Annotated in this window: 102 protein-coding genes (2 of these 102 only partly in view); 47 read left to right on the top strand and 55 right to left on the bottom strand. The window is 63.9% G+C overall.

Annotated elements, in window-relative coordinates:
* On the top strand, positions 1–378 hold the end of the coding sequence (locus F8G81_RS01025) for a SulP family inorganic anion transporter (RefSeq protein WP_267277192.1). It extends 1,116 nt beyond the left edge of the window; the window shows 378 of its 1,494 coding nt (coding positions 1,117–1,494); the start codon falls outside the window, past its left edge; it ends in the stop codon at positions 376–378.
* Positions 379–512: 134 nt separating this feature from the next.
* Here the strand turns inward: F8G81_RS01025 and F8G81_RS01020 are convergent, their stop codons facing one another.
* A complete protein-coding gene (locus F8G81_RS01020; protein ID WP_267277191.1) occupies positions 513–1,544 on the bottom strand; it encodes a LacI family DNA-binding transcriptional regulator in 1,032 nt (343 codons plus the stop codon).
* Positions 1,545–1,693: 149 nt separating this feature from the next.
* Here F8G81_RS01020 and F8G81_RS01015 point away from each other — a divergent pair, with 149 nt between their 5' ends.
* Genes F8G81_RS01015 through F8G81_RS01005 form a run of 3 tightly spaced genes read left to right on the top strand, consistent with a single transcriptional unit; the run spans position 1,694 to position 4,777 of the window.
* On the top strand, positions 1,694–2,929 hold the full coding sequence (locus F8G81_RS01015) for a Gfo/Idh/MocA family protein (protein ID WP_267277190.1): 1,236 nt from the start codon (positions 1,694–1,696) through the stop codon (positions 2,927–2,929).
* A 25-nt stretch (positions 2,930–2,954) separates the two neighbouring features.
* On the top strand, positions 2,955–3,653 hold the full coding sequence (locus F8G81_RS01010; RefSeq protein WP_267277189.1) for a ThuA domain-containing protein: 699 nt from the start codon (positions 2,955–2,957) through the stop codon (positions 3,651–3,653).
* Entirely contained in the window at positions 3,638–4,777 is a 1,140-nt protein-coding gene (locus tag F8G81_RS01005; RefSeq protein WP_267277188.1) for a Gfo/Idh/MocA family protein, read from the top strand. Before F8G81_RS01010 ends, F8G81_RS01005 begins: the two co-directional genes overlap by 16 nt.
* Positions 4,778–4,814: 37 nt before the next feature.
* On the opposite strand, the gene F8G81_RS01000 is transcribed toward F8G81_RS01005, so the two are convergent.
* On the bottom strand, positions 4,815–5,357 hold the full coding sequence (locus F8G81_RS01000; RefSeq protein WP_267277187.1) for a dihydrofolate reductase family protein: 543 nt from the start codon (positions 5,355–5,357) through the stop codon (positions 4,815–4,817).
* A 397-nt stretch (positions 5,358–5,754) separates the two neighbouring features.
* Here F8G81_RS01000 and F8G81_RS00995 point away from each other — a divergent pair, with 397 nt between their 5' ends.
* Complete coding sequence (locus tag F8G81_RS00995) at positions 5,755–6,057, top strand: hypothetical protein (RefSeq protein WP_267277186.1); 303 nt, start codon at positions 5,755–5,757, stop codon at positions 6,055–6,057.
* Positions 6,058–6,165: 108 nt separating this feature from the next.
* Complete coding sequence (locus F8G81_RS00990) at positions 6,166–6,666, top strand: hypothetical protein (protein WP_267277185.1); 501 nt, start codon at positions 6,166–6,168, stop codon at positions 6,664–6,666.
* A gap of 90 nt (positions 6,667–6,756) precedes the next feature.
* Here F8G81_RS00990 and F8G81_RS00985 read toward each other — a convergent pair whose 3' ends face one another.
* The gene (locus F8G81_RS00985) at positions 6,757–7,815 is read right to left on the bottom strand and encodes a CU044_5270 family protein (protein WP_267277184.1); all 1,059 of its coding nucleotides are present in this window, start codon (positions 7,813–7,815) and stop codon (positions 6,757–6,759) included.
* The gene (locus tag F8G81_RS00980) at positions 7,781–8,377 is read right to left on the bottom strand and encodes an RNA polymerase sigma factor (RefSeq protein ID WP_267277183.1); all 597 of its coding nucleotides are present in this window, start codon (positions 8,375–8,377) and stop codon (positions 7,781–7,783) included. Before F8G81_RS00980 ends, F8G81_RS00985 begins: the two co-directional genes overlap by 35 nt.
* A gap of 245 nt (positions 8,378–8,622) precedes the next feature.
* Between F8G81_RS00980 and F8G81_RS00975 the strand changes: the two genes are divergently transcribed.
* Positions 8,623–10,014 (top strand): sensor histidine kinase, encoded by a 1,392-nt coding sequence (locus tag F8G81_RS00975; RefSeq protein WP_267277182.1) that lies wholly within the window; start codon positions 8,623–8,625, stop codon positions 10,012–10,014.
* On the top strand, positions 10,007–10,690 hold the full coding sequence (locus F8G81_RS00970) for a response regulator (protein ID WP_267277181.1): 684 nt from the start codon (positions 10,007–10,009) through the stop codon (positions 10,688–10,690). Before F8G81_RS00975 ends, F8G81_RS00970 begins: the two co-directional genes overlap by 8 nt.
* Positions 10,691–10,733: 43 nt before the next feature.
* On the opposite strand, the gene F8G81_RS00965 is transcribed toward F8G81_RS00970, so the two are convergent.
* Both F8G81_RS00965 and F8G81_RS00960 read right to left on the bottom strand, forming a co-directional pair.
* Positions 10,734–11,699, bottom strand: a complete 966-nt coding sequence (locus tag F8G81_RS00965) for a polysaccharide deacetylase family protein (protein WP_267277180.1) — start codon at positions 11,697–11,699, stop codon at positions 10,734–10,736.
* A 135-nt stretch (positions 11,700–11,834) separates the two neighbouring features.
* Entirely contained in the window at positions 11,835–13,361 is a 1,527-nt protein-coding gene (locus F8G81_RS00960) for a purine-cytosine permease family protein (protein WP_267277179.1), read from the bottom strand.
* A 111-nt stretch (positions 13,362–13,472) separates the two neighbouring features.
* Between F8G81_RS00960 and F8G81_RS00955 the strand changes: the two genes are divergently transcribed.
* Positions 13,473–15,017: a PucR family transcriptional regulator gene (locus tag F8G81_RS00955; protein ID WP_267277178.1), complete on the top strand. Its 1,545-nt coding sequence runs from the start codon at positions 13,473–13,475 to the stop codon at positions 15,015–15,017.
* Between the two features lie 10 nt (positions 15,018–15,027).
* Here the strand turns inward: F8G81_RS00955 and F8G81_RS00950 are convergent, their stop codons facing one another.
* Together F8G81_RS00950 and F8G81_RS00945 are read right to left on the bottom strand one after the other, a co-directional pair.
* Positions 15,028–15,519 (bottom strand): PaaI family thioesterase, encoded by a 492-nt coding sequence (locus tag F8G81_RS00950; RefSeq protein ID WP_323809228.1) that lies wholly within the window; start codon positions 15,517–15,519, stop codon positions 15,028–15,030.
* Positions 15,520–15,637: 118 nt separating this feature from the next.
* Positions 15,638–16,495, bottom strand: a complete 858-nt coding sequence (locus tag F8G81_RS00945) for an SDR family oxidoreductase (protein ID WP_267277177.1) — start codon at positions 16,493–16,495, stop codon at positions 15,638–15,640.
* Positions 16,496–16,614: 119 nt separating this feature from the next.
* Between F8G81_RS00945 and F8G81_RS00940 the strand changes: the two genes are divergently transcribed.
* Entirely contained in the window at positions 16,615–17,010 is a 396-nt protein-coding gene (locus F8G81_RS00940; protein WP_267277176.1) for a winged helix-turn-helix transcriptional regulator, read from the top strand.
* Positions 17,011–17,102: 92 nt separating this feature from the next.
* Positions 17,103–17,936: an IclR family transcriptional regulator gene (locus F8G81_RS00935; protein WP_267277175.1), complete on the top strand. Its 834-nt coding sequence runs from the start codon at positions 17,103–17,105 to the stop codon at positions 17,934–17,936.
* A 39-nt stretch (positions 17,937–17,975) separates the two neighbouring features.
* On the opposite strand, the gene F8G81_RS00930 is transcribed toward F8G81_RS00935, so the two are convergent.
* The 4 genes from F8G81_RS00930 to F8G81_RS00915 form a co-directional block, all read right to left on the bottom strand.
* Complete coding sequence (locus F8G81_RS00930) at positions 17,976–18,590, bottom strand: hypothetical protein (protein ID WP_267277174.1); 615 nt, start codon at positions 18,588–18,590, stop codon at positions 17,976–17,978.
* A gap of 183 nt (positions 18,591–18,773) precedes the next feature.
* Entirely contained in the window at positions 18,774–19,151 is a 378-nt protein-coding gene (locus F8G81_RS00925; RefSeq protein WP_267277173.1) for an STAS/SEC14 domain-containing protein, read from the bottom strand.
* A gap of 59 nt (positions 19,152–19,210) precedes the next feature.
* On the bottom strand, positions 19,211–19,789 hold the full coding sequence (locus F8G81_RS00920; RefSeq protein WP_267277172.1) for a pyridoxamine 5'-phosphate oxidase family protein: 579 nt from the start codon (positions 19,787–19,789) through the stop codon (positions 19,211–19,213).
* A 138-nt stretch (positions 19,790–19,927) separates the two neighbouring features.
* Complete coding sequence (locus F8G81_RS00915; RefSeq protein WP_267277171.1) at positions 19,928–20,566, bottom strand: isochorismatase family protein; 639 nt, start codon at positions 20,564–20,566, stop codon at positions 19,928–19,930.
* Positions 20,567–20,701: 135 nt separating this feature from the next.
* On the opposite strand from F8G81_RS00915, the gene F8G81_RS00910 reads away from it, so the two are divergent.
* Positions 20,702–21,667: a GlxA family transcriptional regulator gene (locus F8G81_RS00910; RefSeq protein WP_267277170.1), complete on the top strand. Its 966-nt coding sequence runs from the start codon at positions 20,702–20,704 to the stop codon at positions 21,665–21,667.
* Between the two features lie 50 nt (positions 21,668–21,717).
* Here the strand turns inward: F8G81_RS00910 and F8G81_RS00905 are convergent, their stop codons facing one another.
* A complete protein-coding gene (locus tag F8G81_RS00905) occupies positions 21,718–22,101 on the bottom strand; it encodes a winged helix-turn-helix transcriptional regulator (RefSeq protein WP_267277169.1) in 384 nt (127 codons plus the stop codon).
* 83 nt (positions 22,102–22,184) lie between these two features.
* Between F8G81_RS00905 and F8G81_RS00900 the strand changes: the two genes are divergently transcribed.
* The gene (locus F8G81_RS00900; protein WP_267277168.1) at positions 22,185–22,586 is read left to right on the top strand and encodes a nuclear transport factor 2 family protein; all 402 of its coding nucleotides are present in this window, start codon (positions 22,185–22,187) and stop codon (positions 22,584–22,586) included.
* 70 nt (positions 22,587–22,656) lie between these two features.
* On the opposite strand, the gene F8G81_RS00895 is transcribed toward F8G81_RS00900, so the two are convergent.
* Together F8G81_RS00895 and F8G81_RS00890 are read right to left on the bottom strand one after the other, a co-directional pair.
* Positions 22,657–23,694, bottom strand: coding sequence for a phenylacetaldoxime dehydratase family protein (locus tag F8G81_RS00895; protein WP_267277167.1), 1,038 nt, complete (start codon positions 23,692–23,694; stop codon positions 22,657–22,659).
* Between the two features lie 33 nt (positions 23,695–23,727).
* Complete coding sequence (locus F8G81_RS00890) at positions 23,728–24,762, bottom strand: carbon-nitrogen hydrolase family protein (RefSeq protein ID WP_267277166.1); 1,035 nt, start codon at positions 24,760–24,762, stop codon at positions 23,728–23,730.
* Positions 24,763–24,946: 184 nt separating this feature from the next.
* Between F8G81_RS00890 and F8G81_RS00885 the strand changes: the two genes are divergently transcribed.
* Positions 24,947–25,882 (top strand): helix-turn-helix domain-containing protein, encoded by a 936-nt coding sequence (locus F8G81_RS00885; protein WP_267277165.1) that lies wholly within the window; start codon positions 24,947–24,949, stop codon positions 25,880–25,882.
* Between the two features lie 133 nt (positions 25,883–26,015).
* Positions 26,016–26,498: a hypothetical protein gene (locus F8G81_RS00880; protein ID WP_267277164.1), complete on the top strand. Its 483-nt coding sequence runs from the start codon at positions 26,016–26,018 to the stop codon at positions 26,496–26,498.
* A gap of 52 nt (positions 26,499–26,550) precedes the next feature.
* Here F8G81_RS00880 and F8G81_RS00875 read toward each other — a convergent pair whose 3' ends face one another.
* The 6 genes from F8G81_RS00875 to F8G81_RS00850 form a co-directional block, all read right to left on the bottom strand.
* The gene (locus F8G81_RS00875) at positions 26,551–27,222 is read right to left on the bottom strand and encodes a response regulator (protein ID WP_267277163.1); all 672 of its coding nucleotides are present in this window, start codon (positions 27,220–27,222) and stop codon (positions 26,551–26,553) included.
* Positions 27,219–29,123, bottom strand: coding sequence for a DUF4118 domain-containing protein (locus tag F8G81_RS00870; protein WP_267277162.1), 1,905 nt, complete (start codon positions 29,121–29,123; stop codon positions 27,219–27,221). Before F8G81_RS00870 ends, F8G81_RS00875 begins: the two co-directional genes overlap by 4 nt.
* 63 nt (positions 29,124–29,186) lie before the next feature.
* Positions 29,187–31,163, bottom strand: coding sequence for an amino acid transporter (locus tag F8G81_RS00865; protein ID WP_267277161.1), 1,977 nt, complete (start codon positions 31,161–31,163; stop codon positions 29,187–29,189).
* A gap of 163 nt (positions 31,164–31,326) precedes the next feature.
* Positions 31,327–33,627 (bottom strand): FdhF/YdeP family oxidoreductase, encoded by a 2,301-nt coding sequence (locus F8G81_RS00860; protein WP_267277160.1) that lies wholly within the window; start codon positions 33,625–33,627, stop codon positions 31,327–31,329.
* A gap of 118 nt (positions 33,628–33,745) precedes the next feature.
* A complete protein-coding gene (locus tag F8G81_RS00855) occupies positions 33,746–34,366 on the bottom strand; it encodes an MBL fold metallo-hydrolase (RefSeq protein WP_267277159.1) in 621 nt (206 codons plus the stop codon).
* Positions 34,366–35,469 (bottom strand): S-(hydroxymethyl)mycothiol dehydrogenase, encoded by a 1,104-nt coding sequence (locus tag F8G81_RS00850; RefSeq protein ID WP_267277158.1) that lies wholly within the window; start codon positions 35,467–35,469, stop codon positions 34,366–34,368. The genes F8G81_RS00855 and F8G81_RS00850 overlap by 1 nt, the downstream gene beginning before the upstream one ends.
* Positions 35,470–35,971: 502 nt before the next feature.
* Here F8G81_RS00850 and F8G81_RS00845 point away from each other — a divergent pair.
* The 11 genes from F8G81_RS00845 to F8G81_RS00795 all read left to right on the top strand — a co-directional run bounded on the left by F8G81_RS00845 (position 35,972) and on the right by F8G81_RS00795 (position 47,724).
* The gene (locus tag F8G81_RS00845) at positions 35,972–37,378 is read left to right on the top strand and encodes an MFS transporter (protein ID WP_267277157.1); all 1,407 of its coding nucleotides are present in this window, start codon (positions 35,972–35,974) and stop codon (positions 37,376–37,378) included.
* Between the two features lie 58 nt (positions 37,379–37,436).
* Positions 37,437–38,693, top strand: coding sequence for an aminopeptidase P family protein (locus tag F8G81_RS00840; protein WP_267277156.1), 1,257 nt, complete (start codon positions 37,437–37,439; stop codon positions 38,691–38,693).
* Positions 38,694–38,781: 88 nt separating this feature from the next.
* On the top strand, positions 38,782–39,591 hold the full coding sequence (locus tag F8G81_RS00835) for an IclR family transcriptional regulator (protein WP_267277155.1): 810 nt from the start codon (positions 38,782–38,784) through the stop codon (positions 39,589–39,591).
* Positions 39,592–39,741: 150 nt separating this feature from the next.
* Positions 39,742–40,761, top strand: a complete 1,020-nt coding sequence (locus F8G81_RS00830; protein ID WP_267277154.1) for a VOC family protein — start codon at positions 39,742–39,744, stop codon at positions 40,759–40,761.
* A 6-nt stretch (positions 40,762–40,767) separates the two neighbouring features.
* Positions 40,768–41,712 carry a fumarylacetoacetate hydrolase family protein gene (locus F8G81_RS00825; protein WP_267277153.1) on the top strand — a complete coding sequence of 315 codons (945 nt, stop codon included), beginning with the start codon at positions 40,768–40,770 and terminating at the stop codon, positions 41,710–41,712.
* A 98-nt stretch (positions 41,713–41,810) separates the two neighbouring features.
* Positions 41,811–42,752, top strand: coding sequence for a cyclase family protein (locus F8G81_RS00820; protein WP_267279359.1), 942 nt, complete (start codon positions 41,811–41,813; stop codon positions 42,750–42,752).
* 59 nt (positions 42,753–42,811) lie between these two features.
* Positions 42,812–43,936 carry an FAD-dependent monooxygenase gene (locus F8G81_RS00815; RefSeq protein WP_267277152.1) on the top strand — a complete coding sequence of 375 codons (1,125 nt, stop codon included), beginning with the start codon at positions 42,812–42,814 and terminating at the stop codon, positions 43,934–43,936.
* Positions 43,933–45,018: an amidohydrolase family protein gene (locus F8G81_RS00810; RefSeq protein WP_267277151.1), complete on the top strand. Its 1,086-nt coding sequence runs from the start codon at positions 43,933–43,935 to the stop codon at positions 45,016–45,018. Before F8G81_RS00815 ends, F8G81_RS00810 begins: the two co-directional genes overlap by 4 nt.
* Before the next feature lie 12 nt (positions 45,019–45,030).
* Positions 45,031–46,029, top strand: coding sequence for a fumarylacetoacetate hydrolase family protein (locus F8G81_RS00805; protein WP_267277150.1), 999 nt, complete (start codon positions 45,031–45,033; stop codon positions 46,027–46,029).
* Complete coding sequence (locus F8G81_RS00800) at positions 46,029–46,859, top strand: SDR family NAD(P)-dependent oxidoreductase (RefSeq protein ID WP_267277149.1); 831 nt, start codon at positions 46,029–46,031, stop codon at positions 46,857–46,859. The genes F8G81_RS00805 and F8G81_RS00800 overlap by 1 nt, the downstream gene beginning before the upstream one ends.
* Before the next feature lie 49 nt (positions 46,860–46,908).
* The gene (locus F8G81_RS00795; RefSeq protein ID WP_267277148.1) at positions 46,909–47,724 is read left to right on the top strand and encodes a universal stress protein; all 816 of its coding nucleotides are present in this window, start codon (positions 46,909–46,911) and stop codon (positions 47,722–47,724) included.
* Here F8G81_RS00795 and F8G81_RS00790 read toward each other — a convergent pair.
* The 5 genes from F8G81_RS00790 to F8G81_RS00770 form a co-directional block, all read right to left on the bottom strand.
* Positions 47,708–48,634 carry a hypothetical protein gene (locus tag F8G81_RS00790; protein ID WP_267277147.1) on the bottom strand — a complete coding sequence of 309 codons (927 nt, stop codon included), beginning with the start codon at positions 48,632–48,634 and terminating at the stop codon, positions 47,708–47,710. The genes F8G81_RS00795 and F8G81_RS00790 overlap by 17 nt on opposite strands.
* A 261-nt stretch (positions 48,635–48,895) precedes the next feature.
* Positions 48,896–50,587, bottom strand: a complete 1,692-nt coding sequence (locus tag F8G81_RS00785; protein ID WP_267277146.1) for an APC family permease — start codon at positions 50,585–50,587, stop codon at positions 48,896–48,898.
* Positions 50,588–50,707: 120 nt separating this feature from the next.
* The gene (locus F8G81_RS00780; protein WP_267277145.1) at positions 50,708–52,261 is read right to left on the bottom strand and encodes an aldehyde dehydrogenase family protein; all 1,554 of its coding nucleotides are present in this window, start codon (positions 52,259–52,261) and stop codon (positions 50,708–50,710) included.
* 31 nt (positions 52,262–52,292) lie between these two features.
* Entirely contained in the window at positions 52,293–54,026 is a 1,734-nt protein-coding gene (betA, locus tag F8G81_RS00775) for a choline dehydrogenase (RefSeq protein WP_267277144.1), read from the bottom strand.
* Between the two features lie 453 nt (positions 54,027–54,479).
* On the bottom strand, positions 54,480–55,064 hold the full coding sequence (locus F8G81_RS00770) for a TetR/AcrR family transcriptional regulator (protein ID WP_267277143.1): 585 nt from the start codon (positions 55,062–55,064) through the stop codon (positions 54,480–54,482).
* A 278-nt stretch (positions 55,065–55,342) separates the two neighbouring features.
* Between F8G81_RS00770 and F8G81_RS00765 the strand changes: the two genes are divergently transcribed.
* The 5 genes from F8G81_RS00765 to F8G81_RS00745 are packed head-to-tail and all read left to right on the top strand — an operon-like array spanning position 55,343 to position 61,089.
* Positions 55,343–56,779: a GH32 C-terminal domain-containing protein gene (locus tag F8G81_RS00765; RefSeq protein WP_267277142.1), complete on the top strand. Its 1,437-nt coding sequence runs from the start codon at positions 55,343–55,345 to the stop codon at positions 56,777–56,779.
* A gap of 42 nt (positions 56,780–56,821) precedes the next feature.
* The gene (locus F8G81_RS00760) at positions 56,822–58,156 is read left to right on the top strand and encodes an ABC transporter substrate-binding protein (protein WP_267277141.1); all 1,335 of its coding nucleotides are present in this window, start codon (positions 56,822–56,824) and stop codon (positions 58,154–58,156) included.
* 43 nt (positions 58,157–58,199) lie between these two features.
* Complete coding sequence (locus F8G81_RS00755) at positions 58,200–59,081, top strand: carbohydrate ABC transporter permease (RefSeq protein ID WP_267277140.1); 882 nt, start codon at positions 58,200–58,202, stop codon at positions 59,079–59,081.
* Positions 59,078–59,983, top strand: coding sequence for a carbohydrate ABC transporter permease (locus F8G81_RS00750; RefSeq protein ID WP_267277139.1), 906 nt, complete (start codon positions 59,078–59,080; stop codon positions 59,981–59,983). The genes F8G81_RS00755 and F8G81_RS00750 overlap by 4 nt, the downstream gene beginning before the upstream one ends.
* A gap of 29 nt (positions 59,984–60,012) precedes the next feature.
* Positions 60,013–61,089, top strand: coding sequence for a LacI family DNA-binding transcriptional regulator (locus F8G81_RS00745; RefSeq protein ID WP_267277138.1), 1,077 nt, complete (start codon positions 60,013–60,015; stop codon positions 61,087–61,089).
* Between the two features lie 617 nt (positions 61,090–61,706).
* Here the strand turns inward: F8G81_RS00745 and F8G81_RS00740 are convergent.
* Positions 61,707–62,765 carry a LacI family DNA-binding transcriptional regulator gene (locus F8G81_RS00740; RefSeq protein WP_267277137.1) on the bottom strand — a complete coding sequence of 353 codons (1,059 nt, stop codon included), beginning with the start codon at positions 62,763–62,765 and terminating at the stop codon, positions 61,707–61,709.
* A 107-nt stretch (positions 62,766–62,872) separates the two neighbouring features.
* Here F8G81_RS00740 and F8G81_RS00735 point away from each other — a divergent pair, with 107 nt between their 5' ends.
* The 4 genes from F8G81_RS00735 to F8G81_RS00720 all read left to right on the top strand — a co-directional run bounded on the left by F8G81_RS00735 (position 62,873) and on the right by F8G81_RS00720 (position 69,547).
* Positions 62,873–63,799: a carbohydrate ABC transporter permease gene (locus F8G81_RS00735; RefSeq protein ID WP_267277136.1), complete on the top strand. Its 927-nt coding sequence runs from the start codon at positions 62,873–62,875 to the stop codon at positions 63,797–63,799.
* Positions 63,800–63,802: 3 nt separating this feature from the next.
* Positions 63,803–64,753, top strand: coding sequence for a carbohydrate ABC transporter permease (locus tag F8G81_RS00730; protein WP_416377088.1), 951 nt, complete (start codon positions 63,803–63,805; stop codon positions 64,751–64,753).
* Positions 64,754–64,799: 46 nt separating this feature from the next.
* Positions 64,800–66,146 (top strand): ABC transporter substrate-binding protein, encoded by a 1,347-nt coding sequence (locus F8G81_RS00725; protein WP_267277135.1) that lies wholly within the window; start codon positions 64,800–64,802, stop codon positions 66,144–66,146.
* A 200-nt stretch (positions 66,147–66,346) separates the two neighbouring features.
* Positions 66,347–69,547: an RICIN domain-containing protein gene (locus F8G81_RS00720; RefSeq protein ID WP_267277134.1), complete on the top strand. Its 3,201-nt coding sequence runs from the start codon at positions 66,347–66,349 to the stop codon at positions 69,545–69,547.
* A gap of 128 nt (positions 69,548–69,675) precedes the next feature.
* Here the strand turns inward: F8G81_RS00720 and F8G81_RS00715 are convergent, their stop codons facing one another.
* The 5 genes from F8G81_RS00715 to F8G81_RS00695 form a co-directional block, all read right to left on the bottom strand.
* Positions 69,676–70,632, bottom strand: coding sequence for a LysR family transcriptional regulator (locus tag F8G81_RS00715; protein WP_267277133.1), 957 nt, complete (start codon positions 70,630–70,632; stop codon positions 69,676–69,678).
* 36 nt (positions 70,633–70,668) lie between these two features.
* On the bottom strand, positions 70,669–71,964 hold the full coding sequence (locus tag F8G81_RS00710; RefSeq protein ID WP_267277132.1) for an MFS transporter: 1,296 nt from the start codon (positions 71,962–71,964) through the stop codon (positions 70,669–70,671).
* 169 nt (positions 71,965–72,133) lie between these two features.
* A complete protein-coding gene (locus F8G81_RS00705) occupies positions 72,134–73,285 on the bottom strand; it encodes a GGDEF domain-containing protein (RefSeq protein ID WP_267277131.1) in 1,152 nt (383 codons plus the stop codon).
* Between the two features lie 104 nt (positions 73,286–73,389).
* Entirely contained in the window at positions 73,390–74,004 is a 615-nt protein-coding gene (locus tag F8G81_RS00700) for a DM13 domain-containing protein (protein WP_267277130.1), read from the bottom strand.
* A 33-nt stretch (positions 74,005–74,037) separates the two neighbouring features.
* On the bottom strand, positions 74,038–74,838 hold the full coding sequence (locus F8G81_RS00695) for a TetR/AcrR family transcriptional regulator (protein WP_267277129.1): 801 nt from the start codon (positions 74,836–74,838) through the stop codon (positions 74,038–74,040).
* A 107-nt stretch (positions 74,839–74,945) separates the two neighbouring features.
* Between F8G81_RS00695 and F8G81_RS00690 the strand changes: the two genes are divergently transcribed.
* Together F8G81_RS00690 and F8G81_RS00685 are read left to right on the top strand one after the other, a co-directional pair.
* On the top strand, positions 74,946–75,596 hold the full coding sequence (locus F8G81_RS00690) for a DUF2306 domain-containing protein (protein WP_267277128.1): 651 nt from the start codon (positions 74,946–74,948) through the stop codon (positions 75,594–75,596).
* Entirely contained in the window at positions 75,539–76,621 is a 1,083-nt protein-coding gene (locus F8G81_RS00685; protein WP_267277127.1) for an NAD(P)-dependent alcohol dehydrogenase, read from the top strand. The genes F8G81_RS00690 and F8G81_RS00685 overlap by 58 nt, the downstream gene beginning before the upstream one ends.
* On the opposite strand, the gene F8G81_RS00680 is transcribed toward F8G81_RS00685, so the two are convergent.
* The 4 genes from F8G81_RS00680 to F8G81_RS00665 form a co-directional block, all read right to left on the bottom strand.
* Positions 76,592–76,978, bottom strand: coding sequence for a VOC family protein (locus F8G81_RS00680; RefSeq protein ID WP_267279357.1), 387 nt, complete (start codon positions 76,976–76,978; stop codon positions 76,592–76,594). The two genes, F8G81_RS00685 and F8G81_RS00680, sit on opposite strands and share 30 nt — an antisense overlap.
* Positions 76,979–77,061: 83 nt before the next feature.
* Positions 77,062–77,628 carry a hypothetical protein gene (locus F8G81_RS00675; RefSeq protein WP_267277126.1) on the bottom strand — a complete coding sequence of 189 codons (567 nt, stop codon included), beginning with the start codon at positions 77,626–77,628 and terminating at the stop codon, positions 77,062–77,064.
* 184 nt (positions 77,629–77,812) lie between these two features.
* Positions 77,813–78,193 (bottom strand): hypothetical protein, encoded by a 381-nt coding sequence (locus F8G81_RS00670; RefSeq protein ID WP_267277125.1) that lies wholly within the window; start codon positions 78,191–78,193, stop codon positions 77,813–77,815.
* 19 nt (positions 78,194–78,212) lie between these two features.
* Positions 78,213–78,437 (bottom strand): hypothetical protein, encoded by a 225-nt coding sequence (locus F8G81_RS00665; RefSeq protein WP_267277124.1) that lies wholly within the window; start codon positions 78,435–78,437, stop codon positions 78,213–78,215.
* 435 nt (positions 78,438–78,872) lie between these two features.
* On the opposite strand from F8G81_RS00665, the gene rsgA reads away from it, so the two are divergent.
* On the top strand, positions 78,873–80,057 hold the full coding sequence (gene rsgA, locus F8G81_RS00660) for a ribosome small subunit-dependent GTPase A (RefSeq protein WP_416377087.1): 1,185 nt from the start codon (positions 78,873–78,875) through the stop codon (positions 80,055–80,057).
* 129 nt (positions 80,058–80,186) lie between these two features.
* Positions 80,187–81,194: a LacI family DNA-binding transcriptional regulator gene (locus F8G81_RS00655; RefSeq protein WP_267277123.1), complete on the top strand. Its 1,008-nt coding sequence runs from the start codon at positions 80,187–80,189 to the stop codon at positions 81,192–81,194.
* Between the two features lie 79 nt (positions 81,195–81,273).
* Here the strand turns inward: F8G81_RS00655 and F8G81_RS00650 are convergent, their stop codons facing one another.
* From F8G81_RS00650 to F8G81_RS00625, 6 genes are all read right to left on the bottom strand, one after another.
* Entirely contained in the window at positions 81,274–82,269 is a 996-nt protein-coding gene (locus F8G81_RS00650; protein WP_267277122.1) for an arabinan endo-1,5-alpha-L-arabinosidase, read from the bottom strand.
* A 79-nt stretch (positions 82,270–82,348) separates the two neighbouring features.
* Positions 82,349–83,899, bottom strand: coding sequence for an alpha-N-arabinofuranosidase (locus F8G81_RS00645; RefSeq protein ID WP_416377086.1), 1,551 nt, complete (start codon positions 83,897–83,899; stop codon positions 82,349–82,351).
* A 135-nt stretch (positions 83,900–84,034) separates the two neighbouring features.
* Positions 84,035–84,715 carry a DUF624 domain-containing protein gene (locus tag F8G81_RS00640; protein ID WP_267277121.1) on the bottom strand — a complete coding sequence of 227 codons (681 nt, stop codon included), beginning with the start codon at positions 84,713–84,715 and terminating at the stop codon, positions 84,035–84,037.
* Between the two features lie 2 nt (positions 84,716–84,717).
* A complete protein-coding gene (locus tag F8G81_RS00635) occupies positions 84,718–85,671 on the bottom strand; it encodes a carbohydrate ABC transporter permease (protein WP_267277120.1) in 954 nt (317 codons plus the stop codon).
* An 11-nt stretch (positions 85,672–85,682) separates the two neighbouring features.
* Positions 85,683–86,585 carry a carbohydrate ABC transporter permease gene (locus F8G81_RS00630; protein ID WP_267277119.1) on the bottom strand — a complete coding sequence of 301 codons (903 nt, stop codon included), beginning with the start codon at positions 86,583–86,585 and terminating at the stop codon, positions 85,683–85,685.
* A 133-nt stretch (positions 86,586–86,718) separates the two neighbouring features.
* Positions 86,719–88,050, bottom strand: a complete 1,332-nt coding sequence (locus F8G81_RS00625; protein WP_267277118.1) for an ABC transporter substrate-binding protein — start codon at positions 88,048–88,050, stop codon at positions 86,719–86,721.
* Positions 88,051–88,360: 310 nt separating this feature from the next.
* Between F8G81_RS00625 and F8G81_RS00620 the strand changes: the two genes are divergently transcribed.
* The 3 genes from F8G81_RS00620 (at position 88,361) to F8G81_RS00610 (ending at position 92,593) form a co-directional block, all read left to right on the top strand.
* Complete coding sequence (locus tag F8G81_RS00620) at positions 88,361–89,869, top strand: glycoside hydrolase family 43 protein (RefSeq protein ID WP_267277117.1); 1,509 nt, start codon at positions 88,361–88,363, stop codon at positions 89,867–89,869.
* Between the two features lie 85 nt (positions 89,870–89,954).
* Positions 89,955–90,659 (top strand): alpha/beta fold hydrolase, encoded by a 705-nt coding sequence (locus F8G81_RS00615; RefSeq protein WP_267277116.1) that lies wholly within the window; start codon positions 89,955–89,957, stop codon positions 90,657–90,659.
* Between the two features lie 14 nt (positions 90,660–90,673).
* On the top strand, positions 90,674–92,593 hold the full coding sequence (locus tag F8G81_RS00610; RefSeq protein WP_267277115.1) for an alpha-amylase family protein: 1,920 nt from the start codon (positions 90,674–90,676) through the stop codon (positions 92,591–92,593).
* Positions 92,594–92,651: 58 nt separating this feature from the next.
* Here F8G81_RS00610 and F8G81_RS00605 read toward each other — a convergent pair whose 3' ends face one another.
* From F8G81_RS00605 to F8G81_RS00595, 3 genes are all read right to left on the bottom strand, one after another.
* Entirely contained in the window at positions 92,652–93,038 is a 387-nt protein-coding gene (locus tag F8G81_RS00605; RefSeq protein WP_323809227.1) for a hypothetical protein, read from the bottom strand.
* 86 nt (positions 93,039–93,124) lie between these two features.
* The gene (locus F8G81_RS00600) at positions 93,125–95,656 is read right to left on the bottom strand and encodes an MMPL family transporter (protein WP_267277114.1); all 2,532 of its coding nucleotides are present in this window, start codon (positions 95,654–95,656) and stop codon (positions 93,125–93,127) included.
* 1 nt (position 95,657) lies between these two features.
* The gene (locus tag F8G81_RS00595) at positions 95,658–96,380 is read right to left on the bottom strand and encodes a TetR/AcrR family transcriptional regulator (RefSeq protein ID WP_416377085.1); all 723 of its coding nucleotides are present in this window, start codon (positions 96,378–96,380) and stop codon (positions 95,658–95,660) included.
* A 275-nt stretch (positions 96,381–96,655) separates the two neighbouring features.
* Here F8G81_RS00595 and F8G81_RS00590 point away from each other — a divergent pair, with 275 nt between their 5' ends.
* Positions 96,656–97,519 (top strand): pentapeptide repeat-containing protein, encoded by an 864-nt coding sequence (locus F8G81_RS00590; RefSeq protein WP_416377157.1) that lies wholly within the window; start codon positions 96,656–96,658, stop codon positions 97,517–97,519.
* A gap of 75 nt (positions 97,520–97,594) precedes the next feature.
* Here F8G81_RS00590 and F8G81_RS00585 read toward each other — a convergent pair whose 3' ends face one another.
* Entirely contained in the window at positions 97,595–98,875 is a 1,281-nt protein-coding gene (locus F8G81_RS00585; protein ID WP_267277112.1) for a glycoside hydrolase family 27 protein, read from the bottom strand.
* 153 nt (positions 98,876–99,028) lie between these two features.
* On the opposite strand from F8G81_RS00585, the gene F8G81_RS00580 reads away from it, so the two are divergent.
* Positions 99,029–100,285: a D-arabinono-1,4-lactone oxidase gene (locus F8G81_RS00580; protein ID WP_267277111.1), complete on the top strand. Its 1,257-nt coding sequence runs from the start codon at positions 99,029–99,031 to the stop codon at positions 100,283–100,285.
* A 36-nt stretch (positions 100,286–100,321) separates the two neighbouring features.
* Here F8G81_RS00580 and F8G81_RS00575 read toward each other — a convergent pair whose 3' ends face one another.
* The gene (locus tag F8G81_RS00575; protein ID WP_267277110.1) at positions 100,322–100,588 is read right to left on the bottom strand and encodes a hypothetical protein; all 267 of its coding nucleotides are present in this window, start codon (positions 100,586–100,588) and stop codon (positions 100,322–100,324) included.
* Between the two features lie 159 nt (positions 100,589–100,747).
* On the opposite strand from F8G81_RS00575, the gene F8G81_RS00570 reads away from it, so the two are divergent.
* On the top strand, positions 100,748–101,083 hold the full coding sequence (locus F8G81_RS00570; protein WP_267277109.1) for a hypothetical protein: 336 nt from the start codon (positions 100,748–100,750) through the stop codon (positions 101,081–101,083).
* Positions 101,084–101,132: 49 nt separating this feature from the next.
* Here the strand turns inward: F8G81_RS00570 and F8G81_RS00565 are convergent, their stop codons facing one another.
* The 4 genes from F8G81_RS00565 to F8G81_RS00550 form a co-directional block, all read right to left on the bottom strand.
* Entirely contained in the window at positions 101,133–101,657 is a 525-nt protein-coding gene (locus F8G81_RS00565) for a MarR family winged helix-turn-helix transcriptional regulator (RefSeq protein WP_267277108.1), read from the bottom strand.
* A 253-nt stretch (positions 101,658–101,910) separates the two neighbouring features.
* Positions 101,911–103,014 (bottom strand): threonine aldolase family protein, encoded by a 1,104-nt coding sequence (locus F8G81_RS00560; RefSeq protein ID WP_267277107.1) that lies wholly within the window; start codon positions 103,012–103,014, stop codon positions 101,911–101,913.
* On the bottom strand, positions 103,011–103,769 hold the full coding sequence (locus F8G81_RS00555) for an SDR family NAD(P)-dependent oxidoreductase (RefSeq protein WP_267277106.1): 759 nt from the start codon (positions 103,767–103,769) through the stop codon (positions 103,011–103,013). The genes F8G81_RS00560 and F8G81_RS00555 overlap by 4 nt, the downstream gene beginning before the upstream one ends.
* Positions 103,766–105,169, bottom strand: a complete 1,404-nt coding sequence (locus F8G81_RS00550) for a DUF6421 family protein (protein WP_416377084.1) — start codon at positions 105,167–105,169, stop codon at positions 103,766–103,768. Before F8G81_RS00550 ends, F8G81_RS00555 begins: the two co-directional genes overlap by 4 nt.
* Before the next feature lie 602 nt (positions 105,170–105,771).
* Between F8G81_RS00550 and F8G81_RS00545 the strand changes: the two genes are divergently transcribed.
* Entirely contained in the window at positions 105,772–107,334 is a 1,563-nt protein-coding gene (locus tag F8G81_RS00545; protein ID WP_267277105.1) for an amino acid permease, read from the top strand.
* 1,039 nt (positions 107,335–108,373) lie between these two features.
* Positions 108,374–109,000 carry a hypothetical protein gene (locus F8G81_RS00540; RefSeq protein ID WP_267277104.1) on the top strand — a complete coding sequence of 209 codons (627 nt, stop codon included), beginning with the start codon at positions 108,374–108,376 and terminating at the stop codon, positions 108,998–109,000.
* Between the two features lie 1,067 nt (positions 109,001–110,067).
* Here F8G81_RS00540 and F8G81_RS00535 read toward each other — a convergent pair.
* The 4 genes from F8G81_RS00535 to F8G81_RS00520 all read right to left on the bottom strand — a co-directional run.
* Positions 110,068–111,177 (bottom strand): Gfo/Idh/MocA family protein, encoded by a 1,110-nt coding sequence (locus F8G81_RS00535; RefSeq protein ID WP_267277103.1) that lies wholly within the window; start codon positions 111,175–111,177, stop codon positions 110,068–110,070.
* 748 nt (positions 111,178–111,925) lie between these two features.
* The gene (locus tag F8G81_RS00530) at positions 111,926–112,657 is read right to left on the bottom strand and encodes a helix-turn-helix domain-containing protein (protein WP_267277102.1); all 732 of its coding nucleotides are present in this window, start codon (positions 112,655–112,657) and stop codon (positions 111,926–111,928) included.
* Between the two features lie 98 nt (positions 112,658–112,755).
* Complete coding sequence (locus F8G81_RS00525) at positions 112,756–113,679, bottom strand: sugar phosphate isomerase/epimerase family protein (protein WP_267277101.1); 924 nt, start codon at positions 113,677–113,679, stop codon at positions 112,756–112,758.
* A gap of 12 nt (positions 113,680–113,691) precedes the next feature.
* Positions 113,692–113,967 carry the 3' end of a zinc-dependent alcohol dehydrogenase gene (locus tag F8G81_RS00520; protein ID WP_267277100.1) on the bottom strand. 828 nt of this gene lie beyond the right edge of the window, so 276 of the gene's 1,104 nt are visible here — the last part of the coding sequence; the start codon falls outside the window, past its right edge; it ends in the stop codon at positions 113,692–113,694.

The raw sequence follows: 113,967 nt of genomic DNA, 5'->3' as shown, positions 1-113,967 counted from the left end.
CTGGCCATCGGGGTTGGGGCGGGAGTGCTGGCGGCGATGGCCATGTTCGCACGCCGGGTGGCCCACTTTGTGACAGTGGAGCGCACCGTGGTGGAACTGAACGGCGAGAACGTGGCCATTTACACCGTGGACGGCGAGCTGTTTTTTGCTTCCTCCAACGACCTCTATACCCAGTTCGAATATGCCCTGGACGCCGAACCTGGCATTGACCGTGTCATCGTGGACCTGCACGCCTCGCACCTGTGGGATGCCTCCACCATTGCCGTGCTGGACGCCGTCACGGAGAAGTACCGCCGGCACGGACGCGAGGTGGAGCTGATCGGGCTCAACTCGGCCAGCATCCAGATGCGCGAGCGACTGGCAGGCAAGCTGAACTGACCCTCCCGTGAGGAATTTTTGTCCATTTGTGGCGACTTTGCCTGCCTCAACGTCGCCGTATCTGGACAAAAATTCGCGAGTTTGAGGGGCGGGCCGCCGGTTCCGGGGCGGTCGGGGGTTAGGGCGGCCGGGGGTTATGGCGGCGGGGCGGTGGATTCCCTGACCACCAGATGGGTGGCCAGTTCCACCCGGCGCGAGTCGGGCACTTCGCCGCGCACCTGCCGCAGCACAATCCGCAGGGCGGTGCGGCCTATCTCGCGGAGCGGCTGCGCCACAGACGTCAGCGCGGGCACGGAATCCTGGGCCGGGCGCGTACCGTCAAAGCCCACCACGCTGATGTCAGCCGGAACCCGGATGTTCAGCCTGCGGGCCTCCGCCAGCACGCCCAGCGCGATGGCGTCGTTGCCGGCAAAGATGGCAGTGGGCCGTGGCTCCAGCTGCAGGAGGGTGTTCAGCCCCCGGGCTCCGTGATCCGATGAGAAGGGGCCGGAAAGGATGTAGCCGTCCTCCACGGTGACTCCTTCTGAGCGGAGGGCGGCAAGGTAGCCGTGCAGCCTGGCCTGGTTGCATTCGACGGTGTCCGGGCCGCCCAAATAGGCAATTCTTCGGTGGCCCAGCGCCAGGAGGTGTGCCGTGGCGTCCTTGCCGCCGGCCCAGTCTGTAGCGCCAATACTCACCACTTCTTCCGACGGCGGATTGAGGGGATCGATGACAACCACCGGAATGCCGCGGCGGTGGAAGGCGTCAAGGGGCGCGTCACCGAATGCCGACGTCACCACGATCATCCCGCAACGGCCCTCGTCCATGATCCGTTGGGCACGCCGTTCCGGATTCAGTGGTGCGGCGCCTTCGATGCCGCTGACCGTGAGCAGGACTTCCACGTCCGAGAGTTCCGCGCACTCCAGGATGCCGTTGAGCACCTCAACGCTGTAGGCGGAGTTCAGTGAATCCAGGACTACGTCCACCGCAGGCTTTTCCGCCAGGGTTCGCCGCTGCTGTAACGGTGATTTGTAGCCGGTCCGGGCCAACACAGCCAACACCCTGGCCCGGGTTTCGGCGGAGACATCGTGGCGGCCGTTGATGACTTTCGAGACCGTCGGCGCGGAGACCCCAGCCTCCCTGGCGACCGCCGCCAGGGTCAGGCGTGCCTGCTGCTCAACCGGCATTCGGAGCTCCTGATTCTTCGAAATATTTCGTTCCGATTCTATACGATAAAACCTTGACCATGCCCTTTGGCAGCACTAGATTTTATCCCACTGACGAAAAAGTCTTCCGAAATATTTCGAAAGCAAACTGCCCTCAAGAGGACCTCCATATGAGCACCCCGCCACCCCTCCGAATCGGCATGATCGGCTACGCCTTTATGGGAGCCGCACATTCCCATGCCTGGCGAACCGCCCCGCGTTTCTTCGACCTGCCGCTGGAACCACAACTGACCGCAGTGGCCGGCCGCAGCGCCACGGGCGTCCGGGAAGCCGCCGCCAAACTGGGATGGGCCTCCACGGAGACAGATTGGCGGCGGCTGATTGAACGGGATGACATTGACCTGATCGACATCTGCACCCCCGGTGATACCCACGCCGAGATCGCGATCGCCGCCCTTAATGCCGGAAAGCACGTTCTCTGCGAAAAGCCGCTGGCCAACTCCGTGTCCGAGGCAGAGCGGATGGTGGAGGCGGCCACTGCGGCTGCGGCCAAGGGGGTGTTCTCCATGTGCGGCTTCACCTACCGCCGCACCCCGGCACTCGCCCTGGCGAAGCGGCTGATTGAGCAGGGCCGGCTGGGCAGCATCCGGCACGTCCGCGCCCAGTACCTGCAGGACTGGCTCAGCGACGAAACGGCCCCTATGACCTGGCGGCTGGACAAATCCAAGTCCGGCTCCGGATCGCTCGGCGACATTGGCGCGCACAGCATCGACGCTGCCCAGTGGGTCACCGGCCAGAAGATCAACGGCGTCTCGGCCCTGCTGGAAACCTTTGTCCCCGAACGCCCCCTTGCCGGCGACCTGGTTGGACTGGGCGGCCACGGGGATGTGGATGCGAACGCCCCGCGCGGCCAAGTGACGGTGGACGACGCTGCCATCTTCAGCGCAAGGTTCGACGGCGGCGCTGCGTCCGCCGGTGCTTCAAACGGCAGTGCTTCCAACGGCGGTCAGCCTGCCGGCGCCATAGGAGTGTTCGAAGCTACCCGCTATGCTCTGGGCCGCAAGAACGCCATGCGGCTGGAGGTGAACGGCACCAAGGGCTCGCTGGCCTTCGACTTTGAAGACATGAACGTGCTCTCCTTTTACGATGCCGCCGAAGGTCCCGATTCAGGCTTCCGCAGGATCATGGTGACCGAGCCGGAGCACCCCTACGTGGGGAATTGGTGGCCCACCGGCCACGGCCTTGGCTACGAACACGGATTCACGCACCAGGCAGTGGACCTGGTGCATGCCATCGCTGAACAGCGCCAGCCGGAGCCCTCCTTCGCCGCCGCCCTCCAGGTCCAGCGGGTGCTGGCTGCTGTTGAGGCGAGCGCGGCCGCCGCCAGCCGCTGGCAAACCGTCTGAACTCATACCCAAGCAGAGGAATCTTATGACCGGCAAGAAGTCCGCCCTGGTGGTCCGTGGCGGGTGGGACGGACACCAGCCAGTAGAGGCGACAGACCGTTTCATCCCCTTCCTTGAGGGGAACGGATATAACGTGCGGGTGGAGGACTCCCCCAAGATCTACGGGGACACTGATTACATGGCCGGCGTGGACCTGATCATGCAGTGCATGACCATGTCCACCATCGAGCGGGACGAATTCAACGGGCTGCGCACCGCCGTCGAAAACGGCACCGGACTCGCCGGCTGGCATGGCGGGATCGCCGACTCCTACCGGAACACCTCGGACTACCTGCACCTCATCGGCGGCCAGTTCGCCTGCCACCCGGGCAAGCACCCGGACGAGCGCACCGGCGCCCAGGCGGACAACTACGTGCCGTACACGGTGAACATGCTTCCCGCTGCGGCGGACCATCCGATCACCCGCGGCCTCAGCGACTTTGACCTGGTCACCGAGCAGTACTGGGTGCTGGCGGATGACTACATCGACGTGCTGGCCACCACCACCCAAAAAGTGCGCCCGTGGGATCCCTGGAACCGCGAAGTCACGTCCCCGGCCGTCTGGACCCGGCAATGGGGCCAGGGGCGTATCTTTGTCTGCACCCCCGGCCACAACCTGAAAGTCCTGGAGGACGCCAACGTGAACACCCTGATCGAAAGGGGCCTGCTGTGGGCAAGCCGCTGAACGTCGGAATAGTGGGCTGCGGCGCCATCAGCGCCCAGTACCTGGCCAGTTTCAGGAGGCTCGGTTCCGTCCGGCTGGTGGCCGTGGCGGATCTGGACCAGTCCCGCGCGCAGGCAGTCGCCAAAACGTACGACGACGTTCGGGCGCTCAGCGTCGACGCTCTCCTTGCTGACCCCGATGTTGAGCTGGTCCTGAACCTGACGGTTCCGGCAGTCCACGCGGAAGTGGCGCTGAAAGCGATTGCTGCCGGAAAGAGTGTCTACGGCGAAAAGCCCCTCGCTGCCACTACCGAAGAGGCACGCACGGTGCTGGATGCCGCGAAGGCCGCGGGCGCCGTCGTCGGCTGTGCGCCGGATACTGTGCTGGGCACCGGGGTGCAGACCGCCCGCAAGGCGATTGACGACGGCATGATCGGGACCTCCGTGTCGGCCACCGCCACCATGGCCACGCCCGGTCATGAGCTGTGGCACCCCAACCCTGATTTCTACTACCAGCCGGGCGGCGGCCCGCTCCTGGACATGGGCCCCTACTACGTCAGCACCCTGGTGACACTGCTGGGGCCGGTGGTGTCGGTGACCGGCGCGGCCAGCCACACACGGTCCCAGCGCACCATCGGCTCGGGTCCCCGCGCAGGCCAGGTCATTCCCGTAGAGGTGGACTCCCACGTGACGGGGATCCTGACCCACCAGGACGGCGCCATCTCCACACTGGTGATGAGCTTCGACGCGGTGCGCACCAAGGCCCCGAACATTGAGGTGCACGGGGAATTTGGTTCCCTGGTGGTCCCGGACCCCAACCGTTTCGACGGCGATGTTGAGCTTTTCGCCCTCGGCTCCCGCGAGTGGGAAACCCTTCCGGTCTCGGCCGGCTACGTCGACGCCGGCCGGGGCTTCGGCATCGCCGACCTCGCCGCGACCCCTGCCGGAGCGGAACCCCGCGCTGGCGGACAGCTGGCCTTCCATGTGCTGGATGTTATGGAATCGGTGCTGGAATCCGCCCGGACCGGGTCCTCGGTAACCGTCCGCAGCACCGTGCCCCGGCCGGAGCCTGTGCCCCTGACGGCAGTCAAGATTAGGCCCGGCCACGGAAGCGCTCAGGCCGGCATGGCGGACGTTAGAGCCTGAGCTGCGTGCCGCTTACCAGGCAGTCCCGACGGACTGGTCAGCCTGCCGGCGTATACGTCAGCCTGTAGTTGAGCAGCACAATCCCCGACGGGAAGGAGCGGCACTCCAGGAGCTCAAGCTTCGTCGATTGGCTGGTCCTGCCGAGGAAAGGCACGCCGCCGCCGAGGACAACCGGAATGATGGAAACACCCAGTTCATCGAGCAACTCCAACTCGATGAACTGGGTGAGCAGCTGGGCGCCGCCAAAGACGCAAATGTCCTTGTTGTCGGGGATGGAGGACTTGATGTCCCCCACCAGTTCCCTCAGGTCACCGGAGAACAAGGTGGTATTCCCGCGTACGGCGAGGCTCCTGTCGTGGGTCACCACGTAGCTCGGCACCGCCGAACCCATGCCGCCCATTCCAGCAACTTCGCGGTAGGTGTTGGCGCCCATGACGTAGGCGCCGGTCCTTCGGGTGGTCTCCTCAAAGCCGTAGTCCTCATCCTTGGCCATCGCGTTGTTCAGCCAGGACAAGTCCCCTGTTTCTGAACGGATATAACCATCGAGACTGGCAGCCATCCCGCCGAATACGGTGCCCATGGAGCTGACGCTATCCACGCCTGGCAGCACGGTCAAGATTGCGCGTTGGCTCGTAAATACCTCCGCGAAGGGCGCTGCGTTGCCTCATTTATAATCCTCCGGCTGGGTCGTCGGGTTGCCGGGGTGAGCGGTTGGGACTACCCCGGGTGGATGGGATTGCCGATGGCTGACCGCAAGGCCGTGACGAAGCAGCTGGCGAAGTCCTATCAGGCTGGTGACAGGGTCCGGAAGGAATGATCCTGGACGAGGTGGTTGAGCTGACCGGCTGGCACCGGGATCATGCCCGGGCGGTGCTGCGGCATGCCCTTGAGCCCCCCAGGCCCAGGCGGGTGAACCCATTGGCCTGATTGATTGGGACTCCGCCAAACCTGGTCTCCGCCTAGACGATCTGGCATACATGGCATGGACATGGTGTATCTACGCCGACAGCCGAATCCCCGTGGAGGATCAAGCCCGGAGGCTGAACAATCTGCGCGTGGGCTATGGTTTCGAGTCCGGGCAGCAGTTGCTGGAGGCGATTCTGCGCCGCCAGTCTGAAATGATCTCTGTGTCGAGGCAAATGAATAGCAGCGAGGGCAAGCCTGAGGCGTTCTACCATCACCAGCGCGACGCCATGCAATGGGCTACTGATTGCCAGCAGGTCATTCTGGAAAACATCGATACTTTCAAGGGTGCGCTGTCATTAACTTCTGTTTCGTAGGAACACTGGTAGGACGGCATATATGCTCCGATCACAGTCCACCTATGAGGGAGCACAATGAAACGCATTCGGTTGTGGCAACGCATAGCTCCCTACCTACTTCTCACCATGCTGCTGACATCATGCGGTGACAAGATGACGGGCGGACCGGGAACTGAAGAACCCACACCGAACCCCACCAACTCGCCAACGCCCACGAGCTCACTCCTTGGTTCTACCAGCGGCCTCGATCCCAGCGCCGGTCCCTTCGCGTGCGTTGACTGGGTCTGGTTCGGTACTCCTCAAGACCTATACGACAACGCCGGCCCGGTGCTCATCGGTAAGTCTGTAAGCCGAGCCGGTGAGACCACCATTTACGGCCACAAGGCCATGACTCACCTGGTTGAAGTCGAGCACGTGCTTAAAGGAGAACCCCGAGAGGGGAACCTTCGCATCTCCTCGATGCCCCCTACCTGCAGTGGAGGAGAGTCCTACCCGGACGGCGATCCGCTGGATCCCAATCAGCGAGTCATCATTTTTGCGCAAAAGCAGGGCAGCGAGTGGTTCACCATGACCCCCGCACAAGGAGTCTTGCCTTTCCAACAGGGCACCGAGCTTCCCTTTCAGTAGTGCGTCCGCATCCCAAGAAGTCCACCTGTTGGCCGGCCACCACCCAAAGCGTGGTCGGGCGCCTCCGCCGTGTAGCGGTTGACCTGATAGCTATGGGGCTGAATTCACCACTGAGGTCTGGACTGACGTCCAGCCGGTCGCTGTTCCGGCTGGGAACGTTTCGCCGGCTGTCATCCTGACCTCACGTTGTCCGATCAGCAGCCCAGTGGCGGGATCAATAATGATGTCCTTCCGCGTTCCCCTGTCCGGATCCTCGATCCCGATCGCGGTGCCTGCCTTGCCTTCAAGGTTCGCTTCCCGGTCCACGAGGGTCACACCGGGAATGAGCGCGGCCGCCTTGTACAGTGCAGCGCGAAGGTCGGCCGGGATGACTCCGGTCTGAAGAGCGGCCGCGATGCTTTCCAGCGTTTCGGCCTCCGACCTATCTGGGTTGTCTAGTTGTCGAATTGTGTCCAGGAGGGCCTGGGGGTCTCGGGGCAGAGTCTTCACCCCCTCGGCCAGCGGCATGCTGGCGAACAGCATCCTCTGTTCTCCGTAGAAGTTCCCGCCCGGTGCGCGCAGCAGTTCTCCCATCCGAATGGGGTCGCCAGCCTGGGACTGTTGGTATTTGGTCGCCTCTGCTTTCGCATCCTCGCTGAAGAACGTCGTGGGGATGCGGGCTTCACGGTTCCAGATCCATTCGGCTGTCTGGTCAGCGGGGATGTAGAGATGCTCGGAGTACTTGTCCAACCACTCCACCGTACGGCGATCTGCTTTAGGGTCGTCCCCCAAAAGGACGCCCGTGGCATAGACGGACGTGGTATCGATCTTCAGGTACTGGCCGGGTCCTACCACCGGGTCGGAGGTCTGGATGGTTGCTGCTGCGGCGTTGTTCAGGATGTCGGCTGCTTCGGCGGTTGCTCCCGGACTGGGCCTGACGACGTCTGCCACAACGATTCCCCCCACAAGCAGGGCCGCAGCTGCCGATGCCATCAGGACACGGCGCCGGAAGATCGGGCGCACGGCGGCTGGGGCGTGGGTGGTCGTTGCCTCAGGGTGGGAGTCTGAAGTGATCTTGGACATGAGTTTGTTGCGGCCGCGCGCCAACGTGGCCGGCGGGGCGGAGCCGACGTCGCTACGCATTTCGCGGAGCAGCTGCAAGTCGTTCATGGTCGTTCTCCGTTTCATCAAGTATTTCGAGGTTTAGCTGGGTTCGCAGTGTTCGGCGGGCACGGTTCAGGCGGGAGCGCACGGTTCCCAGGGGAACGTCCATGGCCAGGGCGATGCCCTCGTAGGTCAGGTCCGCCCAGGCATAGAGCAGCAGCGTTTCCCGGTCTATGGCCGCCATAGTTTTCAGGCTGCGGGCGATCCGCCCGGAAGCCACGACGGCGTCCACACGGGCGGCAATCCGGTCCGAATCGTCAGCAACGGCTTCCCGTGAAGCCGCTTTCGCTGCAGTTTTCAGAATCTTGGCTTCGGCGCGGTGGTGCCGCCGGAGCAAGTTTGTGGCAATTCCGAAAAGCCAGGGCCGGGCGTCCTCCCGGTCCAGGTCGTACGTTTCCAGCTGTTCCCAGGCAACCAGAAAGGTTTCGGAGGTGACGTCGTCAGCGGCGAAATCGCCGGCCCTTCTGGCGGCGTATCTATAGATGACTGACGCGTGTCTGTCGTACAACTCCCCGAAAACTGCGGGGCTGTCCCGGGACCGCCTGATGATGTCGTTGTCTGTGCTCACACTATGTATTGCCCGCTGGCCGCAAAAGGGTTCACGGAGCTTCCCCTTCTTGGCGTCCAGCGGATCTCAAATCGAAGCGTACCGGTGACCGATACGGGTTCAGTGTTCGTGGTGACACCCATTCAAGAGACGCGTCCTGTAACCACCAACCAAAAGTGTCTCCAAGGATGAATCATTCTGGCTTTTAGGTTGAGATTGCACCGATCCGGAGAAACCCGGCCAAAGCCGTGGATATGGTGACAGGCATGGAATCAGTTCTGAAAATTGCGCGGCCTTGGGGTGCCCCTGCGGCAGCCGTCATCTTTTTCCTCCTGTGGTGCGTCGGCGAGGCAAACCGGATGGGAGGGTCATGGGTGACATGGTCAGGAAACTGGCCGCTGGCCTTGATGACATTGGCTGTTGCCACGGCCTCCTGGAAACCGCTGGTGTCCCTCGGATTCACAGCAGCCCTCCTTGCCGCACAGTTGACCCACGGCCTGCCGCCCATGGAACCAAACCACTGGGCCATTTACCTGGGCTCCTTCATTGCCCTTGGCTTTATCCTGTGGACCGCACCCCGGCGGATGCGGTTCCTCGCGTCCGGCGCCAATCTGGTGTTCGCAGCCCTGATGACCGTCCTCATGCTCTCCTGGAGATACGGCGCCGGAGTCGGCTGGTTCCAGCCCCTGCACAACGGTGACAAGGCGATGTTTACGTCCTTTGGCCTGCAGCTGTTTGCGCTCCTCCTGCTGATCGCCGGAGCCTGCGCCGCCGTCGGGCTCCTGCTGGCCCTGTCCCAGGAACGCGGCACCCTCTTCCGTTCCCGGGAGCTGGCCCAGAACACCCTGAAGGAAACCGAGATCGACCTCATCGTGGAGCAGGAACGGACACGCATCGCCCGCGACCTCCACGACGTCCTGGCCCATTCCCTTGCCGTCATCGCTGCCCAGGCCGACGGCACCCGCTACCTGAGCCAGGACCAGCCCCCTGCCGTGCTCAACGCGCTGGACACCATCGCCCGGTCAGCGCGAAGCGCACTCGTGGACGCCCAACGGGTGATCGAGCGTGTCCGCGACGATGGAATGGCAACGCCACAGCCTCGGCTGAGCGACATCAAGGCGCTGATCGAGGCCATGCAGCGGGGCAGTTTGAAGATCCAGTCCAGCGAGTCCGGCTCACGCGTTGAGCTCTCTACTGGTCAGCAGGTAGCCGTGTTCCGGATCGTTCAGGAATGCCTGACCAACGCGCTCAAACACGGCGGCCGCGGCACGGAAGTTCGGCTCCACCTTGACTGGAGCGGCCCGGGCCTAACCCTGCACGTTGCCTCAGCGGTGGCCTCCGGCCAGGACCAGGACGACGACGCGTCCCCGCACCGGATCGGCCGCGGCCTCCCCGGAATGCGTGAACGCGCCCATCTGGCGGGCGGCTGGCTGACAGCCGGACCGGATGGGGATCACTTCCGGGTTACGGTCTTCATCCCTTACGGGTCGCTCGACGCCGGTCCAGACTGTTCTGTCGGTCGAAACAATTCTGCCGCCGGGGCTGAAGACGGCCATGCTCCCACCGGAATTTCGGCTGCTGAGGCCCATCCCATACTGGAAGCCATAGGCTCGCCGCAGCCCCCGGCGGCCGCATCGGAAGCGGCCGGCCGTGCCTGATGCCGGTGCACTCATCTCCGTTGCCCTGGTAGATGACCAGCCCCTGTTCCGGGCAGGCATCCGGATGCTCATTGAAAGCCAGGCGGACTTGGAGTTCTTTGGCGAGGCCGGCGACGGGGAGCAGGGTGTGGTCCTCGCCAGCGAACTCCGCCCGGACGTCATCCTGATGGACCTGCGCATGCCCGTCATGGATGGAGTCGAAGCCACCCGACGGATCGTGGAGCAGGCCGCTGCCGCAGGCACCGACACGCCCAAAATCATCGCTCTGACCACTTTCAACAGGGACCAGGCCGTCGTCCAGGCCGTGCAGGCTGGAGCCAGCGGCTATTTACTCAAGAGCGCAGAGCCTGAATTCCTCCTGGCTGCCATCCGGACCGTTCACTCCGGCTACTCCGTGATCGCACCAGGATCGATCCGCTCCCTCTTCGAGCACGCCGCCCGCAACACTCCCCCTGCGGACCCGGACTTGTCGGTCCTGGAGGTCCTCTCCGTGCGGGAACGGGACGTCTTTCTTCTCGCCGCCAAAGGCCTCAGCAATGGCGAAATCGCGGAAGGCCTGTTCGTCTCCGAGGCAACCGTCAAAACACACCTGCGGAGCGTGCTGGACAAGCTGGAACTCCGCACACGGCTGCAACTTGTCGCCTTCGCCTACGAACGCCATCTGCTGGGAAACTGAACGCGGCAGGCGCGGATCGGCGTAGCGGTCACCGCTGCTTTCCTTAGTTCTGGCGCGCCGCCGCGATCTGCCCAGCCTCACGCACGCCGGCCGGGGTAAAGCGGGCCCCGGTATCCGGGAAGGAAGGCACCTCAATCCGGGCGTGGCTGTGGATTTCGGTGACCGTTCTGCGGGTGTGCTCGGCTATTTCCTCCATGGTTGCCACCCACATCCCGTCCATCGCCTTGACCCGCCCGATCAGCCGTTCCAGCGCAACAGCCTTGGACGGCCGCCCGGAGATGAACGGATGGTTGGTCAGCACAAAGCAACTCCCTTGGGAATGGTGCGCCTCCGCTTCGAGGGTCCACATTTCCAGGACCTTGGCCGGGCTCTCGATGACGCCGCTGCCGGTGACTCCGGGGTAGAAGGCGTACTGTTCCCAGTCGTCCAGGGCCCAGTCCACAGGGATTTCGACAATATCCCGGGTGTCACCCGGGGCCACGCTGAAGCGGTAGGGAGCATCGCCGTCGAGCAGGCTCGAATCATAAAGGAAGCCACGGTCCGCGAGGAGGGCTGCTGAGTGCCAGTTCAGCTCCCACCAGGGGGCCCGGTACCCAACAGGCTCAACCCCGGCTGCCTTCGCCAGCGCCTCCAGGCCGCGGTCAATATAGCGGCCCTCGGTTTCGGCGTCGATGCCCTGCATGGGTTCGTGCAGGTATCCATGGTGGGCCACCTCGTGCCCGGCATCCACGATCCGCCGGACCGTGTCCGGGTAGCATTCGGCCGTAAACCCAGGAACGAAGAACGTTGCCCGGATGTCCTGCCGGCCAAGGATCTGCAGCAGCCGCGGAACGGCCACCTTCGGCCCGTAGGACTGATGGGTCATCAGCGACATTCTGCGTGTGCTTTTGGGGTCGTGGGCGATGGTGCAGGACTCGGCGTCGACGTCGAACGTGAAGGAGGCTGCGGCCCGCTTCCCCTCGGGCCAGGTGATCGGATGGGCTAAGTCGGGGAATGCTTCAAGCGTCATCTCAGGGTTCCTCTTAGTTAGTGTCAGGCGGTTCGGGGTTCAGTGGTTCGCGATGCTGCCCGGCGATGGGGCGGTGTGGCGACCCGCCGTTCGGGGCACGGCCGCTCCCAATCCGGCCGTGCCCTGACGGGCTGTTCACAGTCCGGCCGGGGCACCCGGCTGCGTGGAGACGGCCAGGCCTGCTGAAGGCTGCTGCTCGGCCGGGGCCGTAAGCGCGTCGTCGAGATATTTGCGGTGGACCTTCGGGCCAAGGACGGCGTAGGTACCCGCGCTGGCAAGGCCGCCGGCGAGCCATGACAGGTCCCATCCGCCCAGGGCCACGGCGATGGGGCCCTGCATCACGGGGACGAGCCCGTACATAAACAGCCAGGTGGCGAAGATGCCCACCAGCAGGGACGTGACGCCCGCCCAGTTGACGCCGGGGAGCCGCTTGGTGCCGACGGCGTCGAAGAGCCTTTCCGGGTTGCCTGGCCAGCGCTTTTCGATCCAGAAGTAGTGGACCAGCATGACGCCGCCCCAGGCCGCCACCCAGGCGACCAGCCCGATCAGCCAGGCATCAAGCACTGCGGCGAAATCTTCCTGGAAGATGAAGAAGACGACGGCGGCGAGAGAGAAGACGCCGACGAAAAGGTTCAGTTTGCGGCGGCTGATGGTGATGTCCAGTGACTGCGTGGCCACCGAAAAGGTGTAGATGTTCAGGATGTTGGTGGCGATGGGTCCGTGCAGCACCATCAAAAGTACGGGCAATGCCAGGACACCGAAGTTCTGGACGATGAGCTTCCCGGGATCGATTTCGCCGCTGTTGGTGGCGAGGCTTGCGCCGAGGATTCCGAGCCATACGACGGGGATGAACTGGCCCAGGACGGAGGCCAGGTAGACCTTCTTCTTGGGTACTTCGGTGCTGACAAACCTGGAGTAGTCAGCCGCGTAGGTGAACCAGGTGATGCCCCAGCCGATGCCGATGGCTGTCATCACAGCGCTCATGGCCGCGATCCGCTCTGACCCTTCCAGGATGTTGCCTGCCGGGCCGGCGTAGGACCAGTTGATCTTCATGCCGAACCAGGCCACTGCGGACATAACGGCCAGGATGATGATGGTGGGCGGCACGGTCCACTTTTCAAAGGCGGCGATCGCTTTGTAGCCGAACCAGGCAATGGCTACCTGTGTGGCCATGATGGCCGTGGCAACACCGATCTTCCACCCGTAGTTTGTGGCCGTCGGATCAACCCAGCCGAGCGTGCCGAACAGTGCCATGACCAGGTCAAGGATGATCCACGTGTTGACTGCGCACCAGCCGATCACCAGGAGCGCCTGGATGGAGGCCGGAAGGTAGTTGCCGCGGCGCCCGAATGCCGCCCGGGCCAGGACCATCCCGGTGGCTCCGGTCTTTTGTCCGAGGAGGACAAAGCAGCCGAACAGCAACATCCCGATCAGGTTGCCCAGCACCAGGACCGTCACAGTGTCCGCAAACCCGAGGCCGAGATGAATTCCGAGGGCACCAAGCACCCAGTTGATGGGCGCAAGGTTGGCACCGGCCCAGATCCAGAACTGGCCTGAGACTTTGTGCGTGCGCTGGGATTCAGGGATTGGCTGGAGCCAGGCTTCGACGTCTTCGAGATGAGCGGATTGCTCAGCTCCTGTGGCAGTGGATGGTTGTTGCATCAAGGGCCTCTTCGTTGAGGGGGATGGGGATTCTTCAAGATTATGTGGCGGGCACCACATACACCATCTACAATGTGTCTGGAAGTTCTGCGATTTACACGACGGAGTGTCATGCCGGTTCGGTTACAAGATGTTTTGCAGCATGCCACCCTGCTGGCTGCCGACCCCGTGGTCCGTGCAGCGGCCGCAGTTGTCCCGGATACGCAGCTCCGCTGGATCCACTCGAGCGAGGTGTTGGACATCGCACCCCTACTGGGCGGCGGGGAGCTGTTGCTGACCGGCGGCCAGGCCCTGGCCCTGGCAACGGATGAACGCCGCACGGGCTATATCAGGGAGCTGGCCGAGCGCGGGGTGGCCGCATTGGCCATCGAGACAGGCAGGGAACTCCCCTCGATCCCTTCCTCGATGGTCTCCGCAGCTGAAAATGCCGGCCTTCCCTTGATTGAGCTTCGCAAGGTGGTGCCCTTTGTCGGCGTGATGGAAGCCATCAACTCCATGCTTGTCAGCGAATCCGCCGCTCAACTGCAGCAGGCCGACCAGGCCAGCCACGCCATGGCGGTGGAGCTGGCCCACGGCGGCAGCCTCGACCGGATCCTTGCTGTCCTCGCTGCTGCCACCGGTTCGGAGGTGGTCCTTACCTCAACGGCGGGAACCACCCTGGCCAGCGCCTTGCCGGCCGAGCGGGGTGAGTATCCTGAGGCTGCCCCATCGGACGTGCCAGGCGGAGACCACGCCAACATCATCCACATTGACGTGCCGGTACGTGGCATACCGTCCGCCCGCCTCACCCTGGACGTTCCCGCCGACGCTGATGTTAACCTGGCGCGGATTGCCGGGAACCGGTCAGTGGACATCCTTGCCCTCGCCCTGTTGCAGCGAATGCCGCCCGGCTTAAAGGAAATGGCCGGCGGGGCGTTGATCCGCGCCATCGATTCCGGCACTCAAAACTGGAGGCTTCAACAGCTCGCTCCGGCTGCCGGCATCCCGGTGTCGGCGCAGCTGGTTGCAGTGGTGGTCCGCTCCCCCGGCTCAAAGCAGCTTCGGACAGCCGTGGAGCACCTGCTGGACAGGGTGGGCCGTCAGAGCGCGAGTTATGCGGACAATGCAGAGCTTCTGGCACTGGCCGTCCTTCGCTCCGACAATCCACAGGACGACAGGCAAAAAATCGTGGCCGGACTGCAGTCGCTGGCGGTACCAGAAGGGACCGTCAGCGCCGTGGGCCCCATTGCTTCCGGCATATCGTTGGCCCCGTGGTCCCTGACTGAAGCCCGGCTTACGCTTGAACTCGCGGAGGGTACGGACTCTTCCCGACCGGGGCGGGGCGCCGCTGTCCTGGATTCCCAGGCGTTCGCCGTCGAGCGGCTTGCCGTCCACTCCCTCGATGAGGCGCTGCGACGGGACTTTGTGCACCAGCAGCTGGCGGCGGTCCTTGACCACGATGCCCAACGCCACTCCCAGCTGGTTGAAACCCTGAGGGTCTGGCTGGATTCCGGCTGCAACACGGCACAGGCCGCCCGTGAACTGCACGTGGAGCGGCAGTCGTTGCATCAGCGCCTGCAACGGATCTTTTCGCTGTGCGGCGGAGACCCCCGCGGCACCGGCCGGCTGGCCGCCTTGCACCTTGCCACGCGTCTGGCCCAGCTGCAGCCCACCTAACCAACGCTTGTCAGCCGAGGGGGAAAACGAGCAGGGATCCGCTGGCGGTAGCCACCAGTTTGCCGCTGCCATCGGTCACTGTTCCCTCGGCGAAGGCCACCCGGCTGCCGGCCTTGGACACCACTCCCACGCAGGTTAACAGGCCGCTTCCGGCCCGTATTGGGCGGAGGTAGTTCACTTTGATTTCTATGGAGGTGTAGCCCTGCCCCTGGGGAAGGGTGGTCTGCACGGCGCAGCCCAGGGCCGAGTCCAGGAGGGTGCACACCAGGCCGCCATGAACGGCACCGATGGGGTTGTAATGCGACTCGTCCGGGAGGCACGTGAAGGTGGCAGTTCCCGGCTCCGCTTCAACCAACGTCATGTTCACCAACTGGCCCATCGGCGGTGGCGGCAGCTTTTTGCCCATCATCGAATGCAGGTAGTCCAGGCCACTCATGGTGGGCATGGCTCCTGCGCCAATGGCAGGGTCCTCCCAGGTGACAAGCCGTTCACGTTCTGCCACAGCTGCTCCTCATCGTCCGGCAAATTTCATGGTAGCGCCCGCTGCTATGCCGCGGCCCACACTGAGGGAAGGCCGGGGCACCAAAGGTGCCCCGGTCTTCCGGACTCAAGCAGTCAGCTCAGGACAGCTGCGCCAGGGTCTCGCCCAGGGAAGCGGTGGGACGTCCGGTCAGGCGGGAGAGGTCGCCTGTGGTGGGCGCCAGTTCGCCGTCGCGGATGTTCCCGTCAAGGGCAACCAGGAAACCTGCAGTCTGATCGTCGAAGCCGGCTGCCTTGAGGAGCTCAAAATGCTCGGCGGGCTCCACTGCTTCGAACACCACAGGGCGGTCCAGGGCCGTGCTGAGCGAAGCTGCAAACTCCTCGAAGTCCCAGGCAACATCGCCGGACAGCTCATAGACCGCATTGTGGTGCCCATCAGTGGAGAGCACGGCAGCCGCTGCGGCGGCGTAGTCTGCGCGGGATGCACTGGCCACCCGGCCGTTGCCGACGCTGGCCACCACCTTGCCTGTCTGCCGGGCCTGCTCCAGGGCCGGGACGTAGTTCTCGGTGTACCAGCCGTTGCGCAGCAGCGTGTACGGGAGGCCGGATGCGACCAGCGCTTCCTCGGTGGCCTTGTGTTCCGGGGCCAGCACCAGGGTGCTGGTGTCTGCCCTGACAACGCTGGTGTAAGCCAACTGCGCAACACCGGCCGTCCGCGCGGCGTCAATGACGTTGCGGTGCTGCGCCACCCGCTGGCCCACTTCGCTGCCGGAGATCAGCAGGACCTTGTCGCCGCTGTGGAAGGCGGCTTCCAGCGACTCAGGGTCGCTGTAGTCCACCCGGACAGTGCGGATGCCCTGGGGACCGTAATGGGCGGACAGCTTCTCCTGGTCCCGGCCGGCGGCAACAATGTGGCTCGCTTCAACTCCCCGTTCGAGCAGGCTGTCGATGACGAGCTTGCCGAGCTGGCCGGTGGCTCCGGTGATGACAATTGACATTGAGGTTTCCTTCTCCTTGGCAGATCATTCGAGCGAACCGCTCGATCACCCCTTCCAACCCACAGGATCACTGGTACATTCCAAACCGGCGGTACGCACTTTTTGGTAAGCTCCTTTGCATGGCACAAACACAACTCCCTGATCTGGGACTGCCCCTGGGCGATGACAACGTCTTTGCAGAGAACTGTCCGTCCAGGGTCCTGCTCAGCCACGTCACCAACAAGTGGGGAACCCTGGTGCTGATAGCCCTGTCGGCGGGCACCCTGCGGTGGAGCGAACTCTGCCGCACCATCGGCGGTATCAGCGAAAAGATGCTGGCGCAGACCCTTCGCACCCTGGAAGCTGACGGACTGGTGCACCGGGATGCCAGGCCCGTGGTGCCGCCCTACGTGGAGTACAGCCTCACGGACAGCGGGCAGGAACTGAGCAGCCACCTCATCCCGTTGGTCCAGTGGGTGGCCATCCATGCCCTGAAGAGCCCAGATGTAGAAACCCCGTCACACTTCCCGGTCTAGGATCAGCATTGCGGAACCAACCGAAATCACGCTGCAGGCGGCCTGTTGACGGGTAAACAGGCCGCAGAAACTACCACTTGGGAGTATGGATCATGGCTTCGAAGACTGACCCTGAATCTGAGAATGACGCTGAAGGCGGGCAGCACGGCGGCGTTCAGTCCGTGGACAGGGCCCTTGCGGTGCTGGAAATCCTGGCCCGCGACGGCCATGCCGGCGTCAGCGAAATCGCCGAGGAAATGGGCATCCACAAGTCCACCGCCTCGCGGCTCCTCGGCGCGCTGGTCACCAGGGAGATGGTCCACCAGAACAGCGAACGCGGAAAGTACCAGCTGGGCTTTGGCGTCCTGAGGCTGGCGAGCTCCATTCCCGGCCGGCTCAGCCTGGTGCGGGAAGCCCGCCCAGTGCTTGAAAGCCTGGCCGAGCAATTCAAGGAAACCGTAAACCTGGCCGTCCTGAGGTCCAACTTCGCCGTCAACGTGGACCAGGCCATGGGCCCTTCATCGCTTGCTACCTACGACTGGGTGGGCAGCCTCACGCCCCTGCACGCGACCTCAAGCGGAAAAGTCCTGTTGGCCGCACTGTCCGTCGAGGAACGCGACCGCATCCTGAAGGAAACCGGACTGCAGGCCAGGACTCCCCGGACCATCACCAACCGAAACAAGCTCGAAGCCCAGCTGCTGGAAGTCGCCCGTCAAGGCTATGGATTGGCCTTGGAGGAATTCGAGATCGGGCTCAACTCCGTATCCGTGCCCGTCCACAACCACATGGCAACCGTGATAGGCGCCGTCAGCATCTCCGGACCTGCCTTCCGCTTTGATCCGGAAAAGGAGCCCGGGCTGCTTGAGGCGGCGAAGCAGGCCGGAGTCCAGATCAGCGCCAAGATGGGCTACACCCGGACACGCCCCTCCGACCACCCGCACGGCTGAGTCTCGTTCCGGCCCTGCCCTGTCGGGGCCGGCACACCGTCAAGGCGCCCCTGTTCGCAGGACCCGGCCGCGCGCCGCAGACGTGCTGCCGAACAAACGCCACGCCCAGATGGACGCGGTCACAGCGCCCACCAGCAAGCCTGTCAACACCCCGACCACCGTGTGTTCAATCCTCCAGTCCGCGCCGGCCGTCAATTGAAGGCCTAACAGGAGCGCCACGGCCCAGGCAACTGCCGAGCCGCCAACCCAAAGAAGCCCATCGCGCAGCGGCAGGCGGAGTGCCCACCATTGACCGCCGGCCAGCAGGAGGCCGCCAAACACGGCCATGAGCAGAACGGAAAAGCTGTCCGGGAAGACATCGCCGATGATGTGGATGAGCAACAGAGCCGCCGCGGTTCCCACGGCCCAGCGCCAGCTGGAACGGTCGGTCAGGCGCAGCAGCAGCATCTGCCCTACCCCGACCACGATTCCGGTGGCGAGCCCGTTGACAAGGGCACCGTTGATACCGGCGGGATTGAACGCTTCCCCGTTGTTGGGAGGGAATGAACCAGGAAAATGAAAGATGACGCCGGATACGGTGAAACCTGCGGCTGTCACGGCGAACCAGAGAACCGTGAAAAGCAAGGGTTTTGTCGGTTTTGCATTCCGGTTCATTGCACGCCTCCTGGCAGGTGGGCGGCCCCCCAGTGCCTGGTGTCCATGCTATTCCTCCCTCAGATAACCCGGAATACGTGGAATGGCCGAGCGTCCCGACAACCCGCGCTGCCGAAACGGGACCAGGTTCAATCCGTGCGTTCTGCAAGCACCTGTATCAGGAGGAAAAATCGCAAGCCCGACTCAGTCGGTGGGATCCTGCAGGAGCCAGCTCATCGCTTCGGCCCGGTCCGTAAAGAAGCGCGTGGGGCAGGGATAGGAGCCGGCGGGGCGGAAGTTGGCAAGGATCCGGTCAACGGGAGTCGAGCCGAGCAGCGCAATCCGGGAAGCCGCAGATGGGGCTGAGAATGCTTCACGTGCGTCGTGGCTGACATCCATGGTGCCGCCCATGTCAACCAGCAACGGGTGGGGTACTCCCTGGCAAACACCATCCAGGCTCGCCATTGCAGCGGTGACGTCTGCTACGTCAAGGCTGAGATGGCGCTGCCACGTCAGGTTTACAACGCCGTTTTCAAGAAGCTCCAGCGTGGCCTTTCCGCTGTCGATGGGGGTGTGCTTCACGGTGGACTCCTTGCCGGGCTCTGTTTAGACGATCTTAGATGACCGCCACTGTGGCCTCGTCACAGACCCTGCAGGCTCTCCCTTGCGGGGTCGAAGTCGTAGGCGGCAAGGCCGTCGATGCTTGTGCGGTTCTTGGCGATCCGGTACCCGGCGCTGCCGTCCGTCCCTTTGCGTTCAAAGTACGGTCCAAGCAGGTCGCGATGACCTTGGAAGCTCATCAGGGGCACGCCCCACCCGCATGAATCCGAAACACGGACAACGTCAACCACGATGACGGCCCTGGCACCTGGCTTGTCGTCGAAGTGTTGGGCGAGCGACTGGAACTCGTCGTCGTACCGGCTGACTACCCGCCCCGTGCCGTGCAGGCGGACGACGTTCGGCGGACCGTCGAAGGCGCAGAACATAATCGTGATGCGGCCGTTCTCCCTGAGGTGGGCGACGGTTTCGCTTCCGCTGCCGGTAACGTCAAGCCAGGCAAAAGTGCGCTGGTCCAGGACAGCAAAAGTGCCCGGCAGCCCTCGGGGCGAGACATTGACATGACCGTCCCCCGAGAGTGGCGCAGTGGCCACAAAAAAGAGAACTTGCCGTTCGATGAATTTTCTCAGCCGCTCGTCGATTGCACCGTATACCTTGCCCATGGGAACACGGTCCCATGGGAAGGAGTGGCCTTCAAACACCGTCTCAGAAAGCGGCATCGGTGTAAGACCGCGGTAACGGGAAGTTGGGACATCCGGAAGGTTCCTCGGCTCTTCCGGGCGAGGAGCCGAGGGAGCCGGTTAGGCGGTGGCCAAGCGCGCGGCACCCGCCGTTGCGGAGTTGCCGAGATCACTTCTTGTCAGCGCCTCCCCGGCTTCCAGGGCACCTGCCCACTGATCAGTGGTGCTCACGGCTGCCCAGTTTGAATTCAACAGGGTAAGGAGAGTGGAATGGACTGTTCTTGCGTCCGCGAAACCTGCATCGTTGGCGAGGTTGATGGCCCCGGTGGCATCCGACAGAACCTCGGTGGTGAAGCCCAGCGACTCAGCTTCAACGGCCGAAGCGAGGACGCAGTTGTTGGTCATGTAACCAACCAGGGTGACGGTGTCGACGTCCTGCTCGCGCAGCCACCCAGTGAGGTCGGTGTCCGCATAAACGGAGCCATACTGCTTGACGACTCCCTTCCATGCCTCGGTTCTGCGGCCTTCGATCTCGGGGTGGAGTTCGAATTCGGGAGTGCCTGGCGCGAAGACCGGAGCGCCCTCACCTGCCCTGTGTTGTACGGCCACGATGGGGATGCCCGCGGCGGTGGCTGCGTCGACAGCCCGCGCGATCATCGGTAGGGACTCCTGGTGCGGCGGGTACTGGATCTCGAAGGGTCCGTTGAAGTACTGCTGCTGCACATCGATGAGGATAAGGGCGCGGCGAGGGGTGTTCATGGTCAAGTTCTCCCGAATAGTGGTTCGCTTGCCGCCTGGGGGCAACCATTCCATCCTTCCCGCCACGGGCGACCACTACCAGTGGCACGAATGCCGATATACGATGGATTCAGGCCAAAGCGTGAAAGGAACCGGATGCGCATCGCGATCTACGCCTTCCACGGAGTAACCATGTTCCATCTCGCTGTGCCACAGATGGTTTTCGACGAGGTCACGCGTCAGGAACTTGCGGAATGGAAGACCGTACTCTTCTCAGACCAGGCCGGCCACGTTCGAACAGCAGAGGGCTATCAGCTCGGAGAGGTCCAGGGCCCTGCTGCGGCGGAAGAGGCGGACGTTGTGGTGGTGCCCTCCTGGTTCGACGACGGCCGCGCTTCGAGCGAACCGCTGCGGCGCGTGCTTCAGGAAGCACACCAGCGCGGTGTGACAATCCTGGGGCTATGTCTTGGCGCCATCCCGGTTGCCGATGCCGGTCTGCTTTCCGGGCGCCGGGCAGTCACGCACTGGCAAGCCTTCGGATCCCTTGCTGTCCGCCACCCTGATGTTTTCCTTGATCAAACAGTGCTGTATATCGATCATGGTGACGTCTTGACGTCCGCCGGCACGGCATCCGGACTGGATGCCTGTTTGCATCTGGTCCGGGCACGTCTCGGGGCGGATGCGGCGAACCAGGTAGCCCGCAGCCTCGTCATCGCCCCGCATCGGGAGGGCGGACAGGCGCAGTACATTGAACACCCCGTTCCGCCGCGCTCCTCAGATGACCCGATGGCCCGCCTGCTTGAATGGGCCCTGGGCCACCTGGGCGAGCCCCTCAGCATCGATCGCCTCGCCGCCCAAGCGCACATGAGCCGGCGGACCTTCGTCCGCGCCTTCCGGGCAACAACAGGGACAACACCCTCTGCATGGATACGCATCCGGCGGCTGGACGCTGCCCGGCGGATGCTTGAAACGACGGACTTGTCCGTTGATCAGGTTGCGGCTGACTGCGGCTTCGGCAGCGCCGTTACCCTGCGACAAAACTTCGCAACGGCCTTTTCCACCACCCCAACGGAGTACAGGCGCCACTTCGACGCCCGGCTCACGCGTCCGACGTCGTACTGAGAACGCCAGCCCGTTCCAATGCCTCACGGGCCGCGGAAGGCAGCCGCCCTCTAAGTGAACGCAGCCGGGGTGACGCGCCTGTCGTAGGACTCGCGCGCTGACATGACGTCTTCGATGTACTCCTCCGCCCAGAGGCCCAGCGCCGTCAGTGGCTCGCGCAGGGTTTGGCCGAGAGCGGTCAACTCATACTCGACGCGCGGCGGCATCTCGTCATAGGCGGTACGGCCCACAATCCCGTCCCGCTCCAGGTCCCGCAGGGTATCGGCCAGGACCTTCCCGCTGATGCCGTCCACCGCCTCCCGCAGTTCACCGAACCTCAAGGGGCCCCCGCTCAAGGCGATGACGATCATTGCGGTCCATTTGTTGGCGATCTTCGCCAAGGAAGTCCGCGAGGGGCAGGTCGCCACCATGACATTCCAGGCAGGCACACTCACGGCATCAGGCTCCTTAGTTACGTTGATGTAACAGGTTACCGACTGTAACCATAGGCGGGTAAGCCCAAGCGAAGGAGAACCAGATGACTGACCAGACTCCGGCGGCCGTGACCGCCTCATACTTTGACGCCCTCGGACGCGGTGACGTCCCAGCGGCAATGGCACTGCTAAGCCCGGACGTGGTGTGGCACCAGCCGGGTGCGAATCAATTCTCCGGGGATCATTCGGGTATCGATGGCGTGGGCTCGTTGCTCGGCGGGATGATGGAGGCAAGCCAGGGCACCTTCCAGCTCGCCGTCACCGGACCGGCCATGGTCAATGGCGAGTTCGTGGCAGTTCCGGTCCGGTTCTCCGGCAAGCGCGGCGACGTCTCCATGGACATGTCCGGCGTAGACCTCCTCACGGTTCGCAACGGAAAAATCTCCGAAGTGCGTCTGTTCTCGGAGGACGGCCAGGCAGAAGACGCCTTCTGGGGACGCCCCTAACTCACCTGCCCGGGCGCCGCGGCCGGCAGCACCGGGACCTGTGCTGCCGGCTGCCAGGCCCTGCTGGCGGCTAAGGCCTGCTGGCGCCGAGCATGCCCGTTGTGGCGTGGCAATTGTTGTACTCGTAGTACTGCTGCCCGCGTGAGACCACTGCCACTTCATGGCTGAGGCGTAACCTGGCGCCCGCGTTGGCCTGGAGGAATTTCATGGCAGCCATAAAGATGGCGACATGGGTGGGATGGGATTCCGCCCATCTCTCCATATCCTCCAGACTGTGCCAAAAGCTCAGGCCGAAGCTCTGTTCAAGGACAGTACCGTCGCCGTCGCTGCTGGTCATGTACCTGTTCGCGTAACACCCGATAGATGCGCCGTCTGTCGTCAGGAAGTCCATCCCTGCTTTCAGTTGGGGCTCCACGTCGCCGAAATAGGACGCACGCTCTGCGTCTTCACAAAGGCTCCAGTCCTGGCCGGAGCGGATGATTGCCAGGTTGTGGTGGGGTTCCACCCGGACGATGCCGGAGTTCCCGGCGGCGTATGGGTGGCCGACAGGCTCCAGGGCCTCTGTTTGTGCAATCGGAAGGCGGTCACGCATGCTTCCCCAGTACCCGTGTTCCTGGATTTCCCCGCTGTATCCTCCTATGGCCACCCGGGCGGCCCCTTCCGGGAAGGTGTTGGCCGAGTACAGCGTCTCGAAGCCACGTGCTTCCGGGCTGAAGGCTTCGATCCAGCGCCCGTGATCTGGAGGTGTCAGTCCAACGCCAATCAGTGCCCCGCGGTGCTTCTCGAACCAGCGCCCATAGGCATCAGCATCGTCCCAGTAGGCGATGATGATCTGGTTGTCGAAGCCTTGCTCGTCCGTATGGACGGCGTACTCACGGGATATTGGTCCATCATCCTGTGCGCACAGTTCCCACATTGCAGCGGAAGCTGACCTCGCCCCGCTGGACAGCGGCCGCCTGCTTTGGACGCCGAAAAAGGCGCAGACAAGCTGGCTGACGCCTTCCGCGAAGCGCACTGAGTACGAGGGGTAAGGCGGGGTGTAGGTGTCGCCCACGCGCTTGGGCCGCGTCCGTTCCACCCGAAGGTGCGCCGGGATGGAAGATTCCATGGTCGGTTCCTGCCCGTCGCTGCCCCGATCCATCTAGAGTGCGGCCAGCGCTGGAAGGGCCGGCTCGTCCACGTCGCGGGGCATTTCAATGGCGGGTGGGGCATCTGATGGCGGCACGGTATCGACGACGGCCCGCCGAGGAGCCTTGTTGAGGATCAGCTGCGTGACGTCGGGCCGGGAGTAGTGGCCCGCGGGGTCCCCCACAGCCTTCGACACTGAAATCAGGCCCAGGTCGATCTCAGCGTAGATCAGGCCTTCCTCGCCTGCCGGAAGGGACTCGTGGAGCTGCTGGCCGTCGGGTCCGAAGATGCGGGCATGTCCGCCGCCTGTCTTGAGGAGCGCCTTCTGCATGTCTGTGGTGCACATTTCGTCCACCATGTCCTGCGAAACGGTGGCACACGGAGCCAGGACGAAACACTGGCCTTCAACGGCATAGATCCGCGAGGCCGAGGTGTTGACCTCGGGGCCTAGCGCATAGGCGCCACCTTCATAGAGTGAAAAGCTTGGCCAGGCGGCAACATGGACCTGCTCGTTCTGGGCGTACATGGCGTATTTGGACAACGGCTGCAGGTGCTCCCAGCAGCAGAGCCCGCCGATGCGGCCCAGCCTGGTGTCCCAGACGGCGAGATCGCTTCCGTCGCCTTCGCCGAAAATCGTGCGCTCCACGTGGGTGGGCTTCAGCTTGCGGCGCTGGGAGATGGTCTGCCCGTCGCTGTCGATGAACCATTGAGCGATATACAGGCTGCCCCCGCTTCGTTCGCTGAGGCCCATGCTGACGACGATGTTGTTGTCCTTGGCGGCCTTCGAGATCCGCTCAGCCGGGGGCGTGCCGTACTCCAGCGAATTATCGAAGTAGCGCTGCGTGTACTGCGGCAGCCACATCGCCGGGGCGTCCAGCCAGGCGTACCACGGGTACCCCGGGAGCCAGGTTTCAGGGAAGGCGATCAGCTCCGCACCGTTCCGGGCGGCGTCCTCGATCAGGGCCACCGACTTGTCGATGGTCTTGTCCAGGTCGAGGAATACAGGTGCTGCCTGGACGGCTGCTGCTTTGAACTGGGGGTGATTCATTGCTGTTTCCTATCGCGTGATGGGGGTCACAAAAGTGGATATGAGCTCCACACTAGGGCGCGGCTTCCCGGGTTTCTTGATCAGAAATCGCAGGGTGATTGACTGTGAGTGTCACGTTTCCAGGGCCGGCTTTTTGACAGGAGCGACGCCGGTCCGGCGGGCAACGGTGCAAGTATGATGAGTCATGGCCAAGGTGGTAAGCACAGCGGCGGTGTCTGCCCGGAACAGCGTCTCGTTTTGGACTGAAACCGTTTCTGATACTTTCGTTGACCTCGAGTGCAGATCCGGCGGCGGCCGTGAATCAATTGAGGGCGAACTGGCGGTCCAGACTCTGGCGTCGCTGGATTTGGCACGCGTGCGTGCCTCCGCTCAATCCGTCCACCGCACACCGGCTGGCATCGCGGCATCCTCCGACAACTATTACCTGGTGGGTGTGCAAACCAAGGGCTCATGTCTGGTGACGCAGGACGGGCGCTCGGCCGCAATCGGGAACGGCGCCTTTGCCCTCTACGACACCACGAGGCCGTATTCGCTCCTCCTGACCGATAACTTTGAACAGCTGGTGATCCGCCTTCCGAGGACCGTCCTGGAGCGGCATCTGCCAGAGGCTGCCAGACTCACCGCCCTTGGCGTCAGCCCCGATCCGGGCGCTGCCAGCCTGCTGGTCAATACGGTGAAGTTTTTGGCAAGCGAAATTGACGTGCTGGCCCCTGATGTCGCATTGTCCGTGTCCCAGGGCGTGGAGCATCTGATCGTCGCTGGTTTGGGCGGCCTTGCCGGAGGGATCCCCGATGCGGACCGTTTCTCCCGCCGCAAGCTGGTGCAGAACCACATCCTGGAAAACCTGCGGTACGAGTCGTTGAGCATCAGGTCCATGGCAGATCAGCTTCACCTGTCTCCCAGCAGCATCCACCGAGCCTTTGCAGCGGACGGCGAGACCGTTATGGGCTGGGTGTGGCAGCAGCGTCTGGACAGGATACGGGAGGAGTTGCTGAGCGGAAAACATCAAGGCACGCTGACGGAGCTGTCCGTTGCGTGGGGATTCTCGGACTCGGCGCACTTCAGCCGGGCCTTCCGCCAACGGTTCGGCCATGCGCCGTCGGAGTTGCTGCGCCGGTAGCCTCCCCGTACTGGTTACGAACCTAACGCCGCAGCGAAACGCCTCGTGTGATTGGCCCCGAAAGGGGTAAGTAACCAACGAAGGACGCACTTTCCCTGAATGCGTCAGGGGACAACGGCTGGGAGGTGGCCGGGTGACGGCAAGGAACTTGCCTCGACGGCGAATCTACGCCGCCTGGGCGTCCGGTCCGCTGGCCGTGGCACTCGGCGCCGCAGCGCATCTTCTGAGCGGCGCAGCGGTCCCGGGCCCCTGGGTTCTCCTGGCAATTGCCGCCTTGCTCAGCATGGCAGCGTCCATGCTCGCCGGCCTGAACCTCCGGTTCTGGGCCGTGCTCCTGGCCTCGGGCCTGGTTCAGCAAGGGCTGCATTTGGTGTTTGCCGGTTTCGCCGGCGGCACCGGAAGCACTTTGCCCGGCCATACCCACGGAGCGCTGATCTGGGAGCCGCCCTCGCCGGTTCAAACGTCAGGCGGCCACCACGCGATGGAGCTCATGTTGGACACGCACGTTGCGGCGGCACTGCTGACCGTCCTGGTTCTCACCCAGTCAGGGACCCTGATCTCGCAAGTGTCGCGGCTGCGGCGCGCACGGACCAGCCGCGTGGCAACAGATAGTTAGTCATGATTCCAACCACCAAGACCCTTCTCTGGCCGCCGATCCGGCAGTCGGGTTATTCCTGGAAGCGGTAACCCAACCCGGTTTCAGTGAGGAGATGTTTGGGGTTGGCAGGGTCCGCTTCAAGCTTTCTCCGCAGCTGGGCAAGATAGACCCGTAGGTAGGCTGTCTCGCCGATGTAGGCCGGTCCCCATACGTGCGTGAGGAGCTTCTCATGGGTGACGAGGGCGCCAGTGTTCCTGATCAGAAGTTCCAGGATGTTCCATTCGGTGGGAGTCAGCCGGACCGGCATGCCTCTCCGGGTCACCCGTTGCGCGGGCAGGTCCACTGTAAAGCTGTCGGTTTCCACAACGGGGGCCTCCCCCGTTGTCCCGCGGCGCAGTGCAGCCCGAAGCCTTGCCAGGAGCTCGTCCATGCCAAAAGGCTTGGTCACGTAGTCATCAGCCCCGGCGTCCAGGGCCTGTATTTTGTCATCGGATCCGTGCCTGGCTGAGAGGACCACGATGGGCACGCTGTTCCAGCGCCTGAGCCGGTGGATTACCTCCACCCCGTCAAGGTCAGGCAGTCCCAGGTCCAGGATGATGACGTCCACGGGGTGTTCGGCTGCCTGGTCCAGTGCGGCCTGCCCGGTGAGCGCCGTGGCGGTTGAGTACCCTCTTGCGTTCAGGTTGATCTGCAGGGCTCGCAGTATCTGGACTTCGTCATCGACGATCAGCACCGTGGTCATGGCTTCCCCGTTCCGGCCTCTGGGAGTGCCCCGGTGGAGAGCGGCAGGCGCACCACCATGGTCAGGCCTCCGCCAGGGGTCGGCTCTGCGAGCAGGACTCCGCCCATAGCTTCGGTAAAACCCTTTGCCACGGCCAGACCAAGCCCGATCCCTGTCCCTGCCGTCGTGTCATCTGCCCGTTGGAAGGGCCTGAACATGGATAGCACCTCCTCTGCCGGGATACCCAGACCATGATCGACGACGGTAAGCTCACTGGCCGGGACGTCGCCAATTCTTGCGCTCCCGGCCCCGCCCACGGTGCCGGCGATAGTGACGTCTGAATCAGGAGCATACTTCAGGGCGTTTTCGACAAGATTGGCAATGACCCGCTCCAGCATCCCGGGATCGGCATCCACGGGAGGCATGTTGCCGGGCAAGAGCACGCGGACCCGGTCTGAAGCTATGCCGCGCAGGGCCACGCCCACCACTTGGCCCCAGTAGACCGGACGGATCAATGGGGAAACAGCATCCGCGGTGATCCTGGACATGTCCAGCAGGTTACTGACCAGCCCGTCGAGCCGGTCAGCCCCGGACTCTACCGTGGCCAGTAGCTCATCCTGCTCCTCCCCGCCCAGGGTTATGGTCCTGTCACGCAGGGTGGCGGAGGCCAGCTTGATTCCGGCCAAGGGGGTGCGGAGGTCATGGGAAACGGCCCGCAGGATGGAGGTCCGCATTTTGTTTCCCTCTGCCAAGCGGAGGTTTTCACGCTGGCTCACAGACAGTTCTTCACGTTGCAGTATCGCCAGCAGGTGTGCTCCAAAAGCGGCCAACAGCCGCCGTTCATCCCGGTTGAGCTCCTTACCGGTCAGGGTCAGGATCCTGTCGGCGTCCATCTGCTCCACAGAATCTGCCTCGGAGACGGCGCCCGGCCGGGACGAACCCGAGAATTCCCTCAGGACCCAACCGCCATCCCGGCCCGGACCTGGCTCCTCCCGGGCCCACAGGGCGGCCCCGCTTACTTGGAAATGCTCCCGGACCTGATCCAGGAAGGCCGGAATGCTGTTCCCCTCAGCCACCGCCCGGCGGCTCAATTCACCCAGGATGGACGCCTCAGTGCGGGCAATGCGTGCCTCCTTGCTGAGCTTCGCGGACCTGTCTACCACCATTGATACAGCCACCGCCACCAGGACGAAGACCAGCAGGGCCAGAACATTCTCCGGGTCAATCACGGACAGCGAACCCACTGGCCTGACGCTGAAGTAGTTCACGATCAGGCCCGCCAGAACCGCTGCCAGAACGGCAGGCCACACGCCGCCGAGCAGCCCCACGCCAACCACCCCGGTCAAATGAACCAGCATGTCAGTGGACAGCTGGTCGTGCGGGAGGAACTCCAGGACGAACTGCAGCAGCGGCGGCAGACCCACAGCCATGGCAAATGCGGCCGCCTCCCGGCGCCGTCCAAGCCGCGGCCTTTTCGGGCGGGCAGCACCGGCTGGACCGGGCTCTTTGCCTATAAGGTGCACGTCTATGGTTCCGGCATTTGCCACCACGGAAGCTACCGTTCCAGGCCTGGCCTGGAACATCGACCTGCGCCGGGGCTTTCCCAGGATGATCTGGCCGGCGTCCACGCTACTGGCGAACTCAAGGAGCGTCGCGGCCACTTCCTCACCGCCGACAGCGTGGAAGACCCCTCCGAATTCCTTAGCCAGATTGCGCGACAGTTCCAGGTCTTTGCCTGAGGGCCCCGTCCCGGCTGTGCTTGTGCGGACATGCACCACGTGGAGCTCCCCGCCTTGGGCAGCAGCCAGCATCTTCACCGCCCTGCGGACGAGTGCCTCGTCCCCGGCCTGCCCGTTTACTCCGACGACGATCTTCTCCCGGTATCCGGCCGCCCCGGACGCAGCTCCCGGGAAAGATTCCATTTTGCCTCCTGCCATGGCTCCATTGTTCACTCAGGGGACCGGCAAGCCTTCATTGTCAGCGCTTCAGCCCACGTGGACCCACGGGCGCTTAGTGACGTCCGGCTCTGCTTCGCGCAGCACTTCGCGAGTGACAGGTGCGATCTCACCCTCGCCCAGGAACAGGAAGCGGAGGAGGTTCGTGAACGGGTTTCCCTCTGTCCAGCGGAAATAGATGTGCGGCATCAATCCGGTGACGTCCCGGATGTGACAGAGCACAGACGCAATGGTGTTCGGCACCACCGGGCCATGGACCTCCAGGATGCGGTATCCGTGCCGCGTCACGCCACGAACCTCCAGTGTGGTTTCGAAGTCCGAGGAATCATCGACGATAACTTCCAGGAACAATGCCTCCTGGTCCAGGGGCAGATGGCTGACCTCAATGGCGGAAGCGAGTTTATCCCGGTAAGCCTCGGCAGTAATCCGAAGCGGTTCGTGCGCGATGATCGAGATCGGCCCTTCAAGGTTGGGTGCCAGGAACTCCAATGCCTGCCGGTCCAGGTGCACGTGGGTCGCGTGCAGTTCGAAGGAACGCCGGACGCGGGAGAGCAGGGAGATCACGATGATGCCCAGGATGAAGAGCCCGGCGATCCTGATGCCATCGGGACGTTCGACGACGTTTGCCACCGTGGTGTACGAAAAAACCAAAGCGATGGCACCGAAAGCGATGGTGCGTTTGCCCTGCTTCCTGCGGCGGGCCGAGAGCGTCACAGCGACAGCCGCCGACGTCATCAGGACCAGCACGCCGGTGGCATAAGCTCCGCCCTGGGCATCGACGTCGGCCTTGAAGAGCCAGGTGATCAGGAACCCGACAAGGGTGAACACCAGCACGAGGGGCCGGACGGCCTTGGCCCATTCAGGGGCCATGCCGTAACGGGGAAGGTATCTCGGGACCAGGTTCAGCAGTCCTGCCATGGCGGAGGCGCCGGCGAACCAAAGGATCGCGATGGTGCTGACGTCGTAGAGCGTGCCGAAGCCGACGCCCAGGTATTCATGGGCGAGGTAAGCCAGGGCACGGCCGTTGGCCTGGCCGCCGTCCTGGAATTCGTGCGCCGGGATCAGCACTACGGTGATGAAGCTGGTGGTGATCAGGAACGAGCTCATGATGACTGCGGCTGTGGTCAGCATGCGGCGGGTCCCCCGGATGCTCCCCGCAGGATTGTCATCCGTATCCCCCGCGTCTCCCCGAACCTGGGGCATGACGGCCACGCCGGTTTCGAAGCCGGACAGTCCCAGTGCCAGCTTCGGGAAGACGATCAGCGCGACAGCCACCGCCATCAGCGGATTCCCGTGGGACGTCCACAAGGTTGTCCACCAGTCGCCAACAGCGACCGGGTGGTTGATAACGGCGACTATGGTCACGGCCACCACAACAGCATTAAGGCCAAGGTAGACGATGACCAAAACCACGGCCACGCCGATGGCTTCCCTGAATCCGCGCAGGAACACGGCGGCCAGCAGTGCCAGCAGCACGAGGGTGACCAGGACGTTCTGCCCATGCAGCCAACCCGGGACAAGTGGGTTCTCAATCAGGTGTTCACTGGCGTCCGCCGCCGAGAGTGTCATGGTGATCATGAAGTCCGTCGCCGCGAACCCCAGCAGGATCAGCACGAAGAGCTTGCCGCCCCAGCGCGGCAGCAGCCGCTCAAGCATCGCGATGGAGCCTTCCCCCCGCGGGCTCTCCCCCGCCACCCTGCGGTATACAGGCAGGGCGCCCAAGAGCGTGACAGCAACCAGCACCAGCGTCGCCAGCGGGGAAATGACACCGGCAGCCAAAGCCGCGATGGCCGGCTGATAGCCAAGGGTGGAAAAGTAGTCCACACCCGTCAGGCACATCACTTGCCACCACGGATGCTTCTTTTCCTGCGCCGGGCCCACGCCGCCGGGGCCCTGATGCGAACCTTTACTGTCCTGGAGGCCGGACAGCAGCCATGTCCTTAGCCCTGCCGCTGCCGTTGGCCGCGGGGCCGAAGGGTCGGCCGGAGGCCTGGTCAAGGTTGTCATCAATTCCTTTCTCCACGGCACAAAAGGAGCCGTAACAGGAATCGAAGCTAGCACCGGCACGGAAAGCACAGACCGGAACGGGAGTTTTCTTAACGCATCCTTTACGCCGCCCCGTCTATGCGAAGAGAAACGCCGGTCCCCTCCGGTGCCGCACGCCTGATCCTCAGGCGTGCGGCACGAAGCGGACGAACATGGCTTTGAAGCCTGGGGTGTTGGATTCCCGGGCGACGTTTTCCTTGTGGACCAGGGCGTTGGCTTCGGGGAAGTACGCGGCTGCGCAGCCCTTGGCCGTGGGGTAGGCCACCAGCCGGAAACTGTCGGCCTTCCGGTCCTGGCCACGGAACGTGCTGACCACGTCCACCAGGTCGCGGTCCTGGAAGCCGAGCTCAGCAAGGTCTTCCGGGTGGACCAGGATCACCCGGCGGCCGTTGGAGATGCCGCGGTACCTGTCATCCAGCCCGTAGAACGTGGTGTTGTACTGGTCGTGGCTGCGCATGGTCTGCAGGACCAGGTGGCCCTCGGGCGGGCTCAGGTACTCAAGGGGGCTGACCGTGAAGCGCCCACGGCCGATGTCCGTGGCGAAGGAGCGGGTGTCCCGCGGCGGGTTGGGCAGCACAAAACCGTTCTTCGTCCGGACCCTGGCGTTGAAGTCCTCGAACCCTGGCAGGACGCGGGCAATGTGCTCCCGGATCACGTCGTAGTCCTCGGCCATGGCCTTCCAGTCCACGGAGTGGCCCGGGCCGAAGGTGGCCTCTGCCATCCTGGCCACGATGACCGGCTCGGCGAGCAGGTGCTCGGACACCGGCTGAAGCCTGCCCTGGGTGGAGTGGACCACTGACATGGAGTCCTCCACGGACAGGAACTGGGCGCCCTTGGGGTGCTTGTCGTCCTTGTCCGTCCTTCCCAGCGTGGGCAGGATCAGCGACGTGCGGCCGTGCACAATGTGGGACCGGTTCGGTTTGGTGGAAATGTGGACGGTCAGGCCGATCCGCTGCATCCCCGCTTCCAGGGTTTCGGTGTCCGAGCACGCCAGGGAGAAGTTTCCGCCCATGGACACAAAAACGTCCACCTCGTCGCGTTCGAAGGCTTCCATGGCCTCCACGGCGTCATAGCCGTGGTGCCGCGGAGACTGGATCCCGAATTCGCCGTCCAGCGCATCCAGGAGCCACTCCTTCGGCTTCTCCCAGATCCCCATGGTCCGGTCGCCCTGGACGTTGGAGTGTCCACGGACCGGGCAGGCACCCGCGCCCGGCTTGCCGAAATTGCCCTGGAGCAGCAGGACGTTGACCATTTCCTTGATGGTGTCCACCGAGTGCGGCTGCTGCGTCACGCCCAGTGCCCAGCAGAAGATGGTGGCCTTGGACCGGACCAGCATCCCGGCCACAGTTTCGATCTGCTCCCGGGCCAGGCCGGTGGCCTTCTCCGTCTCGGCCCAGTCCAGTTCCTTGCGGGCCTCACGGTACGCGTCAAAACCGTCCGTCTGCGCGTCAATGAAGGAACGGTCGACGACGGAACCCGGGTTCCGTTCCTCCTCCAGGAACAGCAGGTGGCCCAGAGCCTGGAACAGCGCCAGGTCCCCGCCCACCTTGATCTGCAGGTACTCATCGGCCAGCGGCGTGCCGCCGCCCACCACACCGGAAACGGTCTGCGGATCCTTGAAGTTGAACAGGCCGGCCTCAGGCAACGGATTCACCGCCACCACCTTGCCGCCCTTGTCCTTGCATTCCTTCAGCGCCGAGAGCATCCGGGGGTGGTTGGTGCCGGGATTCTGCCCCACCACAAAAATCAGCTCGGAATCATGGATGTCATCCAGCGACACCGTGCCCTTGCCGATCCCGATGGTCGGGTTCAGGGCCGAGCCGGAGGACTCGTGGCACATGTTGGAGCAGTCCGGCAGGTTGTTGGTTCCCAGTGCCCGGGCATACAGCTGGTACATAAATGCTGTTTCGTTGGCTGTCCGGCCCGAAGTGTAGAACACGCAGCGCTCCGGCGTGCTGGCCCGGACATGTTCGCCGATCAGTTCAAACGCGTCAGCCCAGGAAATCGGCGAATAGTGGGTTTCCCCCTCGCGGATCACCACCGGTTCACTCAGCCGGCCCTGGTTGCCCAGCCAGTACTCCGTCTTCCCGGCCAGATCGGCAATGGAATGCCGGGCCCAGAATTCAGCCCCCACGGTCCGCAGGGTGGCTTCCTCGGCCACAGCCTTCGCACCGTTCTCGCAGAACTCAGCGGCCTTGCGCTTCTTGTCCGACTCCGGCCAGGCGCAGCCCGGGCAGTCGAACCCGCCGCGCTGGTTGAGCCGCAACAGCGACTGTGCCGTCCGGGGCACCCCGGCCTGGGCAACGGCACGCTCCAGGGCCACAAACACGGCTTTAACGCCGGCGGCCTCGGTCTTGGGCTTGTGGACGGAGAGCTCGTCCTCGTTGATGTCCGCGACGGGGGCGGGCTGTTTCCCGAACTTCATTGTTCCAACTTCCTTACCGGCCAAATTCTTGTATGTACTGTTGCTTGTTTCGTCGCCACCAAGGCGCGCCGGGCATTTCCCGACGCACCTCGCTGGCAGGCTCTGGCGATTTCGCTGGCTACTGCGAAACCTTCGCCAGCGTCTCCCGCTCCGCTCCGATGGTGGTGCTGTCGCCGTGGCCGGTACGCACCACCGTTTCGGACGGGAGGGTCAGCAGGCGGTTCCGGATGGATGCCAGGATGGTGGGGTAATCACTGTAGGACCTGCCGGTGGCGCCGGGGCCGCCGTTGAACAGGGTGTCTCCGGTGAAGACAGTCCCTTCGCTTTCCAGGTAGAAACAGGTGGAGCCGGGCGAGTGGCCGGGGGTGTGGATGGCGAGCAGCGTGGCACCTGCTACCCGGAACACATCGCCGTCGGCGAGCTCCCGGTCCGGTCCCGCATCCGGGTAAACCTGCTCCCAAAGGACCAGGTCCTCCGGGTTCAGGTAGATCGGAGCATCCACTGCCTCGGCAACTTCGCGGGCGGCCCCGATGTGGTCGTTGTGCGCGTGGGTGAGCAGGATGGCCAGCACCTTCCGGCCGCGGACCTGGCTGATGATCGCCGCCGCGTCGTGCGGCGAGTCGATAATGACGCATTCCTCGTCATTGCCCACGATCCAGACGTTGTTGTCCACGTCCCAGGTGCCGCCGTCGAGCGAAAACGTGCCCGAGGTGACCAGGTTCTCGATGGTGGCGGCCATTAGAGCCTCACCGCTGCAGGAAGTTCAACCACGGACCGGAGGACCTTGCCCTCGTGCATTTTGGCGAACGCCTCCTCCACCTGGTCGATGGTGATCCGCTCGGTCACAAAGGCGTCCAGGTCCAGGTTGCCCTGCTTGTAATGCTGGACCAGCATCGGGAAGTCGCGGGAGGGCAGGCAGTCCCCGTACCACGAGGACTTCAGCGAGCCGCCCCGGCCAAAAACATCCAGCAGCGGCAGCTCAAGCAACATGCCCGGCGTCGGGACGCCCACCAGCACCACGCGGCCGGCAAGGTCGCGGGCGTAAAACGCCTGCTTGTACGTTTCAGGACGGCCGACGGCGTCAATCACCAGATCGGCGCCGTTGCCTCCGGTCAGGGCCCGGATGGCCTCGACGGGGTCAGTCGTGGAGGAATCAATCCCGTGGGTGGCGCCCAGAGACTTGGCCAACTCCACTTTGTTGGCGTCGATATCCACGGCAATGATGGTGGTGGCACCCGCCAGTTTGGCCCCGGCGATCGCGGCGATGCCCACACCGCCACAGCCGATCACGGCAACGGATTCGCCGCGCTTGACCTCACCGGTGTTGATCGCGGCGCCAATGCCGGCCATCACGCCGCAGCCGAGCAGCCCGACGGCGGCGGGATCGACGTCGTCGTCCACTTTGGTGCACTGTCCGGCGGCCACCAGAGTTTTCTCGGCGAAGGCACCGATGCCGAGGGCCGGTGAAAGTTCCGTGCCGTCCTCAAGAGTCATCTTCTGTGTGGCGTTGTGGGTGTTGAAGCAGTACTGCGGCTGTCCTTTGGAACACGCCCGGCAGTGGCCGCACACGGCACGCCAGTTCAAAATCACCCGGTCCCCTGGCGCCACTTCGGTGACGCCGGCGCCTACTGCGCTGACCAGGCCGGTGGCTTCATGGCCCAGCAGGATGGGGAAATCGTCAGTGATTCCGCCCTGCTTGTAGTGCAGGTCGGTGTGGCAGACGCCGCAGGTGAGGATGTCCACCAAGGCCTCGCCGGGACCCGGGTCCGGCACCAGAATGGTCTCCACCGAAACCGGAGCGTTCTTTTCCTTGGCGATGACTGCCTTGACTTTGTGAACCATATTTCCTGTGTTCCTTTCGTTGGCCGGAGGAAGAGCGCCGACCCGACTAACAAATACTAGAAGCTTGAGCGTCTGCCTGCGGCTACCCAAAGGGATGGCCAAGGTACCCAAACGGGTGGTTACAGAGGTTGCTCAGCGTCCTCATCACGGGGAAACACTACGTTCACACACTCCCACGAATTGCGTATTACACAACTAGATGCGCATAGCGCGTTATCACGAATATGACAGCCGACTCCCCCGGTGTCAATAGCAGGCCGGGCTACCGCGCTTCCGGGGCTGCACTGAAACGCGAGCCGCGATCAACACCTGCAACAGTATCCCGTTCCATGCAACAGTCGGACTTCACCGCATGCCCTCCCGCCTGGCGGCATTCCAGCTCAGCCTTGGGACGCTGCTGTCCTTGAATGCCAATTCAACCATTGACTTGTGGTGCGAGTCACGCTTAGTCTGGTGCAACAGCGTTGCGTTCACTGCAACCCCAATACACTTTGGTGGACTTATGAGTAACGAAACCTCCTCCCCGTCTCCTCTTGCGGGACGCGTAGGCCAAGAGTCGAATAGCGGGTATGACGGCTCTCTGTCCGGAAGCAGCACGTTGAGCGGCCGGAGACTTGACCAGACCAGCAACGGCGTCAGCAAAGACACCCGCCGCAGGGTGGTGGCGGCCAGCTTCATCGGCAACTTTGTTGAATGGTTCGATTACGCCGTTTACGGCTATCTGGCCGTCACCATCGCCACAGTCTTTTTCCCGGACTCAGACCCTCAAACCGGCCTGCTGCTGACGTTCGCCCTATTTGCCATTTCATTCCTGGTTCGCCCGCTTGGCGGCTTCGTCTGGGGGCATATCGGTGACAAGGTAGGCCGGCGGACGGCCCTCTCCCTTTCCATCCTGATCATGTCGGGGGCAACTTTCTGTATTGCCCTGATCCCCGGCTACGCCACGATCGGCATCTGGGCCCCCATCCTGCTCCTGCTGATCAGGGTGGTGCAGGGCTTCTCCGCCTCCGGTGAGTATGCCGGGGCGTCAGCCTTCCTGGTGGAGTACGCTCCCGCCAACAGGCGCGGCCTGTACGCAGCCGTGGTTCCGGCCAGCACCGCCGCCGGCCTGCTCCTCGGATCCCTGATGGCGGGCCTGCTGACAGTCCTGCTGAGCTCCGACGCCATGCAAAGCTGGGGATGGCGCCTGCCGTTCCTGCTGGCAGCACCCATGGGCCTGATCGGCAGGTACATCCGGACCAAGCTCGAAGACACCCCGGTGTTCCGCGAACTGGCGGCCGAAGGGGAGGCCGTGAAGGCACCGGTGTCCAGCCTGTTCCGGAACCACTGGCGGCAACTGCTGCAGGCCGTCGGAGCCGTGCTGCTCAACGCCGTCGGGTTCTACGTGATCCTCAGCTACATGCCCACCTATCTGTCCTCGGAACTGGGCCTCGGCGCCACGGAATCGTTCCTCGCCACAACCATCGCGCTGGTTACCTACATCGGCTTTATCTTCCTGACCGGCATGCTCTCGGACCGTTACGGCCGCAAAAAGGTGCTGATCAGCGCCTCCGTGACCTTCATCCTGCTGACCGTGCCCGCCTTCGCCCTGCTGGGAACCGGAAACTTCCTGGTCATCGTCCTGGTGCAGATCCTGCTGGGTGCCATGCTCACGCTCAACGACGGGACCCTTCCCAGCTTCCTGGCCGAGATGTTCCCCACCCGGGTCCGCTACAGCGGCTTCGCGGTCAGCTTCAACCTCTCCAACGCGCTCTTCGGCGGCACCGCTCCGTTTATGGCCACGCTGCTGATAGCGGCCACCGCCAGCGACCTGGCTCCGGCGTGGTACCTCGTGGCCGCGGCCGCGATCTCCCTGATCGCCGTCGCCCTCTCCCGCGAAACCTGCAAAGAACCGCTGCGCCACGAATAAGCCCCGGCCGGCACCAAGATTTCCCCTTCACAGAACAGCACCACAGAAAGGCACCACCATGACCACCACAGCATCAGATAACGCCACGTCCGTCGCCGAACTGGAGCGCACAAAAGTCCTCAATAACGGCGAGAAGGTCCGGCTGACCTTCTCGGATACGGAGTTTGAACGCCGGCTGGCCGGTCTCCGCCAGATCATGGCGGAGAAGGAACTGGACGCCGTCGTCCTCACCAGCTACCACTCCATCAAGTACTACTCAGACTTCCTGTTCACGTACTTCGGCCGCTCCTACGCCATGGTTGTCACCAAGGACGACACCGTCACGGTCACGGCCAACATCGACGCCGGGATGCCCTGGCGCCGCAGCTACGGCGACAACCTCGTGTACACCGACTGGCGCCGGGACAACTACATCTTCGCCATCCAGGAGGTCCTGCGGACCCGCGGCATCAACCCGCGCCGCCTCGGCGTCGAGGACGATTCCCTGCCACTGGACAACCGGAACAAGATCCAGGCGGCCTTTGCGTCGGCAACCCTGGTGGACGTGGCCCAGGCGGCCATGCGCCAGCGCATGTTCAAGTCAGCCGAGGAAATCGAGGTCATCAAGCACGGTGCACGGATCGGCGACCTGGGCGGCGAGGCCATCCGCAATGCCATCCGGGCGGGAATCACGGAGTACGAGGTAGCGCTGATCGGCACCGAAGCCATGGTCCACGAGATCGCGCGGACGTTCCCGGATTCGGAAATCCGCGATACTTGGGTCTGGTTCCAGTCCGGCATCAACACCGACGGCGCCCACAACTGGGCCACCACCCGGAAGATCCAGGAACACGACATCCTGTCCCTGAACTGCTTCCCCATGACCTCCGGGTACTACACCGCACTGGAGCGCACGCTGTTCTTCGGCGAACCCGACGCCCGCTCGCTGGAGCTGTGGAACATCAACGTGGAGGTCCACAAGCGCGGCCTTGAGCTGATCAAGCCCGGTGCTGTCTGCAAGGACGTTGCCGCGGAACTGAACGAGATCTACGTGGGCCATGGCCTGCTGGCCAACCGCACGTTCGGTTACGGCCACTCCTTCGGCGTCCTGAGCCACTACTACGGCCGCGAGGCCGGGCTGGAACTGCGCGAGGACATCGACACGGTGCTGGAACCGGGAATGGTGGTGTCCATGGAGCCCATGATCACCGTCCTTGACGGCCAGCCCGGCGCCGGCGGCTACCGCGAGCACGACATTCTGGTGGTGGGCGAGGACGGCGCGGAGAACATCACGAAGTTCCCGTTCGGACCCGAACACAACATCGTGGGCGCTTAGGCCTTCGATATACCCAACCCGCAGAGCGGCGCCGCATTTTCCTGCGGCGCCGCTTTCCGGCGTTCATGTAGGGAATGATGGGAACACCATGACTGCAGCAGAATCCAGTGAGACCCCAGGCAACGGCGATACCAAAGGCGCCTCCGTCATCGTGAACGCCATCGCCGTTCTCCGCACGTTCACAGCTGACGAGCCCCTGCTCGGCGTCACCGAGATTGCGAACCGCGTCGGGCTGCACAAAAGCACGGTGTCGCGGATCCTCGCCACGTTCGAACAGGAACATTTGGTGGAACGGGACGCGGAGACGCGCCGGTTCCGGCTGGGGCTTGGACTGATCGCGGTGGCCGGCCCGCTCCTGGCTGAGCTCGAAGAGCGGCGGGTGGCCTATCCGGTCCTGCGCGAGCTCACGGAGCAGACCGGCGAAACCAGCGCGCTGATGGTGTGGAACGGTTTGGAGTCCATGTGCGTGGAACAGATTGCCAGCCACCAGCAGATCAAACACACCACCCCGCTGGGAGCCAGGTACCGGGACGCCATGAGCTCTTCGGTGCAGGTTTTCCTGGCCGCGGAACCAGCTGAGCGCGTCCGGTCGCTGCTGCGCGGCGGAGCCATCACGTATCCCGGCCTGGACGACAGCAGCCTGGAGGCCTACCTCATCCGGCTCAAGGAAGACCTGATCCGGGGCTGGGCCATCAACTACGGGGAATCCTCCATCGACGAAGTGGGCGTCGCGGCCCCCGTCTATGACCACCGCGGCGACGTGGTGGCCGCCGTCCTGATCCCGGCGCCCAAGTTCCGCGTCTCCCCGGACAGGCTGCAGAGCCTGGGGGAAGCCTGCGCCGCTGCCGCGCAAAAAGTCACCGCCCGTCTGGGTGGGCGGGCTGCAACGCCCAACTAATACATCCCCATCAGCAGTCCGGCGATAGTATTTGCCCGGCAGATACTTGTTATCAATAAGTTCCCCTTCCTCGAATACATGCGGTGCGTCACAGTAGTTGCAAGACCTGCAGCAACCCGAACCGCAGCCAGTATCCAGAAGGAATTCAGCGTGGAAACTCCCCTCTCCCATCTTGCCCACCTTGAGATCACCACCCCCGACGTCGAAGCCTCCGCCAGGTTCTATGAGGAAAAGTTCGGCATGCGCATCATCGACCGGGTGGGCGGCAACGTCTACCTGCGCTGCTGGGGCGACTACTACCGCTACAGCCTGGTTATCACCGAAGGACCTGAAGCGTCGCTGGGCCGGATGGCGTGGCGCACAAACTCGCAGGCCGCCCTCGAGGCCGCGGCCGAGCGCATCGAGGCAACCGGCGTCCAGGGCAGCTGGACCGCCGGCGGCCACGGCTACGGCAAGGCCTACGAATTCACCGGCCCCTACGGCCACCGCATGCGCCTGTTCTTCGACGTCGAGAAGTTCGTCGCGGAACCCGGTTTCGAATCCACTTACCCGGACCGGCCGGAGCGCCGCAGCAGCCACGCCGCTGCACCCCGCTTCCTGGACCACGTCACAGTGGCGTCCTCCGATGTCCGCGGCTTCGCCAAGTGGTACAACGAGGCCCTGGGCTTCCGCGTCATGGCATTCGTTGACCTGGACGAGGCACCCATCACCGTGTTCTCCGTGCTGACCACCAACGAGAAGTCCCACGACCTTGGCGTCGTGCTGGACACCTCCAGCCGCGCCGGCCGCGTCAACCACATCGCGTTCTGGGTGGACGCCACCGAGGACCTGCTCCGAACCGCGGACGTCATGATGGAAAACGGCACCCCAATGGAATACGGCCCCTCCATCCACGGCGTGGGCGAGCAGAACTTCCTCTACTTCCGCGACCCCTCCGGCCTGCGCGTGGAGCTCAACTCCGGCGGCTACCGCAACTACGTCCCGGACTGGGAAGCCAGCACCTGGAAGCCGTCCCTGGGCTCCAACAACTTCTACAAGAACGGCGCCATGCCGCACTCCATGACCGAATCCTTCCCGCCGGCCGAAGGCTTCACTGCCACCGAGGAAGGCGCCTCCCCCGAGATGAAGGAAGCCCTCCTGAACCCCTACGCCAAGCAGGGACGGGGCTAGAAAGATATGCCTGAAGCGACATATACCCTCATCCGTTTCCAGGAGGCCGGCGACAGCAAAGCCCGCACGGGCCTGCTGGTGGCTGACCGGGTCCTGCCGCTGGACGGGGACATCAACTCCCTGATCGAGCACTGGGTAACCACCGAAGCCCAGCTGGGCGCCCTGGCCGTCTCTGCAGGCGGGGACACCGGCCTGGCGCTGGCCGACGTCGAGGTCCTCGCCCCGGTGGAACCGGCCCAGGTCCTGCAGACCGGCGCGAACTACCGCAAGCACGTGATCGACCTCGCCGCAGCACACCGCGATCCGGGCGAAGACGAGGAAGAAGTACGCGCCAAGACCGCCGCGATGATGGACAAGCGGGCAGGCCAGGGCACGCCGTACTTCTTTATCGGGCTCCCGACGGCGATCGCCTCAGCCACGGACGACCTCACCCTCCCGTCCTACTCCAAGTCGCACGACTGGGAGCTGGAGCTGGCAGCAGTCATCGGCAAAACGGCGTTCCGGGTCACCCCCGAGGAAGCCTTGGACTACGTCTTCGGCTACACCATGGTCAACGACATCACCACCCGGGAATACGTCTTCCGCAAGGACATGCCCGCGATCGGCTCGGACTGGTACCGCGCCAAGAACGCGCCCGGCTTCCTGCCCACCGGCCCCCTGCTGGTGCCCGCCAAGTTCTTCGGCGACCCGCAGGACGTCCAGGTGACGCTGAAGCTCAACGGCAAGGCCATGCAGGACGAGTCCACGCAGGACATGATCTTCGGGGTGGCCAAGCTGGTCAGCGAAGCCTCCCAGATCATGCCGCTGCGGCCCGGCGACCTGGTGCTCACCGGAAGCCCGGCCGGCAACGGCCAGCACTGGGGCCGGCTGCTCCAGGACGGCGATGTGATGGAAGGCACCATCACGGGGCTCGGCACCCAGCTGATCCACTGCAAGGACGAAGTCCAGTGACCACGCAGAAGGTTGCTCAGGCGAGCAACGTCGCCACCGGGGAATCAACCAATATCCCGGTGATCCGGCGTGAGGACCCGCTGGGCAGCATCCGCGCCATGGCCAAGGCCCACAACAACTGGGGCCGCTGGGGCGAGGACGACGTCCTGGGAACCATGAACTTCATCGACGCGGCCAAGCGCATCGAAGCCGCAGCATTGGTGAAGACCGGTGAAGCGTTCTCGCTGTCCCAGCCGTTTGACACCAACGGGCCGCAGAAGGGCTGGCGCCGCCGCACCAACCCCGTCCACACCATGACGGACACGGGAGTGGACGCAGAACGCGGCAACCAGGGCTTCCCGCACGGCTTTGGCGGTGCGGACGACGTGATCGCCATGCCGCTGCAGTGCTCCACGCAATGGGACGGCCTGGGCCACATCTTTGACCAGGGCAAGGCCTGGAACGGCAGGGCAGCCGGCGACGTGGTCACCTCCGAAGGCGACCTGGTGACCGGCATCGAAACCGCCGCGGCCAAGATCGTCACCCGCGGCGTCCTGCTGGACGTCGGCCGTGCGTTGGGGCCGGAACTTGGACGGAACGACGGCGAGCTTCCGGATGGTTTCGCCATCATGCCGGAGCACCTGGAGCGCACCATCGAACTGCAGGGACCCAGTTCGGCAGTAGGCCGGGGCGACATCGTAGTGATCCGCACCGGACAGCACACCAGGGTCCGCCGCGACGGCTGGGGTGACTACGCCGGCGGCGCGGCGCCTGGGCTGTCCTTCACCACGGCGCCCTGGCTGCACGAAAGCGAAATCGCCGGGATCGCCACCGATACGTGGGGCTTCGAAGTCCGCCCGAACGAGTTCGACGGCGCCTTCCAGCCCCTGCACCAGATCGCCATCCCCAACCTCGGGCTGTTCCTGGGCGAGATGTGGGACCCGGACGGCCTGGCGGAAGCATGCACAGCGGACGGCAGATACGACTTCCTGCTCACCGCAGCGCCCCTTCCCATCACCGGTGCCGTGGGCTCGCCCGTGAACCCCATCGCCCTCAGGTAGCGTCCAGCAGCCAACAGCGTCATCATCAGCAGTAAGCCGTCATTACAAAGGAGTCAGCGATGGCAGCAGTACAGAATGTCGGAATCGTCGGAGCGGGAGCCGCGGGACTGACCGCTGCCATCCTCCTGGCAGATGCGGGGGTCCGCGTCGAAATCCTGGAAAAGGCGAGCGAGCCGCAGCGGGTTGGTTCAGGAATCACCCTGCAGGGGAACGCCCTGCGCGTCTTCAAGCAGCTCGGCGTATGGGAGCAGGTCGAGGCGAAGGGCTACGCGTTCAGCACCTTGGGCCTGCGCGCCCCGGATCCGGCCGGGACCGTCATCGCGGTCCTCGAGGACATCCGGACCGGCGGCGACGACCTGCCCGCCACCCTGGGCATGTACCGCCCTGACCTCACCGCCATCCTCCGCGAGCGCGCGCTGCAGGCCGGCGCCGTGATCAGCTACGGAAAGACGGTCACCGGGATAACGGACGACGGCGGCAGCGTCACCGTCAGCACCGCCGACGGCGAATCTGCCACCTATGACGTCCTCATCGGCGCCGACGGCCTGCACTCCGCAGTCCGCAAGGCCATCGGCATCGACGTGGAACCCGTCGGCACCGGCATGGGGATCTGGCGCGCGTTCGTGGAACGGCCGGAGGAGGTAGTCCGCACCGACCTCACCTACGGCGGGCCCTGCTTTATTGCCGGCTACACCCCCACCGGCCCGGACACCATCTACGCCTTCCTCGTGGAAAAGGCCCAGGAGCGCCGGCACGAGGACGGCCCCCGCATCATGGCTGACCTCGCCGCAGCCTACGGCGGCCCCTGGAACGAAATCCGCGAAAACCTGGACCACACGGCAAACATCAACTACACGAGGTTCACGAGCCACATCGTGGATGGACCGTGGAACAGGGGACGGACGGTCATCATCGGGGACGCCGCGCACAGCTGCCCGCCCACGGTGGCGCAGGGTGCTGCCATGGCTGTGGAGGACGCCGCCGTCCTGGCCGAGCTGCTGATCGGCGCCGACCACATCACCGAGACGCTCTGGAAGGAGTTCTCTGACCGGCGCCTGGACCGGGCACGCACCGTGGTGCAGGCTTCCGTCCAGCTGGGCCAGTGGATGCTCGACGGCGTCCGGGACGCCGATGTGCCGGGCCTGATGCACTCCCTCTCCACGATGCTGAAGCAGCCCGCATGAGCACCCGTCCTCTGGAAGAACCTCTGGAAGAAGCAACCACGGTGGACGTCCACGCCCACATCCTGCTTCCGGCCCTGCAGCAGCTGGTGGCTGAGGCCGATCCCGAAGGCTTCGGCGCGCAGCAGGCCTTGGAGGTACGGCGCAACGGACCGGAATCCATGGCCGCGTCGGGCCGGATGATCCAAGAGCGCTGGCCGCAGCTGACGGACCTCGACCGCCGGCTTGCTGACATGGATGTCCAGGGCGTGGACGTGCAGCTGGTCTCGCCGTCGCCGTCGCACTTCTACTACTTCGCCGGCGAAGAACTGGCCCTGCAGGTGGCGAAGGCCGCCAACCAGGCTGTCCGCGAGTTCGTTGGCCGGGCGCCGGAGCGGCTCAACGGGCTGGGCCTGGTTCCGCTCCAGCACCCGGCGCTGATGGTGGAAGCCCTCGAACACGCCGTGCTGGAATGCGGGCTGCTCGGGGTGGAAATCGGCTCCTTTGCGGCGACCCCTGACAACCCGGAACGCACCACCGTAGAGCTTTCCGACGAGCGGCTGGAACCGTTCTGGAGCCGCGCGGAGGAACTGGGCGCACTGGTGTTCCTGCACCCGTTCGGCTGCTCGCTGGATGAGCGGCTGGACCGTTTTTACCTCGCCAACACGGTTTCCCAGCCTGCGGAAAACGCGGTGGCACTGTCCCACCTGGTCTTCTGCGGGGTCCTGGACCGGCACCCGGAACTGAAAGTCCTGGCCGCGCACGGCGGCGGCTACCTTCCCACCAGCCTGGGCCGCTCGGACCACGCGTGGAGGGTCCGGCCGGAGGCACACGGCTGCGCCCAGCCGCCGTCGTCATACCTCAAGAAGCTGTACTTCGACTCGCTGGTCCACAGTGCCGCCGAGCTGCGCGCGCTGGTGGCCGCCGCGGGCGGGGAACGGGTACTGCTCGGCTCGGACTACCCCTTCGACATGGGCTCCGACCAGCCGGTACAGGAAGTGCGTGACGCCGGTTTGCCAGCGGTGGACGAAGCCCAGGTCCTGGCCGGAAACGCCGCGGCGCTGGGCATCACGGCCGCCTCCATCCCTGCCCGCCGCACAGCCTAAGGAACCTTCGCCATGGTCAAGATCGCACGCTGGAAGAACGACGGCGGGACGCAGTCCGGCTTCGTGGACGGCGGCAGCTGCTACGCCCTGCCCGCGGGCCAGGGTATCCAGACCCTGTTGGAGGCAGGACTCGCGGAAACCCTGGACATTGCCAGGCAAACCCTTGGTTCCGCCCCGGCCGTTCCGCTGGCAGATGTGCAGCTGCTCGCCCCGCTGGTACCGGCCACCATCCGGGACTTCGTGGCCTTCGAGGAGCATGTTGAAGGGGTGCGGAAGAGCATCGACGGCGTGGCCGGCGTGGTCCCGGAGTGGTACGAGGCACCCACCTTTTACTTCACGAATCCGCACACGGTGACCGGCACCGGCGAAGTGATCGGTATTCCGGCTGGATGCGAGGACCTCGACTTTGAGACCGAAGTGGCCGCCGTCGTCGGACGCGTTCCCGGGAGTGACGGCCGCAACCTGACCGCCGCGGAGGCGCATCGCCATATCTTCGGCTACACCGTGCTTAACGACTGGTCCGCGCGGGACCTCCAGCGCCGCGAGATGAAAGTCAGTCTGGGACCCTGCAAGGGCAAGGATTTCGCCAACACGCTGGGCCCCTGGATCGTCACGGCGGACGAGTTCGAGGACCGGCACGACGCCGAAGGTTTCCTGCCCATCTCCATGGCCGTCGAGGTCAACGGCCAAGCCATCGGGCAGGACCTGCTGTCCAACATGGGCTGGCCGTTCGCGGAACTGGTGGCGTACGCGTCGCAGGACTCGGTGGTGCGGCCCGGTGACGTCCTGGGCTCCGGCACCTGCGGCAGCGGCTGCCTTGCAGAGCTCTGGGGCCGGAACGGCTCGAAGACTCCCCCGCCGCTGAAAACCGGCGACGTGGTGCGCATGACGGTAGAAGGTATTGGGACCATCGAGAACACCGTGGGTGCCCGGCGGGAGGCGGTGACTCGGGTTCCTGCCTGGCAGCGGCCGCGCAACCGGATTGCATCTGCGGCTCCTTCCGGGGCCTGATGGTCTCCGTCCAGCTTCAGGGGCGGACCGTGGTGGTTACGGGTGCCGGCCAGGGCCAGGGCGCGGCCGAAGCCCGGCTCCTGGTGGAGGCCGGAGCCCGCGTCGTTGCTGCCGACCTTGGCGGGGCAATGCCCGGGGAACTGGCAGCCGCCATCGCTGCCGCGTCGGCGCCAGGTGAATCGGCGCCAGGTGAGCTGGTGTACAGGCAGCTGGATGTGACGGATGAGGCGGGCTGGGAACGTCTGGCTGAGTGGATCCGGTCGCAGGGCTGGACTGTGGACGGGCTGGTCAACAACGCCGGGATCACGCAGCGGAGCCGGCTCCTGGATGTTTCCATCGCTGATCTTCAGAAGGTGTATGACGTCAACGTCGCCGGAGCCCTGCTCGGAATCCAGGTCCTGAGTCCGCTCATGGGCAGCGGCGCCTCGATTGTGAACGTTGGCTCCGTGGCGGGCCTGACTGCGCACTATCCCGTGGCGTACACGGCCAGCAAGTGGGCGCTGCGCGGCCTCTCGCAGGTGGCGGCGATGGAACTTGGCCCGCGCGGGATCCGCGTCAACACTGTCCACCCGGGCTTTATTGGGACTCCCATGACGGCCGGAGCCACGCCGCAATTCCGGGAAGCCACACTTGCCGAGACCCCGCTGGGCCGGACGGGCTCAACGGAGGAGGTGGCCGGCGTCGTGCTCTTCCTGCTCAGCCCGCTGTCCTCCTACGTGACAGGAGCCGAGATCCCGGTGGACGGCGGACAGTCAGGCCACGGCGGAGCAAAGTCCGTCTCCGACGCCCTGCGCGACGCACCTTTTCGGGAAGTTTCAGCGGTGCCGTGATGTTTTAGTAAATGGGTACCGGATAGCTTCAGGGAAGGAGTTTCGGACCATGCGAACCACGGTGGCGGTCGGGTATGACGGCTCGGATGCGTCCAAGCTGGCCCTTCACTGGGCTGCGGAATACGCCGCGGCGTCCCAGGCGGTGCTGCGTATCATCCATGCCTGGATCTGGCCCATGTTCACCCACCACGTGGGTCCTGTGAAGGGCGTGGCGGACAGCGGCCTTCGACGCGCGGCAGAGGATCTTCTGGCCGAGGGCGTGGAGCTTGCGCGCGGGATCTCACCCAAATTGGAGCTCGAACCGCGCATGGTGGCCGGCCTGCCCGCCGACGTCCTGCGCCAGGAATCCCTTGATGCGGACCTGCTGGTGGTTGGCAGCCGCGGCCTGGGCAGCTTCCTCGGCAAACTGGTGGGCTCAGTCTCCGTTGACCTGGCCGGGACGTGCCCCTGCCCTGTGCTGGTGGTCCGGGCCGCGCCTGAGGAAGGAAAACCGGTGGTCGCCTGCCTGGACGGCCGGGTGAGGAGCAGCAAAGTTGTGGACCAGGCCGTTACGGTGGCGCAGATCCTGCAAACGAAGCTGCGGATTGTCCACGTTGAGCCGCAGTTGCCGAAGGGGCGGCATGCTCCCTCGCAGTTCCATGGCCGCGACGTCCTGCACAACGCCGTGCACCGTGCGCAGGAACTCAGCCCTGACCTGGCGGTATCGGAGGAGCTTCTCTCCGGCCAGCACGTTGCCGCCATGCTTGCCCACGCCGGAGCGGACGCGGCGCTTCTATTTCTGGGTGCCCACGGGCGCGAAGGACATCGTGGAACGCTGACCTACGTGCTGACCCACGCGCGGTGCAACGTCATGATCGCGAGGTAGCGCAGGCTGCAGTGACGAATTCATAAATGCGGTGCCTGAGCACGTCACCGGTGTCTATCTTGAGGACGCCGTTCCGTCCGCCTGCCGTGACGCGGAACGGCAGCAGGGTTCCTATCTTGTCCTCTGCCACGGCGTGCGGATCACAGCGTGCCGGGCGGATGGCCAGACGCAGCTCCACCGGAGGGCCGCCGGCGGATACCTGAACGCTGCGCGGCCAGGGCTGGGCCGCGTCTTCCGCAATCAGCGTTGTGCCGTCGATCCGGTCAATGGTCAGCATCTGCTGCCCTCCAACAGCTGGTCCGGGGACGATAAGGACATGCACGACGGCGGTTGCCCCGTCGCCTGAGACCGTCAGCTCCGGAGACGGTTGGATGGCGGCAATCTCCCGAACAGCCTTGTCGAGGCACATCTCGCTGTTGTTCCGGGCCAGGACTCCAAACGGGTCTTCAGCCGTGAGCGGCCCGGAGCCGTGGCTGTCCGGGCGGGTGCTGACCCGTACGGTGGGGCGGACATCAGCACTGCTGCTGCCTTTCCCGGTGCCCCCGATTGTTTCCGTGCACTTGGGCTCCGGCAGCTGGGCGGGCAGGCTCTTTGGCTGCTTGGGGGGCAGCACGGTACCGTCGGCGGGAGTGTGCCAGCTGATGCCAGAGCTGAACAGTGCGCTGTCCAGCTCTGCGTCCATCACTGTCACAGGATCCGCGGTGTTGTTGGTGAGCTGGATTTCGATGATCCGCTTGCTGTAGTTGTCCCTGAACTGGTTGATGGAGGCCGAAAGTGCAGGAGTGGCGCTCGCTTCGGGCCCTGGCTGCGCGCCATCGTTGCTGCAGCCTTGAAGTGAAGCCAGCAGCAAAAGCAGGACGGCCGAAGCGGCGACGTGCTGTTTCCACGGAGCCAGCGGTGGGTGACTCATCCTTGTAGTTTAGGCCGCCGATTTTCCCTATTCATCGGTCTGGCGAACCGTCGTGGGGCACTTTGGGGGTGCCAACGTCGTAAATTGTGACGGCGGCCGGCGTGTCCGTGTCGAAGTGCCCCGTTTCGGAGCGGGGACTTTGCCCGGACGCCGAAGTCCCGGCTGGCGATCCAGCCGGGACTTCGGTTCACGCGTGCGCCCAATGCTCGTACGTGGCCGGCGCAGCCCCGCCGTCGTGCTCAATCCTGAAACGGGACCCGGCTACGACACCGGATTTTTCCCTGACGTTGCACCCTCGGCTGCCAGTGAGTCAGGAACCTGCCCGTCCGTGTCCGGAAAGGACTGTGCCGCCATGGCATGGACAGGGGCCAGGGCCAGTTCGGGGGCAAGGGACCCTGTGGGGGCGGAGCCCTGTGCGGGGTTTGCCGGGGCGTGCGCCGCGTGGGCGGCCAGCACACCCGTCTGGTGCCTGATCTTCAACCGGTAGAGGAGCGCGCCGCCGCCGGTGACGGCGCCAACGAACAGGACGCCGCCCCACTGCAGGTACCACTCAAACGGGGGCACCGAGTTGTAGATTTCCGGGCGGGGCCAGATCAGGTTCAGGGTCATGGCGCCGCCCCACAGCACCGCCACAATGTTCACGGGCAGCCCCCATTTACCCAGGCTGAAACCCGGTTCGGTATCGTCGTCGGCCAGAGGCCACTTCTTCTGGAACCGCTTGCGGAGCAGCGGAACGGTGACCAGCAGGTAGGACAGGTAGATCAGAACGATGCTGATGCTCGAAAGGATAGTGAAGATCGCGGGCTGGGAGACGTTGACGATCAGTGGAATGATGGCGATGACTCCGATGACGATGGCCGCCACCGTGGGCGTCTTCCGTTCCGGATGCACCTTGCTGAGCTGGCGGCTAAAGGGCAGGTTGTTGTCCCGGGCCATAGCGAACATCATGCGGATGGCGGCGGCGTGAACGGCCAGGGTACAGACGGTCACGGCCACGACGATGCACACCAGGAACGCCTTGCCGAAGGGGCCTCCCAATACGGAGAGCACGATGTATTGCAAGCCGCCGTCGGCAGCGCCCAGCTTGGGGTCGTTGAGGTCGGGTGCGGCCAGGAGCCCGCCAAGGAGAATCAGGCCGCCCAGGATGAAGGACGCCGTGACTGCACGGAGGATGGCCTTGGGGGCTGTCTTTTTCGGGTCCTTCGTCTCCTCGCCGAGGGAACTGGCGGTGTCAAAGCCATACATGACGTAACCGGAGGCCATGGCGCCGATGAGGAACACCCCGAAGAAGCCAAGGTCGTGGTCCATGCCGTAACCTGCGGTGCTGAAAAGGACTTCCGGCCCCCGCACCACATGCCAGGCAAGGGCCAGGATGAGGAGCACGGCGGCAGCGAGTTCCACGAAGACGCCGATGCTGTTGATTTTGGTCATCAGCTTCACGCCGAAGGCGTTGATCATGGTGGAGATGGAGATCATGATGCTGGCGAGCAGCACGCCGTTGAGGGCGAAATCATAGGTCCCCGTGCCGTCGCCGATGATCTGGAAACCGGACCAGATCTGGGGCAGGGTGAGCTGAAGTGCAAGGGCCACGGCTCCGAGCGCCACAATCGAGGAGATGAGCAGCAGCCAGCCGGCCAGCCAGGCGAACGTCCCGGACGAGAGCCGCTTGGCCCAGTTGTACACCGAGCCGGCCACCGGGTAGCGGCCGGCCAGCTCAGCAAAGCAGAGCGCCACCATCAGCTGGCCGGCGAAAACGAGGGGCCAGGACCACGCGTAGGCGGGGCCGGCCATGGAAAAGCCAAAGTAGAAGAGCTGGAAAACGCCGGTGAGGATGGAGATGTAACTGACTCCTGCCGCGAAGCTGGCGAACTTGCCAATACTGCGGTCCAGGGTCTGGGCGTAGCCGAATTCGTCCATGCCACTTGCGTCTGCACGCTTTGTGGGTTCTAACATCTGAGCTCCTAAGTGAGAAAAGCACGATGGTGATGACCCGCGGCCGCCATTGGACGCGGGGTTATATCAGGGCCGGGCACCGCACTGGGCAGCGCCCGGCCGTTCCCCCATTGCCATTGCCTATTCGGCCGGACCCGCCCCCGTTCCGTCCGAAGATGCGCCGAACCAGCCGCTGGGTGCGGGCTGGATGTTCTGCCAGATATGTTTTGCCTCGCGGTATTCGTTCAGGCCCGCGCTGCCAAGTTCACGGCCAATGCCGGACTTGCCGAAACCGCCCCACTCCGCCTGCGGGACGTACGGGTGGTAGTCATTGATCCATACTGTTCCGTGCCGGAGGGCGCCCGCAACACGCTGCGCTTTCGACGCATCCGACGTCCAGACCGCCCCCGCCAGGCCGTACTCCGTGTCGTTGGCTATGGCAACGGCCTCCGCTTCGGTCCGGAACGTCTCCACGGTCAGCACCGGGCCGAAGGACTCCTCCCGCAGCACGCTCATACCCGAGCGGCAGTTGCCCAGCACGGTAGGCGGGTAGAAAAAGCCGTCGGCAAGCGCCCCGTCGTCGGGGATGTAGCCGCCGCACAAAAGCTCGGCGCCCTCCGCGATGCCGGCCTGGACGTAGGCGTGAACCTGCTCGCGGTGCTTGGCCGAAATCAGCGGGCCCGTTTCTGCGTCGGGATCAAAGGGTCCACCCATCCGGATCTTTTTCGCCCGTTCCACCACCTCGGCCACGAAGCGCTCCGCAATGGTCTCCTCGACGACGAGCCGGGCCCCGGCCGAGCAGACCTGGCCGGAGTGCAGGAACACAGCTGTCAGGGCATTGTCGACGGCGGCGTCCCAGTCCGCGTCCGCGAAAACCACGTTGGGGTTCTTTCCGCCGAGCTCGAAGGCGACGCGCTTCACGGTCTCCGAGGCGGCCGCCATGATGGTCTGGCCCGTTGCCAGGCTTCCGGTCAGGGAGACGAGATCCACCCGCGGGTCCGAACTCAGCGAAGGACCTACCCTCGATCCGCGTCCCGTGACCAGGTTTGCGACGCCGGCGGGAACCCCGGCTTCTGCCAGCGTTTCCATCAGCAGGATGGAGGTGGACGGCGTGAGCTCGCTGGGCTTGAGCACAAACGAGTTTCCCGCGACGAGTGCCGGTGCCACTTTCCAAGCCGCCTGGAGGAGCGGGTAGTTCCATGGCGCGATGAGGGAGCAGACGCCGAGCGGTTCGTAGACCACGCGGCTGATGGCATTCGGCCGGCCCGTGTCGATGACCCTGCCGGCATCGAGGCCCGCTATCTTGCCGTAGTAGCGGAAGCATGCGGCAATGTCGTCAATGTCGTATTCGGCCTCGACGAGGCGCTTGCCTGTGTCCAGCGCCTCGGCCCGGGCGTAAGCCGCCTTGTCCCGCTCAAGCAGGCCTGCGATGCGCAGCAGGACTTCGCCGCGTTCGATGTCCGTCAGTCGGCGCCACGCACCGCCGTCGAACGCTGCTCGGGCACTGGCGATCGCCCGCTCAGCGTCCTCGACGGTGGATGAGGCGACAACCGCCACCTCGCGCCCGTCCGCCGGGCAGCGCACAACTGTTGTCCCGCCGTCGGATGCCTGGTGCCAGGCGCCTTCAATGTACAGGCCCTTGATGGCGTCCTGCGCTTTCCCGGCGTTGTGGATTTGTTCAACGGTGGCGGTCATTGTTTCTCCTTCTCCAGTCGATCGCTCATGCCTAGGCCCTTGCCTTGGGCGCAGGTGCAGTTGCAGTACCGGCGCCGTGACGCTCTGTGCCGTCCTTTTCAAGTGGAGAGATCCCGTGGCGGTAGAACTCCGCGTGCTGCGGGGCCAGCGGCGCCTTGCCGAGGATGAGGTCAGAGGCCCGTTCGGCCAGCATCATCACCGGGGCGTAGATGTTGCCGTTGGTCACGTACGGCATGGCCGAGGCATCAACAACGCGCAGGCCCTTGGTGCCGTGGACGGACATGTCCAGCGGGTTGACCACGGCCATCGGATCGGACTCCGGGCCCATCTTGGCGGTGCAGGAGGGGTGCAGGGCCGTCTCGGCGTCCCGGGCCACCCAGTCCAGGATTTCGGCGTCGGTCCGGACGCTTTGCCCGGGTGAGAGCTCCCCGCCGCTGAAGGGCATCATGGCGGACTGGCCCAGGATGTCGCGGGCCACGTGGATGGCCTCCACCCATTCGCGCCGGTCCTGCTCGGTGGAGAGGTAGTTGAAGAGCATGGACGGGTGGACGGTGGGGTCGGTGGACTTGATCTTCAGGGTGCCCCGGGCATCGGAGTACATGGGGCCGATGTGCACCTGGTAGCCGTGCTTGGCATCCGCCTTCTGGCCGTCGTAACGCACGGCCACGGGCAGGAAGTGGAACATCAGGTTGGGGTAGGCCACGTCGTCGTTGGAGCGGACGAACCCGCCGCCCTCGAAGTGGTTCGTGGCCGCCGGGCCCTTGCGTCCCAGCAGCCACTGCAGGCCGATGAGGGGGTAGCGCCAGAGGTCCAGGTTTGGTTGCATGGACACCGGCTGGGTGCACGCGTGCTGGATGTAGACCTCCAGGTGGTCCTGCAGGTTCTCGCCGACGCCGGGAAGGTTGACCACGGGCTTGATGCCCAGGGAGCCCAGGTGTCCGGCTTCGCCCACGCCGGAGAGCTGCAGCAGCTGCGGGGTGTTGATGGCACCGCCGGACAGGATGACCTCGCCTGCATTGACCACGTGGGTCTGTCCGTTGCGGCGGTAGGTGACGCCGGTGGCCGTGGTGCCCTTGAAGTTGACCTTGGTGACCATCGCCCGGGTCAGCACGGTAAGGTTCTGCCGGCCTGCATTGGGGCGGATGTGGGCCCTTGAAGCCGAGAGGCGCTGGCCCTTGTGCACGTTGCGGTCGAAAGCTGCAAAGCCTTCCTGACGGTAGCCGTTGACGTCATCGGTCAGCGGGTAGCCAGCTTCCTGCGCGGCCTTGAAGAACGCCTGGAAAAGCGGGTTGGTGGCCGGACCGCGTTCCAGGACCAGCGGGCCGTCGTGGCCGCGGAGTTCGTCGTCCGGATCCGCTGCCAGCGCGTTTTCCATCTTGTTGAAGTAGGGCAGGCAGTGGGCGAAGTCCCAGGTGTCCATGCCGGCGTCAGCGCCCCACCGCTCATAGTCGAGGGGATTGCCGCGCTGGAAGATCATGCCGTTGATGGAGCTGGAACCGCCCAGGACCTTGCCGCGGGCATGTGCCACGCGGCGGCCGCCCATAAAGGGCTCGGGGTCCGACTGGTACCGCCAGTCATAGAGCGGGTTGCCGCTGGGGAACGTTAGCGCGGCGGGCATCTGGATGAACAGGTCCCAGGGGTAGTCGCTGCGTCCGGCCTCGAGAACCAGGACGCTGCTCTGGCCTCCTTCGCTCAGCCGGTTGGCGAGCACGGAACCCGCGCTTCCGCCGCCGACGATGACGTAGTCATAGTGGGTTTTTGTCATGCTGAAAACTCTCCTTCTACCTGGTGCAGAACAGCCGCTGGGGCTGGTGGTCCTTCATGCGGAGGGCTGGCAATACATCGCCGTGTCCCGGAAAAGCCTTGAAAATTCCTGCGTTACTTGATGCGCACCGTTACCGGCGATGGGCCGGTGCCGGTCTGCGTGCGCCGGGGCCGGCTGCGCTGCCGGGGCCGCGGGCCATGCTGTTGGACTTGCGGCCACATGGTGTGGTGTAGGTCATACTCATGCAGACTAGTGCACCTTGAACAAGTGTTCAATAGTTTGACTGAACAAGTGTTCAAGATTTAACGGGTACGAAACATCGCGGCGTGAAATGGACCCCTAATCACTGCCTTTGGGCGCTTATTGTGACGGGCGCCAGTCACGAAAAGACTGGAGCACGGCGACGCAAGGGCGGACAGTTTCGATGTCGGTGGAGGAGTATTCGAGCAAGGGCTAGCTGGCGAAAGCGATCTCTTCAGTGCGGGCAATGCTCCGCCGGATGGATTCCTTGTCAACACCAAGGAGCGCCGTTAGCCACATCCCGTTTTGCACGACGACGATGTCAGCCGCGCGCTCCCTGCATTGTTCATTGGAAAGCTCGGGCCTGGCATTTCGGATCAGCGTGGCGAGCCCTTGGAGGTAGCGCTCGAACGCTGCCGCATTGATGGAGGCGAAGTCTTCATGGGCTTGTGCCAGCGCCCACAGGTGGAGCCGCAGGGACAGATATTGTGTGGTCAGCAACTCCGGGCCCGCGACGCGCTGGAGGGCCTTCTTCAGCTGCTCGTCGGGGGGCGAGTCCGGGTCCGGCGTGACCAGCATCAGATCATGCTGGTCTATCCGGTGCAGGGCCGCACGGATCAGGCTCATCTTGTCTTCGTAGTAATAGTTCACCAATCCGAGCGCCACGCCCGCTTCGCGTGCCACCGCCCGCATATTGACTCCTGAAATGCCGTGGCGCGACAGCAGGTCCAGCGCCGCTTCGAGAATGCGCGACTGCCTGTCAACCTGTTCGCCGTTTTTCACGGTCTTTGTATCCACCTGGCCAGACTATGGGCAAACGCCATGCTGGCGCATCCCGCCATCAGGGCAGTGGCCGACGCCAGCGCCCTGCCCAGACGGCCGGAGGCGCCGTCGTCGCGTCCTTGTCAAAGCAAGAACAGCATCGCGACGGCGGAGCGGGCTACGAGAGGAATCACCCCCGTCATAAAACCAAACGAAAGAATGAACTGAATTTTGCTAAAACGCTTGACCACATACACCAGCGACCCTTACATTGAACTTGGTAAAACGCTTTAGCAGAATGGACATCAGTGCCGATGAAACACTCAGTCTTCTTTCAGCCCTCCGATGGATGGGTTGGAGATCTTATCCCCTTCCAGAAGGACGGAGAGTTCTGGCTCTTCTACCTTCATGAGGTCCGCGCCGACCCGAAGCCGGGAACCTCGTGGCACCTGGTAACCACTAAAGACCTCACGCAGTTTGAGGACCATGGTGTTGCCCTCCAACACGGGGGCGAAGCCGACCTTGATTTCAACGCCTACACAGGAAGCGTCGTCGTCGACGGAACCGGTAGCCACCACCTGTTCTACACGGGCCAAAACCCGCAAAACCTCGGACCGGACGGCGCCCCTCTTCAGCTGGTTATGCACGCCACGAGCATCGACGGCATGCAGACCTGGGTGAAGCACCCGGAACTCACCTTCGGCGCCCCGGACGGCTATGAGTCAGGCGACTGGCGGGATCCTTTCGTCTTCCGGGACGAGGCCTCAGGGCAGTGGAGGATGCTTCTGGCGGCGCGGCACTCCGCAGGACCGGAACGCCGGCGAGGTGTCATAGCCCAGTGCGTCTCCACCGACCTGGTGACATGGCAGGACACTGAACCGTTCTGGGATCCGCGCCGCTACATCACCCATGAATGCCCGGACGTCTTCTCTTGGGGCGACTGGTGGTACATGGTCTACTCGGAGTTCTCCGAATCATTCACCACCCGGTACCGCATGGCCAAGAGCCCCGACGGTCCATGGAGCGTACCGGACCTGGACAGCGTGGACGGGCGCGCCTTCTACGCCTCCAAGACTGCCGAACGCGACGGACGCCGGTTCTTTTTCGGATGGATCGCCAGCAAGGAAGGCAACGCCGACGACGGTCCCTGGCAGTGGGCGGGCACGATGTCCGTCCTGGAAGCCCGGCAAAACCCGGACGGAACCCTGGGATTCGCTTTCGCCGACGAACTCGTGGACAGCTTCTGGGAGGACGTCCCGGTATCCCTGGCTAACGGGCTGCCGGCGCGGCTGCATGTGCCGGACGCGTACACGGCCGTCGTCTCTGACGAAGAACTGCCCGGCCAGTTCTATGCCAAGGCAGTCCTGGACATCGAACCCAACACCACCGAATGTGGGTTGTTGCTGCGCTCCAGCCAGGACGGGGACCAATCCTATGTTCTGCGCCTGGAACCGAAGCGCGGCCGCATGGTGTTCGACCGTTGGCCGCGGAAAGTCACCGGTGACGCCCAATGGCACGTCTCCGGGGACGTTCCGTTCGCCATCGAACTGGAACGCCCCTGCGACCTTGCTCCCGGGCAGCACACGCTCGAAGTCGTTGTGGACGGGGACCTGTGTGTTGCCGTCCTGGATCGGCAGGTGGCTCTCAGCACCAGGATTTACGACCTGGCAGCGGGGCGGATCGGCGTCTTCACCGGGGAAGGGTCCGCGACCCTGACTGAATTTCAGATACGTCAGCGCACAGACAACTAAATACGCACACCATTTTCGGCTTAAATCAAAGGAGATTGTCCCATGAAGAAGTTATTCCGAACGGCGGCCGTGGCGACGGCAGCAGCACTCGCCCTCGCCGGATGCGGCGGCGGAGGAACCACAGACCCTTCCAATGTCAGTCCCACCGGGGAGGTCAAGGCCCGCGAAATCTCGTGGCTGCTGTCCCGGCCGGCCGACGGGGCTGTCATCAACATCATGAAGAAACTCGCGGACGACTACGCCAAGGACCACCCGGGCTTCTCGCTCAACCTGATCACCACCCCGGACAGGCCCTCCTACATCCAGAAGCTCGAAACCCTGGCCGCCGCGAACAAGCTTCCAGAGCTCTTCGACACCGACGCCACACCTTTTGCCCAGCAGCTGGCCAAACAGGGAAAAATGGTGGACGCGGAAAAGCTGCTCAAGTCCCTGGACGTTTATGACGACTATCGGCCCAGCGCACTGGACTACCAGCGGTTCGACGACGGATCCCTGCACATGATTCCGTTCCAGTTCGAGCTGGAATTCATCTGGTACAACAAGGCCCTGCTGCAGAAGGCAGGAGTGTCCGCCCCGAAATCCCTCGACGACATCCCCGCCATGTGCACGGCCCTGCGTGAAGCCGGCATCACCCCGATCGCCATCGATGGCCAGGACCAGTGGCCCCTGGAACGGTACGTCGCGTACCAGCCGTTCCGCGAAGCCGGCCCCGATTTTATCCAGAAGCTCAAAAAGGGCGAAGCGAAGTTCTCTGACCCCGCAGGCCAAAAGACCGTCCAATGGCTGGCATCGCTCGGCAAGGCCAAGTGCTTCCAGGATGGGTTTTCCTCACAGGGCTACTCAGACGCGCAGAACCAGTTCACCTCCGGACAGGCAGCCATGTACAACATCGGCACCTGGGAACTGCCCAGCCTTGCAACGGACAAGCTGAACCCGGCAGTGCGGGATGACATCGACTTCTTCACCCTCCCCACCACTGAAGGATCAGTCACAGCGGGCAACGAGTTCGTCTCTCCGTCCGGTATCGGTATGGCGGTCAACGCCAAGACCTACGACCCGCTGGTGAGCGACTTCCTGAAGTTCGCCCTGACAAAATACCCGTCCGAATACGCGGCCACCGGCGCTCTGTCCCCCACGACCAACGTGGAGACCATAGTTCCGGCCAACGCAACTCCCCTGTACAAGAAGGCCCTGGAGAAGGCCAACGACCTCGGGGACGAGCAGGCGATGCCGTGGGATACCCAGCTCGATCCGACCACCAACGGCAGGCTGCAGCAGGAGCTCGTGCTCCTGGTCCAGGGCAACATCACGCCCGAACAGTTCACCAGCACGATGGATAACGCCGTCGCGCAGAACGCCCCGAAGTTCTTCAAGTAATAACGGCGGTGGGGGCTCCGGCCCCCACCCGAAAGGCCCAGCCATGCTTCCCAACCGGTCACGACTCTCCGTCCTGGTCTTCCTGCTCCCGCCCCTGCTGCTTTATGGCGTCGCAGTGCTGTTCCCCATCATGCAGTCGCTGTTCCTGAGCTTCTTCTCCTGGAACGGCATCAGTGACATGGAGTTCGTGGGGCTCGCCAACTACGTGCGGATGCTCACCGCGGACGACATCTTCTGGCGCTCGTTCTTCAACGCCCTCGGCTATCTGGCCATCTGCCTGGTCCTGCAGCTCGGCGGCGCACTGCTCGTCGCCAGCCTCCTGACCTCCATGAGCCGCGGCCGCGAGCTCATCAAAACCCTCTACCTGCTGCCTGCTGTTATCTCTACGGTGGCCATCGCGTTCCTGTTCGTGCGGATCTACTCCGTCGAACCCGTGGGCCTGCTCAACCAGCTCCTGCACTGGATCGGCCTCGGCGCCCTTGAACGGCCCTGGCTCTCGGACATCAACACCGTCCTCACCGCCGTCTCCGCCCCGGAAGGCTGGCGGTTCACGGGACTTTACATGCTCATCATCTACGCGGCGCTGCTGTCCGTTCCGAAGGAATTGGAGGAGGCCGCCCGGCTCGACGGCGCATCGCGGTGGCAACTGTTCACCAAGATCCGCTTCCCCCACATCATGCCCGTCTGGATCACCACCACGATCATGGCAACAACCTACGGCCTGCGCGGCTTCGACATCCCGTACCTCATGACCAACGGCGGCCCAGGGCAGTCCTCGGAGCTGCTGACCACGTACATGTACAAGACAGCATTCATCAGCACCGATTTCGGATACGCCAGCACCATCGCCGTCTTCATCGTCGTCGAATGCCTGGTCGCCGTCGGACTGATCCTCTTTATGCTCAAGCGAAAGGCGGACGCATGACCGCGCCAGCAGCCCCAGTCACCCGGCCTGTCACAGCACCGCCAGAGAGCCGGCCGCCGCTCCGCAGACGGCGGCCGCCCAGCCTGCACGGCACCCTGTCGAGGGTCATCATCGCCCTCATCGTCATCGTGCAGGTCTACCCCCTGGCCTGGCTTTTCATCACCAGCCTCCGCACCGAACACGACTTCGCCACCGGCGACCCGTTCGCGCTGCCCAAGGCGGTCACTTTCGAGAACTACGCCCGTGCTTTCGAGACCGGCAACCTCGGAATGAACATCCTTAACAGTTTCATTGTCACCATGGGCGCCAACGTGCTGATTGTGCTCCTGGGAATGATGGCCGCCTATGCCCTGCAGGTCCTCGGCTTCCGCTTCAGCAAGTTTGTCCGGAGCCTTTTCCTGATCGGCATCATCGTTCCCGTGCAGATCGCCCTCGTCCCGCTCTTCATCGACTACGCCTCAATCAACCTGCTCGACACCTACCCGTCGATGATCATCCCGCTGGCCGGCTTCGCCCTGCCGATGTCCATCTACCTCTTCTGCTCCTTCTTTGAATACATCCCCCGGGAAACCTACGAGGCCGCGTCATTGGACGGGGCCGGGCCGTACCGCATCTTCGGACTCATCACCCTCCCCCTTTCGGTCAATACCGTTGTGACGGTGGTGCTGGTCAACAGCATCTTCATTTGGAACGACTTCATCTTCGCCAACACCTTTGTCCTTTCCGAGGAGCTGAAAACCATCCCGCTGGGCCTGCAGAACTACATCGGCGCGATGGGGAAAACGGACTGGACAGCCACGTTCGCCGCCGTCTGCGTCACCATCACGCCCCTGCTCCTTGTCTTCCTCGTGCTCAACAAGGCGATGATCCAGGGCCTGGAGAGCGGGGCGAGCAAGGGATGACCGGCCGATATACTCCTGAAGGAGGGCACATGGATTCGCAGGAGAACAGTTCGGGTACGCCCTCGGCGGCTGCCCCCTTGAAGCAGGCCCGCCGCGCCCAGCCGGTCACCCTGCGTCAGGTAGCCGAAGCCGCAGGCGTTTCCACAGCCACTGTTTCCCTGGTAGTGAACAAGAAAAAGGCAGCCCGGATCTCCGATGAGACCCGCAAGCGGGTACACGAGGCGATACAGGATCTCGGCTACCGGCCCAACGCCATGGCCCAAACCCTGGTCAGCGGCAGTTCCAGGTTCATCGGCCTCGTCGCCGACGCCATCGCCACCACCCCGTTCGCCGGCCAGATCATCCACGGCGCCCAGGATGAAGCCTGGAAACATGGCTTCGCCCTCCTCATAGCCAACACCGAAGGCAACCGGGAGCTTGAGACGGACGCCATCGCCATGATGCTCGAATACAAGGTCCGCGGCATCCTCTACTCCACCTGGTTCCACCGGGCCACGGACGTGCCGGATTCCCTCCGCGAATCGGATTTCGTCCTCGTCAACTGCTTTGCCGAGGAACCCGGTGCCCGGGCTGTGGTCCCGGACGAAGTCCAGGGCGGCCGTTCAGCCACAGAAATCCTGCTCCGGCATGGCCACCGCCGGATCGCCTTCATCAACGCCACCATCCCCGCCCCGGCGAAGGACGGACGGCTCCAGGGCTACAGGGAAGCGTTGGAAGCCGAAGGCGTTGCCTTCGACGACGGACTGGTCCTTGAAGCCTATCCGGACCAGGAAGGCGGGTTTGGAGCAACCGAGGCACTCCTCAAACTCGGCGTCACGGCCGTGTATTGCTACAACGACCGAATGGCGATGGGACTGTACGACGGGCTGCGCGAGCATGGGCTCTCCATCCCGGACGACATAGCCGTGGTGGGATTCGACAACCAGGAAGTCATTGCCGCCCACCTCCGGCCCCCGCTTTCCACCGTCTCCCTCCCCCACTACGAACTGGGCGCAGCCGGCGTGAGAGTGCTGCTGGGCCTTGACGAAGCACAGTCCAGCGGCCCCGGGAAAATTTACTGCCCCACCGTGGAACGGAACTCCGTCCGGGCGCTGGCCCCCGCCTGACAGCACCCAGGCACCTGAAAAATAGCGCGCGCACGGCAAAAAGGGCAGCCTGGAAGCTCCATCCAGGGACGGGACACTCTAAGACAGGAAGCGCTTAGGCGTACCATTCCCAACCGGGCGGCGCCCAGTCTTCCGGCGCCCTGTGGGCGTAGTGAGAGCCGCAGCGTCCGCAGTCATAACTGACCACAGGCGGCAACAGACTTTCCCTGTCCAAGGCGTAGGAAGCGGGCACATAGCCCGTAATTTTCACATGGGCATCAGTGCCGCAGTGACGGCAGTGGGGTAACGACGGCGCTGCCGGCGCCGGCCCGGATTGCCGGAGGTTGTGCTCGTGTCGTCCAGGTGCTGTCAGCATCACGCTTCCCGCATTCACGTCGTGGCCGGCCCGCCCCCAGGTTTTGTGACCTGCCCCCGGCTCAGTCTTAAGTTCTCTAGGTGTCCACCGTCGGGTGTACCGCCCGCCATCCCGGCGAAGTATCCCGGCGGAGCTTCGATACGCTTCCTCGCGTCCTGCTACACGAGGGGTGCCGATCACTCTACTCTTTTGGCGGCATATCCGGAATGCCTCCGGCGGCAGCACGTCACCGGCCGCCGCAACCCGGCAGCAAAGCAGCAGGTCAGGGACGGAGAGGCGGTGCCGTGCTCTCGCGGACGATCAGGCGTGTGGGCACCAGGACCATGCCGGGATCAGCGGTGTTGCTGCGGATCTGATGGAGGACGTTGTCCACGCACCGGTGGCCCACCTCCGTGAAATCCTGGTGGACCGTGGTGAGCGGCGGGGTGTACGAGGACGCCTCGGGTACGTCGTCGAAACCCACCAGGCTGATGTCCCCGGGAACGGAAATGCCCTTTTCGCGGAAAGCGCGAAGCACCCCCAGGGCCATGTGGTCATTGGCCGTGAACACAGCCGTGCACCCCTCCTGCTCAGCAAGCCACAGGCCGGCTTCATAGCCAGACCCGGCCGACCAGTCGCCCCGCACAATGGGCGGCACCTTTTTGCCCTGGGCAAGCAGCGTGTTCCGCCACGCCTCCCGCCGCCGCTCGCTGGCGAAGGATTTCTCCGGCCCCGCCACATGCCACACCGTTTCGTGGCCCAGCCCAAGGAGGTGCTCCACTGCCTGCCTGGCGCCGTCCGCCTGGTCAGTGTCAACCACGCTGTAGTCAGAACCGGCGTTCGAATCCACCACTACAACCTTCACTCCCGGCGGCACTGTCACGGTGGCAGCATCGAGGAGCTGGACCTCCATAATGGCGATGACCGCGTCCACGGCCAGTTCGCCCATCCGGGAAAACGCGCCCTGCACTCCGGCCTGGGTGGGTGCCGTGACCGGAATCAGCGTGATGGCAAAGTCCTCTTTGGCGGCATGCAGGGCAATGGCCTCCAGCGTGCGGACGTTCCCGAAGGACGACAGCGAAAAGAGTATGACGCCAATGGTTCGGAAGCTACCACGCTTCAGGGCCCGCGCCGCGCTGTTAGGCCGGTAGCCCAGCTGGTCCATCGCCGCAATAACCTGCTGCCGGGTCTCCCGCACCACATCGGGGCTGCCGTTGGAGACCCGCGAAACGGTCTGGGAGGAGACGCCTGCAAGCTTGGCGACGTCGGCCATGGAGACGCGCCGACGGGCCAGGGAAGCGGCCGCTTCCTCGACGGGGGGTTGACCGGGCTGTGGGGACATGCCAACATCTTAGCAATCATGTTTGCGCAAACAAGACCACCTGGGTCGTAAATGTTTGCGCAACCATCGCTGCTTTCCCCGTAATCCCAGCCCCAAAGGACTTTTTCATGACAATGGTGTCCCCACCGGTTGCAGCCCCTGCTGCTTCCGCTGCCGTCCAGCGGAAACCCCGCCGGCGCTCCTGGGCAGGGTGGTGGTTTATCGGCCCGTTCATGGCAGTCTTCGCCCTGGTGTTCCTCGCACCCATTGCCTACTCGATCTACCTCAGTGTCTTCCGCACCCAGCTCATTGGCGGAACAGCCTTCGTTGGCCTGGACAACTACACGCGGGCACTGTCCGATCCGCAGTTCTGGTCCGCCTTGGGCCGGGTTTCCATGTTCCTGGCCGTCCAGGTACCGGTGATGCTTTTTATCGCCCTGCTGGTTGCCCTCGCGCTGGACAGCGGCCGGCTGTACGGGAAGGCCTTTTTCCGGATCTCGATCTTCCTGCCGTATGCAGTGCCTGCGGTGGTGGCCGCCCTGATGTGGGGGTTTATGTACGGCACCCGCTTCGGGCTGGTGGGAAACATCAACCAGGCCTTCGGGCTGCAGCTGCCCAGCCCCCTCTCCGCCGAACTGGTCCTGGTCTCGATCGGGAACATCGTGACCTGGGAATTCATCGGCTACAACATGCTCATCTTCTACTCCGCGCTGACAGTCATCCCCAAGTCGCTGTACGAGGCGGCGGAGATCGACGGCGCCGGGCAGTTGAGGGTCATTTCGGCCATCAAGATCCCGGCCATCCGCGGCGCGATCGTGGTGGCAACGATCTTCTCGGTCATCGGGAGCTTCCAGCTCTTCAATGAGCCGAGCATCCTCAAGAGCCTTTCGCCGAACACCATCTCAACGTTCTTCACGCCCAACCTGTACGCCTACTCCCTCTCCTTCTCAGGCCAGCAGTACAACTACTCCGCCACGGTGGCGATCATGATGGGCCTGCTCACGATGGCTATCGCCTTCGCAGTCCAGGCCCGCGGCATGCGAAAGGAACGCTAAACCATGAGCGTCCCCACTGCCTCCCGCCCCGCCACCCGCGCCGCCGCCCGTACCGGTGAAAAGGGCACCACGCCTGCCAGGCTGCGCCCCCAACGGGTCTCCTCCAAGCGCCGGTCCCGCCGCAGCGTCATGCTCACCCTTGTGACCGGGGTGGTCCTCCTTTACAGCCTGGCGCCGCTGGTGTGGCTGCTGATCAACGCCACCAAAACCCAGGAAGGGCTCTTCAGCTCCTTTGGACTGTGGTTCGCCGGCGATTTTGTCCTGTGGGAAAACATTGCCCGGACATTCACCTACGACGGCGGCATCTTCCTCCGCTGGCTGGGCAACACCGTGCTGTACGTCGTGCTTGGCGCCGGCGGTGCCACCTTCCTGGCGGTCCTCGGCGGCTACGCCCTCGCCAAGTTCGACTTCCCGGGAAAGAAGGGGGTCTTTGCCGTGGTGATCGGCGCGGTGGCCGTTCCCGGAACAGCCCTGGCCGTGCCCACCTTCCTGATGTTCAGCCAGATGGGCCTGACCAACACACCGTGGGCTGTCATCATCCCCTCGCTCATCTCGCCCTTCGGCCTGTACCTCATGTGGACCTTCGCCTCCGAGGCGATCCCCACCGAGATTCTGGAGTCAGCCCGAATCGACGGAGCCAGCGAGGCCCGGACGTTCTTCCAGGTCTGCCTGCCGCTGCTGACGCCGGGCATCGTCACAGTGCTCCTCTTCACCATGGTGGCCACCTGGAACAACTATTTCCTGCCACTGATCATGCTCAAGAACCCGGACTGGTACCCGCTGACCCTGGGGCTGAACGCCTGGAACGCCCAGGCGGCCACCGCCGGCGGCGAGGCCATCTTCAACCTGGTCATCACCGGATCAATGCTCACCATCCTGCCCCTCATCGCCGCGTTCCTGCTCCTGCAGCGGTACTGGCAATCAGGCCTGGCGGCCGGAAGCGTCAAAGAATAACCCGCACTCCCCCACCCGTATCAACGAGGCAATCAGAAGGAAAACCATGAACAAAACCCTGACCCGGCGCGGCCTGCTGCAGAGCTCGGCCGTGGGAGTTGCCGCCGCACTCGCCCTGGGCCTGAGCGGTTGTGGCGCCGCCGCCCCCGCCGCCCAGCAGACGGTGACCAGCGACGCCGTCGAGGAAGCCCTGCAAAAAGGAGGAAAGCTGACCGTATGGGCGTGGGAGCCAACGCTGAAGAAGGTCGTTGAAGGCTTCGAAGCGAAATACCCCAATGTGGACGTGGAACTGGTCAACGCCGGCACCGGAAACGACCAGTACACGGCCCTGCAGAACGCGATTTCGGCCGGTTCCGGTGTTCCCGATGTTGCCCAGGTGGAGTACTACGCACTGCCGCAGTTCTCCCTGGCCAAGTCCGTCGCCGATCTTGGCCAGTTCGGCGCCTCGGACCTGAAGGACACGTTCACGCCGGGACCGTGGGCATCGGTCCAGGCGGCAGGCGGGGTCTACGGCCTGCCCATGGACTCCGGCCCCATGGCCATGTTCTACAACAAGGAACTGTTCGCCAAGCACGGCATCGAAGTACCCAAGACCTGGGACGAGTTCCTGGAAGCCGGCCGCGCACTGAAGAAAGCCGATCCGAACGCCTACATTGCCAACGACACCGGCGACGCAGGCTTCACCACCAGCATGATCTGGCAGGCCGGCGGAAAGCCATACAAGGTCAGCGGCAACGACGTAACCGTCAATTTCTCCGACGACGGGTCAAAGAAGTTCGCCGAGACCTGGCAAAAGCTCATCGACGAGGACCTCCTTGCCCCCATCAGTTCCTGGAGCGATGAGTGGTACAAGGGCCTGGGCAACGGAACCATCGCCACACTTTCCACCGGGGCATGGATGCCGGGCAACCTCTCCTCCGGTGTCGCCGAAGGCGCGGGCAAGTGGAGCGTGGCGCCCCTTCCCCAGTGGAAGGAAGGCGGCAAGAGCAGCTCCGAAAACGGCGGAAGCTCACTTGCCATTCCCGCCGCCAGCAGCCAGGCCGCCCTCGCGTATGGATTCCTGAAGTACTCCAACGTCGAGGACGGCGTCAAGACCCGCATCGACGGCGGTTCCTTCCCGGCCACTGCCAAGGAAATCTCCTCCCCCGAGTTCCTGAACGCTGAATTCGCGTACTTCGGCGGCCAGCAGGCCAACAAGATCTTCGCGGAGTCAGCCCAGAACGTGGTCCAGGGTTGGTCCTACCTGCCCTTCCAGGTGTACGCCAACAGCATCTTCAACGACACCGTCGGCCAGGCCTATGTCTCTGACACCAAGCTTGTGGACGGACTGGCCGACTGGCAGAAGGCATCCGCCAAGTACGGCACCGAGCAGGGCTTCACGGTCAAGGAATAACCGTCAAGGAATAGCAGCGGAATAGCTCTTAATGAGTGGCCGACGGCGCCGGGGGGCGGCCCGCTGTGGCCGCGCCCTTCGCTTCCCCTCCTCCTGCCTCCCCGGGGGCAGCAGGACACCGGGAGGCAGTTCGGATTTTCCGCTCAGATTTTCGCGCTCAGATTTCCCGCCGAAAAGGCGAACCTACAGAAAGGCATTCAATGACGAATCGATGCAGACGCCTCTGGGCCACCACCGCCTTCGGGGCAACAACGGCCGTCATGGCCGCCGGCCTCCTGGCCGGCCCTGCGATGGCCGTTCCTGCGCTTGCCCCTGCAGTCACGGAGCCCGTCCCGGCCGGCGCGGTGACGGTGAAGCCGGATCCCTCGTACCAGGGTGACCCTTTTGAGGGTTGGGGAACCAGCCTGGTCTGGTTCGCCAACGCCACCGGTGACTACCCGGATGAAGTGCGGGAAAGGCTTGCCGAGATGGTGTTCGGCGATGAAGGCCTGAACCTGAACATTGCCAGGTACAACATCGGCGGCGGGAACGCACCGGACGTCAAGGATTACCTTCGGGCCGGCGGCGCCGTCGAGGGATGGTGGAAGGCGCCGGAAGGAACCACTCGGGCGGACAAGGACTGGTGGGACCCGGAGAACCCGGAACACTGGAACCTGGACGCGGACCAGACCCAGCGCTGGTGGATCGACCGCATCAAGGCCGACGTCACCAAATGGGAAGCCTTCAGCAACTCCCCGCCCTGGTTCCAGACCGTCAGCGGCTACGTCTCCGGCGGCTTCAACTCTTCGGAGGACCAGCTTCGCACCGAAAGCATCGATGAATTCAACACCTATCTCCTGCGCGTTGTGGAGGAGCTCGAGGACGCCCACGGCATCAAGATCGATACCCTGGACCCCTTCAACGAGCCCAACACACCCTACTGGGGCACCAAGCTGGGTGCCGACGGGCAGCCAGTCGGAGGCCGGCAAGAGGGAGCCCACATTGGCCCCGAACTGCAGCAGAAGGTCCTGAAGTCCCTTGCTGGCCAGCTCGCCGAAGCTGACACCGATGCTGTCATCTCCGCCATGGATGAGACCAACCCGTCCATCTTCACCAACAACTGGAACAGCTACTCCGAGGAGAGCCGGGCACTGGTTGACCAGCTCAACGTCCACACCTACGGCACCGGCCAGCGCACCTCGGCCCGCGACATCGCCAAGGGCGAGGGCAAACCCCTCTGGATGAGCGAAGTGGGCGGCGCCTGGATGTCCGGGCAGAACTTCGTCAGCATGCAGCCCGGCCTGGGCCTGGCAAAGCAGATGGTGGATGACCTGCGCGAACTTGAACCCAAGGCCTGGGTGTTCTGGCAGCCGGTGGAGGACTACAACAACATGAAGCCAGGCGGGGAGAGCGAAGCCGGGTCAAACTGGGGCGAAATCCAGCTTCCCTTTGACTGCACGGCCGAGGACACCCTGGAAACCTGTCCCATCTACACCAACACCAAGTACAACACCGCCCGGAACTTCACCCAGTTCATCGAGCCCGGCGACCGCCTGGTGAAGGTCAACGATCCGAAGAGCGCTGCCGCCGTTTCCGATACCGGCGCAACCGTGGTCCACGTCAACGACAGCGCGCAGGAGCACCCGGTGGTCCTGGACCTGTCAGGTTTCGGAGCGATCCAGGGCAACGCGACAGTCACGCCGGTGGTCAGCGACGTCACCGGGGCATTGGTCAAGGGCCAGCCCGTCGCCGTCGGACGCAATGCCACAGCCACCCTGACAGTGCCCAAGGAATCCGTCACCACCTTCATCGTTGAGGGCGTCCAGGGCGTGTCCAAGGACGCATCCCTGGTCCAGGCAGGCCACGTTTACCGGCTCCAGGGCGTCCAAAGCGGCAAATCCATCGCGATTGCCCCGAACGGAACGTCCGCCGTCATCCGCTCCGGCGCTGCCGCAGAGCAGATGTGGAACATCCGGTTGCTCAGCGGCGAAAACAGCAACCAGGCCCGTTATGCCGTAGGAACTGCAGACGGCACGCGGGAACTGGCATCGGTGGAGAACGCGGTGACCCTTGTGGACGCCGCCGAGCTTCCGGCCGAGAACGCGCAGTGGATCCTGTCCACCACCGGCGACGGCACCTACACGCTGGTGAACGCTGCCAGCGGCAGGCTCCTTGAGGTGGGCGGAAACGCCACCGCCGAGGGATCCGCAGTCACCATGTGGATGGCCAACTCCGCCGACAACCAGCGCTGGACCATTGTGGATGAAACCATCCAGGGCTTCCGGGAGATCAACGTCTTCACCGTCCCGGGATCCGTTCCGCAGCTTCCGGCAACCGCCACTCCGCTCTACCCGGGCGGTGCCCGCGGCGAGCTGGCCGTGACGTGGAAGATGCCTCCGGACAGCCTCTGGAAGACTCCGGGGACAACGGTGGCGGTCAAGGGAACCGCGACGGACGCCCTGGGCGCCGTGCATGAGGTCCGCGCCGAGGTCACCGTGGACACGCTCGTCTCCACACTGCCTGCCCGTGCCAAGACCTATGTGGGCGGCACGCCGGTTCTCCCGTCCACCGTCACTGCGGTGGCCGAACACGGCGGAACAGTTGAACGCACCGTGGCGTGGGACGCCGTCGGGCCTGCCGCTGCGGCGGGGGTCCTGACAGTCAATGGAGCCGCTGATGCCGGGGACGGCACCACTCTTCCGGCAACTGTCCGCGTCCAGGTCACCGAGCCCGCTGTTGACAATGCAGCTGACGACGACGGCGCCTCCATCAACGCCACCTTCACGGAGCCGGGCTACGGCACCGCCGGCCTCCGCAACGGCAACCTGACGGACAAGGCGTGGTCCAACTGGAAGTCCAGCAGCAAGAACGTCTCCGACACCCTGACGGTGGCCCTTCCGGTCACCAGGACTGTCAAGGAACTGAAGGTGCACTTCTACCGCGACGGGTCCACGGACAGCTATGCGCAGACCGTCCAGGTCCAGACCAGGACAGCCAGCGGGAGTTGGGTGAACGCCGGTCCGGCGGTCTCCGTACCCGGCGGCAGCCCGGCGCCCGTGGTGTCCGTGCCGGTGGCCAACGTGGACACGAAGGAGGTCCGCGCCATACTCACCGCCCGGCCCAACACCCACATGACCGTCAGCGAGATCCAGGTGATGGCCCTGTCGGCGGGCAAGTCCTCTGACGCCTCCGCCGTTGGGATCGCCGTCGACGGCCAGGCTGTGCCCGGCTTCGACCCGGCTACCAGCACGTACAACGTGGAATGGGGCGGCGCGCTGCCACAGGTAACTGCCACGGCGGCGGACCCGTACGCCACGGTAGCGGTCCAACAGCCCGACCAGCAGACGCGGAAGGCCGTGGTCACCGTGACCAGCGAGGACGGCAGCCAGTCCCGGACGTATGAGGTAGGAATCGGACGCTAGCCAGGTCCAACATCACAGGCCGGGGGCGTGGCGAAAGCCGCGCCCCGGCCTGCTTTTGTCTGGCCTGTTTTGCCTGGTCTGCTTTTGTCTGGCCTGTTTTGCCTGCCTGTTTTTCTGCGTGCGGTCTGCTAGCTGGAAGGTCCCACCGTCACCGTGACCGGATGAACGCTGGCTGGGAAAAGTTCATGCAGCCGTGAACACGCCCGCTGCACCACCGAACGCAGCCAGATGCTCGCCGGATCCTCCGTCTGGGACGGGTGCCAGTACATCGCCTCCACAAGGGACGCCTCGTCTTCTTCGGAAAACTCCAGCACCGCGATGTTCGCGCCCCGCTGGGCACGTGCCGCCAGCATCCGCGGCACCAGCGCCGCAAGGTCCGTCCCTTCCACCAGCAGCGGCAGGGACAGGAAGCCAGCCACTACCGCAGCGGCCCGGCGCTGGAGGCCGCGTGATTCAAAAAGCCTGTCCGCGGGGGTACTGATCCCCTCACCGAAATAGCCGACGGCGTGGGGAACCCGGGTCAGGTCCTCCAATGTCAGCCGGGGCTGCCGAAGAAGCTGGTTGCCGGCGTCCAGAACCGCCACAAAACTGTCCCGGAAGAGCTGTTTGCTGGTGCCCTGCATGTGGTAACCGGTGGGCCCCACCAGCAGATCCAGCCTGGAGTAATCCGCCAGCTTGCCCTGGATGCCGGAGGTGGGCACAAAGTCGACAGCCACGTTTGGCGCCTCCTGCTGAAGGATTCCCCGCAGCGGGCCAACCATCAGCGCGGACGCATAATCTGACGCCGCAATGACGAACTCCCGCTCACTCGTGGCCGCGTCAAAACCGGAGCGGACGCGCGTGGCCCGCCGGACGTGAAGCATGGCTTCATCCACCAGCGGGACCAGTGCCTGCGCGAACGGCGTGAGATCGTAGGTGCGGCCGTTCCGGACCAGGAGTTCGTCGTCGAAATGCCGCCGCAGCCGGGCCATGGCCGCGCTGGTGGCGGGCTGGCTGAGCTGAAGCCGTTCCGCCGCCCTGGACACGTTCCGCAGTTCCAGCAGGACCTGCAGTTGCGGCAGCAGATTCAGGTCCAGGTTCTTCATACCCATAGGTTATCCACCCAGGGCTCCGGACCGGTCCTAATGGCTGGCCGGCACCATCCGCGGTCCGCGGACCAGCACGGCCAGCAAGGCAACAGCACAAGCGATGCCCAGCGCCCCCAAGGCGAAGCTGAGGCTGCCCAGGGCCGCGGCGGCAGTTCCCAGGACAATGGGCGTCAGGAACTGCCCCACGAACAGCGTCCCGGTCCAGATGCCTGTGCCGCGCCCGCGCTGCCGGAATTCCAGGCCGCTGACAGCCCACGTCAGGAGCGTTGGCAGCAGCACACCGGTTCCGGCGCTGGCCACCACGGCTCCGGCCATGGCAAGCGGCACGTTGCCGGCCAGGGAAACCATGGAAAGTCCGACGGCGGCGAGTCCGAAGGCAAGCGCCAGCAGGCTGCGTGTGCCCAGTTTCGCCAGGAAGCGGAAGGAGATGGCCCCTGCCGCGGTGGCGAGGGAAGCGATGGCCGCCGCGAGCCCGATCAGGGCGGCATCAGCCACGCCCAGGCCCGTGATGACGTAGGGCAGGTGGACGATGAGTGCATAGAAGACGATGCCGCCGAACAGCGTCACGGCGGCGGGTGCGCCGATCTGCCGCCACGGCACCGATGTCCTTGCCGCCGTCGTGCGTTGGGTCTTGGCCGGTTCCCAGAGCTTGAAGATCATCGGAATGACGATGACCGCGCTGACGGCGTAGAGCCAGAACGGTGTGCGCCAGCTGATGCTGCCCAGGGCGCCTCCCAGGGCGAAGAAGGCGGTGGCCGCGAGCGCACTGACCATGGTCTGCAGCCCCAGGTACTTGTTGCGCTGCTCCCCGGCGTAGTAGTCGGTGATCAGGGTGGTGCAGCAGGTCATGATGGCTGCCTCCGCGATGCCGACGCCCACCCTGGAGAGCGCGATCGACTCCAGGGTTTCAAGCCACAGCGGTGCCGTCCCGAAAAGCGCATAGGCAAGCATGGCGAAGATCAGCAGCTGCTTGCGTCCCACCCGGTCCGCGACATACCCCGCCAGCGGTGAGAACAAGGCTACGAAGAGCGCCGGCAGTGTCAGGGTCAGCGGTACCAGGATGGCAACACCGGGGGTGCCGGCAAAGGCCTGGCTGAGGGTGGGCAGCACCGGCGCCAGGAGGACAGCGCCCAGCACCGGCATGCAGCTGCCGGCAACCAGAAGGGCTGCGTGGAGCCGCCCGGCGGTGCGGGGAGTGGCGGTGCGGGGTGCTGAAGGGCTGGGTGTGGCGGTAGTGGGTGCGGCAGTGCTTAATGCGGCTGCACTTGATGCGGCAGTACTTGATGCGGCAGCACGGGACTCGGTACCCGTGAGATGAATATTCTCCATTGAATTTCCTTCGCCTCATGATGGTCACGGAGGGGCCCGCGTCGCTGGACGCGGGCAGTGACTTCCCTCACTGTGGCAAGGCTTGGGGTATCGGGGAATAGCGCCTTTGGCATAGCAGGTATTCGTGGGACGGATGCCTCCGAACTGGGCAGCCCCGGGCGGGAACGGGCTACCCAGCCCTGTCGCTCCGCGCGGTACGGTTCCGCCCCGATGACTTGGCAGCATAAAGGGCAGTATCGGCCGCGGCGATCACCGCCTCCAGGCCGGGGGTCTCGGCGTCGTACAGGGCAATCCCATAACTGACCGTGGGCATCTGTGGCCCGTCCGGCTTTGACGCCTGGGTCAGCCGAAAGCTGATCGCGTCTGCCACACTTTCTGCGCGGTCGGCGGTTCCGCCCGGGATGAGGAGGACAAACTCCTCGCCGCCGTATCGTCCGGCCAGGTCGGTGGAGCGGATGGTGTCCTGGCAGGCCAGCGCGAAGGCCTGCAGGACCTCGTCCCCGGCGGCGTGGCCGTACGTGTCGTTAACAGCCTTGAAGTGGTCTAGGTCGGCAAGGATCAGGACCCCCGATGGCTTGGTGACAGCAGTGTCCGCCATCTGCTCTGCGGCCAGGTCCAGGAACGCTTTGCGGTTGAGGAGGCCGGTGAGGTCATCCCTGCTGGCCACCATTCGCAGCGCCCGGGTCTGCTGCTCGCTGCTGAGCCCGGCCATGCTGAAGGACACCACCACCAGCATCACCATGGTGACCAGCGTGGTGACCTCGGAGCCAAAAAACGTATCGAAGGTGTCCCCGCCAGGCCCGTCGAGGAGGAAGGCAATCAGCCGGCAGAAGTAGAAGATGGAGACTGCACCAGCCGCGGCGGCCATGGGGATCCTGACCCGCGAGTACCCGGGTTCCAGCCGCCACAGCTCGCGGGACCCCAGCCCGATCGAAAGCCCCATCGCGCCGAGGAAAACGGGACCGCCGGCCCAGACATTGGTGGCGGGATTGTCCAGGGCGGAGGCAATCAGGGTGACCAGGGGAAGTCCGGTGAAGGCCCATCGGGGCGGCGGCACCGTCCGGAGTGAACGGGCCCCCGCCCAGACAGCCACCCCGCCGTGGACCAGCAGCACGTTTCCCAGCGGGTTGGCCCACCATTGGTGCGGGGTGCCGTCGAGGAGGAAGGCGCCGGAACCGCTGAGAAAAAACAGCAGGGCCAGGCACCACCAGCCGCTGTACGGGGATCGTGTGGTCCGGTACGCCGAGAAGTAGAACAAAACTCCAAGCGCCAACGCCATCAGCCCGAAGGCAAACCTCAGCGTCGCTGTATCCAGAACCATTTTCCGAATGTCCCCCCGAACGCGAAGTGCGGCACGCCCAGTCGCCAAGTGCCGCACGCCCAGTATGGCACCGCTCCCCCACGGCGCGCCCGTTATCCGGCATTTCAGTTATGAATTAGTTGTGCCGCCCCAAAGGAAACGCTGAATTGGACGCACCAGAGGTCAACGGACCTGTATTTCGAGAGATCGACGTCCGCAGGGATGGCGTAGACCTGGTTCCCCTGGTTTCCCTTGATCAGGCCGAGATCGTAGTGTTCGGCGGATCCGGCGGTATACCAGCCAGCGGTTCCCTCCACCACGTCCGCAGCGCTCAGCCACACGTGCACATCAGGACCGTTTGAGGTGTCCAGGTTCTCCAGGGTCAGCACCCGTGAACCGTCGGGCTGCTGAAAGATTCTGACGGTCCCGGTAGTGCCGTGTTCGTGGCTGATCAGCTTGCCTGCCGCCACTTCTACCGGGCCCGCTGGAGTTGGCGGGGCAGGAGTTGGGCCGGTTGAAAGAGCGGAAGTCTGGGGAGAGGCCACGGGGGCCGATGCAGTGGCGGTGGGTTCCGTTACGGCTGGTGCCGCTACGGCGGGGAGCTGTTCGTCAACGCGGACATCCACAAACAATAGCCAGGGTTTGAACACCACCAGCCCGATAACGAACCCTGCCACAGCTACCGCCGCCGCGATCGCCATCAGCCTCCGGCGCCTGCCTGTCTTCGTGTCTCCATCCATGGATTCATCCTCTGACACAGCGGCAGCCCGGGGCTACGCCAGAAGATTAACAGTTGAGAACGTCCCCGGGTGCGTCTCTCCCGGACCGGAGGGGTTTGCCCGCCGCGATGTCCAGCTTTGGGCGTGCAGCCGCTCAAATCCATCCAGCAGGAGATCAAGGGCAAACTCGAATTCGAACTGGTCGTCGCAGCCGCGGCCCACCACAGAGTCCTCCTCATGCCCGGCAGCCATGGCCACCTGCAGGATGTTCGGATACCGGGCGGCCATCTCCTGCAACATCGCTGCATGCTCCGGGGTGACCTCATTGCTTTCGGTGGCTCCGCCTTCGGCGGCGGGGCTTTCGGCGGCGGGGCCCGCCTGGTCGTCGAACAGCTCCTGCGTGAACCCCCACATGCGGCTGCCCAGGGCGTGCATCACGTGATGGGTGAGGTCAACCGAGAATCCGCCGGCCAGGAACAGCCCGATGAAATCGTCCATATACCCAAGCACCGCAGGGGACTTGGTGGTGCGGGACTCGATCACCTGGCGCGCCCAAGGGTGCCGCAGGAGTGCCTGGCGTGCGGCGAGGACCCGCGCCCGCACCCCGGCTTTCCAGTCGGCAGCCGGGGCAGGCGCTCCGATCTCGGCAATGACGGCGTCCACCATCCCGTTGAACAGCTCGTCCTTGTTGGCCACGTGCTTATAGAGCGCCATGGGCACCACACCGAGTTCCTGGGCGAGCCTTCGCATGCTCAGTGAGTTGATGCCCGTTTCGTCTGCCAGGACGACGGCGGCCCCCAGGACTCGGTCCCTGTTCAGCGGAATGCGGCGCGTCGTTTCCAGCTGCTCAGTCATCTGGCACACCTTTCCTTACCGGCTTTCCCTTGACAAGTGTACTGCGTACACCTAGCGTTGCTGCCAGCAGGGTGTACACCGTACACCTCCAACCCAAAAGGATAACGATGGCTCCGCTGACAGTCACAGCCTCTCCGCCCGCAAAACGCATACGGCCACAATGGCCCGTTCCCGCCGGGCTGATTCTCCTCAGTCTCATCCCGGTCATCGCGGGGGCCGCACGGCTTACGGAGCTGACCGGCGGCGCGGCCATCACGCCGCAAAACGCCCGCTTCTTTGCCTCGCCAGTGCCCGTGGTGATCCATATTGTCAGCGTCACTGTGTACAGCTTCCTCGGGGCGTTCCAGTTCGTCCCGTCGCTTCGGGGCAGGCGGGGCTGGCACCGCATGGCCGGCGGAATTCTTATACCTGCCGGGCTGCTCGCCGCGCTCTCAGGCCTGTGGATGTCCGCCTTCTACCCATTGCCCGACGGCGACACGGACGTGCCGCTGCGGCTGCTTTTCGGTTCGGCCATGCTGGTCAGCCTCATCCTGGGAGTGGTGGCCGTCCGGCGCCGTGACTACGTGGGGCACAGCGTATGGATGACGCGCGGCTACGCCATCGGCGTCGCGGCGGGTACACAGGCCCTGGTGATCGGCCCTTGGATCCTCCTGGCTGGACCGCCCAGTGTACTGACAAAGGCGCTGCTGATGGGGGCGGCGTGGGTGATCAACGTGGCGGTGGCGGAGTACGTCATCCAGCGGCGGGCTTCGCGATGAAGGCCGCCGTCTACTCCCGCTTTGACGGGCCTGACGTGGTCCGGGTCCAAGAAGTGCCTGCGCCGTCACCCAGGCGCGGGGAGCTGCTGATCAAAGTCCATGCGAGCACGGTGAGTGCCGCAGACCGCCGCGCGCGCAGCCGCGACGTCCCGCGCGGGCTGGGTTTGTTTGCTGCGCTGGCCCTGGGCGTCTTCAGACCACGCCGGGCCGTCCTGGGCATGGATGTTGCCGGCGTTGTTGAAGCTGTGGGCGCGGGGGTGACATCAGTCAGGCCGGGTACGGAGGTGATTGCGATGCTGGGCAGCAGGTTCGGCGGCCACGCCGAGTACGTCTGCCTCCCTGCTGAAGCTGCCATCGCGGCCAAGCCGTCCAACATGACTTTCCAAGAGGCGGTGACCCCGGTCTTCGGAGGACTGACAGCCCTCGTTTTCCTCAACCGCGCAGGACTGAAGCCGGGCGACACAGTCCTGATCAACGGCGCGTCCGGGGCTGTGGGGACGGCAGCGGTGCAGCTCGCCAAACAATCCGGCGCGCATGTCACCGCCGTCTGCAGTGACGCCGGGCGGGAACTTGTTACCTCGCTCGGGGCGGACCGGGTGATCGATTACTCCACGATTGATTTCACCGCCGAGGCCACCAAGTACGACGCCGTGATGGACTGTGTGGGGAACGCCCCTTTTGAGCGGGCGGAGGCCTCAGTCAAGCCCGGCGGTTCGCTGCTGCTGGTGGTCGCCGATCTGAAGGGAATCATCTGGTCGTCGTGGCACAGCCGGATTAGCGGGAAGCTGGTCAGCGCCGGCAACGTCCAGTACACCGCCAAAGATCTCGAGTACCTCGTCCACCTGGCCGAAGCCGGGCTTTTTCGGTCCGTCAGCGAGCGCACCTATGCACTGGCCGACGTCGTAAAGGCCCATCGCTTTGTCGATACGGGACGCAAGAAAGGAAGCGTCGTTTTGCAGATATCAGGCACCAGTGCCACACCTGACATAGAGCACTCAGGCCGGGGTGCCGCCGTCGGGCGTTAAGTGGCTGACCAGCCCAACAGTGTTCCCTTCACTGTCACGGATGAAAGCGTGCCACTCATCGGTTCCGGCCGGGCCCAGGGTGCTGTCCGTATGGCTGAAGATGACATGAGGCTCGGCCACGATCTCCACCCCCAGGCCCCTCAGGCGCTCCACCTGGGCCCTGACATCAGCCACCCGGAGGTAAAGCACCGCGGATTGGGCGCCCTTTTCGAGCAGGAGCCTGACACCGTCCACATCGAAGAACAGCAGGCCGGGAGGCTCAAAGAGTGCTGTGGGTGGGCTGCCCAGAAGGTCTGCGTAGAAGCCGGCTGCACGTTGAAGGTCGGTGGCTCTCTGCGCAACCTGCAGCAGGCTTATTCGTCCTTCGTCCATTTTTCCTCCGCTGTTCACCCGTACGGGTGCATGGTCTGGCACCACGCGATGGTGCTGCCAATCGCAGACTACCTCCCCGGCCGCTTGCCCATAGCCGCAATGCTCTCGGTAGCCTCCGGCGTGTAGAACTCTTTTCGGAGCAACGCTGAGTAGATGAAAGTCCTGCTGCCTGTGGTGCGGTTCGAATACACTTCCACGGAGAATACCGTGCCAGTTTTATTGCCGTATCCGGGGTTAATCACTTCTTTCCCGGAGCCGTCCTTGAACTCGGGGCCCACGGCTGGCCAGCCCTCCATCATCACAAAGCCGAGTTCGTTGGCAGCCCGCCGGATTTCGGGATTGGCGTCCTGCGCGTCCGGGTAGTTGATAAAGAAATCCAGATGGGACACTGTGCCATCAATGTCAGGACGGATTCGGATCTTGTCCGTTTTCATCTCCACCAACCCGCGCGGAGTAGTGATAGAAACCGTGATGAGCTTGCCCCGGTCCACTCCTATGAGAATACCGTCGGATTTGTCAGGGAAGCCTAGCGCCGACATCGGCAGCGGCACAGTGGTGAAGTCAAATTCTGCTTTGAGGCTGCGCTTGATTTCCTCGACGCCTTTTTCGGTGAACTGGGAGTTGCCGTTAATCACGGAGGAGGATTCCCCGTCGCTGGATTTGGCGAACGGAACCAGGCCACAACCAGTCAAAACTGCTGCATAGAAAACGAGAAGAATAACTGGCAGGAGCTTGCTTTTGGCTCTGTTCATATTCGAATTCCCCCGGGACGATATGGCCGTAAGCACTGTTTTGATGACGGTGCTGATCCATCATCCTTCAATACGGTGCGACAACTACCTGCACGTCGTCTTCATACAGGATTTTTCCTGGATTGGCGGAATGGAGCACCTCCCAGCCAATGTCATACCGGCTCAGAAGATCCGTGTAAAAAGACACTCCAGCGAGCAGGTGTGTGGCGCTGCCCTTGAACCAGGACTGCGCCGACGGGTTGATGTGGGGGTCGTAGATGGATCCGTCCACTGTCGAAGGGTCTGTGTAGGCGGCGTCGTAGTGATCGTTCGCGGTGCGCCAGGAAGCCCAGTCATCATCTCTGAGCCTGCCGCCCTTTGCCAGACCGTTCGCCAGGGCGAAGATCCCCGGGTAGCGTCCACGGGCGTTGGGGGCAGTTGCCTGATAGCGAACGAACGTCAATTCCATGCGCCCAGCTAATCATGGGTCAGTAGCGCCGCCCCGGCGGTCTGCCCGATGGTTGAACGTCGTGGATGGCCCAGGAAAGTATCTTCAGGTCCGATTCGCTCCGCTCGTATACGCCGTGAACGTATGACTCGAACTCCAGCAGTTGTGCCTCACCGCCGTTGGACCAGTAGCTGAGCCACAGATCCCGGAGGTACCGCGCATCCTGCTCAATAAGCCTTCGGGCTGTCAGTCGTGGATCTTCCATCAGGGGTACCTTGTTGCTGAGGCCGGCCCCCCGGCCGGGCGTTCGAATCGTTGCGCCGATTGCCGCCACTGCTGGAGCAGGTAACCATCGTCCCATATTCAGTGGCTGAGGTCACCAGTTCATCCAGGAAAGTGGAGGGCCGACGGCGGCCGCCCGGCCTGGAATGGGAGCGTGGAACGCCGGCTCTGGCGGAACCCTCCGGTGGAGGCTAAAGTTGGGAACCGGTCCGGTATTTCACTTCGATGGACCATACGAGAGAGCGGAGGTGTTTTTGATGACTGTCCTTGCCGTGCGCCCCGGGCGCTTTGCAACCATCACCTTAACCACCCCCGTCTCCAGCCGCACCGCGTAGGGCACTGCCCGCGCACGCCAGAACACCCTTGGGCAAAGCCCGGGACTGGCCGGTGCCAGGGGACTTTTCCCCGAGGTATCACATTGAAAAATTCTTCAGGCAACAGCCTGGACAGCATTGTTGCACCCACCTCCGGCCACAACGGGCCCATTTCCGGCCACAACGGGCCCAGCCTGTACGGCTTTAACCCCGCCGTGGAACGGCACTTCAACGAACATCCGCCCTCGGTCAGCAGCACGGCCTGCGAGCCTGGCCGTGTGGTCCGGGTGGACCGCAGCCTGGTGCTGGTGGCGGTCGGCGCGGAACTCCTGCACCTGCCCTACCCGCTCGATGCCGGTGTGCCGGTCACGGGCGACTGGGTGTGGATCGGACCCAACCGTGCCGGTGACCGGCAGATTGTCGGGATCCTTCCCCGGCGCTCGGAACTCAGCCGAAAGCGCGCCTTCGAGGCCTCCTCGGCCGCCCAGGTGCTGGCCGCAAACATGGACGTGATCGGCGTGGTGGTCCCGGTGGACCGGCCGCTCACCCACAACCGGCTCGAACGCACCCTGGTTGCCGCGTGGGACTCGGGAGCCGTTCCGCTGGTGATTGTCACCAAAGCGGACCTTGCGGACGTAGCGGACGACGTCGTCGGGCAGGTCATCCTGCAGGCGGCGGGAGTTGAGGTGGTCACCACCTCTGCCGAGCACGGGGACGGAATCGACGAACTGCTGGGCTGCCTGCCGGCGCGCAGCACGCTGGTTCTCCTGGGGCCTTCCGGCGCCGGCAAATCCACTCTGATCAACGCCCTGGTGGGCCATAATGCCCAGGACACTGGCGCCGTCCGCTCCGGCGACTTCAGGGGCAAGCACACCACCACCTCCCGCGAGCTGGTGCCACTGGCGGACGGCACGGTCCTGATGGACACTCCCGGCGTCCGCGGGTTTGGGCTTTTCGACGCGGACGACGGAATGGAGCAGATGTTCGGCGACGTGGAGGAGCTGGCCGGCCTCTGCCGGTTTGCGGACTGCGCCCATGAGCGGGAGCCCGGCTGCGCGGTGCGGCAGGCCCTCGCCGACGGCACGCTTGAGGACCGGCGCTGGAACAACTACCTGAAACTCCAGCGCGAACTGGCGGCACTTGCCCGCCGCAAGGACGCCGCAGCCACGCGGGCGTACCAGCGCGAGTGGCACCAAAAGGTGGTGGGCGGAGGGACATCCCAGCGTTCCGCGGAGCGGGCCAGGTCGGAGCGGCAGGAGGAACAGCGGTCTAAACGGAAGCGGCGCTAAACACCGCGAAGCCCTGCCGCGGCGCTGCGCGGCAGGGCTTCCCGCTGCCATCCGGCACCAGCTCCATGCAACGTTGTAATATTTTCCTAGCTGGCCAAACGGCCGGGAACCTTAGCAAGGAGATCCACCATGGCAGCGACTCTTCACGACGTGGCCCGGGTCGCCGGCGTGTCCTTCAAGACGGTCTCCAATGTCATCAACAACCACCCGCATGTCCGGGACACCACCCGCGCCAAAGTGGAGCAGGCCATTGCCGAGCTGGGATACCGTCCCAACCTGACGGCCCGCAGCCTGCGCTCCGGGCAGACTGGTGCCATCACCCTGGCGCTCCCCCAGCTCAGCCTGCCCTACTTCGCCGAGTTGGCCGACGCCGTGATCGAAGCCGCCGCGAAGCATGGCCTGGTGGTGCTGATTGAGCAGACAGGCGCTGACCGCGCCCGGGAGCTCGAAGTGATGTCCAGCCCGCGGCTCAAGATGTCGGACGGCCTGATTTTCAGCCCGCTCGCCATGGGCCAGGAAGACGCTGACCTCGTTAAGGCAGAGGTGCCGATTGTCCTGCTGGGTGAACGCATCTTCGGCAGCGGCTCGGACCACGTCACCATGCAGAACGTCACCGCCGCGCGGGCAGCCACCGAACACCTGCTGGATCTCGGCCGGAAGCGAATCGCCGTGGTGGGCGCCCACCAGGGGGAAGTCATTGGCTCTGCCGGGCTCCGGCTCCGCGGTTACCGCGAGGCGCTTGAGGCCCGGGGCATCCCGTACGACGACGGCATCATCGCCTACGTCCGGGACTGGCACCGCTCCAACGGCGCGGCAGCAATGCACGATCTCCTGGACCGTGGCGCATCATTCGACGCCGTGTTCGGGCTCAATGACACCTTGGCCCAGGGCGCCGTGCGGGTATTGCAGGAAGCGGGCTTCCGTGTGCCGGACGACGTCGCCGTAATCGGCTTCGATGACCTGGACGAAACGCGCTATTCGCTGCCCACGCTCAGCACCGTGGACCCGGGGCGGGTGGAGATTGCGGAGACCGCCATCCGGATGCTCATGGAGCGGATTAAGAATCCGGATGGCGGTGCGCCGCGTCAGATCGAAGCTGCTTTCCGCGTGGTGCCGCGGGAATCAACGGTGGGCTAACGCCCCCTCAGAGTTTTTGTCCAGCTACGGCGAGATAAACCGACCGGAAGTCGCCGTAACTGGACAAAAACTCGGGTGGTTAGTCCCACCGGACAGTGGGCCAGCCGTCCTTCCACTCCAGCTCGGCCAGGCCCAGCCGGAAGGCGCCGTCGAGTTCCTCGGCGTAGTAGTGGAACGCGAGGGTGCCCCCGGAAACGGATTGGCCGCCCGGCCCCACGCGCCCGCCGTCGGTGCCCAGCAGCGGTGTGCCGCCGCCGTCGAGCAGTGCCTTGCCCTCGGCATCCACATAGGGACCGTTGATGCTGTCGGATTTCCCGACGGCAATGTTGTAGGTGCTCTCCAGCCCCTGGCAACAGAAATCGCGGGAGAAGAAGAGGTAGAAGGCACCGTCGTGCGGCAGGATGTACGGCGCCTCGATGGCATTCGGCGGCGCCTTCCGGTCAGCTATTGTCACCGGCTCCGCACCCGCGGCGGGCAGGCCGCTGGGCCACTCGAGCTCCACCAGCTGCAGCCCGGTCCAGAACGAACCGAAGGACATCCACGGCGTGCCGTCCGCGTCCTCGGCAATGCCGGGATCAATGGCGTTGAACCGCTCCCCCTTCGAGGACATCACCTGCCCCCGGTCCACCCATTCATAGCCCGGGTCCTGCGGGTCAAGCGTGGTGTTGGTGGCCAGTGCAATCACGGACAGGTTCTTGCCGAAGGTGGAGGCGGAGTAGTAGAGGTACCAGGTGCCGTTGTGCTGGTACAGCTCCGGCGCCCAGAGGTTGTCCACACCGGGAACCGCCGCCGCAAGCCAGGCCGGTTTCTGCTGCCACACCTCGCCGGCGTGTTCCCAGTTCCTGCCGTCGGTGGAGCGGCGGATCTGGATGTTTCCGTCCGCCACCTGGCCGTTGCCGGTGGAGTAGATGAACCAGGATTCGCCGTCCCCGCCCTTCACCAGGGCAGGATCGTGGGTGAAAATATCCCCGCTCAGCCCGGCCTCCGCTGGTTCCTGTTCGGCCGTGGCGCCGGGAACGGCGGCACAGGCTGACAGGACCAGGACGACGGCGGCCAGCGCCGCAGCCAGCCCCACCGCTCTGAGGTGAAGGACCGCTGATGACGAACGGCCCGGCCGGCGGCCGGCTGCAGGGCTAACGTTCCGGGGGCGCACGTCAGCCAAGCGCGACGGCGGACCAGGACACCGGCGGGAGTGTCACCGTCAGGGTGCCCTCCTCCAGGACGGCACCGTTGAGCTGCTTCAGGCCCACGCGGTTCTGGTCCTGGAGCGTGTTCTTGGCGTATACGTCCTCGTCGTGGAGGGTGACGGCCTCGGTCACCACCGTGGCGTTCAGCTCTGACACGTTGATGCTGACGTCGATCGCCTCCGTCTGGCTGCGGTTCACCAGGAACAGCGCCGACTGGCCGGTGGCGGCGTCGGCGGTTGCCACGGCGTCCACCAGCGGCGCTTCGCCGTAAACCGCCGTCGTGTACGTCCCTGCCTCGATCCGCGGGCGGAGCACCTCGCCCCGGGCCAGGCGCGAGGTGACGGAGAACGGGAAGAACGTGGTCTGCCGCCAGGAGTCGCCGCCGGGTTCCGTCATGATGGGCGCAATCACGTTGACCAGCTGGGCCAGCGAGGCCGCGGCCACCCGGTCGTGGTTCTTCAGCAGGGTGATGAGCAGGTTGCCGAACACCACGGCGTCGGCCACGGAGTAGACATCCTCCAGCTGGCGCGGTGCGTGGGTCCATTCCTCGTTGACCTCGTCCGAGGCCTGGTGCTCGTCCAGGTACCAGATGTTCCACTCGTCGAAGGAGAGCTGGATGGTCTTTTTGCTCTTGAGCTTATGCTTGACGTGATCGGCGGTGGCCACCACGGTCTCGATGAAGTACTGCATGTCCAGCGAGGACGCGAGGTAGGAGCCCAGGTCCCCGTTGCGCTCCTGGTAGTAGGCGTGGCAGGAAATGTAATCCACGTAGTCGTAGCTGTGCTCCAGGACCACGCGCTCCCATTCGCCGAAGGTGGGCATGGAGGAGCTCGAGGAGCCGCATACCACCAGCTGCAGGTCCTTGTCCGCGGTCTTCATGGCGGACGCCGTACGGGCCGCAAGCCTGCCGTAGCTGTCGGCCGACATGTGGCCGATCTGCCACGGGCCGTCCATTTCGTTGCCGAGGCACCACATCCGGATGTTGTAGGGATCCTTGGCCCCGTTGGCGATGCGCTGCTCACTGAGGGCGGTGCCGGAGGGGTGGTTGGCATACTCCAGCAGGTCAAGGGCGGCATCGATGCCGCGGGTGCCCAGGTTCACGGCCATCATCAGCTCGGAGCCCGTGAGCTCACACCAGCGGGCGAACTCGTCCAGGCCCACCTGGTTCGATTCCAGTGAGTGCCAGGCGAGGTCGCGGCGGACCGGGCGCTGATCCCGTGGTCCCACGCCGTCCTCCCAGCGGTAGCCCGAAACGAAGTTGCCGCCGGGGTAGCGGATGGTGCTGGAGCCGAGTTCCTTGACCAGCTCGATGACGTCCAGCCGGAATCCGTCCTCGTTGGCGGTGGGGTGCCCGGGCTCGTAGATGCCGTCGTAGACGCACCTGCCCAGGTGCTCCACGAAGGAGCCGAAGATGCGCCGGCTGACGGGGGCAACAACGGCGGACCTGTCGACGGTGATGACGGTGGGTGCCACAACAGCCAAGTCGGTCTGTTCAGCAGCAGCGGAGGTGATGGTCACGGTTCTTCCTGTTCTGTATAACGTTGTAGTAAAAGTCCGGCCCAACTGGGTAGCTCTAAGTGTCGTTTTGAGCTGTCTAAACGACAGTTGGCGCTACCTAGTTGGGCAAGAGCGTGTGGATAGGGATTGAAAGCGTCAGGCGGGGACGGTGTGCCCCTGTTGGAGGGCGGAGAGCCGGCGTTCCACCAGCCAACCGGAAAGCAGCAGGGGAACCGATGCCCCTGCCAGCGGCAGGAGGACGGTCATTCCGGAGAAGATGACGGCGCATGCCACCAGGCTCAGCAACAGCGAAATGCTCATCATGGGCGACACAAGCGGAAGCACAAACGCCGTCCGCCAGGTCCCTGCCACCGAGTCACGGCAACGGCTGCAGATGGCCACCGCCGTCGCGGCCGCCATGAAGGTGGCAGTGCCTGCCAGCGCCGCCAGGAGAAGAAGGACGGCGTGGACGGGCGAGGACAGCAACACGGCGCCCTCCGGTCCCAGCACGCTGAGGACATTAAGGCCAAGTACGACGCCGGCCAGCCAGAATATGCTGCCCACCCGGTTGGCGTGCCAAAACTGGAAGCGGTACACGCTGATGAAGTCACGCACCAGGTGCTCGCCGGCAAGCCCTGCGCGCAGCCTGGCCAGGATGGTGGTGGCCGCGACGGCGGCGGGGAACAGCCCCAAGACCAACAGGCCGGCCAGGGCCCCGGCCACGAACAGCAGGTTCACCAGCACCAGCCGGGTGGCGAAGCCCAGCCACTGCATCACCCGGCCGGCCCAGCCCAGATGCAGTTCGTTCGGTAAAACGGCGAGGTTATTGGCCGGCATGGTCAGCCCTTGGATCCCGAGAGGGCGATTGATTCGATGATCTGGCGCTGGAAGACGATGAAAACGATCAGGACTGGCAGCAGTGCGATGAACGATGCCGCCATGATCAGGGGGTAGTCGGTCTGGATGGCGTACTGGGCATTGAAGTTGGCGATCACCAACTGGAGGGTCTGCGTGCCCGGTGAGTTGAGGTAGATGATCGGCGCCAGGTAGTCATTCCACATGGCCATGAACCAGAGGATGAACTGGGCCGCCAGCGCAGGACGGATGGCGGGCATGATCAGGGTCCAGAAGATCTGCAGGTAGGAGGCGCCGTCGATCCTTGCCGCCTCCACGATGGAATCCGGCACGCTGTTCAGGAACTGCCGCAGGAAGAAGATCATGATGATGTTGCCGAACAGCCCGGGCACGATCAGCGGCAGCAGGGTGTCCACCCAGCCGATGCTGGCGAAGATGGTGAACTGCGGAATCATCAGTGTGGGGAACGGGATCATCAGGCCGGACAGCAGGCCCAGGAAAAGGACGTTCTTAAAGGGCATCCGCATCTTGGCGAACGCGAAGGCCGCAAGCGCGGAGGTCAGGGAACCGATGATGGTGACTGAGCATGCCACGATCAGGCTGTTCTGGATGCCGGTGAGGAGCGGCCCGGCCGTCCAGATGCGCGCGTAGTTTTCCCAGACGAACGGGTCCGGAATCCACTGCGGCGGAAGCTCGAACACGCCATCTTTGGTTTTCAGCGACGTGGAAAAGGTCCAGGCGAGCGGCGCGATCATGATGATGGCGCCCACGCTGAGGATCAGGGTGGTCAGGATGTTGCCCAGCCTGAGCCCGTTTTTGGTCGAATGCTGGCCATCTTTTGCACGGTGCGGCTGGTTGCCGGTTCTGTCCCGCCGGTGGCCGGGGATCGGCTCGGTGGTTTCCAGTGGAGGGGTGGTGATGACATTCTGCGCGGACATGGCTGCCTGCCTCAATCGATCGAAAACTGGTTGCGGCGGTTAAGCCGGAACTGGATAAAGGTGATGATGAAGACCAGCAGCCCCAGGACCACGGACATGGCCGAGGCGTAGCCCATCTGGAGGTTGTCGAACGCTTTTTGCCAGATGTACCAGACGATGGAAGCGGACTCGAACTCCGGGCCGCCGGTGGGGGTCATGATGTTGATTTCCACGAAGATCTGGGAACCGCCAATGATGCTGGTGACGATAAGGAAGAAAGTGACCGGCCGGACCATGGGAATGGTGATGTGGCGGAACTGCTGCCAGGCGGAGGCGCCGTCCAGGGCGGCGGCCTCATACAGGTAGCGGGGCACCGATTGGAGGGCGGCCAGGTAAAGCAGCATCGAATACCCCAGCCCCTTCCACACCGCCATGATGATCAGGGCAGGCTTCACGGTGGCGGTGTCCTGCAGCCAGTTGGGGCCGTCGATCCCCAGCAGGCCCAGCCCCTGGTTGATGAGGCCGAAATCGCCATTGAAGGCCCACTGCCACAGGATGGCCACGGCCGCGATGGAGGAGATCACCGGCAGGTAGTAGACCGTGCGGAAGATCGTGGTGCCGCGCATTTTTCGGTTCATGGCCAGTGCCAGCGCCAGCGAAATGACCAGGCCAACGGGGATGCCGATCATCATAAAGACGGTGTTCCACAGCGACTTCAGGAAGTACCGGTCACCAAACATCTTGGTGTAGTTGTCCAGGCCCTTGAACACCGGCGCGGAGATCCCGTTCCAGTTCGTGAAGGAGGCATAGACGGAGAAAAGCAAGGGGAAAAGCGTAAAGAGGAGGAACCCGATCACCGGTATGGCAACAAAGACAAGCGCGGCCTGGTGTTCCTTCCGGTGAAGCCGCGAGCGGCGCGTGATGGTTGATGACATCGCTGGATCCTCTTTGATTCGGGACTGCTTTGATTCGGGACGGTGCTGCCCGGTAAAAGGGCAGCACTTCAAAAGACGGGTGGAACGGTGCCGCGGCTGCCTTCCGGTGCAGCCGCGACACCTGGTGTGGGGGTTAGCTGCCGGCCTGCTGGTTGGCTGCGTCCAGGAATTCCTGCATCCGCGGCTGGGCTTCCTTCAGGTAGTCGGCAGCGGTCTGCTTGCCGTCCAGCACGGGCTGGATGTTGGTGAAGAGTTCGTCGTACCACTCGGCGTTGAAGGTGTTGCCGCCCGGCAGGGCCCGCCCATAGTCCTTCACGATCTGCAGGAACTCGGCCTTGTTGGCGGGCTTGGTGGTGGTGTCGGCGGCCCAGGTCTCAGCCATGTCCTTCAGGTTGGGGATCTGGATACCGGCATCCACCAGGCTCTGCTGGGCTTCCTTGTTGGCCGTCAGGTATTCCACCAGCTTGACGGCCTCCTCCGGGTGCTTGGTGCTCTCAGACACAGCCACGCCCAGCGTTCCGATCCAGCTGGCGGTCTTGCCGGTGTCGCCGGCCGGGTACGGGATGACATCCCATTCAAAGCCCAGCTTCTGGTAGGTGGAGAGGTCCCACGGAGCGATCGGGAAGAAGCCGATTTCGCCCTTCATCCAGCGCTGGTACGTGTCCAGGGTCTGTGCCTCGGCAACGGACGGCGTCACGCCGTGGACGTTCTGCAGGTCAGCAAACCACTGGAGGGATTCGGCGAACTCCGGCGTGTCCACCGTGACCTTGGTGCGGTCCTCGTTGAGCCAGTCGCCGCCGTTGGACCAGACAAAAGGCTGCAGGTTCCACTGGACGTTCAGGCCGGTGCCCCACTGGTCCATGGCGCCGTCCCCGTTGGTGTCCGCGGTCAGCTTCTTGGCCGCGGCCACGAATTCGTCGAAGGTGTACGGCTTGTCCTTGTCCGGAAGCGGGATGCCCGCCTTTTCCAGCATGGTCTTGTTGTAGCCGAAGGAGAACGGTCCAACATCCTTGGGGAGGGCGTAGATAGCGCCTTCGCCCACCCGCTTTCCGTCGTAGCGGTAGCTGTCGACGCCGTACTCCCAGATGTTCTCCAGGTCGATGGTGTCGGACTTCTCCACGTACTCGGTGATGTCCTTGACGATGCCGTTCTGCACGTACGCCTGAACGTCGCCGGGGCCGATGTAGAAGACATCCGGGACCTGCTTGCCGGCGATGGCAGCCTTCAGTTTGGTGGCGTACTGGTCCGCGGTGGTGACGATGATGTCCACGTCCACGTTGTTGTCCGTTTCAAACTGCGCTACGGCCTTTTCGTAGGCCTTCTTTTCGTCCTCACCCCCACGGAACATAAAGGTCAGTTTCTTTTCGCCGGCATCCCCGCCTGTTGGGGCAGAGCATCCGCCGAGCATCAGGCCTGTTGCGGTCAAAAGCGCCAAGGCAGCGGCCATGGGACGTGACTTCGTCATCACGTGGTCCTTCCGGTTGGGTAAATGGATCAAGAATGCTTGCTGGTCAGACTCAGTCCCGCTGGCAGCGGTGAGGCGGCGGACAGGCATCCGGGACTGTTTTTGCAACGTTGTAAGAACTTTCACACAACGATGTAAAGAACGTCAAGGGGGCGCGGCGTTTTCTTTTTGACCGTGCGGCCCGTTCCCTTGACGCCCCTGCCGGCGCGTGCCATATTTCTCGTTACAACGTTGCAACTTTTCGGTCGGGCGCATCCCCGCTACCGTCGTCGACTTATCCCCCAACCACCCTTTTTGGAAGGACCACGTGATGACGAAGTCACGATCTTGGACAACGCGCGCAGCGGGATTGGCAGCGGCTTTTGGCATCGCGCTGACAGCGGCGGCACTGCCGCCGGCCGCGGGCGCAGCCATTGAACACAGACCAGCGATAGAACAGAGGCCGGCAATAGAACAGCTGCTGGCTGCTGAGCAGAAGCAGGCCGGGGCGCAGAAGCAGGCTGGAGCGCAGAAGCAGCAGGCCGACCTGCCAGGCGGCAAAACGGTGGTGGGCCAGACCTCGCCAATCCACGATCCCGCGCTGATCATCGCCGACGACGGCACGTGGTACGTCTATTCCACCGGACTGCTGAACAGGGAGAACGGCGGGACCATCCAGATCTGGTCCTCCTCGGACCAGGGAACCACGTGGGAGTACAGCGGCACGGTCTGGGACAAGATTCCGGCGTGGATTGATGAGCACTTCGCCGACGGCGAGCTGCCGGGCAACCTGTGGGCGCCGGAAATCACCGAACACAACGGAACCTACTACCTGTACTACTCGGCGTCGCGCTTTGGCGGGAACAACTCTTTGACCGCCCTGGCCACCAACACCACTCTTGACCCCAACGACCCCAGCTACGAGTGGGTGGACCAGGGCCTGGTGGTCTCCTCCCCCGCCATGGGGCTGGATCCGAACAACCCCGGCAAGACGTTCAACGCGATCGACGCCGGCATCATCGAAGATGCGGACGGCACCCCCTATATGGCCATCGGCTCGTTCTGGTACGGGATCTTCCTGGTGCCCATCGAGTGGCCCACCGGCAAGCCTGTGGCCGACTGGCAGTCCAAGACCGTCAATATCGCGGACCGCTTTATGCCGGGCAACCCCGTGGAGGCCCCGTACATCACCCGGCACGGCGGCTACTACTACCTGATTGTCTCCTTCGATTCCTGCTGCCGGGGCGCGGACTCCACCTACAAAGTGGCGGTGGGCCGCTCCACGTCGGTGAAGGGCCCCTACCTGGACAAGGACGGCCGCGACATGTTCGGCGGCGGCGGGTCCGTGGTGCTGGATTCGCACGGTGCAATCACGGGCCCGGGCGGACAGTCGGTTTTTGGCGACTACCTGGCGTTCCACTACTACGACGGGTCCAACCAGGACATCCCGTACTTTCCCACACTGGGACTGCAGAAGATCAACTGGGTGGACGGCTGGCCCGCTTTTGACCAGACCGTGGAGCTCCCGGCGGTACAGAAGCAGCCGAAGCCGGTATCCGTGGACGCCGGGAAGAAGGCCGTGTTCGCCGCCACAGCCACCGGGACGCCGGGCCCGGTAGCTGTCTGGGAGACGTCCTCCGACGGCGGGGCCACCTGGGCGCAGCTTGAATCCCAGCCCATCACCAAGCGGACGGACGAGGGCACGTACAGTTCCACCCTCGAGTTGGCGGCCGCTTCCACGGAGGACGACTCCCTAAAGCCGGATCTTCTGGTGCGCGCCGTTTTCCGCAACGCCCACGGCTCGGTGACCACCGACGCCGTCGGACTTTCCGTGCGGTAAAGCCCTTAACCTCCGGGTTTAGTCCCTGGGGCGGCACAGCGTGGGGGCTTAACGCTGTGCCGGGGGCCGGGTAGGGTTTTTCGTCATGGACATCATCCTGGTACCCGGTTTCTGGTTGGACGCCTCGTCGTGGGCGGAGGTGACGCCGCCCTTGGAGGCGGTAGGGCACACGCCCCATCCGCTCACCCTCCCCGGCCTCGAGTCTGCAGACGCCCCGCGCGCCGGAATTGGCCTGCGTGACCACATCGACGCCGTCGTGAGGGCCGTGGACGGGCTGGAAGGAAAAGTGGTGCTGGTGGGCCACTCCGGCGGCGGCGCCATCATCCACGGGGTGGTTGATGCGCGGCCGGACCGGGTGGAGCGCGCCATCTACGTGGACAGCGGCCCCCTGGGCGAGGGCGGCGTCATCAACGATGAGCTGCCGGCGGAGGGCGACCAGATTCCCCTGCCGCCCTGGGAAGGTTTCGAAGACGCCGATCTCACGGACCTCACCGAGGACCTTCGTGCCCAATTCCGGGCCCGCGCCATCCCGCAGCCCAAGGGCGTGGCGTTCGATCAGCAGCACCTGCACGACGTCCGCCGGTATGACGTCCCCGCCACCGTGATCGCCTGCGAGTTTCCTTCCTCACTGCTTCAGGAGTGGATCGACGCCGGCCATCCCTACGTGGCGGAGCTGGCCCGTATCCGGGACGTGGAGTACGTGGACCTTCCCACCGGGCACTGGCCCCAGTTCACCAAACCTGCGGAACTGGGCCAGGCAATCCTGGCAGCGGTGGACCGCAGAGCGTGAAGGAGCAAAAACCCATGCCTGAACCGGCAACCGCAGATCACTTCGACAGCGCGAAGGTGCTCACCGCCGTCGCAGAGAAGGCCGGCATCCGTCCAGGCGACAGGGACTGGGCTGATTTCGAACGGCGCTTCCACGTCCATTTCCCCAACCTGGCGCGCCTGTTCCACGCACTCTACGGCTCACGGCCTGACTTCCAGGACCAGCTAATTTCCCTTGCGGTTGAGGCAGCCCGGTCCTGGCAGGAAAGGGCGGCAGAACTGAAGATCCAGGACGCCGAAAGCGACGGCGGCTGGTTCGAGTCCAACCGCGTGCTCGGCGGGGTCTGCTACGTGGACCGGTACGCCGCCGACCTTGAGGGCGTCCGTGCCCGCATCCCCTACTTCAAGGAACTGGGCCTTACCTACCTGCACCTCATGCCGCTTTTCCTGGCACCCGAACCGCTGTCCGACGGCGGCTACGCGGTGTCCAGTTACCGGCAGGTCAATCCGCGGCTCGGAACCATGCAACAGCTGCGCGGGCTTGCCGCCGAACTGCGTGCCAACGGCATCAGGCTGGTTGTCGACTTCGTCTTCAACCACACGTCAAACGAGCACGAGTGGGCCCGAAAGGCTGCCGACGGCGATACGGACTTCAGCGACTACTACTGGATTTTCCCTGACCGGAGAATGCCGGACGCCTTCGAGCAGAATGTGCGGGAGATCTTCCCGGAAGACCACCCTGGCTCGTTCGTGCAGATGCCGGACGGCAGGTGGGTCTGGGCCACGTTCCACACCTACCAATGGGACCTGAACTATTCGAACCCTGAAGTGTTCCGGGCGATGGCAGCCGAGATGCTTTTCCTCGCCAACCAGGGCATCAGTATCCTGCGGATGGACGCCGTCGCCTTCATCTGGAAGAAGCTGGGGACACCCTGCGAAAACCAGCCGGAGGCACATACCCTGCTGCGGGCCTTCAACGCAGTCTGCCGGCTGGCCGCCCCGTCACTGCTCTTCAAATCCGAAGCCATTGTCCATCCGGACGAGGTGGCCCTGTACATCGATCCGGCCGAATGCCAGCTCTCCTACAACCCCCTTCAAATGGCGCTCATCTGGGAGTCGATGGCCACCCGGAACGTCTCGCTGCTGTCCCAGGCCCTGGAGCGCCGCCACAACATTCCGCCGGGGACGTCCTGGGTGAATTATGTCCGGAGCCACGACGACATCGGCTGGACGTTCGGCGATGAGGACGCTGCAGAGCTCGGGATCAACGGCTTCGACCATCGCCGGTTCCTGAACTCCTTCTACGTCAACCGCTTTCCGGGCAGCTTCGCGCGCGGTGTGCCGTTCCAGGACAACCCCAACACCGGCGACTGCCGCATCTCGGGAACAACTGCCTCGCTCTGCGGCCTGGAGGATGATTCGGTCCAGGCGGTGGACAGGATCCTGCTGGCCCACTCGGTGGCGTTCAGCACCGGCGGCATACCCCTGCTGTACCTGGGCGACGAGGTGGGCCAGCTCAACGACTACGAATACGCCGCGGAGGAAGGTCACGAAGCCGACAGCCGCTGGGTACACCGGCCCCACTTTCCGGCGGAACGCTACGCACGCCGCCATGACCCGTCCACCCCCGAGGGCGCCATCTTCGCAGGCCTCCGCAGAATGACGGATGCCCGGGCCAGTGCCCCCGAACTGGCAGGCACCCGCCTTATTCCGTTCGACACAAAGACGCCGGCCGTGCTGGGCTACCAGCGGCCCGGCGAGGGAACGCTGATACTCGCCCTTGCCAACTTCAGTGAACATCCCCAGATCATCCAGGCCGGAACACTCTCAGGCTTCGCACCGGAGGCCGTGGACATTCTTTCCGGTAACACCGTAAACCTCAATAACGGAATAGTCCTCCGGGGGCTGGAGTACACCTGGCTCCGAGTGGTGCCGGTGAACTGGCAACAGTCCTAGAAGGGTTGCCCACTCAGGGAAAGCAGGTCACCAATGCGGCGTCGGTGTTGGGAAAGCGTCAGTTAAGCGAAAGCGCCAGGTACAACGCTGCGAGCAACAGTGCCGTCGGGGTCATGACGAGGCGTTCCGGCTTGCTCCGGGAGATGCCGTTCATCACCACGCCCAGGGCGAAGTAGCCCGTCAGCACCCAGGAAAAAACCGAGGTGAAGGATTCGTTGACCAGGGGCGGGCCCAGGCCGGCTTTGGCCAGGGCCGCGTAGGCAAAAAGTGCGTACAGCCCAATGGACACCGCGCTGCCTGCCCTGAGCCGGACGGGGAGCACTTCGTGCTGCCCTCCCCATGCCATTCTCCCCAGCGGAGCCCCTGCAACCAGGGCGGCCTGGAAGACTGCCAGGCCACCCAGGACAACACACGCAACCATCGCGGCAAGCTGATCCAACGGCATCAAGAATCCATCCTGTTATGCACTCCGGCGGGTAATCATGCGGGTACGCAGGGCTGAGTACGGCCAACGGGCATCCCGGCGCCAGCCTAATGTACTGAACCCTCTTTTTCCCTCAGGTTCGCGGCTGGTTCGTCCGCCCGGAGTTTCGCGCCCTCCACGTCAACATCGGGCAGGATGCGGTCCAGCCACGCGGGCAGCCACCAGGCCTTTTCGCCGAGCAGGTACATGACGGCAGGAACAATGGTCATGCGAACCACAAAGGCATCCACCAGGACGCCGAACGCCATGGCAAAACCGAGCGGTCGCACCATGGTCAGGTGGCTGAAGACGAACCCGGAAAAGACGCTGACCATGATGATGGCCGCGGCGGTGACCACTGCGGCGGCGTGGCTGAAACCTGTCCGCACGGCGTGTTTGGCGGTTTCGCCGTGCATGTAGGACTCCCGCATGCCCGAGGTGATGAACACCTGGTAGTCCATGGCCAGGCCGAACAGCACGCCGATCAGGATGATGGGCAGGAAGCTGAGCACCGCGCCGGGGTTGGGAACGTCAAACACCGTACCCAGCCAGCCCCACTGGTAGACGGCCACGACGGCGCCGAACGCAGCCGCCAGGGACAGCAGGAATCCGCCCGTGGCCAGCAGCGGCACCACGATAGAGCGGAACACCAGGAGCAGGAGGATCAGGGAGAGCCCGACGACGATCGCCAGGTAGGGGGGCAGGGCGTCGCCCAGTTTTGTGGAGACGTCGATGTTGCCGGCGGTCTGCCCGGTGAGGCCGACGGTAACGCCCGTGGAGTCCTTGATTTCGGCGTTCCTGGCACGCAGTTCGGAGACCACCTGGACGGTGCTCGCGCTGGCGGGGCCTTCCCGGGGGATGACCTGGAAGACGGCCGTGCGTCGGTCCTCGCTGAGGGCAACCGGGACGGCCGCAGTGACGTTGTCCACACCCCGCAGGATGTCGGCCACGTCGTACTGTTTTGACACCGCTTCGGCTTCGCTCAGGCCGGCAGGGAACTCCCCCACCACCACGATGGGGCCGGTCATGCCCTCGCCGAAGCTGCGCTTGGTGGCGTCGTACGCCTTGTAGGCCTGGGAGTCCACGGGTTCCGAGCCGCCGTCGGGCAGTGCCAGCCGGAGCTGGCTGGCCGGCAGGGCCAGCACACCCAGCAGCACCACGCCGGCCAGGAGGGCCAGGATGGGATGGCGGGTGACCAGGCCACCCCAGCCATGGCTGCTCCGGCGCTCTTCCTTGGTACGGTCTGCTTCTTCGTGGCCGGGTGCAGCATTGTGCGCTTCGGCCTTCGCCCATTTGCGCCGGGAAATCAGGCGCCGGCCCACGAGTGACAGGACCGCCGGCGTGAGGGTCAGGGCAACCACGACGGCGACTGCCACTGTGGCCGCGGCAGAAAGGCCCATCACCGCCAGGAAGGGGAGGCCGGGCACCACCAGGGCCGCGAGCGCGATGATGACGGTGAGTCCGGCGAACAGTACGGCGTTGCCGGACGTGCCGGTGGCCAGGGCGGCGGACTCCTCCGCATCCATCCCCGCCAGCAGCTGGTTCCGGTGCCGGTTCACGATGAAGAGGGAGTAATCGATGCCCACGGCAAGGCCCAGCATGAGGGCCAACATGGGTGAAATGGAACTCATGTCCACCACGCTGGTGAGGGCGAACGTGCCGCCCACGCCCACGGCGACTCCCACCACTGCCATCAGGAGCGGCAAGCCGGCGGCAATCAGGGTGCCCAGCATGACGATCAGCACCAGGGCTGCAATGGCGATGCCGAGGATCTCGGAAATTCCGAACAAGTCGGAAACATCCTCGGTGATCTCTTTGCTGGCGTAGGACGTGACGCCTGCCGACGATACTTCCTGGGCGATCTCCTGGACTTCTTTACGGACAGCCGGATCGATCGCATTGATGGACGTCTTGAACTGCACCTGGGCGAGTGCTGCCTTCCCATCCTCGGAGACAAAGCGCATGCCTTCGGAAGCCGCGATCCGGCGTTTGCCGAGTTCCAGCTCAGCGGTGCCCGCCTCGAGCTCCTTCCGCCCGGCGTCGAGCTGCTGCTGGCCGGCGGCAATCGCCGCTTTCTGCTGGCCCAGCTGGGCCTCGATGGCAGCGTCGGGAAGCCCGGCAGCCTTCATCTGCTGTTCAGCCTGGGCCAGCTGGGCAGCTCCCGCAGCGAGATCTGCGGCGGACTTGTCCAGCTGCGCCTTCCCGGCCGCAGCTTTCTGCTCGCCCGCGGCCAGGTCCGCTGCTCCCTGGTCAAGCTGGGCCTGGGTGGCGAACGGATCCACTGTTCCCTGGACGTCGGGCAGGGTGCCGAGCTTGGCCAGCGCGGCCGTCACGGCGGCCTTGCCCTCCTGGCTGAACCCATCGCCGTCGGCCTCGAAAACGATTCCGGCGGTGCCGCCCGAGGAAGCCGGAAGGTCCGCCTTCAGCTTGTCCAGCATCTGCTGGGTTTCAGTCCCGGGGATCTGGAAGTTGTTGGACATGGTGCCGTGGAAGGCGGCTGCCGAGCCGCCGACGGCGACGAGGACGGCGAGCCACGCCGAGACCACCAGCCAGCGGTGGCGGTAGGAAAACTTGCCCAGGCGGTAAAGGAGTAAGGCCATGTCAGTGCCGATCTGTGGGAAGTGCGGATGCCGGGGTTTCAGCAGCCTGGGGAGTCTGTGAGGTGTCTGGCGTGGTGCCGAAGCCGCAGGCCAGCAGATCCATGGAATCGATCATCAGCTGCCGAAGCGTGGCCATGGAGGCCTCGGAGAGGTCAGCGCCGCAGCGGGCAAACCAGACTTCCACGGCGGCCTTGCCGCAGGAAATCACCGAGCCTGCCAGCGCCCGGAGGTACAGCTCATCCAGTTCGACGCCGGTGTCCCCGGCAATGCGCTCACGCGCCGCCTCAATAATCTGCCCGGCGCAGTGGTCCCACGCTTCGAGCTCCGTACGGGCGAGCTGCTGGTTCTGCTGAATCAGGCTGAAGAGCTCGGCAACGGGCGCCACGGCCATGGGATCGGCAAGGGCCATCAGGGCTTCCCTGGCCGAGACGATCACCGGTTCACCCGCCGGGCGCAGCCGGAACTGCTGGAGCGCTACGTCCAGGAAACCGTGGGTGACGTTTCCGATCGCCGCCTCGGTGCTGGCGTAGTAGTTGAAGAAGGTGCGGCGGGAGACGCCGGCGGCATCGGCGATGTCCTCCACCGTGAAGTTGCCCAGGCCTTTTTGCCGGACAAGATCCATGGTGGCATCTGTAATTGCCTGGCGGGTTGCTGCCTTGTTGAGTTCCCGCCGGGACAGCTGGGGAACTGCCGCCTCGGCTGGTGTGGTTGTATCAGAAGTCACGATAGCTACACTACGTGCAAACTTGCACTCCGGGCAAGACTTGTTCGAACGTCCTGCTGACTGGCAGATCCACACCTGCCCGTTGAAGGGGTATTCTCAGTTTCAGTGATTCTTATTTCTTCTCTGTGACCCGTTTTCCGTGACCCAGAGCCTCCGCAGCCTTTGCCGGACGCTCGCTGGAGCGGTGATTCCGTGTGCCCGAAAGGGGAACTCGTCCACGAGTTCCCTCCTCCCCAGCACACTGACGGAAATCATCTTCGGGAGAATCCTTGAACATCACACCTACACCCCAGAACCGCATCACCCCCACCCTTGACCTGGGCCAGCTGCGCCCTGACTGTGGCAATTGCTTCGCGCTGTGCTGCACAGCCTTCGGCTTCACCCGCTCCGCGGACTTCGCCATCGACAAGCCCGCGGGCACACCCTGCCGGAACCTGGGCCAGGACTTTTCGTGCACCATTCACGACCGCCTCCGGCCCAGGGGTTTTTCCGGCTGCACGGTCTTTGACTGCTTTGGGGCGGGGCAGGCCGTCTCGCAGCGGCTTTTCGGCGGCATCAGCTGGCGGGATAACCCGGACTCGCAACATGTCATGTTCGCCGCGTTCAAATCCATGAGGCAGCTGCACGAAATGCTGTGGCACCTTGCCGAGGCCCAGGCAAGAACGTTCGACTCCTACGCCGCGGAGGACGCGAAGGAACTGGCCGGGAGGATCGATGCGATTGCCGGGGGTACCGTCCCCGGGCTCCTCAGCTGCGATATTGAGGGCCTTCACGGCGAAGTCAGGGGAACCCTGATGGAGATCAGCGAAGAGGTGCGGGCGGCCTACTTTGCCGACGGCGGCGGGCACCTTGATCCGGACCTGCAGCCGGGTGCGGACCTGATGGGAGCCAACCTCCGCCAGCGCCGGCTCTGCGGCGCGGATCTCCGTGGCGCTTACCTGATTGGCGCCGACCTCCGGGGTGCCGACCTCGCCGGCGTGGACCTGTTGGGGGCCGACCTGCGGGATGCAAGGCTCGACGGCGCCGACCTCTCCGCAGCGCTGTTCCTCACCCAGCCGCAACTCAACTCAGCCATGGGCAGCAGTGCTACAGTCCTCCCGCCGCGCCTTTCGCCGCCGTCGCACTGGCTGGTTGGCTAAACCGGGAGCTCTCCCTAACGCCGGGTGACGCGCGAACGGACACTTAAGCCCCGGGGCTTAAGTGTCCGTTCGCGCCTACTCCGCTGTGAAGCGGAAGAGCTGTGAGCCATGGCCGGGCAGCTTCACGTCCAGCGCCGGCAAGTCATCCTTCAGGCCGAGCACGGCATCGTTGCCGCTCCAGGCCTCGCGCGCCTTCCATGATGCGGAGGCCAAACCAAGGTCACCCAGCGGAAGCGAGCGGACCAAGTCCCCTGTCCCGGTGTTGAAGACCGCCACAAAACGGTCCTCCGACGTCGTGCCTTCCGCTGCCCACAGGACAAGATCGCCGTCGCGCAGCAGTTCGCGGTTGGCGCGGCTGGCGTTCAGGACGTCGAGGAGGTCACGGTTGGTGAGGAGCTCAAGCGTTTCCGGGGGCGAGGACGGCAGGTCGCAGCCCAGCATCAGCGGCGACCGCGACACACACCAGAGGGTCATCATGGTCCGCTGTTCATCCATGGTCAGCCGGCTCAGCCGCTCGGCACCGCGCTCGGCCCTGAGTGCAATCCTGCCCACGGGCAGCATGTCGGCATCTGCCCAGGCGCCTGCGCGCTGGTGGGGTGCCCAGCGGGCCATCCTGGCGAACTGCGCCTCCACGTCCTCCCAGACATCCCAGAGGTCATCGGACACCCGCCACATCTGGGAGTTGGAGCGCAGGTGTTCCAGGTGGGCCAGGGACAGCGCGCGGCCTGGCGACAGGCTCAGGGCGATTTCCCGCCCAGAACGCGAGATGGCGAGCCGATAGGCCGCTATCTCGTCCGCGTAGTAGGGACCCAGCATGTCGTCAGCCTTGACGAAGTCCACGCCCCAGGCGGCAAAGAGGCGCAGCTGGGAGTCGTAGTAGGCCTGGGCACCCGGGTGCTGGTGATTCAGCCCGAAGTTGTCCGTATTCCAATCACAGACGGAGGATTGGTCGGCAGCCTGGTCAGCAGTGAAATCAGTGCCTTCCACTGGAAGACGGTCCCTGACTGCCTGCCGCGGAATGCCGCGCATGATGTGTACGCCGAATTTGAGGCCCAGGCCGTGGATCCTGTCCGCAAGGTCCTTAAAGCCAACTCCGTCAGCGGCTGAGGGGAACCTGTTCACGGCAGGAAGCTGCCGTCCGAAGGCGTCGAGTTCCAGGGCGGCACCATCGTTATAGCCGCCTACGCGGGCTGCGGGTTCGTACCACTGGATGTCCACAACCACCGTCTCCCAGCCATAGGGCAGCAGGTGTTCAGCCATAAAGGAAGCGTTGGCCAGCACCTCCTCCTCAGTGACCGTGGTGCCGTAGCAGTCCCAACTGTTCCAGCCCATGGGCGGTGTCTGAGCGAGTGTCATCGGGACAATTTACAACGATATAGAATGGTGCGCTACCCCATCTTTGAAAAGGCTTTCAGAACCAGGTCCCAAGGCTGGAACAGCCTTGACAGCCGCGATTGTTAGCGTTGACTGTTGATGGAGCCAACGCCACCCCAACAGAGAGTCGAGTCAATGCAAAACTGGGCAGGAAACCTCGAATACTCCTCTACGGATATTCGCCGTCCACGCTCTGTGGAGGAACTCGCCGAGGTGGTGGCGGGCGCCAGCCGGGTTAAGGCCCTGGGGTCCCGGCACTCCTTCAACCGGGTGGGCGACACCAGCGGCGTCCACGTGCTCCTCGATGGACTGCCGCAGGAAATCGAGCTGGATTCCGAGGCTCGGACTGTCAGGGTGAGCGGTGGCGTCAGCTATGGCGAGCTGTGCCGGAGGCTGGACCGGGCCGGCGTCGCCATCCACAACCTGGCCTCCCTGCCCCACATTTCCGTGGCGGGAGCCATCCAGACCGGGACCCACGGCTCCGGAGTCAACAACCCCTCCCTGGCCGGCGCCGTCGAACGCATCGACCTGGTGCGTCCCTCGGGTGAACAGGTCTCGCTGTCCGCCGCGGATGGAGACCAGTTCCTGGGCAGTGTTGTGGGCCTCGGCGCCCTGGGAATCGTCACCGGACTGGAGCTGTCCGTCCGGCAGAGCTTCCACATGCGGCAGCGCGTCCTGGAAAATTTGCCGTGGGACAGTGCCCTGGAAAATTTCGGCGCCCTGGTCTCCAGCGCGTACAGCGTCAGCCTGTTCACTGACTACGCGGGAGACGTCATCGACCAGGTCTGGCTGAAGGCCCTCGATTCCGAGCCTGCCCTGGCCGGGCTCTTTGGCGCCACCGCGGCCACAGAGGCGCGGCATCCCCTGCCCGGAATGTCGGCGGAAACGTGCACACCCCAACTGGACGAACCCGGGCCATGGCTGGACCGCCTGCCGCATTTCCGGCACGAGTTCACGCCCAGCAACGGCGAAGAGCTGCAGAGCGAATTCATCCTGCCATTGGAGCAGGCGCCTGCGGCCCTGCAGGCGGTACGCACCCTGGCGGCCAAGGTGGCGCCGCTGCTGTTTGTGTCCGAGATCCGCACAGGCGCGGCTGACGAGTTCTGGCTGAGCCCGTTCTACCGGCAACAGAGCGTGGCCCTGCATTTCACCTGGAAGCCGCTGCAGGCTGAGGTTGAAGCTGTCCTTCCGGAGCTTGAGGACCTGCTCCGTCCGTTTGGCGCCCGGCCGCACTGGGGCAAGCTCTTTACCCCTGCCAGCCACGACTGGGAAGCGCTCTACCCCAGGTTCGGTGACTTCCGGTCACTGGCCGCGGCACATGATCCGGAGGGCAAGTTCCGCAACGACCTGCTGGACAGCATCCTGGGTGTCCCCGCGGCGAGCGCCCGGTAGCGCCCGGGGCGCCGCGAGCGCCCTGAGCGCCGCGGGCTACCGGTCCTCAGGACTCTGGCCGGCATGGAGGATCGGCGGGAAGAGCCAGCGTGAAACGTCGCTGCGGAGCGCCACATGGGGACCGCCCGTCTCACTGACACTTCCGGTGGGAACGTAGTACCCCCGTCCGGCACCAGGTCCGCCGGCCGCCCTGTCCAGCGCAGCAACCAGATGTCTTGGCAGATGCCCCCGGGGCCCAATGGTCCGCAGCTCTTCAAGCTCATCCGGCGACAGCCTGCCAAGCACAGCAGCTATATCGGTCATGATGGGTCCCCTCCCAACGGGTGATGGCTAGAGGTAAACCGTAGAGCCGGCGGGTGAACGCTGAATTAACGCCAGGCGGCAACCCGCGGAACTAATTTACAGGCACGTCCGCAACACCCTGCCCACCGGCCGATTTGGACGAGCGGTTAGGCTGGAACGATGAATCGCCGTCTTGCCACCCTGTCCGCCCTTCCCCTGATGCTGCTTCTTGCCAGCTGCGCCTCCGTGCAGGAAGCCGCCGAAACCGCCGCGAGTGATGCGTCATCGAAGGTGGCCACCGCCGCCGCTGACGAAGTAAAAAAACAGGTGTGCGCGGTGGTGCAGGACGGATTGGTCAGCGTTGAAGACAAGGCCCTGCTGGGCGGGCTGGTCTCCGCCGCGGAGACAGCTGGAGTTCCCGCAGAGATCACGACGCCGTTGGGCCAGATCGCCGATGCCGGGGACCAGGTGCCGGCTGAGTCAGTCACCGCACTGAAGGACGCCTGCACGGCCTAAGCGGCTGGATCCGGATAGCCGGATCCGGATGGCCGGATGGCCGGACCTCTCATTCGCTGTTGTCGACGCCATGGAGCTTGGAGCCGTACCAGCCGGGCCGCCGGCCCTTGTGGTCAAGGCCGGTGAACGGCACAACGCCGGAGTCGGGCTGGGTTGCGGGGAAGGAACTGACGAATTTTGTAAGTTCCTCCCGGAGTGCCTTCCAACTGATGTCCGGATCGCTTGGATAGGCGTTGACTTCGGCGGCCCTGGCTGCCACCAGCGCCGCCTCTCCTGCCTCCGTCAGTTCCACCTTAAACTGTCTGCGGTCCGCGGCCTGCCGCGCCCGGGTGATGTGTCCGCTGCCTTCCAGCCGGGTCAGGACCCTGCCAAGGGTCTGGCTTTGGACGTGGATCACCGCGGCGAGCTGTTCCTGGTTTAGAGGCCCTGCGGCAAGACCTTCCAGCGCGATCACCGCTGCGCGGGTGAGCCCGAGCGGAGCCAGCGCATCGTCCTGCCGGCGCTGTACCAGCCGCGCCGCCACGGTGAGCAAGCGGTAACTGTTCCGGGCATCTGGATCAAGACTGCCTGTCATGGCCGCGGCCTTCCTGTGGATGGCGAATCGGCGGAGCTACCACCATTTCTTGCGTCGCTTCAGCCCCTACCATAAGCATGCTTACCATCCCTTTTGCAAGTATGCTTACTAATTTGTGCCATCTGATCCCTGTGGCGTTGGCTCAGGACGGTGGGCTCGCGGCTGGGATGCTGGTGCGGGAGCGGCCCCGTGAGACCGCTCCCGCTGAGCGTCCCGCCATTGGTGGCGGGTACGTTTCCTTGATTGTGGTTTGTTAGTTAGCCGGGGAGGTTACGGCGTTCCTCACTGCGGCCAGAAGAGCTTGGACATCGGTTTCGGTGGTGTCCCAGGAGCACATCCACCGGACTTCCCCGCGTGCATGGTCCCAGTCATAGAAACGAAAGGATTCCCTGACTTTCGCGGCTGCGTGGGGTGGGAGGACGGCAAAGACACCATTCGATTGGGTGGCTTGCGTAAGGAAAACACCGTCAATGGCGGAGATCCCTTCGCTGAGGCGTTTCGCCGTCTCATTGGCGTGGCTGGCGGAGCGCAGCCACAACCCATCTGACAGCAGGGCTATCAGTTGCGCAGAGACGAACCGCATTTTTGACGCAAGCTGCATGTTCATCTTGCGCAGGTAGCTCATGCCCGGGTCGGACTCGGGGTTGAGCCAGATGACCGCTTCGCCGAACAGCAGCCCATTTTTGGTGCCGCCGAAGGACAGGACGTCCACACCGACGTCGGTGGTGAACGCCCGCAGAGGAAGCCCGAGATGTGCTGCAGCGTTGGCCAGTCTTGCACCGTCCAGGTGCAGTTTCATGCCCCTGGCATGGACGTGTTCAGCGATCCGTTGGATCTCGCCTGGCGTGTAGCAGGTCCCCAGCTCGGTGGTCTGGGTGATCGATACCACCAGCGGCTGCGCCCGGTGCTCGTCTCCCCACCCCCAGGCCTCGGCGTCGATCAATTCTGGGGTGAGTTTGCCATCGGGGGTGGGGATCGGGAGGAGCTTTATTCCGCCGATGCGTTCCGGGGCGCCGTTTTCGTCGGTGTTGATGTGGGCTGTCGCCGCGCAAATGACAGCGCCCCAGCGCGGGAGCAGCGCTTGCAGGGCAAGAACGTTGGCACCGGTGCCATTGAAGACCGGATATGCGGTGGCAGCTGTCCCGAAGTGGGACTGGACGAGCTCTTGTAGCGAGGCCGTGTAGACATCTTCGCCGTATGCGGTGACGTGGCCTTCGTTGGCCGCCTGAACTGCTTCGATGATTTCGGGGTGAGCACCGGCGTAGTTGTCCGAGGCGAAGCCCCGGTAGGTCGGGTCGTGCAGGCGCGCCGGCAGCAGCTGCCCGACGCCTGCTGTGGAATCAACGCTGACGCTCATGCCGGTAGGCCCACGAGCTGGCCGGCAGTGAGGGGCAAGCGCTGCCCGTTGATGTTTTCTGCCTCTATGCCGAAGATCTGCTGAACAGCGTCGGCAAGGACACTGACATCGGTGAAACCAGGGAACTTCCGTTCCGGCTGGGCTGCCCGCATCCGGTCATCAACCAAAGCTTTGACGACGAAGATCACGGCGGCCGACTGCTGGGTGGAGAGAGGGCTTTCCTTTCCGCCTTGCGGGTGCCGGAAGCCGTCAGCCACGGCCAGGGTCCATGCCTCCGCCGCGGACTTAACGGCGGCGTAAGCGGCGCCGTCGGCTGTTGGGGAGGAAGCGGACTGCGCGGACACGATGGCCAGGCGTCCCACAGGGGAAACAGTCAGGTCATCGTAGAACGCGCGGCTGGTGTTCCTCAGGGTGGTGAGGACGCTGGTATGCAGGAAGTCCCAGTCTTCATCCGCCTGGCCACTGATGCCGGCACCTCCCCGCCACCCTCCTACTAGGTGGATAAGGCCGTCCACGGGACCCAGATCGTTCCGGACCGAGGCCGCTAAGTCCTCAACGGCCTGCAGGTCCGCGAGGTTGCAGACATAGCCGGCGACGCTCGGGTACGTACCAGAGAGCTCCTGCACCCGGTCCTCAAGAATGTCCACTGCGGCTACGCGTGCCCCTGCCTGCGAAAGGGCGCGGACTACTGCCACTCCGGCAGCGCTTGTGGAACCGGCGACGACGATCGTACGCCCCGAGAGATCCTGGCTCATGCGCCCGCCTCGCCCTCAGTCTTCACAGGGCTCTTACCGGTGATTCCTTCAGTTGAATCAATAACAGGGCGCATCTTCTTCTCCAGTGCCTCGTAGAACATCGACAGGGGGAATTCGTCATCAAGGATCTGATCCGTCAGACCCCGCGGCGGGCCGTCCAGCGGAAGCGCCTCCGGTCCCTTGGCCCACACAGATGCCGGGTGGGGAGTGAGGGTTTCGGAGACCAGCTCATAGGCAGCGAGCCAGTGTGCTGTCTTGGGCCGGTCGATCGAACGCCAGTAGAGTTCTTCGATGCGCCGGCCCAGCTCTATGACCACGTCAGCGACGTCCTTCCAGTCGATGCTCAACTTTCCATCGGTCCAGTGCAGGACCCGGTGTTGGTGCATCCAGGCGAACAGCAACTGGCCGCCCACGGCGTCGTAGTTACGGACCCGGTTCCCGGTAATGGCGAAGCGGAAAATGCGGTCGAAGATTACGGCGTACTGGACCAGCTTGGCGTGCTTGCGTGCGTCCTCGGACGCCGTTTCATCCCGCTCGATGAGGACTGATTCGCGGAAGGCGGTCAGGTCACAGCGGAGCTCCTCCAGAGAGTAAAGGAAATAGGGCATCCGCTGCTTGATCATGAACGGGTCAAAGGGCAGGTCACCGCGCATGTGGGTCCGATCATGAATCAGATCCCACATCACGAAGGTTTTCTCCGTGAGGTGGTGGTCTTCGATCAGTTCCGCGGCGTCCGCGGGCAGGTCCAACGAAGTAACGTCGGCAGCAGCTTTAAGGACGCGGCGGAACCGGGCAGCTTCGCGGTCCGCAAATATGCCTCCCCAGGTGAACGAGGGGGTGCTTCGGACCGCAACGCTCTCGGGGAAGAGCACTGCAGAGTTCGTGTCGTAACCGGGTGTGAAATCCACGAACCTGATGGGGACAAACAGCTTGTTCGAATAGTTGCCCGCCTCCAGTTCAGCGACGAAAGAAGGCCAGATAACCTCGACGATGACGGCCTCAACGTAGCGGTTGGTGCTGCCGTTTTGCGTGTACATGGGGAACACAACCAGGTGCGGCAGCCCGTCGATGCGCCACTGCTCGGGATGGAAGGCTACCAACGAGTCCAGGAAGTCAGGCCCGGCGAAGCCCTCAGACTCCCACCGCTGGAAGTCCTGCACGAGCAGTTCCAGGTAGTCGCTGTCGTGGGGAAGATGAGCGCGCAGTTCGTTGAGGGAGTCAGTGATGATGCCGACATGCCGGCGCGCCTGACTATGGTCCGCTGGTTCCGGAACGGAACCGTCCTGGACCTGAACCTGCTGCAGCCCGATGACGGCGGCCTTCAGAGCCTGCCATGCCGGGAGCACCATAAGGTCTTCTGCCTGGGTGGCTGCCACTTCCAGGTTTGCAATTACAGACATGCTCGTTCCTTCCGTTCGGGGATTCCTGAAGAACGTAGCAATGCATAAGCAGGCGTGAAAGCTGGCGGTGCTATGCGTAAGGGATTCTGTTGCTCAGAGCGGTTCCTAGGCCCCTTTGCATGAGATGGGCCTTGCGGTCGCACATCTCCAGACACTCAGGAGCGTCCTCGTTGCGCTTCCATCCACCGAAGACGGAACGGCCCGCCGCTCGCCTCCTCCTGCCACTTAGGGCAGGCCGCCTCTCGTAGCAGCCCCTTAGCGCTGCTTACTCATTTTTCTGGTCTAAATCAGTAATTCTTACGCTCGCGATGCCTAATGCCTGCCTTTTCGTAAGGACTTGGTGTGTTCGACGTGCAACATTCGCCTCGCCCGAGGCCCCCTTCTTCTGCTGTGTTAGCTTGATCACCTTCTTCTTCCCGGCCAGGGCGCCGGAAAGCTTTTCCTAACCGCAGCTACCTTTTCGGAGGCACCATGGGACTTGGTTCCCACACGCAAACAAATGATCGGGCCATTGCGGCAGGCGACGATGCCTGCACCGGCCGAGCAGCTGGCTCTACGGGGAACCTGAGCCGGAGCGCACTGATGCCCTTCGGAGGTGTTGCATGACGCTAACGAACGAAACTTCCGCAGATATCAAGCCAGACAAAGTGGCACAAAACGGTTCTTCCCTTGCGACAAGGGAGGATCGTAGATCCGGCGGTACCGCCAATGAGCTCAAGCGCGGACTAAGCAGCCGCCACCTGCAGATGATTGCCATTGGCGGTGCGATCGGTACCGGGCTGTTTGTTGCCTCGGGTGGCACCATTTCACAGGCAGGTCCCGGCGGTGCATTGGCCGCCTACGCGCTGGTCGGACTGATGGTATTCCTGCTGATGCAGTCATTGGGCGAAATGTCGGCCAAAATCCCGGTCGCCGGTTCCTTCCAGTCCTTTGGCACCCGTTTCGTCTCCCCGTCCTTTGGGTTCGCGATCGGCTGGAACTATTGGTTCAACTGGGCCATCACCGTGGCCGCCGAGCTGGTCGCGGCCGGAATCATCATGGATTTCTGGTTCCCGGGGGTCCCCGGCTGGGTATGGGCCGGAATCTTCCTGCTGGTGTTGACCGGGCTCAACGCCCTCTCAGCGAAAGCCTTCGGTGAATCAGAGTTCTGGCTTTCCCTGATCAAAGTCAGCGCAGTGGTGATCTTCCTGGTCGCCGGCGTGCTGATGATCTTCGGCATCCTCGGCAACTCCTCCCCAGGACTAAGCAACTGGGAAAACCGCGAAGACGTATTCCACGGGGGTTGGGTCTCGATCATCTCGGTCTTCATGATTGCCGGGTTCTCGTTCCAAGGCACCGAACTGGTGGGCGTGGCGGCAGGCGAAGCCAAGAACCCACGACGCGAAGTGCCAAAGGCTATCCGCACCGTCTTCTGGCGCATCATGCTTTTCTACATCGGCGCCATCTTCATCATCGGCTGCCTGATCCCCTTCACCGATCCGAGCCTGCTGGCATCCGGCGAAGCCGACATCGCAGCATCCCCGTTCACCTTGGTCTTCTCAAATGCAGGGATCGCCTTCGCAGCGGCCTTGATGAACGCGGTGATCCTGACGGCCATCCTGTCCGCTGGCAACTCCGGGCTATACGCTTCCACCCGGATGCTTTACGCCATGGCCCATGACGGCATGGCGCCGAAAATCTTCGGCCGAACCAATGCGCGCGGCGTGCCGATCCCGGCCCTGCTGGCCACCGCGTCCGTGGGACTCTTCGGGTTCCTCTCGGCGATCATCGGCCAGGGCGCGGCCTACTCGTGGCTGCTGAACATGTCAGGCCTGTGCGGCTTCATCGTCTGGGCGGGAATCGCCATCTCCCATTACCGTTTCAGGCGCGGCTTCCTCGCCCAGGGAAATAAAGTCAGCGACCTGCCATACAAAGCATCCCTGTTCCCCATCGGCCCACTGCTGGCCTTCGCCTTGCTGATCCTGGTAATCGCAGGACAAAACTACGAGGCAGTGCTTGCCGGACGGACCCTGGAGGTACTTTCCTCCTACATTGGACTGCCGATCTTCATCGCCCTATGGCTGACTCACCGCTTCATCACCAAATCAAAAGTCGTGCCGCTGCTCGAAATGGATCTCACTGGACCAAAGGACCTTGAGGACGGACCTCGGGGCGGCACTCAATAACCATGCTGCTGCTACTTTTAGAGCGCAAAGGGCCCCGCGGAAGCCCCGGGATATAGCGACTAAACGCGGAGATTGGGCGCACAACAGGAAAGCCGGGTGAAAACATCACCCGGCTTTCCGCCTGCAGGCGCGGGTCAACATGGAAGGTTTCGGACTAGCCTCAGGCGACTCTCCAGACGTGGTATTAGCCTGCTTACTTTACGGAACGTCCTCACAGGCGTTTAAAGCACGGGAGTAGAAGTAGCTGCGAGGGCTCCTGTTCCGTGACTAATCGGTGTTTCGCTGACGACCCGCCGAGCCGGACTCCGGCAGCTCAACCCGGGACGCTATTATTCGTAGGGCTTTCGAAGTAGAGCGAATAGGGGGCGCAGATGCAACACATACGTGAAGATGCGGACTATGAGGCATTTTGCGCATTGGCGCGCATTGCTCTGGAACGCACGGCGGATCGCCTACTCGCCAATTCGTTTACGGACCTGCTTTCGTTGGACAGCAGGTGGCACCCCAACGGCTTTGCGGTGTTTCATGTGGACGATCATCACGACCTTGGACAACTGCGCCTCCATGTTTGGCCGGACACTGAGCGGGTTAGGCGGCCTGACGACGCCCCGATTCATACTCATGTTTGGCACCTCTGCAGCCGCATCTTGGTGGGGACCTATTCCGAGACTCTCTATGAGACGTCAGATCCCGGGGTGAGCGGAACCACGGAATACCACACTGCTGACATCAACTACCTAGTCGACAAAGATACTTTCACCGCGCACGGCAAAGCGTTTCTTCGGCCGGTTCTGACGACCAATGTTTCCGGGAGTGGGTTCCACGAGGTTCCCGCAGATGTCCCCCACGAAACGCACATAGGGGAAAGGTCGTTCGTTGCGACTCTATTGCTGACATCTCCCCCAGTGTCGGAACGGGCCACAATGTACGCATCGGATGAAATCCGGCCGAGTACATACGAGCGTCCCGCACTCAGTTATGAGCAGAAGAAGGGGCTCCTTCGTCGTTTGGAGCAGGAACTCAGAATGAGGGTATCGCGTTGAGGGCAGTTCGCATCTGGGCACTACATGGACTTAAAAAATTCCTTAAGCGCATCGATTTCTGGGCCCTGATCGTGGCTGCCGCCTATTTCACGTTCGCAGGCTTGACGAGCAAGCGATACGAGGAACTAATCCCCATCATCGTTGCACTGCTTGGCTTGCTCGCGGTATCCCAATTCAGAAATCGTGCAGATGTCGTGGACGAGGTCAAAACGTGGAAACGGGAAAGGACAGAGCTCTTTTCGTCCAAGTTCCCGCAAAGATATTTGGATGCTCAAACCAACGTCTCACACAGCTACTTCTACACGGGTGCAACGATGCGACGCACGATAACGAACATGCACGAACACCTCACGCGCATCCTGGAACACCGCGGTTCAGTTCAAATACTCTTACCAAACCCCAGTAATGAGCGCCTGTTAGGGATAATTGCCGAGACTCATCCCACCAAGGATGCCCAGGGCATCAAGGCCGACATCGAGAATGCGCTGCGGCTCGCCCAAGAGTTGGAACCAGGCAAAGGCGCCGTCAAAATCCGCACTATTGACTTTGCCACATATCGGAATCAATGCCATGGACGTCGACTTGCCGGACGCGTTGATCATGGTCCAGATGTACGAGTTTAAAGGGAAATCCGAACGTGCGCCGATCTTCCTTCTGGACAGAGATGACAAGGAGTGGTTCAAGCACTTTAAGGAGCAGATCGATCGCCTATGGGATAGCGGCACGGACTACCCGCCTACTATGTCGCCCTAGCCTCCGCAACCTTTGGCTATTGCGCGACGCAGCCGTCGATACCGAACTCGTCAGCTTCACCATGGCCCTGGAACTCGTTTAGGGGAACCTCGGAGTCTCCGTCCCACCCGAATCGGCGGTCCGGGGGGGGCACCGGCGTCAGCCCTTGCACCAGCACCAATCACCAATGCCGACCTGAACTGGAGGACCCAACTCGCCCAATCTATGGCACGCACGCTCCCCACAGCAGTAACCGTCCTGATTCAGACGCTCACCGGCACGGCACCACCGGACTAGAATGACCGTCCTGGCATCCGTCTGCCAGCCGGGTTCTGGACACCGGCGCGTGCGGGCGGACTGGCGGCAGGACTTGGAGATCATGGGGTATGGGATGCTCAGCCACTTCGGCAGATCGTGGACGGTCCGCTGCAGGCTCAGATTGGACCGGACCTCAAGCTGACAGGTGGCGCCTAGGGTTGGGTAATCAGAAGTGAGGCACTTGATTTGCGGTCGACCGCGGTCCCGGTTCCAGCGTCCACAAGCGGGAAAAATTTCATGGCTTATCCACCGCTACTGCTGCTAGGGGAGCTACGCTAACGGCTCCCAAATAGTCTGCCGGGATCGCCCGAATTGGCCCCAACAGCGGATGCAACAGGGTCACCGGAACGACTTTGTCGAGCTCAGCCACGTTGACGAAATCACGGTTATCGGCCTTTAACCAACGGAAGTGGAAGTAGCTGCGAGAACTCCCATTCCCGTTCGTTGACAGATCTTGGCGTTTCGGAGGACATCCATCGCTTCTCACGCCTGAGAATATTCGTCACGACCCACATAAACTCTGAAATTGAATCCTTACCTCCGCAGCCCCTCACGTTTAGGGCGCAGCCGCCACTTAAGCACTTCGGGCAGGAATCATCAGTGGGCGACGCGGGCGGTGGGCCTCCCCGGCGAACGGCTGTCATGAGGTGATCTCCGCGTCCACGGTCACGCCGTGAGCAATTTGAACTGATGCGCCGAACTCTTTCTCGGACCGGTAGCAGGCGTCGATAATCCGTGCCACGGAAAGGGCATCCTTGACGGGTGCCACCACAGATGCACCAGTGCGGATGCTGTCGATCCATCCGCGCATTTCCGTGCGGAAATTGCTGATGTTCTCCAACTCGGGCAGCTCAGAGAACTTGTTCGCATCAGTACGGGCGAACGGCGGAGTGAAATAGCTCTGCGTCCATTCGGTCCAGCCAGCCGACCAACCGGCGCGGTCCTTCTCGACGTAGATCCTCAGCTTTTGGGGAAGGACGCCGATTTCGATCATTCCAGCGGTGCCGTAGACGGATATACCTGAGCTTTCGAACCATTCAAGACGGTCGTGGCTGTCGAAGCTGAACGTAGCGGACCTGTCGGGATAATTCAGCAACACAGCTGCGGAGTCCTCTCGGCTCGACGCGTCCGAGAGCACCGCGGACTTGCGCACTCGCGCATTGACGGACTCCGGGACCCCAAACATGCTGACCAGGGAATCGATCATGTGGCACCCGATGATCCACAGCGCCCCTCCCATGTCCGCTGGCTGGTTTAGATGCGCGGTGAGATGCTCGCCGGCCAGGGCTGCGCCTCTGGCCGACACACTGACCACATTCCCGATGGTCCCGGCGTCTATGAGCTCCTTTGCCCGAGTGACCGACTGCGCCAGGCGGACGTTGTAGCCGACCTGGACTACCAATCCCGGAGCGGCCATGGTCTCCGCCTCGGCCAGCTTCAGCAGGTCATCGACGGTTCCGCCGCCCGGCTTCTCCACGACGACAGATTTTCCCGCCGCAAGCGCGCGCAGGGCGTGCGGGACCATATTGACGCTCTTTGAATGCACCATGATCGCGTTGATGCGCTCATCCTGGAGCACCCCGTCGATATCGAGGGCCTCCATGTCGTACTTGTCCGTGAAGTACTTCAATCGCGGATCGTCGTCTGCCGCAGCCACCACCTCGACACCCTCGATTTCGCGCAATGCGCGGACCCGGGCGGAGGCGTGCGGGTGGGTGATTCCGAGAAGTCCTACGGTGATCGGTTTCAAAGTGCTGTCTCCTGTCGGATCCTGATACCAGGACGAGGTTGTATTTGAACCTGGTTCGACTTACGGACCAAGATCCGGTGCCTGGGCGGGCCGCTGGACCCACGGTCATCTAAGGCGTTGAGCCGTCATCTGGCTCATCTTGCCACCAGCCTTCCCAGGCAAAGGAAACAAGGACCCCCTGGGGGAACCCACCTTTTGGGCCATCGCCTCCGTAACCGGCGCCATCGACGAGGACCGACAAAAGGTTGAGCAGCATTTTCATCGTTCACTCCTGTGCTGGGTGGCCTGGTCGGTGTTGCGGCAATTGAGCAGACGTGAAAGGCGTGTCCCCTGACTCACCGGCGTGCCTGAAGATTCATAAGGTCCGCCATCTTTTACAACCGCACTGAAGTTCGTGAGGTCAGAGCCCTGGTCGTGACCGCTTGGCAAGGTCCATCGGATCGACGTAAGTCCTGGCAACTTCAGCTCTAGTAAATAGGCGGCGGCCGAATCCGCCGCTGAGAAGCAGCCACAGGTACTGACCGTCAGCAGATGCCGCGTCAACAATTCCGGAGTGGGAAGTTTTGGCGCAAACAAGCCTTACGTGGTCACCAGGGCACAGCTCGCCCCAATGCGCAGGAGTGGCCACATCGCTTTGCTGCGCCTCGCCAGCAGGCTTCTGACCCCAATTATGTGTGGATGACGAATTCAACTGGGACTCCGTTTCAAGGCTCCGTGAGTGCATGTGATGGTTGTATCTATTGCTTACCTATGCGACCGGTGAGACCGGGTTATCCTGCTGATGGCTTCGCCGGCCGACCACCACCCAAATTGCGATGCAATCTTCGTTGAAAGGATTGCTGAGCCGGTGAGGCGCGGAGGATACGAAGTTGATGCTGTCGCCGGCTTTGAGGGTTCCTGCGGAGGAGCCGGCTTCCACGTTGAGTCTTCCTTCAAGGATGTGGAAGTACTCGTGTCCACCGTGCCGCATGAGGTTGTCGGGCGGGCAGGATTCAGTGCCGCTTCCGTACGTCACTCGGAGTAGTTCCACATTGGGGTCGTTCTCTGCGGTGAGTCGCTCCCAGAGGACACCATCGACGCGTAGTTTTGGACGGTCCTTCGCTTCCAGGAGTCCGGGAAGTTCGTTGTTCCCTGTAGATGGCACCAGAGGTCTCACCGCACCTTCGGATGACCGAGGCTGCCCGTCTTCAACGACGGTTGGAGTTTCAACGACCCGAAGACTGGTACGTGCGGGCGGAGAATGCCCCGCATCCTGCAGTAACGCATCAAGGGACAAGCCCAGTGCTGATACGAGGGCGTAAAGGGTTCCGACAGACGGTGTTGTGCGGCCCAGCTCGATCTGTGAAACGAGGCTGGCGGAGACGTCCACACGGCGCGCAAGCTCGCGTATGGAGAGCTTGGTGCTCTGCCGGGCGTCACGAAGACGCATGCCAAGCTGGATGGCGGCGTCCGATCGTGCCTCGGGGGCTGGTGCGCTCATGGTGTTCCGCTTCTCTTGTGAGGCTCCGTGGCAGACGTGAGCCACGCACCACCCCTGCAGGGTGGCGCGTGGGTCAGGCTTACGCGGATTAGCTCGGGTTAGACCTTTTCGGACTGTTCCGCGGCGATCAGTTGGGACGCTGCCTCGAGTGTCGCCGCGGCTGAATCGTGGGCGCGTGCCAATGCCTGATCCAACGGCAGCAGGCGGTGTGATTCCGCGAGGATTTCCACGCCCCAGTGTCCGCGCCATCCGGCGTTGTGGATGGCTTTGACGAAGGCAACCGTGTCGAGGTCACCTTCACCGGGGTACAGACGCTCATTGATGGTGTCTTCCCACAGCGAGCCCCTGACGTCCTTATGGGCATCATCGATCTCAACGATGAAGACTTTGTCCATGGGCAGGATGGCGGCCAGGTCTTCGTAGCGGGTGCCGCCGCGGCTGGTGTGCCACGTGTCGACGGTGAGCCCGCCGTGGGGGTTGTTGACCTCGCTGATGAACTTCGCGCCGATTTCGATGGTCTTGAGGTTGTTCATGGGCATCGGTTCCAGAGCTACGCGTGTGCCCACTTCCCCGGCCTGGGTGGCGAGCCGGTCGAATTCCTGGTGGAACGCGGTTTCATCGACAGGCGCCGGCTCGCCTTCGAGTGCGAGTTCGGCGCCGATCTTGATGGTTTTGACGCCGAGGATTTCTGCGGCGTTGAACAGGATCTTGCGCCAGCGATCGGATTCTTCGCGTTCGGGGCCGGTCTTCCACCAGTCCGCGAGGAATTCCATCTCGACGTGGATGATGCCGTTGTCGTCCAGCAGCTGGCGGAGCCCCTTGAGACCAATCGTCTTTTCGATCTCCGGTAGGTCGGCGTGGATAAAGCCCAGTCCCTTCCAGCCTGCCTTGGCGGCAGCCTCAACCCGGGTGCGCACGTCGATAGGGCTCGTCTCATCGCCCCGAAGCGGTGCTGCGTTTCCTGCCCAGGTCCAGCAGGAGGCCAGGAGGTCCCGGTTCTGAATGATGTTCGTGTCGTTCACGTTCGTCCTTTGTTAGTTGGCTTTGTGGGTTGAGGAGGCGGCCACGCCGTCGGCGTTGGTGGCATCCGGGGCAAGCATGACCTTCGTTTCCCGGCTTGAGTCCTGTGCCCTTTGGAGGGCTTTGTCTCCGCGGGAGAACGGGACGACGGTGGAGACGATCTCGCCGAGGTTGAGGCGGGTGTTTGCCACGTAGCGGATTGCTGCGGGCCATACTGCTACCGGCGCCCCGGTGGAGCTGGTGATCAAGAGATTTCGTTCCTGCACCAGGCCCAAGCGTGCAGGCGCAAA

Source organism: Arthrobacter sp. CDRTa11, from assembly GCF_026427775.1.
In the GTDB taxonomy this organism is placed as follows: Bacteria; Actinomycetota; Actinomycetes; order Actinomycetales; family Micrococcaceae; genus Arthrobacter.
Note: the sequence above shows the minus strand (reverse complement) of the source record. Positions and strands in the feature narration are given on the sequence as shown.

Bases quoted from the DNA above. Each gene is read 5' to 3' on its own strand.
- F8G81_RS01020 (WP_267277191.1), bottom strand. From the start codon at position 1,544: ATGCCGGTTGAGCAGCAGGCACGCCTGACCCTGGCGGCGGTCGCCAGG.
- F8G81_RS01015 (WP_267277190.1), top strand. From the start codon at position 1,694: ATGAGCACCCCGCCACCCCTCCGAATCGGCATGATCGGCTACGCCTTT.
- F8G81_RS01010 (WP_267277189.1), top strand. From the start codon at position 2,955: ATGACCGGCAAGAAGTCCGCCCTGGTGGTCCGTGGCGGGTGGGACGGA.
- F8G81_RS01000 (WP_267277187.1), bottom strand. From the start codon at position 5,357: ATGGGCACCGTATTCGGCGGGATGGCTGCCAGTCTCGATGGTTATATC.
- F8G81_RS00995 (WP_267277186.1), top strand. From the start codon at position 5,755: ATGGCATGGACATGGTGTATCTACGCCGACAGCCGAATCCCCGTGGAG.
- F8G81_RS00990 (WP_267277185.1), top strand. From the start codon at position 6,166: ATGCTGCTGACATCATGCGGTGACAAGATGACGGGCGGACCGGGAACT.
- F8G81_RS00985 (WP_267277184.1), bottom strand. From the start codon at position 7,815: ATGAACGACTTGCAGCTGCTCCGCGAAATGCGTAGCGACGTCGGCTCC.
- F8G81_RS00975 (WP_267277182.1), top strand. From the start codon at position 8,623: ATGGAATCAGTTCTGAAAATTGCGCGGCCTTGGGGTGCCCCTGCGGCA.
- F8G81_RS00965 (WP_267277180.1), bottom strand. From the start codon at position 11,699: ATGACGCTTGAAGCATTCCCCGACTTAGCCCATCCGATCACCTGGCCC.
- F8G81_RS00960 (WP_267277179.1), bottom strand. From the start codon at position 13,361: ATGCAACAACCATCCACTGCCACAGGAGCTGAGCAATCCGCTCATCTC.
- F8G81_RS00955 (WP_267277178.1), top strand. From the start codon at position 13,473: ATGCCGGTTCGGTTACAAGATGTTTTGCAGCATGCCACCCTGCTGGCT.
- F8G81_RS00945 (WP_267277177.1), bottom strand. From the start codon at position 16,495: ATGTCAATTGTCATCACCGGAGCCACCGGCCAGCTCGGCAAGCTCGTC.
- F8G81_RS00940 (WP_267277176.1), top strand. From the start codon at position 16,615: ATGGCACAAACACAACTCCCTGATCTGGGACTGCCCCTGGGCGATGAC.
- F8G81_RS00935 (WP_267277175.1), top strand. From the start codon at position 17,103: ATGGCTTCGAAGACTGACCCTGAATCTGAGAATGACGCTGAAGGCGGG.
- F8G81_RS00930 (WP_267277174.1), bottom strand. From the start codon at position 18,590: ATGAACCGGAATGCAAAACCGACAAAACCCTTGCTTTTCACGGTTCTC.
- F8G81_RS00920 (WP_267277172.1), bottom strand. From the start codon at position 19,789: ATGGGCAAGGTATACGGTGCAATCGACGAGCGGCTGAGAAAATTCATC.
- F8G81_RS00915 (WP_267277171.1), bottom strand. From the start codon at position 20,566: ATGAACACCCCTCGCCGCGCCCTTATCCTCATCGATGTGCAGCAGCAG.
- F8G81_RS00910 (WP_267277170.1), top strand. From the start codon at position 20,702: ATGCGCATCGCGATCTACGCCTTCCACGGAGTAACCATGTTCCATCTC.
- F8G81_RS00900 (WP_267277168.1), top strand. From the start codon at position 22,185: ATGACTGACCAGACTCCGGCGGCCGTGACCGCCTCATACTTTGACGCC.
- F8G81_RS00895 (WP_267277167.1), bottom strand. From the start codon at position 23,694: ATGGAATCTTCCATCCCGGCGCACCTTCGGGTGGAACGGACGCGGCCC.
- F8G81_RS00890 (WP_267277166.1), bottom strand. From the start codon at position 24,762: ATGAATCACCCCCAGTTCAAAGCAGCAGCCGTCCAGGCAGCACCTGTA.
- F8G81_RS00885 (WP_267277165.1), top strand. From the start codon at position 24,947: ATGGCCAAGGTGGTAAGCACAGCGGCGGTGTCTGCCCGGAACAGCGTC.
- F8G81_RS00875 (WP_267277163.1), bottom strand. From the start codon at position 27,222: ATGACCACGGTGCTGATCGTCGATGACGAAGTCCAGATACTGCGAGCC.
- F8G81_RS00870 (WP_267277162.1), bottom strand. From the start codon at position 29,123: ATGGAATCTTTCCCGGGAGCTGCGTCCGGGGCGGCCGGATACCGGGAG.
- F8G81_RS00865 (WP_267277161.1), bottom strand. From the start codon at position 31,163: ATGACAACCTTGACCAGGCCTCCGGCCGACCCTTCGGCCCCGCGGCCA.
- F8G81_RS00860 (WP_267277160.1), bottom strand. From the start codon at position 33,627: ATGAAGTTCGGGAAACAGCCCGCCCCCGTCGCGGACATCAACGAGGAC.
- F8G81_RS00855 (WP_267277159.1), bottom strand. From the start codon at position 34,366: ATGGCCGCCACCATCGAGAACCTGGTCACCTCGGGCACGTTTTCGCTC.
- F8G81_RS00850 (WP_267277158.1), bottom strand. From the start codon at position 35,469: ATGGTTCACAAAGTCAAGGCAGTCATCGCCAAGGAAAAGAACGCTCCG.
- F8G81_RS00845 (WP_267277157.1), top strand. From the start codon at position 35,972: ATGAGTAACGAAACCTCCTCCCCGTCTCCTCTTGCGGGACGCGTAGGC.
- F8G81_RS00840 (WP_267277156.1), top strand. From the start codon at position 37,437: ATGACCACCACAGCATCAGATAACGCCACGTCCGTCGCCGAACTGGAG.
- F8G81_RS00835 (WP_267277155.1), top strand. From the start codon at position 38,782: ATGACTGCAGCAGAATCCAGTGAGACCCCAGGCAACGGCGATACCAAA.
- F8G81_RS00825 (WP_267277153.1), top strand. From the start codon at position 40,768: ATGCCTGAAGCGACATATACCCTCATCCGTTTCCAGGAGGCCGGCGAC.
- F8G81_RS00820 (WP_267279359.1), top strand. From the start codon at position 41,811: ATGGCCAAGGCCCACAACAACTGGGGCCGCTGGGGCGAGGACGACGTC.
- F8G81_RS00815 (WP_267277152.1), top strand. From the start codon at position 42,812: ATGGCAGCAGTACAGAATGTCGGAATCGTCGGAGCGGGAGCCGCGGGA.
- F8G81_RS00810 (WP_267277151.1), top strand. From the start codon at position 43,933: ATGAGCACCCGTCCTCTGGAAGAACCTCTGGAAGAAGCAACCACGGTG.
- F8G81_RS00805 (WP_267277150.1), top strand. From the start codon at position 45,031: ATGGTCAAGATCGCACGCTGGAAGAACGACGGCGGGACGCAGTCCGGC.
- F8G81_RS00800 (WP_267277149.1), top strand. From the start codon at position 46,029: ATGGTCTCCGTCCAGCTTCAGGGGCGGACCGTGGTGGTTACGGGTGCC.
- F8G81_RS00795 (WP_267277148.1), top strand. From the start codon at position 46,909: ATGCGAACCACGGTGGCGGTCGGGTATGACGGCTCGGATGCGTCCAAG.
- F8G81_RS00790 (WP_267277147.1), bottom strand. From the start codon at position 48,634: ATGAGTCACCCACCGCTGGCTCCGTGGAAACAGCACGTCGCCGCTTCG.
- F8G81_RS00785 (WP_267277146.1), bottom strand. From the start codon at position 50,587: ATGTTAGAACCCACAAAGCGTGCAGACGCAAGTGGCATGGACGAATTC.
- F8G81_RS00780 (WP_267277145.1), bottom strand. From the start codon at position 52,261: ATGACCGCCACCGTTGAACAAATCCACAACGCCGGGAAAGCGCAGGAC.
- betA (WP_267277144.1), bottom strand. From the start codon at position 54,026: ATGACAAAAACCCACTATGACTACGTCATCGTCGGCGGCGGAAGCGCG.
- F8G81_RS00765 (WP_267277142.1), top strand. From the start codon at position 55,343: ATGAAACACTCAGTCTTCTTTCAGCCCTCCGATGGATGGGTTGGAGAT.
- F8G81_RS00760 (WP_267277141.1), top strand. From the start codon at position 56,822: ATGAAGAAGTTATTCCGAACGGCGGCCGTGGCGACGGCAGCAGCACTC.
- F8G81_RS00755 (WP_267277140.1), top strand. From the start codon at position 58,200: ATGCTTCCCAACCGGTCACGACTCTCCGTCCTGGTCTTCCTGCTCCCG.
- F8G81_RS00750 (WP_267277139.1), top strand. From the start codon at position 59,078: ATGACCGCGCCAGCAGCCCCAGTCACCCGGCCTGTCACAGCACCGCCA.
- F8G81_RS00745 (WP_267277138.1), top strand. From the start codon at position 60,013: ATGGATTCGCAGGAGAACAGTTCGGGTACGCCCTCGGCGGCTGCCCCC.
- F8G81_RS00740 (WP_267277137.1), bottom strand. From the start codon at position 62,765: ATGTCCCCACAGCCCGGTCAACCCCCCGTCGAGGAAGCGGCCGCTTCC.
- F8G81_RS00735 (WP_267277136.1), top strand. From the start codon at position 62,873: ATGACAATGGTGTCCCCACCGGTTGCAGCCCCTGCTGCTTCCGCTGCC.
- F8G81_RS00730 (WP_416377088.1), top strand. From the start codon at position 63,803: ATGAGCGTCCCCACTGCCTCCCGCCCCGCCACCCGCGCCGCCGCCCGT.
- F8G81_RS00725 (WP_267277135.1), top strand. From the start codon at position 64,800: ATGAACAAAACCCTGACCCGGCGCGGCCTGCTGCAGAGCTCGGCCGTG.
- F8G81_RS00720 (WP_267277134.1), top strand. From the start codon at position 66,347: ATGACGAATCGATGCAGACGCCTCTGGGCCACCACCGCCTTCGGGGCA.
- F8G81_RS00715 (WP_267277133.1), bottom strand. From the start codon at position 70,632: ATGAAGAACCTGGACCTGAATCTGCTGCCGCAACTGCAGGTCCTGCTG.
- F8G81_RS00710 (WP_267277132.1), bottom strand. From the start codon at position 71,964: ATGGAGAATATTCATCTCACGGGTACCGAGTCCCGTGCTGCCGCATCA.
- F8G81_RS00705 (WP_267277131.1), bottom strand. From the start codon at position 73,285: ATGGTTCTGGATACAGCGACGCTGAGGTTTGCCTTCGGGCTGATGGCG.
- F8G81_RS00700 (WP_267277130.1), bottom strand. From the start codon at position 74,004: ATGGATGGAGACACGAAGACAGGCAGGCGCCGGAGGCTGATGGCGATC.
- F8G81_RS00695 (WP_267277129.1), bottom strand. From the start codon at position 74,838: ATGACTGAGCAGCTGGAAACGACGCGCCGCATTCCGCTGAACAGGGAC.
- F8G81_RS00690 (WP_267277128.1), top strand. From the start codon at position 74,946: ATGGCTCCGCTGACAGTCACAGCCTCTCCGCCCGCAAAACGCATACGG.
- F8G81_RS00670 (WP_267277125.1), bottom strand. From the start codon at position 78,193: ATGGAATTGACGTTCGTTCGCTATCAGGCAACTGCCCCCAACGCCCGT.
- F8G81_RS00665 (WP_267277124.1), bottom strand. From the start codon at position 78,437: ATGGAAGATCCACGACTGACAGCCCGAAGGCTTATTGAGCAGGATGCG.
- F8G81_RS00655 (WP_267277123.1), top strand. From the start codon at position 80,187: ATGGCAGCGACTCTTCACGACGTGGCCCGGGTCGCCGGCGTGTCCTTC.
- F8G81_RS00640 (WP_267277121.1), bottom strand. From the start codon at position 84,715: ATGCCGGCCAATAACCTCGCCGTTTTACCGAACGAACTGCATCTGGGC.
- F8G81_RS00635 (WP_267277120.1), bottom strand. From the start codon at position 85,671: ATGTCCGCGCAGAATGTCATCACCACCCCTCCACTGGAAACCACCGAG.
- F8G81_RS00630 (WP_267277119.1), bottom strand. From the start codon at position 86,585: ATGTCATCAACCATCACGCGCCGCTCGCGGCTTCACCGGAAGGAACAC.
- F8G81_RS00625 (WP_267277118.1), bottom strand. From the start codon at position 88,050: ATGACGAAGTCACGTCCCATGGCCGCTGCCTTGGCGCTTTTGACCGCA.
- F8G81_RS00620 (WP_267277117.1), top strand. From the start codon at position 88,361: ATGACGAAGTCACGATCTTGGACAACGCGCGCAGCGGGATTGGCAGCG.
- F8G81_RS00615 (WP_267277116.1), top strand. From the start codon at position 89,955: ATGGACATCATCCTGGTACCCGGTTTCTGGTTGGACGCCTCGTCGTGG.
- F8G81_RS00610 (WP_267277115.1), top strand. From the start codon at position 90,674: ATGCCTGAACCGGCAACCGCAGATCACTTCGACAGCGCGAAGGTGCTC.
- F8G81_RS00605 (WP_323809227.1), bottom strand. From the start codon at position 93,038: ATGCCGTTGGATCAGCTTGCCGCGATGGTTGCGTGTGTTGTCCTGGGT.
- F8G81_RS00600 (WP_267277114.1), bottom strand. From the start codon at position 95,656: ATGGCCTTACTCCTTTACCGCCTGGGCAAGTTTTCCTACCGCCACCGC.
- F8G81_RS00585 (WP_267277112.1), bottom strand. From the start codon at position 98,875: ATGACACTCGCTCAGACACCGCCCATGGGCTGGAACAGTTGGGACTGC.
- F8G81_RS00580 (WP_267277111.1), top strand. From the start codon at position 99,029: ATGCAAAACTGGGCAGGAAACCTCGAATACTCCTCTACGGATATTCGC.
- F8G81_RS00575 (WP_267277110.1), bottom strand. From the start codon at position 100,588: ATGACCGATATAGCTGCTGTGCTTGGCAGGCTGTCGCCGGATGAGCTT.
- F8G81_RS00570 (WP_267277109.1), top strand. From the start codon at position 100,748: ATGAATCGCCGTCTTGCCACCCTGTCCGCCCTTCCCCTGATGCTGCTT.
- F8G81_RS00565 (WP_267277108.1), bottom strand. From the start codon at position 101,657: ATGACAGGCAGTCTTGATCCAGATGCCCGGAACAGTTACCGCTTGCTC.
- F8G81_RS00560 (WP_267277107.1), bottom strand. From the start codon at position 103,014: ATGAGCGTCAGCGTTGATTCCACAGCAGGCGTCGGGCAGCTGCTGCCG.
- F8G81_RS00555 (WP_267277106.1), bottom strand. From the start codon at position 103,769: ATGAGCCAGGATCTCTCGGGGCGTACGATCGTCGTCGCCGGTTCCACA.
- F8G81_RS00550 (WP_416377084.1), bottom strand. From the start codon at position 105,169: ATGTCTGTAATTGCAAACCTGGAAGTGGCAGCCACCCAGGCAGAAGAC.
- F8G81_RS00545 (WP_267277105.1), top strand. From the start codon at position 105,772: ATGACGCTAACGAACGAAACTTCCGCAGATATCAAGCCAGACAAAGTG.
- F8G81_RS00530 (WP_267277102.1), bottom strand. From the start codon at position 112,657: ATGAGCGCACCAGCCCCCGAGGCACGATCGGACGCCGCCATCCAGCTT.